Annotated in this window: 105 protein-coding genes and 2 pseudogenes (1 of these 107 cut by a window edge); 40 read left to right on the forward strand and 67 right to left on the reverse strand. The window is 56.7% G+C overall.

Translation table 11 applies throughout. The annotated features are described in order from the left end of the window. Positions 1 to 446: 446 nt before the first annotated feature. The 5 genes from ACR0LH_RS18320 to ACR0LH_RS18340 form a co-directional block, all read right to left on the reverse strand. Positions 447 to 1,586 carry a hypothetical protein gene (locus ACR0LH_RS18320; RefSeq protein WP_480504116.1) on the reverse strand — a complete coding sequence of 380 codons (1,140 nt, stop codon included), beginning with the start codon at positions 1,584 to 1,586 and terminating at the stop codon, positions 447 to 449. Continuing rightward, positions 1,570 to 3,087, reverse strand: a complete 1,518-nt coding sequence (locus tag ACR0LH_RS18325; protein WP_480504117.1) for a hypothetical protein — start codon at positions 3,085 to 3,087, stop codon at positions 1,570 to 1,572. The genes ACR0LH_RS18320 and ACR0LH_RS18325 overlap by 17 nt, the downstream gene beginning before the upstream one ends. A 92-nt stretch (positions 3,088 to 3,179) precedes the next feature. Further along, positions 3,180 to 3,572, reverse strand: coding sequence for a thermonuclease family protein (locus ACR0LH_RS18330; protein ID WP_480504118.1), 393 nt, complete (start codon positions 3,570 to 3,572; stop codon positions 3,180 to 3,182). A gap of 411 nt (positions 3,573 to 3,983) precedes the next feature. After that, positions 3,984 to 4,985 (reverse strand): helix-turn-helix domain-containing protein, encoded by a 1,002-nt coding sequence (locus ACR0LH_RS18335; protein ID WP_480504120.1) that lies wholly within the window; start codon positions 4,983 to 4,985, stop codon positions 3,984 to 3,986. Between the two features lie 165 nt (positions 4,986 to 5,150). Beyond that, a complete protein-coding gene (locus ACR0LH_RS18340; RefSeq protein WP_480721995.1) occupies positions 5,151 to 5,531 on the reverse strand; it encodes a hypothetical protein in 381 nt (126 codons plus the stop codon). Between the two features lie 678 nt (positions 5,532 to 6,209). Here ACR0LH_RS18340 and ACR0LH_RS18345 point away from each other — a divergent pair. After that, on the forward strand, positions 6,210 to 7,166 hold the full coding sequence (locus ACR0LH_RS18345; RefSeq protein WP_480504122.1) for a glycoside hydrolase family 3 N-terminal domain-containing protein: 957 nt from the start codon (positions 6,210 to 6,212) through the stop codon (positions 7,164 to 7,166). Here ACR0LH_RS18345 and ACR0LH_RS18350 read toward each other — a convergent pair. Beyond that, positions 7,138 to 8,526 carry a PAN domain-containing protein gene (locus ACR0LH_RS18350; RefSeq protein ID WP_480504123.1) on the reverse strand — a complete coding sequence of 463 codons (1,389 nt, stop codon included), beginning with the start codon at positions 8,524 to 8,526 and terminating at the stop codon, positions 7,138 to 7,140. The two genes, ACR0LH_RS18345 and ACR0LH_RS18350, sit on opposite strands and share 29 nt — an antisense overlap. A 489-nt stretch (positions 8,527 to 9,015) precedes the next feature. On the opposite strand from ACR0LH_RS18350, the gene ACR0LH_RS18355 reads away from it, so the two are divergent. From ACR0LH_RS18355 to ACR0LH_RS18365, 3 genes are all read left to right on the forward strand, one after another. Next, positions 9,016 to 9,870: a M48 family metalloprotease gene (locus ACR0LH_RS18355; RefSeq protein ID WP_480504125.1), complete on the forward strand. Its 855-nt coding sequence runs from the start codon at positions 9,016 to 9,018 to the stop codon at positions 9,868 to 9,870. A 95-nt stretch (positions 9,871 to 9,965) separates the two neighbouring features. Further along, a complete protein-coding gene (locus tag ACR0LH_RS18360) occupies positions 9,966 to 10,166 on the forward strand; it encodes a hypothetical protein (protein WP_480504126.1) in 201 nt (66 codons plus the stop codon). Positions 10,167 to 10,224: 58 nt separating this feature from the next. Next, entirely contained in the window at positions 10,225 to 13,593 is a 3,369-nt protein-coding gene (locus tag ACR0LH_RS18365; RefSeq protein WP_480504127.1) for a DEAD/DEAH box helicase family protein, read from the forward strand. Here ACR0LH_RS18365 and ACR0LH_RS18370 read toward each other — a convergent pair. The 5 genes and pseudogenes from ACR0LH_RS18370 to ACR0LH_RS18390 all read right to left on the reverse strand — a co-directional run bounded on the left by ACR0LH_RS18370 (position 13,590) and on the right by ACR0LH_RS18390 (position 19,031). After that, positions 13,590 to 14,720 (reverse strand): hypothetical protein, encoded by a 1,131-nt coding sequence (locus ACR0LH_RS18370; RefSeq protein ID WP_480504273.1) that lies wholly within the window; start codon positions 14,718 to 14,720, stop codon positions 13,590 to 13,592. The two genes, ACR0LH_RS18365 and ACR0LH_RS18370, sit on opposite strands and share 4 nt — an antisense overlap. Positions 14,721 to 15,032: 312 nt before the next feature. Continuing rightward, a pseudogene (locus tag ACR0LH_RS18375) lies at positions 15,033 to 15,386 on the reverse strand (TniQ family protein); the annotation flags it as partial. Continuing rightward, positions 15,383 to 16,372, reverse strand: coding sequence for a TniB family NTP-binding protein (locus ACR0LH_RS18380; RefSeq protein WP_170515825.1), 990 nt, complete (start codon positions 16,370 to 16,372; stop codon positions 15,383 to 15,385). The gene ACR0LH_RS18380 and the pseudogene ACR0LH_RS18375, both read right to left, overlap by 4 nt. After that, positions 16,369 to 18,267, reverse strand: a complete 1,899-nt coding sequence (locus ACR0LH_RS18385; protein ID WP_480504128.1) for a Mu transposase C-terminal domain-containing protein — start codon at positions 18,265 to 18,267, stop codon at positions 16,369 to 16,371. The genes ACR0LH_RS18380 and ACR0LH_RS18385 overlap by 4 nt, the downstream gene beginning before the upstream one ends. A 56-nt stretch (positions 18,268 to 18,323) precedes the next feature. Continuing rightward, entirely contained in the window at positions 18,324 to 19,031 is a 708-nt protein-coding gene (locus ACR0LH_RS18390) for a hypothetical protein (RefSeq protein WP_170515819.1), read from the reverse strand. Between the two features lie 75 nt (positions 19,032 to 19,106). Here ACR0LH_RS18390 and ACR0LH_RS18395 point away from each other — a divergent pair, with 75 nt between their 5' ends. Then, complete coding sequence (locus ACR0LH_RS18395; protein ID WP_480721997.1) at positions 19,107 to 19,934, forward strand: hypothetical protein; 828 nt, start codon at positions 19,107 to 19,109, stop codon at positions 19,932 to 19,934. Between the two features lie 47 nt (positions 19,935 to 19,981). Here the strand turns inward: ACR0LH_RS18395 and ACR0LH_RS18400 are convergent, their stop codons facing one another. The 5 genes from ACR0LH_RS18400 to ACR0LH_RS18420 all read right to left on the reverse strand — a co-directional run bounded on the left by ACR0LH_RS18400 (position 19,982) and on the right by ACR0LH_RS18420 (position 29,604). Next, positions 19,982 to 20,146, reverse strand: a complete 165-nt coding sequence (locus ACR0LH_RS18400) for a DUF3291 domain-containing protein (RefSeq protein WP_480504130.1) — start codon at positions 20,144 to 20,146, stop codon at positions 19,982 to 19,984. 17 nt (positions 20,147 to 20,163) lie between these two features. Beyond that, the gene (locus ACR0LH_RS18405; protein ID WP_480504131.1) at positions 20,164 to 23,964 is read right to left on the reverse strand and encodes an SIR2 family protein; all 3,801 of its coding nucleotides are present in this window, start codon (positions 23,962 to 23,964) and stop codon (positions 20,164 to 20,166) included. Then, on the reverse strand, positions 23,964 to 25,940 hold the full coding sequence (locus ACR0LH_RS18410) for a P-loop NTPase fold protein (RefSeq protein ID WP_480504132.1): 1,977 nt from the start codon (positions 25,938 to 25,940) through the stop codon (positions 23,964 to 23,966). Before ACR0LH_RS18410 ends, ACR0LH_RS18405 begins: the two co-directional genes overlap by 1 nt. A gap of 571 nt (positions 25,941 to 26,511) precedes the next feature. Then, positions 26,512 to 28,929: a DNA topoisomerase (ATP-hydrolyzing) subunit B gene (gene gyrB, locus ACR0LH_RS18415; protein ID WP_170388735.1), complete on the reverse strand. Its 2,418-nt coding sequence runs from the start codon at positions 28,927 to 28,929 to the stop codon at positions 26,512 to 26,514. Between the two features lie 102 nt (positions 28,930 to 29,031). Next, complete coding sequence (locus ACR0LH_RS18420; protein WP_170388734.1) at positions 29,032 to 29,604, reverse strand: TetR/AcrR family transcriptional regulator; 573 nt, start codon at positions 29,602 to 29,604, stop codon at positions 29,032 to 29,034. A 100-nt stretch (positions 29,605 to 29,704) separates the two neighbouring features. On the opposite strand from ACR0LH_RS18420, the gene ACR0LH_RS18425 reads away from it, so the two are divergent. Beyond that, complete coding sequence (locus tag ACR0LH_RS18425; RefSeq protein WP_480721999.1) at positions 29,705 to 30,271, forward strand: carboxymuconolactone decarboxylase family protein; 567 nt, start codon at positions 29,705 to 29,707, stop codon at positions 30,269 to 30,271. Here the strand turns inward: ACR0LH_RS18425 and recF are convergent. The 6 genes from recF to mutM all read right to left on the reverse strand — a co-directional run bounded on the left by recF (position 30,268) and on the right by mutM (position 36,896). Then, positions 30,268 to 31,365: a DNA replication/repair protein RecF gene (gene recF / locus ACR0LH_RS18430; RefSeq protein WP_480722001.1), complete on the reverse strand. Its 1,098-nt coding sequence runs from the start codon at positions 31,363 to 31,365 to the stop codon at positions 30,268 to 30,270. The genes ACR0LH_RS18425 and recF overlap by 4 nt on opposite strands. A gap of 59 nt (positions 31,366 to 31,424) precedes the next feature. Further along, on the reverse strand, positions 31,425 to 32,546 hold the full coding sequence (gene dnaN / locus ACR0LH_RS18435) for a DNA polymerase III subunit beta (RefSeq protein WP_170388731.1): 1,122 nt from the start codon (positions 32,544 to 32,546) through the stop codon (positions 31,425 to 31,427). A gap of 222 nt (positions 32,547 to 32,768) precedes the next feature. Next, positions 32,769 to 34,154: a chromosomal replication initiator protein DnaA gene (gene dnaA / locus ACR0LH_RS18440; protein ID WP_480722003.1), complete on the reverse strand. Its 1,386-nt coding sequence runs from the start codon at positions 34,152 to 34,154 to the stop codon at positions 32,769 to 32,771. Positions 34,155 to 34,703: 549 nt separating this feature from the next. Then, on the reverse strand, positions 34,704 to 34,967 hold the full coding sequence (gene rpsT / locus ACR0LH_RS18445; RefSeq protein ID WP_170388729.1) for a 30S ribosomal protein S20: 264 nt from the start codon (positions 34,965 to 34,967) through the stop codon (positions 34,704 to 34,706). Positions 34,968 to 35,201: 234 nt separating this feature from the next. Continuing rightward, the gene (locus ACR0LH_RS18450) at positions 35,202 to 35,978 is read right to left on the reverse strand and encodes an enoyl-CoA hydratase (RefSeq protein WP_170388728.1); all 777 of its coding nucleotides are present in this window, start codon (positions 35,976 to 35,978) and stop codon (positions 35,202 to 35,204) included. A 66-nt stretch (positions 35,979 to 36,044) separates the two neighbouring features. Next, complete coding sequence (mutM, locus tag ACR0LH_RS18455) at positions 36,045 to 36,896, reverse strand: bifunctional DNA-formamidopyrimidine glycosylase/DNA-(apurinic or apyrimidinic site) lyase (RefSeq protein ID WP_480722005.1); 852 nt, start codon at positions 36,894 to 36,896, stop codon at positions 36,045 to 36,047. Between the two features lie 86 nt (positions 36,897 to 36,982). Here mutM and ubiE point away from each other — a divergent pair, with 86 nt between their 5' ends. After that, positions 36,983 to 37,735, forward strand: a complete 753-nt coding sequence (ubiE, locus tag ACR0LH_RS18460) for a bifunctional demethylmenaquinone methyltransferase/2-methoxy-6-polyprenyl-1,4-benzoquinol methylase UbiE (RefSeq protein WP_170416227.1) — start codon at positions 36,983 to 36,985, stop codon at positions 37,733 to 37,735. Next, complete coding sequence (gene ubiB, locus ACR0LH_RS18465; RefSeq protein WP_480722007.1) at positions 37,735 to 39,264, forward strand: 2-polyprenylphenol 6-hydroxylase; 1,530 nt, start codon at positions 37,735 to 37,737, stop codon at positions 39,262 to 39,264. Before ubiE ends, ubiB begins: the two co-directional genes overlap by 1 nt. A gap of 95 nt (positions 39,265 to 39,359) precedes the next feature. On the opposite strand, the gene ACR0LH_RS18470 is transcribed toward ubiB, so the two are convergent. Further along, complete coding sequence (locus tag ACR0LH_RS18470) at positions 39,360 to 40,535, reverse strand: acetyl-CoA C-acyltransferase family protein (RefSeq protein ID WP_480722008.1); 1,176 nt, start codon at positions 40,533 to 40,535, stop codon at positions 39,360 to 39,362. 118 nt (positions 40,536 to 40,653) lie between these two features. Between ACR0LH_RS18470 and ACR0LH_RS18475 the strand changes: the two genes are divergently transcribed. The 5 genes from ACR0LH_RS18475 to ACR0LH_RS18495 all read left to right on the forward strand — a co-directional run bounded on the left by ACR0LH_RS18475 (position 40,654) and on the right by ACR0LH_RS18495 (position 45,329). Further along, the gene (locus ACR0LH_RS18475) at positions 40,654 to 41,217 is read left to right on the forward strand and encodes an XRE family transcriptional regulator (RefSeq protein ID WP_170617690.1); all 564 of its coding nucleotides are present in this window, start codon (positions 40,654 to 40,656) and stop codon (positions 41,215 to 41,217) included. A gap of 108 nt (positions 41,218 to 41,325) precedes the next feature. Further along, a complete protein-coding gene (locus ACR0LH_RS18480) occupies positions 41,326 to 42,510 on the forward strand; it encodes a glycine C-acetyltransferase (protein ID WP_480722010.1) in 1,185 nt (394 codons plus the stop codon). Between the two features lie 14 nt (positions 42,511 to 42,524). After that, positions 42,525 to 43,553: an L-threonine 3-dehydrogenase gene (tdh, locus tag ACR0LH_RS18485; RefSeq protein WP_170486179.1), complete on the forward strand. Its 1,029-nt coding sequence runs from the start codon at positions 42,525 to 42,527 to the stop codon at positions 43,551 to 43,553. Between the two features lie 63 nt (positions 43,554 to 43,616). Further along, on the forward strand, positions 43,617 to 44,498 hold the full coding sequence (locus tag ACR0LH_RS18490; protein ID WP_480722011.1) for a tryptophan 2,3-dioxygenase: 882 nt from the start codon (positions 43,617 to 43,619) through the stop codon (positions 44,496 to 44,498). Positions 44,499 to 44,501: 3 nt separating this feature from the next. Further along, positions 44,502 to 45,329 (forward strand): alpha/beta hydrolase, encoded by an 828-nt coding sequence (locus tag ACR0LH_RS18495; protein WP_480722012.1) that lies wholly within the window; start codon positions 44,502 to 44,504, stop codon positions 45,327 to 45,329. Between the two features lie 60 nt (positions 45,330 to 45,389). Here the strand turns inward: ACR0LH_RS18495 and infB are convergent, their stop codons facing one another. The 6 genes from infB to pip form a co-directional block, all read right to left on the reverse strand. Next, a complete protein-coding gene (gene infB, locus ACR0LH_RS18500; RefSeq protein WP_480722014.1) occupies positions 45,390 to 47,864 on the reverse strand; it encodes a translation initiation factor IF-2 in 2,475 nt (824 codons plus the stop codon). An 8-nt stretch (positions 47,865 to 47,872) separates the two neighbouring features. Next, positions 47,873 to 48,496, reverse strand: coding sequence for an RNA-binding protein (locus ACR0LH_RS18505; protein ID WP_480722016.1), 624 nt, complete (start codon positions 48,494 to 48,496; stop codon positions 47,873 to 47,875). A gap of 23 nt (positions 48,497 to 48,519) precedes the next feature. Then, positions 48,520 to 50,136 (reverse strand): transcription termination factor NusA, encoded by a 1,617-nt coding sequence (gene nusA, locus ACR0LH_RS18510; RefSeq protein WP_170388717.1) that lies wholly within the window; start codon positions 50,134 to 50,136, stop codon positions 48,520 to 48,522. Continuing rightward, on the reverse strand, positions 50,136 to 50,726 hold the full coding sequence (rimP, locus tag ACR0LH_RS18515; RefSeq protein ID WP_170386826.1) for a ribosome maturation factor RimP: 591 nt from the start codon (positions 50,724 to 50,726) through the stop codon (positions 50,136 to 50,138). The genes nusA and rimP overlap by 1 nt, the downstream gene beginning before the upstream one ends. Before the next feature lie 148 nt (positions 50,727 to 50,874). Next, positions 50,875 to 51,696 (reverse strand): ABC transporter substrate-binding protein, encoded by an 822-nt coding sequence (locus tag ACR0LH_RS18520; protein WP_480722017.1) that lies wholly within the window; start codon positions 51,694 to 51,696, stop codon positions 50,875 to 50,877. Beyond that, positions 51,693 to 52,670, reverse strand: a complete 978-nt coding sequence (pip, locus tag ACR0LH_RS18525; protein ID WP_170567550.1) for a prolyl aminopeptidase — start codon at positions 52,668 to 52,670, stop codon at positions 51,693 to 51,695. The genes ACR0LH_RS18520 and pip overlap by 4 nt, the downstream gene beginning before the upstream one ends. A gap of 48 nt (positions 52,671 to 52,718) precedes the next feature. On the opposite strand from pip, the gene ubiG reads away from it, so the two are divergent. Next, positions 52,719 to 53,465, forward strand: coding sequence for a bifunctional 2-polyprenyl-6-hydroxyphenol methylase/3-demethylubiquinol 3-O-methyltransferase UbiG (gene ubiG / locus ACR0LH_RS18530; protein WP_480722018.1), 747 nt, complete (start codon positions 52,719 to 52,721; stop codon positions 53,463 to 53,465). A 2-nt stretch (positions 53,466 to 53,467) separates the two neighbouring features. On the opposite strand, the gene ACR0LH_RS18535 is transcribed toward ubiG, so the two are convergent. From ACR0LH_RS18535 to ACR0LH_RS18550, 4 genes are read right to left on the reverse strand one after another with little or no spacing between them, the layout of a single operon-like run. Then, a complete protein-coding gene (locus ACR0LH_RS18535) occupies positions 53,468 to 53,908 on the reverse strand; it encodes a MarR family winged helix-turn-helix transcriptional regulator (RefSeq protein WP_170353764.1) in 441 nt (146 codons plus the stop codon). A 16-nt stretch (positions 53,909 to 53,924) separates the two neighbouring features. After that, positions 53,925 to 54,755: a carbon-nitrogen hydrolase family protein gene (locus tag ACR0LH_RS18540; protein ID WP_480722020.1), complete on the reverse strand. Its 831-nt coding sequence runs from the start codon at positions 54,753 to 54,755 to the stop codon at positions 53,925 to 53,927. Further along, positions 54,755 to 55,012, reverse strand: coding sequence for a glutaredoxin 3 (gene grxC, locus ACR0LH_RS18545; protein ID WP_170388712.1), 258 nt, complete (start codon positions 55,010 to 55,012; stop codon positions 54,755 to 54,757). The genes ACR0LH_RS18540 and grxC overlap by 1 nt, the downstream gene beginning before the upstream one ends. Positions 55,013 to 55,049: 37 nt before the next feature. Continuing rightward, positions 55,050 to 55,754: a double zinc ribbon domain-containing protein gene (locus ACR0LH_RS18550; protein ID WP_480722021.1), complete on the reverse strand. Its 705-nt coding sequence runs from the start codon at positions 55,752 to 55,754 to the stop codon at positions 55,050 to 55,052. 40 nt (positions 55,755 to 55,794) lie between these two features. Here ACR0LH_RS18550 and ACR0LH_RS18555 point away from each other — a divergent pair, with 40 nt between their 5' ends. Then, positions 55,795 to 56,625 carry a methyltransferase domain-containing protein gene (locus tag ACR0LH_RS18555; protein WP_480722022.1) on the forward strand — a complete coding sequence of 277 codons (831 nt, stop codon included), beginning with the start codon at positions 55,795 to 55,797 and terminating at the stop codon, positions 56,623 to 56,625. Positions 56,626 to 56,682: 57 nt separating this feature from the next. Further along, positions 56,683 to 57,732 carry a ferrochelatase gene (gene hemH / locus ACR0LH_RS18560; RefSeq protein ID WP_480722024.1) on the forward strand — a complete coding sequence of 350 codons (1,050 nt, stop codon included), beginning with the start codon at positions 56,683 to 56,685 and terminating at the stop codon, positions 57,730 to 57,732. 74 nt (positions 57,733 to 57,806) lie between these two features. Here hemH and ACR0LH_RS18565 read toward each other — a convergent pair whose 3' ends face one another. Together ACR0LH_RS18565 and ACR0LH_RS18570 are read right to left on the reverse strand one after the other, a co-directional pair. Next, positions 57,807 to 57,989, reverse strand: coding sequence for a hypothetical protein (locus ACR0LH_RS18565; protein WP_108861641.1), 183 nt, complete (start codon positions 57,987 to 57,989; stop codon positions 57,807 to 57,809). Between the two features lie 139 nt (positions 57,990 to 58,128). After that, a complete protein-coding gene (locus ACR0LH_RS18570) occupies positions 58,129 to 58,728 on the reverse strand; it encodes a L,D-transpeptidase (RefSeq protein ID WP_170388709.1) in 600 nt (199 codons plus the stop codon). A gap of 169 nt (positions 58,729 to 58,897) precedes the next feature. On the opposite strand from ACR0LH_RS18570, the gene dalA reads away from it, so the two are divergent. Then, entirely contained in the window at positions 58,898 to 59,413 is a 516-nt protein-coding gene (gene dalA, locus ACR0LH_RS18575; RefSeq protein ID WP_170416258.1) for a divisome-associated lipoprotein DalA, read from the forward strand. A 64-nt stretch (positions 59,414 to 59,477) separates the two neighbouring features. Here dalA and ACR0LH_RS18580 read toward each other — a convergent pair whose 3' ends face one another. The 7 genes from ACR0LH_RS18580 to ACR0LH_RS18610 all read right to left on the reverse strand — a co-directional run bounded on the left by ACR0LH_RS18580 (position 59,478) and on the right by ACR0LH_RS18610 (position 64,266). Continuing rightward, a complete protein-coding gene (locus tag ACR0LH_RS18580) occupies positions 59,478 to 59,942 on the reverse strand; it encodes a PTS sugar transporter subunit IIA (protein WP_170388707.1) in 465 nt (154 codons plus the stop codon). Positions 59,943 to 60,002: 60 nt separating this feature from the next. Next, the gene (hpf, locus tag ACR0LH_RS18585; protein ID WP_170388706.1) at positions 60,003 to 60,566 is read right to left on the reverse strand and encodes a ribosome hibernation-promoting factor, HPF/YfiA family; all 564 of its coding nucleotides are present in this window, start codon (positions 60,564 to 60,566) and stop codon (positions 60,003 to 60,005) included. A 252-nt stretch (positions 60,567 to 60,818) separates the two neighbouring features. Beyond that, positions 60,819 to 61,577, reverse strand: a complete 759-nt coding sequence (gene lptB / locus ACR0LH_RS18590) for an LPS export ABC transporter ATP-binding protein (RefSeq protein ID WP_480722025.1) — start codon at positions 61,575 to 61,577, stop codon at positions 60,819 to 60,821. Then, positions 61,577 to 62,068 (reverse strand): LptA/OstA family protein, encoded by a 492-nt coding sequence (locus ACR0LH_RS18595; RefSeq protein ID WP_170486116.1) that lies wholly within the window; start codon positions 62,066 to 62,068, stop codon positions 61,577 to 61,579. Before ACR0LH_RS18595 ends, lptB begins: the two co-directional genes overlap by 1 nt. A gap of 3 nt (positions 62,069 to 62,071) precedes the next feature. Further along, the gene (locus tag ACR0LH_RS18600) at positions 62,072 to 62,671 is read right to left on the reverse strand and encodes an LptA/OstA family protein (protein WP_170388703.1); all 600 of its coding nucleotides are present in this window, start codon (positions 62,669 to 62,671) and stop codon (positions 62,072 to 62,074) included. A gap of 15 nt (positions 62,672 to 62,686) precedes the next feature. Beyond that, the gene (locus tag ACR0LH_RS18605; RefSeq protein WP_480722026.1) at positions 62,687 to 63,655 is read right to left on the reverse strand and encodes a KpsF/GutQ family sugar-phosphate isomerase; all 969 of its coding nucleotides are present in this window, start codon (positions 63,653 to 63,655) and stop codon (positions 62,687 to 62,689) included. Further along, on the reverse strand, positions 63,652 to 64,266 hold the full coding sequence (locus ACR0LH_RS18610; RefSeq protein WP_170388701.1) for a ribonuclease D: 615 nt from the start codon (positions 64,264 to 64,266) through the stop codon (positions 63,652 to 63,654). The genes ACR0LH_RS18605 and ACR0LH_RS18610 overlap by 4 nt, the downstream gene beginning before the upstream one ends. 186 nt (positions 64,267 to 64,452) lie before the next feature. Between ACR0LH_RS18610 and ACR0LH_RS18615 the strand changes: the two genes are divergently transcribed. The 8 genes and pseudogenes from ACR0LH_RS18615 to ACR0LH_RS18650 all read left to right on the forward strand — a co-directional run bounded on the left by ACR0LH_RS18615 (position 64,453) and on the right by ACR0LH_RS18650 (position 72,454). After that, complete coding sequence (locus ACR0LH_RS18615; RefSeq protein WP_480722027.1) at positions 64,453 to 65,685, forward strand: MFS transporter; 1,233 nt, start codon at positions 64,453 to 64,455, stop codon at positions 65,683 to 65,685. Next, complete coding sequence (locus ACR0LH_RS18620; protein WP_480722029.1) at positions 65,663 to 66,148, forward strand: Lrp/AsnC family transcriptional regulator; 486 nt, start codon at positions 65,663 to 65,665, stop codon at positions 66,146 to 66,148. The genes ACR0LH_RS18615 and ACR0LH_RS18620 overlap by 23 nt, the downstream gene beginning before the upstream one ends. 73 nt (positions 66,149 to 66,221) lie before the next feature. Further along, the gene (locus tag ACR0LH_RS18625) at positions 66,222 to 66,908 is read left to right on the forward strand and encodes a lytic transglycosylase domain-containing protein (protein WP_480722030.1); all 687 of its coding nucleotides are present in this window, start codon (positions 66,222 to 66,224) and stop codon (positions 66,906 to 66,908) included. A gap of 9 nt (positions 66,909 to 66,917) precedes the next feature. After that, positions 66,918 to 67,583 (forward strand): annotated as a pseudogene (locus ACR0LH_RS18630) (FHIPEP family type III secretion protein); the annotation flags it as partial. A gap of 28 nt (positions 67,584 to 67,611) precedes the next feature. After that, on the forward strand, positions 67,612 to 68,868 hold the full coding sequence (locus ACR0LH_RS18635) for a flagellar hook protein FlgE (RefSeq protein ID WP_480722031.1): 1,257 nt from the start codon (positions 67,612 to 67,614) through the stop codon (positions 68,866 to 68,868). A gap of 33 nt (positions 68,869 to 68,901) precedes the next feature. After that, complete coding sequence (gene flgK / locus ACR0LH_RS18640; protein ID WP_480722032.1) at positions 68,902 to 70,353, forward strand: flagellar hook-associated protein FlgK; 1,452 nt, start codon at positions 68,902 to 68,904, stop codon at positions 70,351 to 70,353. Positions 70,354 to 70,355: 2 nt separating this feature from the next. Further along, a complete protein-coding gene (locus tag ACR0LH_RS18645) occupies positions 70,356 to 71,363 on the forward strand; it encodes a flagellin (protein WP_480722033.1) in 1,008 nt (335 codons plus the stop codon). Continuing rightward, a complete protein-coding gene (locus ACR0LH_RS18650) occupies positions 71,360 to 72,454 on the forward strand; it encodes a flagellar basal body P-ring protein FlgI (RefSeq protein WP_480722034.1) in 1,095 nt (364 codons plus the stop codon). Before ACR0LH_RS18645 ends, ACR0LH_RS18650 begins: the two co-directional genes overlap by 4 nt. 41 nt (positions 72,455 to 72,495) lie before the next feature. Here ACR0LH_RS18650 and ACR0LH_RS18655 read toward each other — a convergent pair whose 3' ends face one another. The 7 genes from ACR0LH_RS18655 to ACR0LH_RS18685 form a co-directional block, all read right to left on the reverse strand. Further along, positions 72,496 to 73,140: a DUF1523 family protein gene (locus ACR0LH_RS18655; protein WP_170486129.1), complete on the reverse strand. Its 645-nt coding sequence runs from the start codon at positions 73,138 to 73,140 to the stop codon at positions 72,496 to 72,498. Between the two features lie 11 nt (positions 73,141 to 73,151). Then, the gene (locus tag ACR0LH_RS18660) at positions 73,152 to 73,418 is read right to left on the reverse strand and encodes a hypothetical protein (RefSeq protein ID WP_170797180.1); all 267 of its coding nucleotides are present in this window, start codon (positions 73,416 to 73,418) and stop codon (positions 73,152 to 73,154) included. Further along, on the reverse strand, positions 73,419 to 74,756 hold the full coding sequence (locus tag ACR0LH_RS18665) for a DUF6638 family protein (RefSeq protein ID WP_480722035.1): 1,338 nt from the start codon (positions 74,754 to 74,756) through the stop codon (positions 73,419 to 73,421). Continuing rightward, entirely contained in the window at positions 74,756 to 75,274 is a 519-nt protein-coding gene (locus tag ACR0LH_RS18670) for a hypothetical protein (protein WP_480722036.1), read from the reverse strand. Before ACR0LH_RS18670 ends, ACR0LH_RS18665 begins: the two co-directional genes overlap by 1 nt. Beyond that, entirely contained in the window at positions 75,271 to 77,202 is a 1,932-nt protein-coding gene (locus tag ACR0LH_RS18675) for an AAA family ATPase (RefSeq protein ID WP_480722037.1), read from the reverse strand. Before ACR0LH_RS18675 ends, ACR0LH_RS18670 begins: the two co-directional genes overlap by 4 nt. Positions 77,203 to 77,259: 57 nt before the next feature. Continuing rightward, entirely contained in the window at positions 77,260 to 78,378 is a 1,119-nt protein-coding gene (locus ACR0LH_RS18680) for a hypothetical protein (protein ID WP_480722038.1), read from the reverse strand. Between the two features lie 247 nt (positions 78,379 to 78,625). Then, positions 78,626 to 79,705, reverse strand: coding sequence for a hypothetical protein (locus ACR0LH_RS18685; RefSeq protein WP_480722039.1), 1,080 nt, complete (start codon positions 79,703 to 79,705; stop codon positions 78,626 to 78,628). A gap of 252 nt (positions 79,706 to 79,957) precedes the next feature. Here ACR0LH_RS18685 and ACR0LH_RS18690 point away from each other — a divergent pair, with 252 nt between their 5' ends. Then, positions 79,958 to 81,433, forward strand: a complete 1,476-nt coding sequence (locus tag ACR0LH_RS18690; RefSeq protein ID WP_480722040.1) for an NAD-dependent succinate-semialdehyde dehydrogenase — start codon at positions 79,958 to 79,960, stop codon at positions 81,431 to 81,433. A 181-nt stretch (positions 81,434 to 81,614) separates the two neighbouring features. Next, the gene (locus ACR0LH_RS18695; RefSeq protein WP_170486136.1) at positions 81,615 to 81,899 is read left to right on the forward strand and encodes a hypothetical protein; all 285 of its coding nucleotides are present in this window, start codon (positions 81,615 to 81,617) and stop codon (positions 81,897 to 81,899) included. A gap of 321 nt (positions 81,900 to 82,220) precedes the next feature. On the opposite strand, the gene ACR0LH_RS18700 is transcribed toward ACR0LH_RS18695, so the two are convergent. The 6 genes from ACR0LH_RS18700 to ACR0LH_RS18725 form a co-directional block, all read right to left on the reverse strand. Further along, positions 82,221 to 82,688, reverse strand: a complete 468-nt coding sequence (locus ACR0LH_RS18700; RefSeq protein ID WP_170416289.1) for an Hsp20 family protein — start codon at positions 82,686 to 82,688, stop codon at positions 82,221 to 82,223. Positions 82,689 to 82,810: 122 nt separating this feature from the next. Beyond that, positions 82,811 to 83,623, reverse strand: a complete 813-nt coding sequence (locus ACR0LH_RS18705; RefSeq protein ID WP_480722041.1) for a trypsin-like serine peptidase — start codon at positions 83,621 to 83,623, stop codon at positions 82,811 to 82,813. Beyond that, a complete protein-coding gene (locus ACR0LH_RS18710; RefSeq protein ID WP_480681812.1) occupies positions 83,620 to 84,411 on the reverse strand; it encodes a trypsin-like serine peptidase in 792 nt (263 codons plus the stop codon). The genes ACR0LH_RS18705 and ACR0LH_RS18710 overlap by 4 nt, the downstream gene beginning before the upstream one ends. Positions 84,412 to 84,526: 115 nt before the next feature. Next, positions 84,527 to 85,849, reverse strand: coding sequence for a glycolate oxidase subunit GlcF (gene glcF, locus ACR0LH_RS18715; RefSeq protein WP_480722042.1), 1,323 nt, complete (start codon positions 85,847 to 85,849; stop codon positions 84,527 to 84,529). A 4-nt stretch (positions 85,850 to 85,853) separates the two neighbouring features. Continuing rightward, positions 85,854 to 86,954 (reverse strand): FAD-binding protein, encoded by a 1,101-nt coding sequence (locus ACR0LH_RS18720; RefSeq protein WP_480722043.1) that lies wholly within the window; start codon positions 86,952 to 86,954, stop codon positions 85,854 to 85,856. A 65-nt stretch (positions 86,955 to 87,019) separates the two neighbouring features. Next, positions 87,020 to 88,459: an FAD-linked oxidase C-terminal domain-containing protein gene (locus ACR0LH_RS18725; protein ID WP_480722044.1), complete on the reverse strand. Its 1,440-nt coding sequence runs from the start codon at positions 88,457 to 88,459 to the stop codon at positions 87,020 to 87,022. Positions 88,460 to 88,540: 81 nt separating this feature from the next. Here ACR0LH_RS18725 and ACR0LH_RS18730 point away from each other — a divergent pair, with 81 nt between their 5' ends. Together ACR0LH_RS18730 and ACR0LH_RS18735 are read left to right on the forward strand one after the other, a co-directional pair. Next, complete coding sequence (locus tag ACR0LH_RS18730) at positions 88,541 to 89,239, forward strand: DUF599 domain-containing protein (protein WP_170486141.1); 699 nt, start codon at positions 88,541 to 88,543, stop codon at positions 89,237 to 89,239. Positions 89,240 to 89,274: 35 nt separating this feature from the next. After that, entirely contained in the window at positions 89,275 to 89,622 is a 348-nt protein-coding gene (locus ACR0LH_RS18735; RefSeq protein ID WP_170567511.1) for a hypothetical protein, read from the forward strand. 2 nt (positions 89,623 to 89,624) lie between these two features. On the opposite strand, the gene ACR0LH_RS18740 is transcribed toward ACR0LH_RS18735, so the two are convergent. The 4 genes from ACR0LH_RS18740 to ACR0LH_RS18755 form a co-directional block, all read right to left on the reverse strand. Further along, complete coding sequence (locus ACR0LH_RS18740; protein ID WP_170804908.1) at positions 89,625 to 90,110, reverse strand: NAD(P)H-dependent oxidoreductase; 486 nt, start codon at positions 90,108 to 90,110, stop codon at positions 89,625 to 89,627. Position 90,111: 1 nt separating this feature from the next. Then, positions 90,112 to 90,582 (reverse strand): 23S rRNA (pseudouridine(1915)-N(3))-methyltransferase RlmH, encoded by a 471-nt coding sequence (rlmH, locus tag ACR0LH_RS18745; protein ID WP_480722045.1) that lies wholly within the window; start codon positions 90,580 to 90,582, stop codon positions 90,112 to 90,114. Between the two features lie 44 nt (positions 90,583 to 90,626). Further along, the gene (gene rsfS / locus ACR0LH_RS18750) at positions 90,627 to 90,986 is read right to left on the reverse strand and encodes a ribosome silencing factor (RefSeq protein ID WP_170388678.1); all 360 of its coding nucleotides are present in this window, start codon (positions 90,984 to 90,986) and stop codon (positions 90,627 to 90,629) included. 164 nt (positions 90,987 to 91,150) lie between these two features. Then, on the reverse strand, positions 91,151 to 92,500 hold the full coding sequence (locus ACR0LH_RS18755; RefSeq protein ID WP_170779307.1) for a mechanosensitive ion channel domain-containing protein: 1,350 nt from the start codon (positions 92,498 to 92,500) through the stop codon (positions 91,151 to 91,153). Between the two features lie 252 nt (positions 92,501 to 92,752). On the opposite strand from ACR0LH_RS18755, the gene leuC reads away from it, so the two are divergent. The 5 genes from leuC (at position 92,753) to ACR0LH_RS18780 (ending at position 97,582) form a co-directional block, all read left to right on the forward strand. After that, complete coding sequence (gene leuC, locus ACR0LH_RS18760; RefSeq protein ID WP_170486146.1) at positions 92,753 to 94,156, forward strand: 3-isopropylmalate dehydratase large subunit; 1,404 nt, start codon at positions 92,753 to 92,755, stop codon at positions 94,154 to 94,156. A 38-nt stretch (positions 94,157 to 94,194) separates the two neighbouring features. Further along, on the forward strand, positions 94,195 to 94,749 hold the full coding sequence (locus ACR0LH_RS18765; RefSeq protein WP_170388674.1) for a DUF308 domain-containing protein: 555 nt from the start codon (positions 94,195 to 94,197) through the stop codon (positions 94,747 to 94,749). A 42-nt stretch (positions 94,750 to 94,791) separates the two neighbouring features. Next, positions 94,792 to 95,397, forward strand: a complete 606-nt coding sequence (gene leuD, locus ACR0LH_RS18770; RefSeq protein WP_480722046.1) for a 3-isopropylmalate dehydratase small subunit — start codon at positions 94,792 to 94,794, stop codon at positions 95,395 to 95,397. A 329-nt stretch (positions 95,398 to 95,726) separates the two neighbouring features. Next, on the forward strand, positions 95,727 to 96,557 hold the full coding sequence (locus tag ACR0LH_RS18775; protein ID WP_170388672.1) for a hypothetical protein: 831 nt from the start codon (positions 95,727 to 95,729) through the stop codon (positions 96,555 to 96,557). After that, positions 96,554 to 97,582, forward strand: a complete 1,029-nt coding sequence (locus ACR0LH_RS18780) for an endonuclease/exonuclease/phosphatase family protein (protein WP_480722047.1) — start codon at positions 96,554 to 96,556, stop codon at positions 97,580 to 97,582. The genes ACR0LH_RS18775 and ACR0LH_RS18780 overlap by 4 nt, the downstream gene beginning before the upstream one ends. A gap of 6 nt (positions 97,583 to 97,588) precedes the next feature. On the opposite strand, the gene ACR0LH_RS18785 is transcribed toward ACR0LH_RS18780, so the two are convergent. Further along, the gene (locus ACR0LH_RS18785) at positions 97,589 to 98,488 is read right to left on the reverse strand and encodes a Rossmann-fold NAD(P)-binding domain-containing protein (protein ID WP_480722048.1); all 900 of its coding nucleotides are present in this window, start codon (positions 98,486 to 98,488) and stop codon (positions 97,589 to 97,591) included. Between the two features lie 85 nt (positions 98,489 to 98,573). Here ACR0LH_RS18785 and ACR0LH_RS18790 point away from each other — a divergent pair, with 85 nt between their 5' ends. Together ACR0LH_RS18790 and leuB are read left to right on the forward strand one after the other, a co-directional pair. Beyond that, entirely contained in the window at positions 98,574 to 99,467 is an 894-nt protein-coding gene (locus ACR0LH_RS18790) for a LysR family transcriptional regulator (RefSeq protein WP_480722049.1), read from the forward strand. A gap of 141 nt (positions 99,468 to 99,608) precedes the next feature. After that, complete coding sequence (gene leuB / locus ACR0LH_RS18795; protein ID WP_170388668.1) at positions 99,609 to 100,712, forward strand: 3-isopropylmalate dehydrogenase; 1,104 nt, start codon at positions 99,609 to 99,611, stop codon at positions 100,710 to 100,712. Positions 100,713 to 100,772: 60 nt separating this feature from the next. On the opposite strand, the gene ACR0LH_RS18800 is transcribed toward leuB, so the two are convergent. Next, positions 100,773 to 102,947: a transglycosylase domain-containing protein gene (locus ACR0LH_RS18800; RefSeq protein WP_480722051.1), complete on the reverse strand. Its 2,175-nt coding sequence runs from the start codon at positions 102,945 to 102,947 to the stop codon at positions 100,773 to 100,775. Positions 102,948 to 103,206: 259 nt separating this feature from the next. On the opposite strand from ACR0LH_RS18800, the gene ACR0LH_RS18805 reads away from it, so the two are divergent. Together ACR0LH_RS18805 and ACR0LH_RS18810 are read left to right on the forward strand one after the other, a co-directional pair. Further along, the gene (locus ACR0LH_RS18805) at positions 103,207 to 103,545 is read left to right on the forward strand and encodes a P-II family nitrogen regulator (protein ID WP_170388666.1); all 339 of its coding nucleotides are present in this window, start codon (positions 103,207 to 103,209) and stop codon (positions 103,543 to 103,545) included. Between the two features lie 33 nt (positions 103,546 to 103,578). Next, positions 103,579 to 104,901: an ammonium transporter gene (locus ACR0LH_RS18810; protein ID WP_480722052.1), complete on the forward strand. Its 1,323-nt coding sequence runs from the start codon at positions 103,579 to 103,581 to the stop codon at positions 104,899 to 104,901. Between the two features lie 546 nt (positions 104,902 to 105,447). On the opposite strand, the gene ACR0LH_RS18815 is transcribed toward ACR0LH_RS18810, so the two are convergent. The 3 genes from ACR0LH_RS18815 to ACR0LH_RS18825 form a co-directional block, all read right to left on the reverse strand. After that, positions 105,448 to 106,632 (reverse strand): amino acid aminotransferase, encoded by a 1,185-nt coding sequence (locus tag ACR0LH_RS18815; RefSeq protein WP_170388663.1) that lies wholly within the window; start codon positions 106,630 to 106,632, stop codon positions 105,448 to 105,450. After that, positions 106,632 to 107,486, reverse strand: coding sequence for a 3-mercaptopyruvate sulfurtransferase (sseA, locus tag ACR0LH_RS18820; RefSeq protein ID WP_480722053.1), 855 nt, complete (start codon positions 107,484 to 107,486; stop codon positions 106,632 to 106,634). The genes ACR0LH_RS18815 and sseA overlap by 1 nt, the downstream gene beginning before the upstream one ends. 73 nt (positions 107,487 to 107,559) lie before the next feature. Then, positions 107,560 to 108,123 (reverse strand): XRE family transcriptional regulator, encoded by a 564-nt coding sequence (locus ACR0LH_RS18825; RefSeq protein WP_170567491.1) that lies wholly within the window; start codon positions 108,121 to 108,123, stop codon positions 107,560 to 107,562. Between the two features lie 107 nt (positions 108,124 to 108,230). On the opposite strand from ACR0LH_RS18825, the gene ilvD reads away from it, so the two are divergent. Beyond that, entirely contained in the window at positions 108,231 to 110,063 is a 1,833-nt protein-coding gene (gene ilvD / locus ACR0LH_RS18830; protein WP_170416327.1) for a dihydroxy-acid dehydratase, read from the forward strand. A 202-nt stretch (positions 110,064 to 110,265) separates the two neighbouring features. Here ilvD and ACR0LH_RS18835 read toward each other — a convergent pair whose 3' ends face one another. Continuing rightward, positions 110,266 to 111,084 (reverse strand): sulfotransferase family protein, encoded by an 819-nt coding sequence (locus ACR0LH_RS18835; protein WP_480722054.1) that lies wholly within the window; start codon positions 111,082 to 111,084, stop codon positions 110,266 to 110,268. A 142-nt stretch (positions 111,085 to 111,226) separates the two neighbouring features. Here ACR0LH_RS18835 and ACR0LH_RS18840 point away from each other — a divergent pair, with 142 nt between their 5' ends. Next, positions 111,227 to 112,804 carry a DUF5928 domain-containing protein gene (locus ACR0LH_RS18840; protein ID WP_480722055.1) on the forward strand — a complete coding sequence of 526 codons (1,578 nt, stop codon included), beginning with the start codon at positions 111,227 to 111,229 and terminating at the stop codon, positions 112,802 to 112,804. A 39-nt stretch (positions 112,805 to 112,843) separates the two neighbouring features. Here ACR0LH_RS18840 and amaB read toward each other — a convergent pair whose 3' ends face one another. Further along, the gene (gene amaB / locus ACR0LH_RS18845) at positions 112,844 to 114,340 is read right to left on the reverse strand and encodes an L-piperidine-6-carboxylate dehydrogenase (protein WP_480722103.1); all 1,497 of its coding nucleotides are present in this window, start codon (positions 114,338 to 114,340) and stop codon (positions 112,844 to 112,846) included. Positions 114,341 to 114,358: 18 nt separating this feature from the next. Next, positions 114,359 to 114,736: the end of a saccharopine dehydrogenase family protein gene (locus ACR0LH_RS18850; protein ID WP_480722056.1), read on the reverse strand. The gene runs 729 nt beyond the window's last position; only the last 378 of its 1,107 coding nucleotides appear in the window; its start codon lies off the right edge, out of view; it ends in the stop codon at positions 114,359 to 114,361.

The raw sequence follows: 114,736 nt of genomic DNA on the forward strand, positions 1-114,736 counted from the left end.
GCTGGAGAAAGACTGTGCGTCTTTGCGACTAGCCGGTTTGCCTGAATAAGAGCAGGGTTTCGCAGTAGCAGGTTGGTTTGTGATGGAAACCGATCTCACACGTTTCCGATTCGGGTTCGCGATGGCCTTGCGCTTCTAGGTGCCTTGGCGGTTGACCGTTGCTAGGGTGCAGCGGGTGGTTGGCCCGCGAGACTGCAACCGCTCTATAATTGCGACTTATGTTAAATTTTAAACAGTCACTGAATCAGGGCGAAATCCGCAATCCAAATAGCTCTGAGCGTCTGTATCAGACTGCCGTCGCTTTCTTTTTTTTTGGCGCGAGTTAAGCAAAATAGACCATACCGCCACGGCAGGTTGTGCTCCTCAAAAATACTCGCGGTGAAGACGTTTTCCGCGGGAACGCGACTGCGCAATTCCAACACCACAGTAGCAGAGCAGCTTCGCCGTCAATGAGTTACAACGCCCCAATTAATAAGCTCAGCTCGGGATAACCTGTAAAGTTGGTCGGCCGGTGTAGACGCTCCAGCCACAAAAAACTCCTCTGAAACCCCAGCCGCTGAAAACAGGTGAACGAGAATGGCTGAGGTTAGTTGGGAGTCGGCCTCATCCGACACACCAACTTCTGTCCGCCATTGGTGAACTTCAATTGAACCGCTTCCAACCACATCCCTTTCTGCGCCTCCCAGAAAAAGCAAAGTGCAAGAGCTCGCACACGGACCAGTCGCAACGGTTTTTACGTCTGCGTCGCGAAGAGCCGTATGTCCGCGAATAGCCTCGTCTACTAAACCTCCAGGAGATGAGAACTCTATGACGTTCGCGCCTTGACCAATTGCATTGATCAAAGCGTCCACGCTTTCCGCAGTGACCTCTCCGGAAAAACTGTATTTCTTACCCTTTTCAGGTATTTGAGCCGTATTAGGATTGCCGTTCAGCCAAGGACAATTTCGGAAGAGCTTTTCTGCTTCACCTTTGGAAATCCCGGCTTTTGACAGGGTAGCATTCGACACAAAAGCTTGTTGCGGCGTTCCACCTGGATCGAGATTCCCGAGGCTAATTTTTAGATTCAACCCGTCCGCATAGATGTTCGAATAGCACCAGGCTGTATCGAAGTTCTTGTCTTCTTCGTGCTTGAAGGAATGCCCGGCGGTCACAGGAAATTCTGTACCTCCCAACATGACTGATGTTTCCCTGAAAATAGTAAAGTCGGTTGTTATTACTCCTCCATCAACGGACTTCTCATTAGTTCCAACTGCGGGCCAAGGACTGACTTCAGTGGCAGTCGCACCGGAGGCCTCTGTTACTTGGACTTCGGACTCTGACTTCATTATCCAACTGACAGCAAAACCAATCGCCAAAACTAAAACTGCGGCAGCAATCATAATCAGTGAGGACCGAATTCCCTCTGCAATAAGGACACGACGCTTGGACTGTGCGGCGGCGTGCTCGATTTTAACTTGAGCTTCGGCTTCAACTGTTCTGGTGAGACGAGCAGATGCTTCGCGAACTTGTCTTGCTGGTTCAGCGATCTTGTCTGACATGGACCGAACAACGGATTCCAGCATCTGCGTATCATGCTGCGTGCGCATAGCTAATCTCCTCACTATCAGAATCTTTTTGGGAAGCCGCGAGCTGAGTTTTTAGTTCGTTTGCCGCTTCTTCAGGAAGGGCTTCGAGGATGGCATCCAAGGCGCCCTGTACGTTTTCACCGACAGGAACAGGTACGTAAGTAAACTTCGTTACGGGCACCTCGATTTCGACTGGCTTTTCAATTTCTTTTTCCACAGTGACTTCAACCGGCACCTCAACGCGTTGCACGACAGGTTTCACGCCACGTACGCGAAACCACTCGGCATAGAGGGCAACACTTGCGCCGGTCAAAGCGCCCACGACCCCAAGCAATACCCCAAACGCGGCACCAATCTGCTTGGCCTGGTCTTCGGAAACTTCGTACGGCTCAACTCCAAAGACAAACGACGCCCAACGGTGCATTTGAGACTGGTTGGAGAGCTCCTCGACGTCGGCGGATTTCGTAACCGCTTTTTCCTCCAACACCTCAATTTTGGCACCACGTTCGGCAGCATGCATTTGAGTTTTTGCTAGCGCCTCAACTCGCTCCGCAGCCCGCACTGCACTTTCGGCTTCGTACTCTGACAACCGCTCGGCTGCTTGGTTTCTTGCGGTCTGAGCATCATTCAACGCTGCCAGGGCCTGCGGATCAGGTTCTGTAATAGATGCTTCGATTTCCGTGTTTAGCTTTTGGACCTCGGCGTCAAATGGTGCGCGGGCTTCAGAGATAACTGTCTGCTTGGCCGGCATGCTTCTCATACGGGCATTCAATTGGGCCCGAGTTTGCTGGTCGATTGCTGAACCGTTAAGGCGAGACATGATGCTGTCTTGCTCGCTTTGCCATGCGTCTGCGGCCGCATCGCCGGCTTCTGTTTGCTGTTGGATCACGCGCTCTAGCTGAGAACGAAGTTCTCTTGTCTCTAAGCTTTCAAGACTTTGCTTTGCGCGCTGGAGTGCCTCTTCTCGCAGTGCCAACGAAGTGCGAAGGCTCTCCAATTGTTCAGCATCGGCTTCCTTGATCTTTGTTCCATCAAGTTCATCCTGCAAGGCGGCTTCCGACAAAGCTTTGATTTCGCCGTTGATTTCCCTCAGTTCCGCTTTGGCTTCTGCTACTGGCGTGGTGGTGACGTGAACAAACCTCTCGAATCCGTTGAAAATCGTCTCGAAAGAAATCAGTGCAGCCACCAAAAGCCCAACGGATGCGAACAAACGCGCCCAGCGTCTTGAATGGAAAACAACAGTCGCTGCTGGAATCTTCGCCAACTCCACGGCAGCAAGAACAACAAAAACGCCGAAGACTGGAAACGTCTGCGCAAATCCACTGTCCTCTGGCATGCTTGAAGCCTGTGCGAATGCAATTCCCAAACCGACAGACACCAGAATAAGCTCAATTCCCCAGGCAAGCCGGATGAGCTTCCGCGCGTATCCGAGGTTTTGACTTTTGACGTCAGATTGACCCACGAAATCCGAGGCGAGCCCGCCTACGTTTTCGGTTCCAGAGTTTTCTACTTCTTCCTTCATAACAGCGACCTCACATAAACCTTTGATTTACATAAGTTCGCTCTAGGAATTGACTTTTCATTTCCTGCCAGAGGCTTGAGGAATTGTGCCGTTCAACAGTACTTTGCGCGTCTTAGTCGAGATTTTGCCGCGGATGTTTCCAGATGACGGTAGCGACCACCAGAGTATCGTGCGCAATCCAATGCATGGCCAGCAGATATAACCGCGGCGCCAACGTCCTGCCCATCCGCATAACAGACGCCCACATACCGGTCGTACGTTCGTTCTCCGTTGAGTTTGCACTCAACAGTCTTGCCATTCAAAAACATCACCATCCAACGTTTCGCATTCCTACCAGCGAAGCTGCCGAGTTCGGGTGCATCGACACCTTGTAGTCGGACAGGTGTACCGTTCACCACGATAGTATCAGCGTCGCGAACCTGTAAGCTCCCCGCAGAGAGCGAACTCGCCGAAAAGAAGCAAATTATGAATGCCAATCGCAGCATCTATTTCTTCTCCATTTTTTGAACATGCACACCATAGGTGATCGGCGGGGGGGCTACGCAGATATTTGTGTTCTGTTGCGTGCCACGCCCCCTGATCCCGCCGCACTCCTCGCCGTCGAGCTTCGCCTGTTCGACGATACAGCGGAACTGGACTGCATTTGACCCATTCTCTCCCAAATTGATTGTGAGATGCGGCCAAAAGCTTTTTTTGTCATGCCAGTTCCGGGCAGATTCCTACTTTCACTGAAAGCTAGGAACTTCTGCGCCATCAACGACTTCAGACAAGAAATCAACAGAAGGGTTTTCAGAAACACAATCGGCTAATTTGCCGGTTGATGCACTCGGCTTCTTAGGATGTGCTAACGAGCATCCCCTGCGCGCGCCATTTAAGCTCACAATCAAAGAGCTGGATCAGTTCAGCAATGAGTAGGCTCTGGGTGCAACGCCGGTCCAACGTTTGAAAGCTGTTGAGAATGCAGCTTGGTCAGCATAGCCGAGCGCAAACGCTATCTCAGAAAACGCCATATCATCTTTCATGAAAGTCTTTGCGAGATCGAACCGAAGTTCGTCCACAATTGAACGGAATGTGAGCCTCTCCTCTTTCAGGCGACGCGCGAAGGTTCTTGGGCTCATTCCGAGGCTGGCTGCGACCTCATCGGCAGATAGAATTCGTGCGGGGAGTGAGGTCGTCAGCAAACCTTCTATTCGGGATCGAAGTGTTTGATGTCCGTTTACCCGCTCTCTTAGCAAGCGCTCTCCATATTCAGTAAGATGCTCTCTCAATCTCAAATCATAGGTCGGTATCGCCAAATCCAGCGCTGAAAGCGGCAGAATAATTTCAAGACTTTCCGACCCAAATACGACGGGGAAACCCGCCAATTTCTGAAACTTTTCGGCTGATTTTCTAACCTCGTGGTCGAACCGCATTTCTATCGGAAAGAAATTGGTTTGCGTAATCGCCCGCATTCTGGACAACACTCCAAACAACAGAAATTCAGTATGTCTGTGGAACTTAGAGTAGCTTGGATCCTTCCATGTCACTTCGAAGGACGCAGCGTTTCCCGATACTCTCAGACTATATTCTACAGCCGGGTCAACAATCTCATGAAACCTTGCGGTGTTCTCCACAGCAGCTCGTAGGTCCTTAGAGTATTTGCTGATGTAACCAGATAGGCTATTTGAGACTCGCCAGGTCGACCCCGCCCGAGCTCCAAATGTGACATCGCCTAAGGCGTCGCAGGCTTCCCGTACAAACAGAGCTTCTTTTTTGTACTCGTAGTACTTGGCGTTTGGAGCTGCATCTTTACGTGTCAAACCACTCTTCTTGAGCACGCGTTCAGTTATGCCTTTGTCACCAGACAGTTTTTCTAACGCGTTGACTAAATGCGTGAGCCGAGAGGCATCGACTTCCATGATCACACCAGATTGAATTCGATTTCCCAAAATCCTATTGCTGAGGGATCAGATTTCAAAAAGTTAGTCGGCAGAATGCTGGAATTTCAGGCGGGCACTGGCGAATTGGCAACAGAGGGCGCTGATCAACACGCCCTCTTGGAAAAGTGAACTGGCCAATTTGAATTAGGCAAATTTGGCGTTTGGGATTTTGGGGCCAACGAACGGCAGCATGAACACCGCGAAGGGCATAAAGATCCACAAGCCCCAGGTCCAATCACGGTTTAGCATCGAAGCGCGTCGCGCCAAAACCGTTCCCACGAAGTAGGCTAGATAGCCTTGCCCAATCAAAATTAGAGCGTTGGCTGCATGCGCCTCGGTCCACGTCTCAAAGGTCGACGGTATTCCGTGCGAAACGAGCACCTTCCAGATAAGTGGAACACCAAAAGTAAACCCAAAGAACGTCAACCCATCAATTGGTGCACTAGCTTTTCGTGTCATTCCGTAAATCATGAATCCTAGCCATGTCAGGAGCATTACTGCTTGCACAGAATTCGAAATCGCCATGTGAGTTTCATAATTCATTTCAAGAACCCTTTCTCTTTAACCCTCTGATAAAATGAAGATTTGAGAGAAGGTTTTCTTTATAGATTCTGCCAAAGAGTTAACTCCAGGCGTCAAAATGAAACTCGCTTCCTGAACGTTACTCTTTCCTGCTTTCACCGTTCTCGAAGACTATTTGCCCCGTTTTTGTGTCGAACCCTAATTCATACCAAGCAAACCCGCGCGCCGTTTTCCCTCTGTCAGGGTTTTGTGCAAACTAGTCGATCATTGCTCCAACGATGCAAGGTTCGTCAGGGTAAGAAATCTCGAAGATTGAATCCTATCGTTTCGATAGGGCAAGTTGGTTTGGGCGGCAGTCGGAGGAAGGCATGAGTTTGAAGGATAATTTCATTTGTTGAACAAAAAACCGACGGTCAGACTGGCCTTTCGTAATCGAGAGACTACAAAACAAGAGTTAAATGATCCGACTCGTCATCGTAAGTACCAGTCCAAAACTTCGGTAAACCTAGGTAAATGATTAATCGAAGACTTTTCCTAGCAGCTCCGGCGCTAATCGCTGCTTCGTCATCATCGATTGCATCTTTCGCTCGAGCCGAACCCAGCCCTAATCCGGGTCAATGCGTCATTACAGGCTTCCGAGGAACACGACCTTCCGATCCGGAAGTTTCCCAGCTACTTCGCATGATAGAGAATGAAAGCATTGCCGGCGTCATTCTGTTGGGGCGAAACATAGCTTCCCCAGAACAACTCCTCGAGTTAACAACCTTGCTTCAATCGGCTTCGCCAAGCCTGCCAGTAATTGTCGCGGTCGATCAAGAAGGTGGGCAAGTTTCGCGCCTTGGTCAACAAAATGGCTTTTTGCCATGGGAATCCGCAGCCGAGCTTGCTGTTTCTGGACGCAGCGATGAGGAAGTCTTTGATTACTATTTTGAACGCTCACAAGAAATGGCCGCAACCGGTATCAATTTGAACCTTGGGCCAGTGGTTGATCTGAACGTAAACCCCTTTAACCCTATCATCGGCTCTGTTGGCCGAGCCTTTGGTCGTGACGTCGAGGTGGTAGTTCGGTTCGCAGAGCTGTTTATCAATGCCCACCGTTCGGCAGGTGTAATGACTTGCCTCAAGCACTTCCCGGGTCATGGTTCATCATTTTCGGACAGTCATGAAGGAAGCGTTGACGTTTCTTTGACTTGGAGCCCGGAAGAGATAGCACCATTTGAACGCCTGGTTCGAGCGGGGCTAGCTGACTCAATCATGAACTCCCATGTACTCCACAGATATCTCTCTGATGAGCCCTTTATACCGACTTCATTATCTAGAATATCTGTCACTGAAATGAGAGAAGGTCTGGGATTCAAACGCCCGATCATTACAGATGATATGCAAATGGGTGCGGTCTCAGATTTTATGGTTCCAGAAAAAGCTAGCGTTAGAGCGCTTCTGGTTGGAAATGATCTCCTGATTTATTCTAACTTCCGAGAGCGATACTCATTGCAGTCGACCGCAACGGTTGTAGAAATCTTAAAGGACGCTCTTGCGGCGGGCGACTTGACCACAGAGAGGACCAATACAAGAACCGCAACCGTACGTTCATTTAGGAATGAGATGCTCAATTCCCGTTTACGACGCCAGAAATGACACCCATCTGTTTTGTATAATTTCCCGATCCATATTTTGGGAAACACCAGGACTTCTTAGGCACATAGCTCCATGCCACACAATTTGTTGTAGCTTGACACGCGTGTCTGCACTGATCCAAAGACATGTTCCGCAGCCCCTTTGGGTACAAGTCGTAGCCGGAAATATCGATACTTGTTGCCTCAATGAACGGGCGATTGAAAACATCCGGATTGATTTTAGCGGGATTTACGACCGCACTGGTCACGCCAGACGCAATACTCACATTTTCAACACCGCGTTTTGGCCAGCACCAGCTGGTTGCGTGAACATAGCTGTACGCAGCACACAATGGATTGTTTTCGCAGTAGTTTTCGCAACTATTTAAACTAATGTTGCGGATGCCGCTGGGGTATAGATCTGAGCCAAAAAAGTCCGTATTTTCAATGCGTTCAGTTCGCTCTGACACCGGAGGTTTCTCAGTATTCGGTACTGGCTGCGTTAGCTTCGGGGGCGCGGCTGCCACCGCAGTAGACTCCGGACGTCGCAACTGTCTCAAAGCTTCTTGGTTGATCGATAGGAATTTATCTACCTCATCAATCCGACCCAGGAAGCCTTCATTGTCGGTTTTTAATCCTAGACGCTGTTTCTCAGATGATTTGAAATAATACATCTCCGTAGTGCCGAACATTTTTTCATATACGAACGGTGGAGTTTCGAACTCATTCAAGATTCCAATGATATCAGAGGTTGTGTATTGAGTAGCAGCCGTCGTCACATCCTTTCGGCCTTGACTTGCTGCGTCTGATGCACCCGAATAAAACTGGTGAACACCTAATTCGCCCAGAACCATTCTGCTTCTTCCGCCCAAAAAAATCTTGGCGCAGGAAGATTCACAACGCGCATTTTCAGGAATGTAGGTGTTTACGCCTTTATCATTCAAAATTGATGCCATCTGGAGCGCATCGTAGACGTTTCCTCCGGCACTGGCAGCCACAACCAAATCAATTTCGTAGTCGCGCATTGCCCTGCGAAGCTCAAATGAGTCTCCAGCCTTTATCTCAGCAACCAAAAAGAGAACATTGGGTACTTCCTCGTAGTGGTGATAGCTGCCAAAAGCTTCTGGCTCGCTAGCCGCAACGGCAGGGAATAGAACAAGCGAAGCTGCAATAACAGAGTTAGCGAAACGCAATTTTGTTACTTTCCGTAGTTGATCTAGGACTGATTTTATTGTGTTTTTTGGTAATGTTGAGACCCCATTACGTTTTTTACGCGACCTTCCAGAAATCAACCAAAAGGACTGCGATGGCTTTCCTTCGAAGTTTGTGGGCGAACGCAAGTCGCGCTTCACTTTCTGAAGCTTAGTTTGAGAAAACTGCATAATTGAAGGCTCCTCTTTTAGCTCCACGAACTTTTCTCGATACTGAATTATGTACGAGGCGAGAACTCTGCTTTCGACTTCGCGCCAATGAGTAGGCAAAAAATGCCAAATTTCTGCCCTCAGGTGACAGAACCTAAAGTAGTAAAAGCAACTTGGCAGAAGAAACTTCGAACCAAATTTGCGAGCCTTTGGAATTGGACTTCACGCCAGTTTTCGCTGGATAGCCAGTGTCGCAACCATCTTGCTCATCCAGTTACCAGCAACAGCCACATGCTATGAATCCCCGAACGGGAAGTCTCCTAGATAGAAGGTAGCGCGTTTCAAAAACCAGGATAGCTATTTTCTTTTGGTACTTAGTTAGATTGGCAGCATTTCAAAAGTGTTTGGCATTTTCGCATGAGAAAACGTGCTTCAACCGTGCTTTCTACACACCAACAAAAACAGTTTTGAAACGGAGAGCCGCATCAAACCGATCCGGTGAAAAAGAACATGACACCATTGAAACACCTCAACATGGGCGCAGTCGCAATCGCACTGGGTTTTTTAACGGCCTGCGGAACCACATACCAGGTAACTGAAGCCACAGATGCGCATAACGCAGTTGCCGCGAAGATGTTCGCCGAAGAACGCAATCCTACGACTGCAAAAGCAGGAAAAAAACTATCGCCAAAGCAAGCGGTGCGTCAGTTCAACAGCGTAGCGCGCCGCGTCGAGCCGGTTGCAGAGAATTTTTGCCGTCAGCATACAACTGATCGAAAGGGTTTTAATTGTGACATCAAAATAATGGTCGATACTAAGACGCCTTATCGCAACGCATATCAGACGTATGGGAAGAACAATGAACCGTTGATTGTGTTCACGATTCCCATGATTGCGGATGCTCGCAATGAAGACGAACTGGCGTTTGTGATGGGTCATGAAGTTGGCCACCACCTAGCTGAGCATCTCAAAAAACAGGAGCAACAAGCTGTCGCTGGTGCTCTCATATTGGGTATGGCCGCAGCATACGCCGGAGCCCACTCACACTACACAGATCCTGCCGTAACCCAGCAAAACGTCCAGAACGCGGTTTATGCCGGTTCCGCATTGGGCAGCAAGGCCTACAGTCAAACCTACGAACTGGAGTCGGATGTGATCGGCACCTACATTGCAAAGTCTGCGGGGTACGATCCGGTTCAAGGTGTGCGGTTTTTTGCCCGGCCGGAAAACCCACGAGAGGTGAACGGTCAGCTAAGTTTCTGGGGAACGCACCCACCGGATACGAAGCGGATCGCGACAGTTTTGGCGACGGTAGCAAAGATGGAAGCCGGGCAATCGTCTGGGTTACAGCAAGCCACCAACTAGCGTTATCGTTTTCGAGTAAACGCACTCCTAAACACAAAGCTGGCACCAAAAAGGGCGGTCGATATGATAGCCGCCCAAATTTGGCTTTTACCCTCATGGATAAGACCCGTTCCGGCAATGTGCTCTTCAGCAATAAAGCCAAAGTATTCCTTTGGGGCTGGCCTAAAATGGAAATAGCCGAACCGCTGCATAGCCGCGCTTTGTTAAAATTTTTGATTCCTGGCTTTCTCCCGCAAAAACGGTGCGAATTTCCGACAGTTTCAGGAAAACGAATGTTTCTTCCGGTGATGTCTTGAAGGACGATGTGCGCGGTATCACTATTAGACTAAGCGTCCTAAAACCAAGTCTTGTTCATTGTTTTCACTCCCTGATTGGCTGCGTTCCAAGCCAAAGCAGCTCACCGAAGCAAATCAAAAGCCCGCAAGCGAGCTTGATGCCGAACCGGTTGCGAAGGTCGGCACCAATATCGACCGGCCGGTCATCAATCTTTATCGACCCCATATCACCTCTGGGGATTGTCTGATTGTCACCGGGTATCAGGACTTCTTGTCTTCGCTGTCGATTTTGATGAAGGAATTGCCCGAGCTGAGGGATCTGGAAAACGACAGCGATATCCGGATCCGGATATCGTTCGGGATCGACACTGCGAATACCAAAAGACTGACAAACCCCAAACCAGTCACCCAAGAAATGAAACTCTACTGGCTGGAGCGCTCCGGGCTTCAAGTGGAAGAAGATCACGATCTCATCGCAGTGCTGGCAAAACACGCCATCAAAACCGGGAAAATTGATTTGCGTGTCTTCGATCCGGAGCTTGCCAAACGCAAGTTGGGTATATCTGGGGATCGGCGGCTACACTCAAAAATCGTCTGTTCCCCAAAAGGTGCCGTCGCCGGGTCCGCAAACTTTTCCTACTCAGGGCTCTACAGAAACATCGAGTATGCCGATGACCTGGATGCGGGCACGCATGAACTTCAGGTCGAACGCACAGAAGCCGCCGAGCAGGCTTGGGATGTGTCTGTCGATTGGAATACCGAGGCGCTGGAGATACTCGAAAAGCTTATCAAACCGGTGACCGCTGAAGACGCGATGGCGCGAACAATTTCGGAGCAAAAGGGGTTTGAACCCTGGCTCACTGGCGCCCGAAAAGAGATCACGAGCCATACGCTGTTTGGGTATCAACAGGAGCTGACCTATGAGGCGTGTTCCATCGTCTATGACCATGGCATCGCCTTCGTAGAAGCGCCAACCGGTTCAGGAAAGACAGAGATCGGCTGTCACCTGGCCGAAGCATTGTCAGAAACATTCTCAGAAGTCGTGCCCCGCTCCCCCGTCCATGGCGTTGCGCGAAAAAATGCGGCTGTAATTGCCCCGCCCAAAGTTATTCCCAGTTGGCGCAAGTATTCGACAAACTCGCTCCAACCTGTCGCGAATAGCAAACTTGCCAAACAACACCTCCGCGGCGCTGGCGATGAAGAAAAATCTGGGCTCAGGCTCGATCAGTTTGGCATTCTGATAATCGATGAAAGCCACACGGTTACACCAGGCTTTGAACAAGCATCTCAAATGGCTTCAGCCATCGAACTTGCCCCACCAAGCTGGAATGTCTGTCTGTCAGCAACGCTGCTCGGGAACCGGGATGTCGACTGGTTGACCCATATGCAGGAGAAGCGGGCGTCCATTTTCATGACTCCGCATTTCATTCAGGCCATGGGTGAATTGTTCGAGCGCGAAACCCAAGTTCCTAAGGATATCTTCAACCAGGATGCGCAACTGGCCGTCCTATCAGAGCCTGACACGACGCTCACGCGAGAGGCTCGCAACGAACTCGCTCAGTTGGTTTCGCCGTTTTTGACACGCAGACAACGGAAATGCATTGGCGAGGACGAAGATCCGACCAAGCACAGTTACCCAAGACTAGAAAACCACGGGCGACCGAAGAAACTTAAGGTGACAAAGCCTCAGCAAACGCGCCTGGACGAGATTGTGGCTCTCTGCAAAGAACTTGCGCCCGGCGGTAGGGTGACCGCAGTCGAGAAAAGCCGCTTCGGACACGTCAGCACGCAACAAAGCACGCAGGATCAGCTCTACATCCGAAACCTTTTGAACATTCTGCGCGTGAGTGCCGCCCAAGCCCATTGGGAGATGTCTCATGGAGCTATTGGCAAATCGCTTCGCGACTTCGAGCGTGGTGGAAAATCGAAGAAAAAGGTATCCCACCGCGACCAGTTCGACATGTTCGCAGCACTGGGAATAGAAGCGCCTGAACCCACAAAGAAATGCGACGCTTTAAACCAAAAACTGGGTCTCAGTGTTCTCAAGGAGCTTGATGAGAAGCGGTATGAGGCGTGCCTGAGAATACAAAATGAAAAAGACAGGGTCGTCTTTCTCGCAGAACGGACGGACACACTCGAAATTTTTGCAGAAGCGCTTTCGCGCAGAGGCCACCACACCAACTATGTCGTGGGAAACCAAACCAAAGGTGCAGATCGCGCCGTGAAGGCGATCTTTGGAGATGGCGCCGACAGTTTCAAGCGTATCAAACAGGGCAAGTCCGTGGAGTCTTACTTCCGACCTGGAGGAAAGAACGAACCAAAAGGATCTGCATCGGTTTTTCTGACTTACAAGATGGCTGAAGGTATCAACCTACAGTCGTCAGACACGCTGGTGTTGCTTGGTGTGACCTCGAACCTGAAAGAGCTCATCCAAGGTCTGGGTAGGATCGACAGGATCGATAGTGAGTTCGGGGTCGTCAATTACCACCTTATTGATGTGCCAGTAGGTCAGTTTGCATCTGACGAAAAAATCGCCCAACGCATAGAGAACTATAAAACTTTGGCTGGGGAGGCGCCAATCGACGCCGTCTTGGAAGAAAGCACCGAAGACGCAGAACTGATCCTCGAGAGTGTCGTTGAATACCTGCGATCCCCGCGGCGGCTTCGCGACAATAACTTTCACGACGTGCTGGAACGCACCAAGCAAACAATCCCCGAAGACCGCTACAAACTCATCGACAAGGCCAAAATCCAGGGCACCTGGGGCGCCGAGTTGGCGCTCCTATCGGCCCGTGAGAAATTCACGGCGCTACATCTCAAAGGATTTAGCAAGAGCAATAGCTTCTTTCCGCCTCGCCTGCTGCTTCTTAAGGATACTGCGCCAGGCCTGATATTGGAACGCGACCAGCTGGCCTGTGTCCAAACTCTGGAGACTGCATACGAACGGACCAGAAGCCTTGGCATGGAACACGCCCACATGTCACTGGAAGATCTCTCTGAAGCGCTAGAGACGATTTCAGAGCAGATTGGCAAGCTGACCGAGTGGGACTTGCGCCCCGCTCGCGTTGAGAGCCTCATGAAGGCTTGCGCCGAGTTTATGGGACGCAAAGATGGTGTCGAACTCAGTGATCAAGTACTGTTTGGCCATATGTCACTGCCGGCCGTGGAAATGGTGTGCGAGGCATGGAGCCGTGAGCTTGATCCCTTCTGGGAAAAAGCGAAACACGAAGTGCGTGACAGCTTCGCCTATGAGGATCTTCCCAAGGGGTACATCGCGCTTCAGGTTATCCTGGAAAAGCTCGAAAGCGATCATCAGGCGTCCGATGAGATCCATGAAAAGATGGTCCGGGTCATCGAGGAAGCTGAGCAGGTTTCACGCGACCATGAACCTGCAATTGGACAGCGCATTTCAGTGGTGTTCTATTCGGATGGCGCGGGCGAGCACTAGGCGGCCTCAGACAGCAGCGAAGCCAGGTCACTTAGTTTTACTAGGTGCCCTCGCGTCGTCTTGCCTTCAATTTGCGCGCCATGTGTCTCAATCCCTTTGCTCTCAAAATCGGACAGTAGCTTTCGGGATGTTGTACCTCTTGACCTCGCCAGTGTCGCGACGGGCATGTACTCGCTTTGAAAGATCACAAGCTGCTGTGGTCTGACCAAGAAAGACTCGCTTGGGCCGTGCGGAACTTTGCGAGATCCGAGCAGGCCCAGCTTGCACCAATGTGTCACCGCCTGAGCCTTCCAACCCGTTAACTTCGCGACATCATTTGCAGTCCAGTCCAACGAGTGCCGCTCAGATCGCAGAACCTTTTCGACGTCCGATTTCTGGAACCTGAAATCACCGAGTAGGACATCCTGATCTTCCAATTCAGCAGCGATAGAACCTTCACAAATGAGACGAATGAGCTTCTTCAGCGCCGTCTTGTCAGTTGTTCGATTAAGCGTAAGCTCTTTGAACAAAACTGCCTCTCCCGTCAATTCAGTGGCCGATGCTCTAATCTTAAAGACAAGTTCCTCTACCGAATTCGAGTGGAACCGGCCATCCACGAGCGGTGGCCGATCTGAAACTGGGACTTCGCCGACCACACCAAGTTCTTTGAGAAATTGGAATTGTGTACGTCCAACTCCCAGATAGTCACATGTTTCTGCCGCGCTCCAGAAGCGCCGACGATCTGCTGCAATGTTGAGAACTTCGAATTTGGGAACGACTGTTTGATTATGTCCAAATCCGCGTTGACTGATCTTGCCAGCGATCTCTTTTTTCTGGACTGCCGCAACGAGACGCTGTGCAGAAATTCCGAGTTGTCGTGCCGCTTCCGTTGCGGGCAACCACTCTCTCGATGAAGTAGACGCCAAACGACCCGGATGGAAGCCACTGAATTCTCTCTCGATCACACGTGCCACTGCGTCCTTAAACACATCGTATTCCGGTTCTCGAAACCGCATTAGGCGCTGATACCATTTGCCAAGCCGCTCAGGAGCAGAAGTTGCATCGGGATCACCTTCATGCAGCAGCTTTTTCACATAATTTTCGAAACCATGCGGCCAGTTTGCCAAAAGGGATTCGACCGGCGCCATTAGTCGAACCGCGTCTTCAACGGTCTTCGGAATTTTCGTTTTTCCGAACTTACCCGTACGGCTAGCTTGAAACCCAGAGGCTAGGAAATGAACGAATTTACCGATGTTGCTCGGGGGTCTGGTTCTGGTTTCGGCATGTGGGATCAATGGACCGGTGCCTGAGATTGCGGATGCTACATCGCACTCGTGCTCTGAAGCTTGATAGCGTGGCAGGTTATCAAGAGGAAATCCACAACTGCACAATCGATAGCCACCCACCTGTGGTGTCAATCTCTCCGAACAATTTGGACAAACGTCAACCAGCCTCAATCGATGTTCATGACATGCAGTTACCAGGGAGTGCCGCCATAGCGCTTGATATGGTTTCTTTTCCGCGAGGCATTGTGGGCAAACTGGGTCAGAGTGAAGACGTTCGTATTGCCAGTCTCTACTAGGATCTTTCGGTGGCGAGCTAGGTGCGAGACGTTCAAGTGTCCCGGGCGGGACCCTCAACTCCTCTTCAAATGCGGCGATATCATCAACCAATTGACGCCCGTATCGATTGCCAAGTTCTGCCAAAAAATCCGACGTGAAGTAGTGTGCTTTTGCTCGCCCTAAACGCCTAATATAGCCCAACAGGCTTTCTGAATTTTTTGGTCTCAGAAAGTCAGAGTGTCTCGATGTCATGCGGCCTCTAACGCTTCAAGGTCAATGAGTGACTCTGGGGTCACATCCAAGCCAGCATCCTGCATGACATGGATGTAGGATCGAACAAGGTCGATTTTCTGAGGTGCTTCCTCCCCAAAAAAGTAACCAGCGTTTAGGCTCTTTTGCGTCAACTGAATTGCGCTGTCCGAGATAATCTTGGATGTCAGCGTCGTCGACTTCATCTTGAGCGCGGCCACTTGGAGGATGCGCACAAGCATTCCAACGCGACCTCCAGTTACGCCGTACAATCTGACCACCAGTTCTTCGAAATCAAAGTCAAACTGGCCACCGGCGGCTTGCATGTTGCATAGAGCTTCAGAGAACGCTGCGGCAAAGCTTGTAGCATCGGCGCCACTCGACCAAGCATACGGAAACAGCTCGATAGTCGACAGCGTTCTGTCCCTCAATTGCTCGTTTTCATCAATGAGCCCCTGAAACTTAGGCAAACCGGCGAGGATCAACGTGACCCCTGTTTGATCGATTAGCCATTTGAAATGGTCGGTTGCGCCACGTTTTGACAGATGAGCACCTCGTTCGGCGCAATGGCTACATTCATCCAACGCGATTGTGCGAATACCTTTTTCACGCACAGCGAAGCACAGACGGGCCTGTAAATCATGCGCGCTTTGGGTTGGTCCGGCTTTGACCCCAACGGCTTCCAGCATCGCTGTAAGCAGTGTCTTGCTGTTTGGTTTGGTCGGAATACTTCCGATGACAAAATCACTTGCTCCGCTCAAACCAGAATACTCAAGCAGGTCGCTACTGAGATCTGGTCGCTTGCCGAGTTCAACTTGAACGTCATTCAAGAGTTGCGTCTTTCCGCAGCGTGTAGGTCCGGACAAGAAAACTGCGGCGCCGTTTAACTTGCGAGAGATGGAGACGGCTTCAACCAATTTGTCTTTGGCAACCAAATAGCTCGGATGTTCAATTGTCTGGTTCAGAACTTCAAACACTCGCTCTGTCATTGCGGGCACCCTCCTTTAGAGACAAAACTTGGCAGTTTGTTGGGCAGATCAAACTCAGGTTTTTCCACCCTGTACGCGGGCTCTGAATGACCGTGCTTATCCATGACTTTCTTGGATTGGGCGAAGATTTCCTGTCTTCGCTCCTCTTTGGCGGCCTTCTCCCGAGACTTTGCGGTCTTTGTCCTTGCCTTTGGTTCTTCTTCGTAAAGGTGCAGAGCCATCGCAGCGATCAGCGCCTTTTCTTGAAGCTCTTCGTCTTCCGGGGTGAAGGTTTGCTTTCGCAGCCTCGCCAACTCATCGAAGGATAGAGCCGGGCACTCTTCATACTTTGCGGGTACGAAGAAATGCTCATTATTCAGGCGATCCAAAACCGCAATTTCTCGAATGTCATTCGGGTCAACGCGGATATCGACTGTCGTGGGTACACCGACCATTTTCAAGTAGTTGGCGAGTTCAGCGCTATGGTATGTCACTCCTCCGTAGGAGATACCGTACCGTTGCACAGTTCTCGTCGCAGCCTGAACCATAAACATCTCTCTGAGTTCGTGGGGATCTGGGGGCATTGGTACAAAACAGTCTTTGGAAGTCCTACGCCAAGATTGCATCGGAGATTCCAGTCTTCGGAGCACGTGTTGTACGCGTCGCCTGGGCATGCGTAAGTACACATCGTAGCGCCATTTTTGCAGTCGCGTTTCAATCTCTTGCAAAGTTAGGCGGGCCTCTTTTTGTGCCTTGTCCGTCCGATCTCTCGGGCCGATGAGGGACGTTTGCGAAGCACCAGGGAATTGAGTGACAAACCGGCTCAGCTCCAAGAAGAAACGTTCGATGAACGGTTTTTTATCCGGTCGACCTGGGATCATCTTGCGCCATTCCAGGCTCGAACAATCGATGATCGTATGGAAGACGTCACCGCTGTTTTCGGTGCCCTGGTCTGTAATCAACAGCTGAGGCGTCCCGAATGTCTGAAAATCGTTCTCGACACCGTGCATCATGAAAAATGCTGGTGTTTTGGGCTCCAAGATTTCCTTTACAGTTCGAGAAACCAATGCAGTGTCGGGACGGCTCCAACTGAGTTGCATCCCAAGAATAACACCGGTTGCGCAGTCGATTGCTACGCAAATGTGGGGGCGGCCAATTGGGGTTCCGTCATCATCGACGCACCAAACATCGAGCGTGGTGCAATCCAATTCTACCCTTTCGAGCGGGGTGGATACTCTTTGGTACTCCAGCGCCATTAGATAGCGCCTGTTTGCCTCTTCGTCCCCCAGTCGCCGTTTTAAAAGCCCGGCATGTGGCAGGCTGTAAACAATTGCTTCAACACACTTTCTTCCGCAGGGACCGGGCACCTTGCCTTCGGATTCGCATTGCCTTCGGTACAGCCGCTTGGCTTGCCGGGCAATCCAAGTGATAGTTTTTAGGTCGTTGTTAAGAAAATGTTCTTCCAAAAGATCCAAAACGACCTCCCGGAACTCCGCGTTATACCTCGGAGTACGATTGCCGGAATTACTTGTCTTGGATCGTAGACCTGCTTTTCCTGAAAGTAGGTACTGCGTGCGCCAATTCTGAATGGTCCTTACAGTCGGAAAAGGTTTCTTCCGATGTACATGAAGCGGATGCGCAGCGAACTCATCTGCCAATTTGTCTCTAATCTTAGCCCACGAGTATCCTTGTCTTTGTAGTTCAATTACTCTGACAAGGATCAGTTCTCGAAAGCACGTTTCGTTGTTTTCCTCTGGTGTACCCAGTCTTTTGGAAGTCGTACCATGAAGATGCGGGCTGCTTACCACACCGAGAGAATAAAGCGTCCTGAATTCTTCATTGGTAATTTCTTTGTATGTCCCTTGTTCATCCTGAAGCAAAACGTGGTCTCGTTGATGACCAAACTCCTTGACCACGAAAGCTTCCGTTCCGATGAGAACATTCCATCCGACATAGTTGGGGCCTTGCTGCGTCACAGTGGAAAGATCTCCAGATGAGACTTTTGGCCGTAGGCTAACTGTCCAACAGATTTGGGTCGGAGCATGCCTGCTCTAAGATCAACTGAGATGTGGCCCAATACGATTGAACTTAGTACATCGATCTGGCTACAACCCAGTTCTTGCAGGAGAAATTCCAACCGGAACGTTTGTGCTTCAATTGAAGACAGTTTGCGAAGGAACTCGTCAGTCGGAGACCTCTGAATGTAGGGATGCAGAGATCGGATATTGTGCACCAAATCTCTGGCAAGAAATTGATCGGTGAGGATCAGAAGCTCTAAACCGAGGCTTCTAAAGATGTTTGGCAGTAGCAACGTGCTCTCATTGTGCTTCAACAATCTAGAGTGTCGCACTTCCACGAAGAGCTTCCGGCCATCAAAACAGATGACTTCAAAATCAGGGGTGTAAGGTTTTGGTTTGTATCCCGTTCCCTTGAACTTGGTGATGAGCTCCGCTTTTGTTGGATAAACACGACCTGATTTCAGATCGAATGTGCAGGGTTGCGGCCGGATAGCCTTAACCTTCGGATGCAGGTCACAACCAAAGGCAAAACTTGCCTCTAACCCACTTTCAGTCTGGATCACGCCTTTTGCTTTTCTTGTAGACAAGAAATGCGACTTCTTTTTTTGCCCTCTTCGCCAAGCTTGGCGCGCAGGGATTTCTGCTCTACTGTCGATTTTCATAGGGTATTCCCTACAACATCGGCGTCGTCCTTTGCAAATAATTGTTGCCGACGCACAATAATGGTGAATTAACCGATGCGAAAAAGCAACGGCCTCGAAGACGTGGCAAAAAAAGATAATTGGATAGATTTTGGTGAGGCCCTAGCAGAAGCGGTCGAAAACCCAATAAAATATGACCTTCGCACATCTTCGGAAGTTCTGAATTTGGTGGCGGAACTAAGAGGGAAGCGTGCTCATACCCTGAGAAATCCGCTCGAAGCATACAAGTGGTTAAAAAAGAGATTTCCTGACGTAGAAAAAGATAGACCAGCTTGGTTGGGTATGACCCTGGTCATGTTTTTGATGAAAATAGAAGAACTGGATCCGACCACTGCTGAAAGACTCGCGCCCCAGGTCTTCGGCGGACAAATGAGACAAGTCGAGCTAAAGGCCGAGTTCGACCGACTCCGACAGGAGCGAGCAGAAAAGCACTCGGATACAAATCTTTCAAAACTATCCTCTCCTCAACGCGCGCAAATTTTTGATCAAACTGTTTTCTCTTTTCTCAGGGTATATGGCCCCAAGATGTTCGGTTCCGACAACGCGGTGCTCAAAGACGGAAGGAGCCTAGGTTCATTGTATCCTGACTACGTCATCGAAGTTGATGGGAAGCCCAAAGTAGCGGTCGAAATAAACGCGCACAGGACAAGAGTAGAAAGACAGTTCGCAATAAATACACTTGGCTATCTTTGGCTCCTTAGGAGACTTGTACCAGAGGCGCTCTTAGTCGTACCTCAAGACTCTGGTTATGACCTGAAACATCTGGCAAAGCTCCGAGATGAGATTGGTCTTGATGGAATTTGTTTCGCAACATTACCAGAAGCTGGAGCCAAGCGTTTTGAAGACTTGGTGGTTCAGGAGTAAGGAACGGGATAAGGATAGTCGATCCAGTTTTGTAGTCGCTGAGCTGCTTATCTAACAACTATATCTTTACCAGTTGCAAAGTCATAAGCCTCCGGACTTGGTCCATTTTTTCTCAACAGAAGTAGTCTTTCTTTTCCTTCTGTCAGGCTCGGAATATGGCCAGCTTGGATCGGCCGGATGACATAGCTATCGGCAACAAGTTCATTGAACAATCGCGCAATGAACCCGACTACATCCTTTCAACCAAGTCCATAAGTCTGAGATAGCGATGATCCGCTCTAAGTTCAGGTGATGTTTCGCCAACTAACGCAAGAATTTTCGGTAACTCATAGGGCGGTCGGCTCAAGATCTGGGGCGTCACTGCATTGAGCAGGTCAAGCGTTTCCTCGGGGAACTGAATAGTGATTGGTTCGTCCGTACCAACTTCGCGGGTAAATCGGTAGAATGGGTGACGGTCAGTTTCTACGGGCACCAAAAAACGCTTTACCGCCCTGTACACCACAGGAAAGCTGGTTCCTGTGTCATCAAGCACACCAATCCAAGACTCGACTGACGATGCCGTGCGGTAAATGCGTTCTCGCGGCCAAACTTCATTCAAAAAGGGTGTTACTAGCTTTTCCCAGCCCTCATCGTTATTTTGGCCGACTTTCCCCAACCACCAGATGAACTGGTTGCGGGTATCGTCGGACATTTCACGTACAATTTGGCGCATCTGCTGCTTGGTGATGCCATCTTCCGAATTGCGTCTGAACAAATACAGGAACCCCAGCCATTGCGTAACAACCTTCGCCAAGTCACGATCCCATTTTTGGTTTTCCACCCACTTGACCGCCTCCAGAAGGAGTGGCTTGACCAAAACAGCCAGCGGTGACCATGGAACCCGATTGCTGCATAGGAACCCATTCCAGGCTGGTTCAGCAGCGGTGTGATCAAACGCCAGCATAGGAATGAGTCGTGCTTTCACCCACTCAGGATCAACGTACATCAACCAGTTCAGCTTACTAAAGGCAATTGAAACGGCATGGTCGGAACCTTCGCCTGGAGAAGCGAACAACCGTTCAATACGGGTTTTTATGTAGTCTGGAATCAGAGAGTCTTGTTCCTGCTTCTCGCCAGGCACCGCGCGAAACAGAGCCTGAGCACACATTCCCAGAGGTCCATTTATTGCATGTTGGTAGGTGCGGCGCGATTTCTGAATGCCCTCACCGCCGAGACTGATTTCACCGATACCACTCTCAGTTGCAGCTTCACCGCCGCTTAAAACGCCGTCCACAACACTATCAAACACGTCCCAAGCAAGTTCGCTATCAAACTCGATTAGCTTTGTGATGTTCTGTTCAAGCCACCGACAAACGGTATGTCTCAACTCCATTATCACTGGTTGAGGAAGACGACTCAGACGGTGCAGAAACACCCTTCTTAGCCTGGGTGAGATTCCATCTGGAACCTCGTTGATCATCGCCGACCAAAACGCCTGTGGATAGTCATTTTCTCTCGCTGCGGCGGAAAGAGCAGATAACGCTTTGCGTGGGTTGGCTTTGACTAGTCCAGTAAAGGGCCGCTTCTCCGTGAAGCTCCCAAAGTCACGGTTTAGGTCATCTTTCGCCCTTGGCACTATCTCATCAACAGCTAGATCAAGAACAGCATCAGGTGTTTCATCTGTACCGACCCACCCAATTTGTGAACCGTGTTCAGTGACAGTGGATGTAGCCCAACCGTCACTCCAATTCTCAATGGTAGCAATGAGCGCTGAAAGACGATCACTTTGATCGCCGACCAGTTCACATCCCTGCAATTCCAGGTATCGCGTATATCTAGCTACCAATTCGTCACGCACGCTCGGATACACGTCATCAGACCAATAGCCTTTCTGATCTGGTCCTGCGAGTAGCCGTTGACCCAGCCGATGACGAAGCGGTTCGGGGAAATCCGCCCACCTGTCAACCAACAGAAAAATAAGTTCCCGTGACACATCGGTGTCCCAGAATACATCTTGGCTAAGTCCCAGTATCCGTTGACCAACCTCTTCGGGCCCAAACAGGTTGTCCTTTGACAAGGCGTAAAGGCCGAGTTTCCTGAAGAAGAACTTGTCCTCCATTGGCCAATTTAGGAAATGCCCCAATGCAACTTGGGGTGAAATCTGTGAAAGTCGTTCGAAAAGCTCGATGAAGAGCTTGAAAGCGTCAGCGGCATCGGGGTGCCGATCCTCTCCATCAATTTCGCGATCAGGGTAACAGGTTGGCGTAGAGAAATAGATCGTACCGATATCGGTTAGCATGCCAGACGCAGCCTTCATTGCATCTTCGAGCAAACCAAATACTTTGGGAAGTACGTCGTCAGGTATGTCCAAGTCGTCGTTGTGGCGTTCGAGAAACTTCACGTTAAACTGCCCCAGATGGCCGAGTTCGATCTCGGGCCAATCCGCAGATGTAGGGCGGACGCCTGCTAAGCTGTACGGCGGCTTGATATCTAGCTTCGGAGCAGCTACTCGCCCGAACTCTCGTAAAACACTTGGCGTCCAACCTTCAGTTCTTATCCGCCGTTTAAGGTCAAACCAGGCACCGTCCCATTCACGGTTCCGAGGGTCCTTGTGATGATCTAAGATCAGACTCCAGATGTGCCGAGCCTTGTCGTGAAGTTCCTCACGCTGACCAAAACGCCATTCAATGTGGTTCAGTAGGCGTGGATGCAAGCCGTTCTGCTTGATGGCCCACCAAGCGATAACAGGGCTAGCAAGGTTGTCTCCAACCCACCTTATCAGATGCCACAACCGGGGTGGGACGTTCGTGTAACCATCGGGTGCTCTCCCGCCTAGTCGATGTGCGTCAGATGGGTTTTCATCGCCATGCCGCCACGACAGCAAATCATCGTTAAAGATACCTTGGCGGTAGTCTTCATCTGACAGGTTCTGAAGATCATCATCCAAGCCGTAGGCCACATTTGGCTCAAAGACTTCAGCGTCTTCACCATACCCACTAGCCCGCTTAGCAGACCGAATGGAGCCGCTGAAAACACAAACCCACTCTGGATGCGTTGGGTGTTTAGCGTCGGCCAGCAGTTTGGCACCAGCTACTGATCGCAGAACATGTGCAACTTGCCCTCGCTGGTGCGGTTGCAACGACTTGGGGTCCTGTTCTGTCATTGAAATGACCGACCCACGCCATGCTCTGGGATCGTCTGCACGGTCTGCCCAAGCCTCCAATGTTTGCCAAAGGTCGGGGTGATCGGGATATGCAATCGCTGTTACACCGCGGTCACGCCACTTTGCTTCAACGTCCTCAGGCGCACCCTTGTCGAAGGCATAGATGCGTGTGCGGTCAAACTGTCCATCGTGGTTCAAACCTTGCAGAAGGTATTTGATTGGTGGGTCTTCAGCCTGATAGCCAACCAGAACGACAGTGTAATGCTCCAGTAAGTGCCGTATGAAATTCGTTGCCCATGCTTCTGAAAGATATGCTCGACCGAAGTCCGCACTGCTCAGGACGTAAGAATGTTGATCTGCGTCTTTGTCTGCAAGCCGCCCGTGCAGGTAGGTTATGCCTTCAACAGCACCTCCAAACGCAAGATCAGGGAAAGCAGGAGCCGCAAAAGTCGGAAAATCACCACCTAGTTCGAACAAAAGATCGAAATTGGTGGTGACGATCTGTGGTTCACCGTTTGGACTTGTTGAGATACGTTTTATGACGTCGTGGTGATGGCCGACTTGATCATTTCCCGATGAAGCTTGAAGGCGTTCAGCTACAAGGGCATTCACTTCGCCTCGTCCGTACTCCAGATGGAGCAGATTGAAAATTTGATCCAGCGGCATGTTTATTCCAGTCGGATCATCAATCCAAGGTTGGAACGCCCGCATGATTTCTGAATCTTTAGGTGGGTCAAAGTAGTCAATGACATATTGCGTCAATCCGATGAAACTCGGCATTCCGGATGGAAGTGAAACGCCAGCACCGCAGAGAAACACAACTCTACCTGCATCACAGCGTTCGAGCAGAACGTCAGGAATAATTGGACCGTTTGCATGAAATCTCATTAGTCACCAATCCGCGTTCGGGTCATCCAACCAACGTCAGCCAAGCCACCTTTTGAGAACTCCTGAAACTGCCTAAGTTCCCATTTCTCGATGATTGATGAGTTAATGTGCTTCACGAGGTTCTTGATTTGAACGTTTCTGGGTTTGCTCCTTGTATTGGCAACACGTCGCATCAGTTCTTCTTGAACGCTGCGCCACCAAAGTCCCTCTTTGTCCAAGAGCGCAGGGCGGTGTTCGTATCTGTCCTTCAGGCTACCCACCACGAGCCGTTCTTCTTGGCGTGACAATTTGAACCAAGTATCAACGAAGGCTCCGGCATCGATGGTCGCAAGAATAGGAATGTCCAAGTAACGTTGTTCTGACGGGTGATTTGTTACCTTCAGGTTTCCAATGAACTGTATCCAGTCATCCGTCAGAAAACCCAAAAGCTCCTTACCTGCATCATCCCTTAACCAAGCTTGATGCCATTCTTCGACTTTTTCGACCAGATAATTAAGGACCTCCTTGAATTCAGCACCTTCACGCCCGATGAACCCAAGCCCATCATACGAATCCAATTGGTTACCAAACCTTTCAACGACGCCTCGACAACGCTCGTACGTTAAAGCGGGGATGAACTGCCCATCGATGTAAGATTTCATTGTTTTGACCGTTTTGGGTACGGTTTGGTCAATTAGCTGATGTTCTGCCAGCATTAGAGAAACGCCGACCACGTGAAGGAACTCACCGACTTCAACATAGCTACCGCATCCCAAATTAGATTGCATATCTTCGACATCAGACCAGAACCCTGGCTCTGATCCATCAGAGAAGTCCCATTCATAGAAGTGCCAAAGCCTCTTCCAAGACGGCCAGGAACCAACACCAGCAACTTCATCCGCTTGGGCTAGTTCTGCATTCAATCTAGCCGCATCTACGACCCCAGAGGTAAGAATCGCAATCCACTGCTGAACAGTGATGACGGTTCTTATTCCGTTATGCTGCTCGTATTTGTTGAAGATACGTTTTTTGGGGGTTGGCTCTTTGTCTTTGTCAAATGAGAACTCATAGACATGGCGAACTTCATCTTTTCCCTCGTCATATTGCCCCAACAAATCCAAGGGTGTTAGAGACGCTGATTCATCAGCGAGATCGAGTTTGAACTCTATGAAGAAGATAAAGAACTGAACGATAAGATTCCGAACTAACTCGTCGTTCTTACGATAGTCTTCGTTCATACGCTCAAGTACAGTAGCCAACTGCCAAACGAACTGACGCAAAGCTCGAAGGTTGTGGAAACCAGACTTGTTGTAGAGTTCACGGATGTCCTGTTCATAATATTCAAGCAGCCCACGAACGTCGGACTGTCCGATTTCCCCGACGAACGACGCTAATGCGCTGTCGGGGTCGCTTTCCAAAAAAAATGAATGCCCGACTATCTTTTCTCTAAATGCAATAAAGTGATCATCTTTCAAACCGTCTGTATTCGCTAAAAGAATTACACGAGTATCACCATGCTCTACGAATCGATTCACAACGCCCAATAGTTCCGACATGGGGATTTGGCAGCGTTCTAAATCATCCAGAACCAAAAGTGCTCCGTCCATGTTCGTCGATGATTGTTCCAGTTGCGAAGTCACCGCATCAACGATTTTGTTCAGGTTTGCTGTACCCCCAAAAATGCCTCCTGATCCAAGTGTAAGTGCACCGCTGAAGATAGATCCAGCAAGGCCCGCCCCCTTGTGTAGTGTTTTCGTGAGAGAACCGGCACTTGCATAAAAGAGGTTGGTCTCCAATGACTGGACGTCGGGGATACCAAACACCGAAAGGTAGATGGGTTTGCGGTCTGTGAACGACTCATCTTCTAACAACTGCAATACAAAATGAGTTTTCCCGCAGCCCCAACGCCCTTCGACCAAAACCGCAAAGTGGGGTTTCGATTCAGTGTTTGCCCAATTTCTAAGAAATTCCTTTACCTCGGCCCTATCAATGCCCATTCGCAAAATACTCGCCACTAAATTGAATGAACAGTTTATGGCAGGTGCAGACGGTCACGTCGATCCTTGTTCACCAGACGTAACCCCAAACAATCGTTTTTGACCTGCACGCTGTGCTCAGCAATGAATCAAAGTACTAGCTGTGACAAGAACTCCCCGGCAAATCGTTGACAAGTTTGCAGTTATTTTGCGCAAACCAGTAGGTAGCTTGAGCAGACACTTCAATGACTGCTTTCCTGAAGCTGCGCGGTAGCTTGATACGCCTGAACGTACGGCGGCTCCGGGCCGGTCAGGTTAGGCAGGCGAAACTTTGAACGGAGACTTTGCGAAGTCTGCTTTCTGCGCGTCGCAGACCTTCGCGAGAATCCAAGCAAAAAGGCCGCATGGAACCCAAGGTTCCTTAGGGAGGCCCTTTGCGGGATTGAGCAACGCAAAGGACCATAACAGCAACGACTACGCCAAAAACTGATTGAATTCACCGCTAGGGCAGACAATCGCGCAGCGCAAAACTATGGGCAAACTACGCAAACTTATGGGGTGCGCGAAGTGTTATGCGCAAACCTACATCAGATCAGAAATCCAAGTTTTCAACGCTCAGTGCGTTTTTCTGGATGAACTCACGGCGGGGCTCCACCACATCGCCCATCAGCTTGGTAAACAGGTCGTCGGCCTCGACCATGTCATCCACGCGCACCTGCAACAGCGTACGGGCATCCGGGTCCAGCGTGGTTTCCCATAGCTGATCGGGGTTCATCTCACCCAGACCCTTGTAGCGTTGTAGCGACAGACCCTTTTCGCCTTCTTCCAGAATGGCGCGCAGCAGGTCCAGCGGGCCGTGGATGGCTTGCATCCGATCGCGGCGGATCAGAGTGGCCGGGGTGTTGTAAACCTCTTGCAGGCTTTGGGTAAAGCTGCCGGTCTTGCGCGCCTCGCCCGAGCGCAGCATCGGGCCGTCCAGCGTACGCACCTCCTCAACGCCGCGCAGGATGCGGGCCAGACGGATGCCGTGATCCTGGGTGATACGGCCCTGCCAGCCGCGTTCGTATTCCAGCGCGATCAGGTCCAGACGAGCCGCAACTTTGTCGGCCACACCCTGCAGGTCAGCATCCACCGCGCCGGGAACAAAGGCTCCGGCGACAGCAGCTTGTTCCAGAATGTGACGTGGATAGTGCGTCGGAAAGGCGTCCAGTACACGTTTCAACTGACGCGCTTCGTCCACAACGCGGGTCAAGTCCTGCCCGACAATCTCCTCGCCCGAGCCAAGTTTCAGCACCGCGCCCTCGACGCCCTGATTGATCAGGTAATCGTCCAGAGCGGCCTGATCTTTCAGGTAAACCTCTGACTTTCCACGCGAAACCTTATAAAGCGGTGGCTGCGCGATATAGAGGTATCCACCCTCGATCAGCTCGGGCATCTGCCGGTAGAAGAAGGTCAGCAGCAGCGTCCGAATATGCGCGCCGTCCACATCCGCATCGGTCATGATGACGATCTTGTGGTAGCGCAGCTTTTCGATGTTGAACTCATCGCGGCCAATACCGGTGCCCAACGCCATAACCAGATTGCCGATTTCCTGAGACGATAGCATCCGGTCAAACCGGGCACGTTCCACGTTCAGGATTTTCCCGCGTAGGGGTAGCACAGCCTGAGTCAAACGGTCCCTACCTGTCTGTGCCGAACCACCAGCCGAGTCACCCTCGACCAGAAAGACTTCGGTCTTGGACGGGTCTTTTTCAGAACAGTCCTTCAACTTCCCGGCCAGATAGTTCACATCCATCGCCGTTTTACGGCGGGTCAGCTCGCGCGCCTTGCGCGCAGCTTCACGGGCCAGCGCAGCCTCGATGATCTTGCCGACGATCCCCTTGGCCTCGTTCGGGTTTTCCTCGAACCACTCGGCCAGCTTTTCATTCATCAGACCTTCGACTGCCGGGCGCACCTCGGAGCTGACCAGTTTATCCTTGGTCTGGGATGAGAATTTCGGGTCCGGCACTTTCACCGACAGCACGCAGGTCAGACCTTCGCGCGCGTCGTCACCGGTAAAGCTGACCTTTTCCTTCTTCGCGATCCCGCTGGACTGCGCATAGTTGTTGATCGTCCGGGTCAGGGCGCCCCGAAAACCGGCCACATGCGTCCCGCCATCGCGCTGCGGGATGTTGTTGGTGAAAGGCAGTACCGTCTCGTGATAGCTGTCATTCCACCACATCGCGATCTCGACCCCGATATCGTCGCGCTCGCCCTTGATATAGATCGGCTCGGGCATCGCAGGCGTCTTGGACCGATCGAGATATTTGACGAACTCTTTAACGCCGCCCTCATAGAACAGCTCGGTCTCAAGCCTTTCAGCGGGGCGTTCGTCGATCAGGATAATCCGCACGCCGGAATTCAGGAAGGCCAGCTCGCGGAGGCGCTTTTCAAGCGTCTCAAATGAATATTCGAGGTTCGAGAATGTATTGGTCGAGGCCAGAAACCGCACCTCGGTCCCTGTCCGATCGCCACATTCGCCAACGACCTTCAGGTGTTCCGCCGTCTCGCCGCCCTCAAACCGCGCCACGTGTTCTTTACCGTTACGCCAGATGCGCAGCTCCAGCCAGTCGGACAGGGCGTTCACAACCGAAACACCCACGCCGTGCAGACCGCCCGACACCTTGTACGAGTTGCTGTCGAACTTACCGCCCGCGTGTAGCTGGGTCATGATGACCTCGGCGGCTGACACGCCTTCTTCGGGGTGAATATCCACCGGAATTCCACGACCATTGTCGCTGACCGAGACACTGGAATCGGCGTGAATTTTCACCGTCACATGGTCAGCGTGACCTGCCAGAGCTTCGTCAATTCCGTTGTCCACGACCTCATACACCATATGGTGCAGACCGGAACCGTCATCCGTGTCCCCGATATACATACCGGGGCGCTTGCGGACCGCCTCCAAGCCCTTGAGAACTTTAATGGAATCCGCGCCGTATTCTTGCGGTGCCTGTGCGTCTTCGGACATGCCGTTAGTACCTATATTATTTTGGTAACTTATACGTTTTCTGGTGGGGAATGTCACGCGATCCCACCAGATTTTGTGTTGCCGAGTGGCTTTTTCGGCAGATCAAAGCTGATCAAGGTCCGCCGCGATATCCGAGGCAATTTCTGCTGCGTTCACGTCCTTTCTTTCGGCCGACAAACGCAAGCCCAAAAGATCGGATTGATACCGCGCGGCCAACCGGTCAGGGTTATGATGCGCACCGATTTCTCCGGCCTCTTGCGCGCGCCGAAACAGAGTCGCAAAACAGTCCTTCATCGCCGACATGTGGCTGCTGGCCTGATCTGCCAGATCATGCCCTCTGGCCTGTAGCTCGGCAAAGGTCTTGGCCAACATACAAGCACGCGCAGGCATTTCACTTGCGTCTATCACGACTTGCGGCTGCGCTTTTAACGCCTGCAATGGCCCCATTTCATCCGCCATCGCCATCAACCGCGACACGCCATCCTGCGCGTAGCGCTCCAGACTCAGAGCATAGAGCGCATCCTTAGACCCGAACGCAGCGTAGAAACTGCCGGGCTTGAGATTCAGTTCACGCTCAAGATCCTTCAGGGATGTTCCAGCCCACCCCTGCCGCCAAAAGATATCCCTTGCCTGCGCAATCAGCGCGTCACGGTCATATGAAGGTTTGCGCGGCATTGACTTCACCAATTCTTGAACGTTCACTCAAATATATACTTGAGTGATCACTCAAGAAAGCCTAAATACGACTCACCGCGCCAGAAACAGGAGTTTTGACATGGCAAACTTCCCCTCTCATGACCTTGAAACCGCCCCAGAAGGGTCCAAACCGCTGCTCGCGAAATCGCAGGCCGCGTTTGGCCGCCTGCCCGGCCTGCATAAAGTGATGGCCGAAAGCCCGCAGCACCTGGAAGGCTATCAGGTTCTGCACCACCTGTTCCTGCAGACCGATTTTGACAATGACGAGAAAACCGTTGTCTGGCAGACCATCAATGTCGAAAACGAATGCCACTACTGCGTGCCGGCCCATACCGGTATTGCCAAGATGATGAAGGTCTCGGACGAGATTATCGAAGCCCTGCGCAACGAAACCCCGCTGCCGTCCGCCAAGCTCGAGGCGCTGCGGACATTTACGCTGCAAATGATGGAAACCCGTGGCAACCCGTCCGAGGCACAGCTTCAGGCGTTCTTTGACGCAGGTTATTCGCACCGAGCAGTTCTGGATGTTGTTCTGGGTCTGGCGCAGAAAACCATGTCGAACTACGTCAACCACATGGCCCAAACACCTGTTGATCAGGTTATGCGTGGCTTCTTGTGGGAACGCAAAGTCGCCGAGCCCGCCTAACCGCTAACGACCGAGCCCTCATCGCCTTCATTCACGATCAGCGTCTGGGCCCGGTCCGCCAATTCAGCAAACAGCTCAGGCCCGGTGCTCGTCATCCAGGCCTGAGCACCCAGTGCGCAAATCTCATCATACAGCGCCGCCCGCCGCCCGGCATCCAGATGGGCGGCAACCTCGTCCAGCAATACGATCGGAGGCGCGCCCACCATCCCCGCCAATGCCCGCGCATTGGACAGAATCAGCGAGACCAACAGCGCTTTTTGTTCCCCGGTTGAACAATCCTTGGCCGGAACGCCCTTGGCCGCGAACACACCATACAGATCCGACCGGTGCGGCCCCACCAAAGTTCGCCCTGCCGACAGATCGCGGAACCGGCTTTCGTTCAACGCTTCGCGCAGGTCATCCACCCTCTCCGGCATTGCACCTTCGGATTGCACCAGCTCCAGATCAGCCGAAGGAAAAGCAGTTTCCGCCTGGTCCTGCGCCGCACGCAGATGATCCAGCGCAGCCAAACGCGCGGCGTGGATACGATACCCGGTCTCGGCCATTTGCCCTTCTAGCGCAGCATACCAATGGGCATCGCGCACCTGCTCTTTCAGCAAGCGGTTCCTTTCGCGCATGGATTTCTCATAAGTCAACGAAGCCTCGGCGTGAGAGGGATCAAAACTCAGCGCGATACGATCCAGAAACCGCCGCCGCCCCTCGGCCCCTTCGATCCATAGCCGGTCCATTGAGGGGATCAGCCAGACAACCCGCGCCAGCTTGCCCAGATCAACCTGACTGGCCGCCTTGCCATCAATCCGAACCTGCCGCGCAGCGCCACCTTCGGACCAAGTCTCGATCTCGTAGTTCTGCCCCTGCGCCTCCAACAGCCCGGACAGCTTCCACCCCAGCGCCTCGGGCCGTCGGGTCATCTCAGCCGCACTCGCCCGCCGCATCCCACGACCGGGTGAGAACAACGAGACCGCTTCAAGGATGTTGGTTTTACCGGCCCCGTTGGGACCATGGATCGCAACCGGTCGCCCGTCCAGCGACAACCGCGCCAGCTTGTGCGACCTAAAATGCGAGACCGTAAGCTCGGTCAGGGCCAATCCCATGACCCCACCCTTCTTCTGTTCAAAAATACTTCCGCCGGAGGCATCGCGCGCCAGCGCGATCAGACACGCATCGGCATGACCACATAGACCGCGCTCTGGTCATTGCCTTCGCGCATCAGGGTCGGGTCACCGGCCGAGTTGAACAGGAACACCGCATTCTCACGATCGACCTGAGAAGCAATCTCGAGCAGGTATTTCGCGTTGAACCCAATCTCAAGCCGTTCGTCACCATAGGCCACGGCCAGTTCTTCCTCGGCGGCACCGCTGTCAGGCGCATTGACCGACAGAACCAGCTTGTCTGCGTCCAGTTGCAACTTCACCGCGCGTGACCGCTCGGATGAAACGGTCGCAACGCGATCCACGGCCTGCGCGAATTCGGCTGCATCGACTTCCAGTTGGCGCGTGTTGCCCTGCGGGATGACGCGCGTGTAATCGGGGAAAGTACCGTCGATCACCTTGGATGTCAGGGTGATGTCGGGTGTGGCAAATCGAACCTTGGTTTCGCTGACCGAGACAGCGATATCCATCTCATCATCATCCAGCAGCTTGCGCAGCTCACCCACGGTCTTACGCGGCACGATGACGCCCGGCATGTTCGCAGCACCATCCGGCAGGTCTGCATCAATACGCGCAAGGCGGTGACCGTCGGTAGCGACACAGCGCAGAACCTTGCCGCCTTCTGAGCCATCGGCCACATGCATGTACACACCATTCAGGTAGTACCGTGTTTCTTCCGTCGAGATGGCAAATTTCGATTTATCGAATAACCGCCGCAGCAACGCCGCCGACGCCGTGAAATTCGATTGGTACTCAGACGATGCCATGACCGGGAAGTCTTCTTTCGGCAGGGTCGCTAGCGAGAAGTTGGACCGTCCAGCCTCAACCGTCAGACGCCCGGCCGCGCTGTCGGCTGTGAGCGTCACCAATGCCCCATCCGGCAGTTTTCGCACGATCTCATGCAGTGTCGTGGCCGCCACAGTTGTCGCACCGGCCTTTTCCACCTGCGCAGACGCCTTGTCGACAACCTCGATATCCAGATCGGTGGCACGGAACATGGCCTGATCGCCTTCGGCTTCGATCAGCACGTTCGCAAGTATGGGAATGGTGTTGCGCCGTTCGACAACAGATTGGGCCTGTGAAACGGCCTTGAGAAGGGTGCCGCGTTCGATGCTGATCTTCATACCCTCAATTCCTTTGACTTGCGTGCCGAAATGGGCGGGACTGGCACGTTACCGTTTCCACCCTGAGGCACAAGGATTTTTTATGGATTACTGAGTCGGATTGCCCAAAGGGTCAAGAGGCGCGTGACCAAGCGGGCACAGTTCCTGCGCGACCGTGGATTATAGCGCACAAGAAAACGCCCCGCGCGTGAGGGGCCGGGGCGTTTTCTGAATGAACCGAATTCAGGCTTCCAGAGAGCGGCGCAGCATCTCTACGTCTTCGGCGATCTGGCCGTCAGTCGTCTTCAGCTCTTCAATCCGTTTGACACCGTGCATGACCGTGGTGTGGTCGCGCCCGCCGAAACGACGGCCAATCTCGGGCAGGGACCGGCTGGTGAGTTGCTTGCACAGATACATCGCCACCTGACGTGGGCGCGCATAAGACCGCAAACGCTTGGGGCCGATGATGTCGGACAGGCGGATGTTGTAGTATTCCGAAACTTTTCGCTGGATTTCCTCGACGGTGATCTTGCGCTCGGACGCGCGCAGCACATCGGCCAGGCAGTCCTGCGTCAGCTCCATGTCGATTTCACGACCCACCAGCGACGCAAAAGCGAACAGTCGGGTCAACGCACCTTCGAGAACACGCACATTGGTCGAGATGCGATGGGCCAGAAACTCCAGAACACCATCCGTTATGGTCAGGTCGGTATAGGTGCTGCTGTATTGCTGCACCTTGTTTTGCAGGATTCCCAGCCGCAGTTCATAGTCGGTCGGGTGAAGATCGACCACCAAGCCACATTGCAAACGCGACTTCACGCGGTCTTCCAGATCCTTGATCTCGCCCGGCGCGCGGTCGGCTGAGATAATGATCTGTTTGTTCTGGTCCACCAGCGCATTGAAGGTGTGAAAGAACTCCTCTTGCGTCGAATCCTTGCCGGCGATGAACTGCACATCGTCCACCATCAGAACATCGACCGAACGAAACAGGTGCTTGAAGTCCATCATGCGGCGTTCGCGCAGAGCCTGCACAAAGCGGTACATGAACTGTTCCGCCGACAGGTAAAGCACGTTCAGATCGGGGCGTTTTGTTTTCAGCTCCCACGCGATGGCGTGCATCAGGTGGGTCTTACCCAAGCCGACGCCACCATAAAGAACAAGCGGATTGAAGGTCACGGGGCCACCTTCAGAGACGCGACGCGCAGCGGCGTGGGCCAGTTCGTTTGGCTTGCCGACAACAAAAGTGTCAAAGGTAAAGCGCGCATCCAAAGGCGCCGCCTGCAGCGATTCGAGCGCATCATTGGCAACTTCGGCCACCTGCGGCGCGGGCGCCTCGTGCAATGCGACTGGCGCAGTTTCCGCTTCGACGGACGGCCGGGCCGGAGAATTTGCCGCGACCCGAAACGCCAGACGCTGAACAGGCTCGCCCGCCGTATTCAACTCATACAAGATGAGATCTGCAAAGTTCTGGCTAACATAATTGCCCATAAAATTGGTCGGCACCGAAAATACAGCCACGCCATCCTGCAGCTCTTGGAATTCAAGAGGTTCAATCCAGGTTGTGTAGTTGTTCTTTCCGATCGCCTTGAGCAGTTTGTTACGCAGTAGTCCCCATTTTTCTTGTGTCATTAAGCGCCTCACGCATCCCATTCTTTATTGGCCTGTCGGCCTTATTACTATGTTCCGGTTGCCCGGTTAACGTGTTCACACGCAACAGAGTACCCATCCGCCAAATCGTAATGATCTGGCGATTACTCCATAGAAAGTCGGCACTTACCGGTGTTCTGGCGTCCCTAAAGGGCACACCCCAACATCCGGGTTGCGCGTCGCAATCTCTTTTTTAGACAGGGCTGGGACGCCTGGATGTACCAAGTCCCACAGCAGATCAGCAAACCGACTTTACCGGTTGCCAACATTCGTTCCTGATCATCCTGATGCCCGTCAGTTTGATCGCTGGAACAGCCTGTCCCCCCAAGCGAGTGAATCGCTGAATCAGTGGTAACAAGAGGGTGAGGTTCCCGGCAACGAAACTCTGATATTGACTCGTGTCTAAGCGCGAAAGAATCTCTTGGCTTCGCCAAGCGCGGTATTCTGGCAACAGCAAAAAGGGCGCCGCACTGCGCGACGCCCTTCAAATTAGTTCAGCCTTCCTTACGTGACCTAAAGTCAGCGAAAGACTCAGCCCAGCGCTTTGACGCGGGCCGACAGACGCGACATTTTCCGCGAAGCTGTGTTCTTGTGGTAAACGCCTTTGGTGACGCCGCGCATCAGCTCGGGCTGAGCTGCGCGCAGAGCTGCGGTTGCAGCGTCTTTGTCGCCGGATGCGATCGCTTCTTCTACTTTACGCAGGTAGGTGCGGATGCGCGAACGACGTGCTTTGTTGATTGCGAAACGCTTCTCGTTCTGACGAGCGCGCTTTTTTGCCTGGGGCGAATTAGCCATGTGTATCTCGTGACCTTTGTTCGGTGCGGTTATCTGGGGTCGCGCGTCACGGAACTCTCCGCACCGGATCAGGGATCACGAGTGTGATTCTGGCCAAAGCGGGCCGCACGCGCATGTATAGCGGCGCTTACTATCCAAGTTGCAGGGGTTTGCCAAGCAGATTCTGCGTGGCCATATTCGGACATGAAAAAGGCGGGACATCGCCCGCCTGTTCCGATCCAGCAGAGGCGCCGATTATTTGTCGCGGAACTGCGCAGCGCGCTTTTCCAGAAAGGCGGCCATGCCTTCCTTTTGATCTTCGGTCGCGAACATCGAATGGAATACACGACGCTCAAACAGCATCCCCTCGCTCAGCGGCAGCTCATAGCTGCGATTGACGGCTTCTTTCGCGGCCATCGTGCTCAACTGGGACTTTTCAGCAATCTTCTGCGCCGCGCTCGTCGCTTCTTCCAGAAGTTTCTTCGCGGGAACAACTCGGCTGACCAGCCCTGCGCGTTCCGCTTCTTCGGCATCCATGAAGCGACCGGTCAGGTTCATGTCCATGGATTTGGACTTGCCGACAAACCGCGTCAGGCGCTGGCTGCCGCCCAGACCTGCAATAACGCCGAGGTTAATTTCTGGCTGCCCAAACTTGGCCGTGTCCGCCGCAATAATGAAATCGCACAACATCGCCAGTTCACATCCGCCGCCCAGCGCATAGCCGGCAACAGCAGCAATTACAGGTTTGCGAATTGCGCTGATCCGATCATTCACATCAGCAAACAGGTTCTTTGTATAAACGTCGACAAAGTTCATCTCGGACATCTCTTTGATATCCGCGCCGGCGGCAAAAGCCTTGTCCGAGCCTGTGATGATGATGCAGCGCACCTTGTCGTTTTGATCCGCTTCTTCCAGCGCGGTACACAGCTCCTGCGTCAGTTGCGAGTTCAGTGCATTCAGCGCGTCTGGTCTATCAAGTTTGATAAGAGCGACGTGGTCTTCGATTTCGACGATGATCGTCTCAAAAGCCATGAGGTGTAAGCTTCCGGTTGTTCCGTTCAGATACGATTCCTTATCACGCGAAAAAGCTGGATCAAGTTATCTTTGGCATTTCCCGCAATAGAAGGATGAACGACCGGACTGCGTGACTCTTTTTATGGCACTTCCACAACCGTCCGTTCGACAGGGTTCCCCCTCGCGCCCGTAGACATCAAAGCGATGCTGAAAATATCCAAGTTCTCCATCGGCTTGGCGGAAATCCCGCAGCGAAGAACCCCCGGCTTCGATAGCATCCGCAAGCACCTGCCGGATGATCGGAACCATGGCCGCGACACGCTGCGCAGAAATCTGTCCGGCTTTGCGACGTGGCGACACTCTGGCGCGATAAAGCGCTTCACAGACGTAGATATTTCCCAATCCGGCAACGATTCCCTGATCCAAAAGTGCAGACTTGACCGGAGTGTTCTTTCCCCGGAAAGCTTCGATCAGGTGTTGTTCATGAAAATCATTGCCCAAAGGTTCGGGTCCAAGGACCGATAGCAGCTTGTGCTTCTCTGCCGTCTCTGTCGGCAGCAAATCCATCGCTCCGAACCGGCGCGGATCGTTGAATGTGACACGTGCGCCATTGGCCATATGGAACACAACATGATCATGTTTTTCCGGCATCGGGTGGTCATGCACGAACTGCCCCAACGGGTCGCCCGACACTGTCATCCGCCCCGACATACCCAGATGAATCAGCAAAGTCTCTCCGCTGCTGAGGTCAGCCAGTATGTATTTCGAGCGTCGTCGCAGCCGATCCACCCTTTGCCCGGTCAGCCGTTCCGCCATCCGCTCGGGGAATGGCCAGCGCAGGTCCGGCCGATTCACATCGGCGCGTTCGATCACCACGCCCTCCATCGCCGGGGACAAGCCGCGTCTTACTGTCTCGACCTCGGGCAATTCGGGCATTACATGGCTCCTAATCCAAAGGGCCGCATTGTGCCCGATACCAATGGCCCTATAACAGAGACGAAATTCGACAAACGGCAAGGCAAATGTCCGACAGCAACGACAAGACCACTCATTTCGGGTTTGAAACCGTGCGCGAGGCTGAAAAGGCCGGGCGCGTGCAGGGTGTGTTCAACTCGGTCGCCTCGAAATATGACGTGATGAACGATGTCATGTCGATGGGCATCCACCGAGTCTGGAAAGACGCAATGATGGACTGGCTGGCCCCGCGCCCCGGTCAGCGACTGCTGGACGTGGCAGGCGGGACCGGAGACATTTCCTTCCGCTTCCTCAAACGCGCGGGCCATGGTCACGCCACCGTTCTGGACCTGACCGAGCCGATGCTGGTCGAGGGCCGCCAACGCGCCGAAGCCGATCAGATGTCGGACAGCCTGAACTGGGTCGTCGGCGACGCCATGTCCCTGCCCTTCGAGGACAACACGTTCGACGTCTACACAATCTCGTTCGGCATCCGAAACGTGACCCGCCCGCAAGAGGCGCTGAACGAAGCTTACCGCGTGCTGAAGCCCGGCGGCCGCCTGATGGTGCTGGAATTCAGCCAGTTGCCCAATGACGGGCTGCAAAAGCTCTATGATCTCTACAGTTTCAACGTCATCCCACGCATGGGCAAGCTGATCGCCAATGACTATGACAGCTATCAGTATCTGGTGGAATCGATCCGCAAATTCCCCGATCAGGAAACCTTCCTCGGTATGGTCCGCGCCGCCGGGTTTGATAACGCCAAGTACCGCAATCTGAGTATGGGCATCGCCGCCTTGCATTCCGGCTGGAAAATCTGATGCGCGGTCCACACAATATCATCCGCCTGATCCGTACAGGCGCCACATTCGAGCGCACAGGCGCCATGAACGTGGTGCTTGACGCATTCGAGGCACCAAAAGCGCTGCGCGTCCTCGCTCATACCTTGGGGAAACCGTTCCAATGGCTAGGGTACAAGGGCGACCCGTCGATGCCCCCCGCCACCCGAGCACTCACGGCACTGGGTCCGGCCTATATCAAGTTTGGTCAGGTTCTCTCGACGCGGCCCGATGTCGTGGGCAACGAACTGGCAGAACAACTGCGCGTCCTGCAGGACAAGCTGCCCCCCTTTTCCAAGGCCGAGGCTATGGCCGAGGTCGAAAAAGAACTTGGCCAACCCGTGGCCGACATATTCGACGAGTTCAGTGAACCGATCGCCGCGGCGTCGATCGCTCAAGTCCACAAGGCGAAACTGTCCAGCACGGGCGAGGATGTCGCCGTCAAAGTCCTGCGCCCCGGAATCGAGCGCGCCTTCCGCAAGGATGTCGACGCCTTCTACTTCGCCGCGCGTATCGTGCAGCTATTTGCCCCCGGCGCGCGGAGACTGCGCCCGATGGAAGTAATCGAACATTTCGACGGCGTCGTGCGCGGTGAGCTGGATCTGCGTCTCGAAAGTGCCGCCGCCTCGGAATATGCCGCCAACACCAAGAACGACACCGGCTTCTGGCTGCCCCCGGTGGTTTGGTCCCTATCGGCTCGCCGCGTCATGACCCTCAGTTGGGCCGACGGCATCCCGCTGGGCGACAATGACGCGCTGGATGCCGCCAATCACAATCGCCGCGATCTGGGTGAACGTGTCCTGCGGCTGTTCCTCATGCACGCCCTGCGCGACGGCTATTTCCACGCCGATATGCACCAGGGCAACCTCAAGGTCGCCGCCAATGGCGATATCATCGCCTATGACTATGGCATCATGGGCCATATCGATGAATACACCCGCCGGGTCTATGCAGAAATCCTCTTTGGCTTCATCCGCCGCGACTACAAACGCGTGGCCGAGGTCCATTTCGAGGCCGGCTACGTCCCCGCCAATCAGGACGTTGACGAATTCGCCCGCGCCCTGCGCGCTGTGGGTGAACCGATCTTCGGGATGGACGCCACCCATATCTCAATGGGCCGCCTGCTGAATTACCTGTTTGAAGTTACCGAACGCTTCGGCATGGAAACCCGGACCGAGCTGATCTTGCTGCAACGCACAATGGTTGTGGTCGAAGGGGTTGCACGCTCGCTGGACCCACATATCAACATCTGGGAAGTCGCCCGCCCTGTGGTCGAAGATTACATCAAGCAATCCATCGGCCCGCGCGCGGCTGTGCGCGATTTCGGAAAAACGGCCATGGTTCTGGCCCGCTTCGGCCCTCGCCTGCCCGCTCTGGTGGAAAACGCGCTGATCGCACAAACCCAGAAGGACGAGCCCAAAAACACCCGCTTCTGGTCAACGGCGCTCCCCGCAACCATCGGCGCAGTCGCAGGCGCAGCCCTTGTTCTGATCGTGACGGCGCTCAGCTAAAAACGATCCGTCCCTTCATCTGGCCAAAAATATCCTCGGGGGGAATCGCGCCACGGCGCGATGGGGGGCAGACAGCCCCCCAGCAACATCTCAAATCAGAGCAGCTCAAAGGCAATGGCGATCCCCTGACCGCCGCCGATGCACATCGTCACCAGACCTTTGGACCCACCGATCCGCTCCAGCTCATACAGTGCTTTCAGCGTGATGATCGCACCGGTCGCCCCCACGGGGTGACCCAACGCAATCGCGCCGCCATTCGGGTTGACCTTGGCGGTGTCCAGCCCCAGTTTGTTATTGACGGCGATTGCCTGCGACGCGAAGGCTTCGTTGCTTTCGATCACGTCGAAATCCTCAACCGTCAAACCAGTGCGCGCCAACAGGTTCTGTACCGCAGGCACCGGACCGATGCCCATCACTTCGGGCCGCACACCCGCGTGGCCATAGCCCAGAATCCGCGCTTTCGGCTTCAGGCCCGCTTTCTCAGCCGCGTCCGCCGTCGCCAGAACCATCGCGGCCGCACCGTCATTGATGCCCGAGGCATTCCCCGCCGTGACACGGCCATCTTTCTTGAACGCCGGACGCAACCCTGCAAGCGCCTCTGCCGAGGTCTGCTTCGGGTGTTCGTCGACCATAAAATCCACCATGTCGCGCTTGACCTTGACCTGAACCGGCGTGATCTGGCTTTGGAAATACCCAGCCTCAATCGCAGCAGCAGCACGAGTCTGGCTGGTCAGGGCGAATTCATCCATCTGTTCGCGCGTCACCTGATGTTCGTCGGCGACGTTTTCGGCCGTAACACCCATGTGCCCGGTTCCAAAGGGGCAGTTCAGCGCGCCCAGCATCATGTCCAGCGATGTGACGTCGCCCATTTTCGCGCCCCAACGCGCCTGCGGAACGATGTACGGGCTGCGCGACATGCTCTCGGCACCACCAGCGACGGCAAATTCTGCATCCCCCAGCATCAGCGACTGCACTGCCGACACAATCGCCTGGGCACCGGACCCGCACAGACGGTTCACGTTCATCGCAGGTGTTTCAACCGGAATACCCGCTTGTTTTGCGGCGGCACGAGACAGGTACATATCGCGCGGTTCGGTGTTGATCACGTGCCCGAAAACCACGTTGCCGATCTGCGCGGCCTCAACCCCGGATTTCTCCATCGCGGCCTCGGTCACAACAGTCGCCAGATCAATCGGCGCGGTCGAGGCCAATGCCCCGCCAAAGGTTCCAACCCCAGTGCGGGCGCCATCAAGAATGACGATATCTTTCATGTCTCTTCTCCTCTTGGATTTGGCGGCACTATGCATTCGTCAGGTTAAGCTGTCCCATGGGACGTACCGTCACAAGCGGAATTGACATCACATCCCGAAAGGCGCATGAGATTCCGTCATGACGGAAAAATCAGACGATATCCTGACACGCCTGCCCGCGCGCCTGAAAGAAGCGCGCCGCGCCAAGGGGCTGTCCCTCGAAGCCGTGGCCAATCTCAGCGGTGTGTCCCGGTCCATGGTCAGCCAGATCGAGCGGGGCGAAAGCAGCCCCACCATCTCGACCCTGTGGAACCTGACACGTGCCCTTCAAGTGGATTTTGCAGGTCTTCTAGAGGAAGCCGACAGCGCCGATCAGATCGAGGTTCTGCGCAGCGCGGAAGTGCCCAGCATCGACAATATGGGCCAGAACTGCCGAATTCGGATTCTTTCCCCGCCCGAGGAAGCAGGCGGTCACGAAGTCTATGACATCCACTTTGAGCAAAACGGCGGATTGACCAGCCCACCCCACGCGCGGGGGGCGCGTGAACAACTGACCGTGCTCGAAGGCTCTGTTCGCGTGACATCCGGTTCCGCCATCCGCGATCTGAAACAGGGTGATACGGCGCGATACGCCGCTGACGTTGCCCATTCGATCACGGCCGAAGGCGCTGCAAGGGTTTTTCTGATCGTCAAAAACGCTTGAGCCGGCAAAAATCCGCCTTCACGGAATTTTTTCCGTCATTTTGAAAATCCCCTATTTGGGAATTTATTCCGCTATGTTAGACACGCGACTCAGAGCAAGGAGATCGCCATGGCTGATACGTTCCTGTCCCACATCACGGACACCCTCGCGCAGATCGAAGCGGAAGGTCTGTATAAGCGCGAGCGCATGATCACCTCGCCGCAGGGCGGAGAGATCACGGTAGGCGGCAAACAGGTCATAAACCTGTGCGCCAACAACTATCTGGGTCTAGCCGATCACCCGGCGCTGATCAAAGCGGCCAAGGACGCGATGGAACCCAAGGGCTTTGGCATGGCCTCTGTGCGTTTCATCTGTGGCACACAGGACATACACCGCGAGTTGGAACAAAGGCTGGCGCAGTTTCTGAACAAGGACGACGCAATCCTGTTTGCGGCCTGCTTCGATGCCAACGGAGGACTGTTTGAACCCTTATTAGGGCCAGAGGACGCCATTATCTCGGACAGCTTGAACCACGCTTCGATCATCGACGGGGTGCGGCTGTGCAAGGCCAAGCGTTACCGGTATCTAAACAACGACATGGCCGACCTTGAAGCCTGGCTGAAACAGGCACGCGAGGACGGGGCGCGGCATATCATGATCGCAACCGATGGCGTGTTCTCGATGGATGGATATCTGGCGAACCTGCCGAAAATCCGCGAACTGGCTGACAAATACGACGCCATTGTCATGGTCGATGACTGCCATGCCACCGGCTTCATGGGACCGAACGGGGCAGGTACGCCGGATCATTTCGGCGTGGATGTGGATATTCTGACGGGAACTTTGGGCAAGGCACTTGGGGGGGCAATCGGCGGTTATATCGCTGGGCCGCAGCCAGTGATCGACCTGCTGCGGCAGCGGGCGCGGCCCTATCTGTTCTCGAACTCGCTGCCGCCTTCCATCGTTGCCGCCGGTCTCGAAGCGATCCGTCTGGTCGAAGAAGGGGGCATGCTGCGCGCCCAACTGTTCGGAAACGCAAAATACTGGCGTGCAGGGTTAGAGAAGTTGGGCTTCGACCTTCTTCCCGGCGAACACCCGATCATCCCAGTGATGCTGGGCGAGGCGACGCTGGCGCAGGAAATGGCTGCACGGCTGTTTGATGAGGGCGTTTACGTCTCGGGCTTTTTCTTCCCGGTCGTCCCGCGTGGTCAAGCACGGATCAGAACGCAGATGAATGCGGCCCTAACACGGGAAGAACTGGATCGCGCTCTGGCGGCTTTTGGCAAGGTTGGCAAAGAGCTGGGAGTGATCTGATGCGACCCAATACGATGAAGGCGCTTGAAAAGTCCCGACCCGAGGAAGGTCTTTGGATGGTACGGGCTCCGGTGCCGGAAATCGGCCCGGATGAGGTTTTGATCCGTATTCACAAGACCGGCATCTGCGGGACCGACATTCACATCTGGAATTGGGATGAATGGGCCTCGCATACTGTTCCGGTGCCCATGATCACCGGCCATGAATTTGCCGGAGAAATTGTCGAGCTGGGGCGCAATGTGACCGGGTTGAAAGTTGGTCAGCGCTGCTCGGGCGAAGGTCATCTGATCACCACCGACAGCCGTCAGAGCCGCGCCGGTAAGTTCCATCTGGACCCCGGCACGCGCGGGATCGGGGTGAATGAACAGGGCGCGTTTGCCGAATATCTGAAATTGCCCGCCTTCAACGTTGTCCCCCTGCCCGATGATGTCCCGGACGAGATCGGGGCCATCCTCGATCCGCTGGGCAACGCCGTGCACACCGCACTCAGCTTTGACCTGCTGGGGGAGGACGTATTGATCACGGGCGCTGGTCCCATCGGCATTATGGCTGCGGCGGTCGCTCGCCATGCGGGGGCACGACATGTCGTTGTCACCGACATTAACCCCGACCGCCTGAAACTGGCCGAATATGTCGTGCCGACGGTACGGCCTGTCGATGTCAGCAAGGAAGACTTGCAGGACGTGACAGCGGAACTCGGTATGAAAGAAGGGTTCGACGTCGGGTTGGAGATGTCCGGCTCGCAGGCCGCGCTGGACCAGATGGTTGAAGCTCTGGTCATGGGTGGCAAGATTGCCTTGCTGGGAATTCCCCCGGGGAAATCTCCGGTTGACTGGTCCCGCATCGTGTTCAAAGCCATCACCATCAAGGGGGTCTATGGCCGCGAAATGTTCGAGACGTGGTACAAGATGATCGCAATGCTGCAAAACGGGCTGGATGTTTCCAGGGTCATTACGCATCGGTTTGGCGTTGACGAATTCGCCAAAGGATTTACCGCGATGAAATCCGGCCTGTCAGGAAAGGTTGTTCTGGATTGGACCTAACGCTCTGGAACTGAGCGGGTTTAGTCCCTAAACAGGGTCAGACTCAGGCGTTTGGAGGGGCAAATGGGTGACAAGGACGGCAGGTTTCTAGAGCGAGGTATCGAAGACTCGCTGGTTACCGATTTTGCCGAAACGCATCGCAAGAGCTACGGCGATTTCCTGCAGCTCAATACCCTTCTGAACCTGCAGAAAACCTTTCAGGACCCTGCTCAACCCGATGAGATGCTGTTCATTATCATCCATCAGGTCAGTGAGTTGTGGCTGAAGCTGATGCACCACCAACTGGTCGAGGTGCGGCGGTTTCTGCAACAGGACGACTTCGGCCCGGCAATGAAGAACCTCGACCGGGTGAAAGCGATCCAGCGGCAGGTGATAGCGGCGTGGGAAACATTGCTGACCATGACACCCGCCGACTACATGACCTTTCGGCAGGCTCTGGGCAGCTCGTCGGGGTTCCAAAGCTATGGCTACCGCCAAGTCGAATTCATTCTGGGCAACAAGGATGCCTCGACTCTGAAAGTTCATGAACATGACCCAAAGGTCATGGAGATGCTGAACGCCGCGCTGACAAAGCCGTCGCTCTATGACGAGGTGCTGTTCATGCTGGCGCGTCAGGGGTTCGACGTACCGCAAGACCTGTTGGAACGGGACTTTGCGCAGCCCTATTCCGGCGATGCGCGCGTGGTGAAAGTCTGGGCGCAGGTTTATCGCGACACAGACAGGTATTGGGATCTCTATGCCCTGGCCGAGAAACTGATGGACGTGGAATCGCTGTTCCAGCGCTGGCGGTTCGATCACGTCACGGCGGTGGAGCGAGTGATCGGCAACCAACCCGGCACCGGAGGCTCCAGCGGCGTGTCGTTCCTGCGCAAAGCCTTGGATTTACGGTTTTTTCATGATCTTTACGATCTGCGAACCGAACTGATGTATTCCGAGCAGGAGTAGATAATGCTGTACCGAGGTTTCACCCAGGAAGAACTGGATCAGGAATACTCTCCCCGGTCGATGATCGGCGGCGATCTTACGCCCTATGTCCAAAGCTGGGCCGCGCTCAGCGCGCAGAACCGGACGCGGATGGAATGCCATGAGAACCTCTCATACGGTGACAGCCCGACGCAGGTTCTTGATTTCTTTCCGGCGAAAGGGGCTGGCGCACCGCTGCATGTGTTCATTCACGGCGGTTACTGGCAGGCCATCAGTCAGCGCGAATCTGCGATGATGGCCCCGGCGATGATCGAGGCCGAACACTCTTTCGCGACCCTGAACTACACGCTCGCGCCGGACGCGCGGATTGGCGACATGATCGCCGAGTGCCGAAACGCTTTGCTCTGGCTCGCGTCTCAGGCGTCCGAGCTTGGTTTTGATCCGTCGCGCATTACGCTGTCCGGGCACAGCGCGGGGGGGCATCTGGCCAGTATGGTCATGGCGACTTCGGCGGATGCGTTGGCCTGTGCGGGGCTGCGTGTTCGAGACGTCATCCTGATCAGCGGGATATTTGATATGGAACCGATCAGCCTGACGCCAGTGAACGATCCGCTGCAACTGACCCCGGTCGAAGTGCACGACCTGTCGCCGATCCTGCATCTGCCCGCCCCCGGCCCGCGCTATCGCGTGACCGTGGGTGAGCGCGACACGCCCGAGTTCATCCGCCAAAGCCGCGACTACGCGGAGTTGTTGCGCAAGGGCGGACACTCCGTCAGCTTCGATCTGCAGAAGGGGGCGCATCATTTCGACATCGTCATGCACCCCGGGACGTTCTTTCCCGCCGGGCATTAGCCCTCAATGAAAAACGGCGACCCAAAGGGCCGCCGTTTTCTGATTCAATGCAATACCGGATCAATCCAGCGTGCGGGTGACTTCCTCGCGCTCGAAGATTTCGATCACGTCGCCTGCGCGGATATCGTCGTAGTTCTCGAACGCCATACCGCATTCCTGACCCGATTGAACCTCGGCCACTTCGTCTTTGAAGCGCTTCAGCGTCTTCAGCGTGCCTTCGTGGATCACCACGTTGTCGCGCAGCAGGCGAACACCTGCGGAACGACGCGCCACGCCTTCGGTGACCAGACAGCCCGCAACCTTGCCGACGCCTGTGACCTTAAAGACTTCGCGGATCTCGGCGTAACCGATGAACTTTTCGCGGATCTCGGCGCTCAGCAGGCCGGATGCGGCGGCTTTCACGTCATCCACGAGGTCATAGATCACCGAGTAATAGCGGATCTCGACACCCTTCTGGTTCGCGGTGTTCCGCGCCGATGCGTTGGCACGGACGTTAAAGCCCATGACCGGCGCGCCCGAGGCTTCGGCAAGGCCGATATCGGTCTCGGTGATCGCGCCCACGCCCGAGTGCAGAACACGCACGCGTACTTCGTCGTTGCCAATCTTTTCCATCGCCTGAACGATAGCTTCGGCAGACCCCTGCACGTCGGCTTTGACGAGGATTGGCAGCTCGGCCACGTTCTCGTCTTCCTTGGCCTTCTGCATCAACTGCTCAAGGGTGGTCGCGGCACCGGCGGCGGCGCGTTTATCCTTGGCGGCTTGCTCACGATAGGCGGCGATCTCACGGGCTTGCGCTTCGGTCTCGGTCACGTTCAGAACGTCACCCGCTTCGGGCGTGCCATTCAGACCCAGAACCTCGACCGGAACCGAGGGTCCAGCCTCTTTGACGCGGTCGCCCTTGTCGTTGATCAGCGCTCGGACCTTACCGTATTGCTCACCCACAACGAAGATATCACCCTGGCGCAGCGTGCCGTTCTGAACCAGAACGGTGGCCACGGGCCCGCGGCCCACATCCAGCTGCGCCTCGATCACAGCACCTTGGGCGGCGCGGTCGGGGTTGGCTTTCAGTTCCAGAATCTCGGCCTGCAGCGCGATGGCTTCCAGCAGTTCGTCCAGACCCTGACCAGTGACGGCCGAGACCTCAACGTCCTGAACCTCACCCGACATCTTCTCGACGATCACCTCATGCTGCAGCAGGTCGGTGCGCACCTTGTCGGGGTTGGCTTCGGGCTTGTCGATCTTGTTGATCGCCACGATCATCGGCACTTCGGCGGCTTTGGCGTGGTTGATGGCTTCGATCGTCTGCGGCATCACCGCGTCGTCAGCGGCCACAACCAGAACCACGATATCCGTGACCTGAGCCCCGCGCGAACGCATCGAGGTAAAGGCCGCGTGGCCCGGTGTATCCAGGAAGGTCAGCGTGGTGCCGCCATCGGTTTTCACCTGATAGGCACCGATATGCTGCGTGATGCCCCCGGCCTCACCCGCGACAACACGTGCGTCACGAATCGCGTCCAGCAGCGAGGTTTTACCGTGGTCAACGTGACCCATGATGGTGATGACCGGCGGACGCGGCTGCAGATCGTCATCGCTGTCTTCGACCTCTTTGATGACGTCTTCAACATCCGAATCAGAGACACGGGTGACCTTGTGGCCAAATTCTTCGATGATCAGCTCGGCAGTGTCGGCGTCGATGGTCTGGTTCTGCGTGACCATCATGCCCATCTGCATCAGCGATTTGACAACATCTGCCACACGCTCGGCCATACGGTTGGCCAGTTCCGAGACCACGATCGCCTCGGGCAACTGTACGTCGCGGATCACCTTTTCCCGCTCGACCGGTGCACCCATGGCTTTCTGGCGCGCACGCTCCTGCTTGCGCTTCATCGACGCCATCGAGCGTTGACGGTTGCCTTCACCACCTGTGGCCTGACCCAGTGTCAGCTTGCCAGAGCGGCGGTTGTCATCACGACCCTTGCCGCGACCGCGCTGTTCGCGTTCGCGGTCCTGCTTGCGCGGAGCGGCAGCAGGCGCGGGCTTGCTGGCCGGGCTGCGCGCGGCTTTGGGTTCTTCGGGCGCGGGGGCAGCAGCAGCGCGTTTGGCAGCTTCTTCAGCCTCTTTGCGCTTGCGTTCTTCAGCCTCGGCCTTGGCGCGGGCGCGTTCTTCGGCCTCACGCTGTTCGCGTTCCTTGGCTTCCTGCTCGGCACGGCGGCGGGCGCGTTCTTCTTCACGCGCCTTTTCCTGTGCTTCACGGGCAGCGGCTTCTTCGGCCTCACGTGCCTTGGCTGCCTGCAGCGCCTTCATCCGGCGTGCCATTTCCGCGTCGGAAATCCCGGCAGGGCGACGCGATGGATCACCCGAAGGCGTTGCACCGCCACCCGGCTTTCCGGCACCCGGCTTGGGGACCACCACGCGTTTGCGTTTGGTTTCCACCACGACATTCTTGGTGCGTCCGTGGCTGAAACTTTGTTTCACATTTCCGGGGCGTGCCCCGCCACGAAGACCCAATGTCTTTTTGCCGTCACTATCGCTCATAAAGCTTCTTACCCTTCCGAGCGGCCCTTGCCGCCGTCATCCGTTTCGCGCAAGCCACGCAGGCGCTGCGCTTCCTCTACAACACGTTTGGCGAGTCCGCCAGAGGCCAGCGCCGCATGAATCACGGTTTGGCGCCCAAATGCCGCCCCCAACTCATCTGCAGTCAGCCAACCGATGTATTTTCCGAAGTGCGGCGTGCTGAGTTTCGACTTGCCGCGCCCCGATCCATCAGAGGCCTGAATCAGCACCTGAGCCTCTTCCCGGTCCAGCCACGTCTTGACCTTTTCATATCCCGCGACCGCGTCGCCGGATTTGCGCGCCAGACTGATCAGCTCGATCACCCGCCGCGCGACTTGCTTTTCGACCTCATCGGCCAGGTCCGCCTGCGCCGTTACCTGCGCCTTGAACCCGCGCGAGAACAGCTTTTTGCCAACGGCCTTGTCCAGCGCGACCCGATCCGCCGCCACATAGACCCCGCGCCCCGGCAATTTCGCCGCAACATCGGGAAAGACCTGACCGTCCGGCCCCATCACAAAGCGGATCAGCCCGTATTTGGGCTGAACCTCGCCCGTGGCGATGCACTTGCGTTCGGGTCCGTCCGACCGATCCTTATGGACGCCACCGCGACCCATTCAAGTCTCCCGAGGCCCTGAGATCAGGCCTCGGCCTCCTCATCAGTTTCGCCTTCGATCTCTTCTTCGGCCTGCTCAAGTTCTGCCGGATCAACCCAGCCCAACATGATGCGGGCGGTCATGACCAGATCCTGCGCCTCTTCCAGAGACACGCCGAAAGGCTCAAGCACACCGTCATCCTTGATGCGCTCGCCGTCGACCGTGGTCCAGCCACCGGCCAGTTCCCAGTCGGCGCAGGTGGCGAAGTCTTCCAGAGTCTTCACGTCATCCTTGGCCAGCGCCTCTACCATCTGGGGTGTCAGACCCTCAAATTCAATAAGGCTGTCCTCGGCACCCAGGGCACGGGCGCTATCCAGCGCAGCCTTGGCCTGTGCTTCCAGGAATTCACGCGCACGGGTTTGCAACTCTTGCGCAGTGCCTTCGTCAACACCGTCGATCACCAGCAGCTCGTCGATCTCGACATAGGCGACTTCTTCGAGGTTGGTGAATCCTTCGGACACCAGCAGCTGTGCAAAGAATTCGTCCAGATCCAAGCTGTCCATGAACAGCTGGGTGCGGGCTTCAAATTCTTTCTGACGACGCGCCGATTCTTCGGCTTCGGTCATGATGTCGATGTCCAGACCGGTCAGCTGGCTGGCCAGACGCACGTTCTGACCGCGGCGACCGATGGCGAGGCTCAACTGCTCCTCGGGCACAACCACTTCGATCTTGCCAGCTTCTTCGTCCAAAACCACCTTGGAAACCTCGGCAGGTTGCAAGGCGTTCACAAGGAAGGTCGGCTGATCTTCGTTCCACGGGATGATGTCGATTTTCTCGCCCTGCAGCTCGTTCACAACGGCCTGCACGCGGCTGCCGCGCATACCAACACAGGCACCGACCGGATCAATCGAGCCGTCATACGAGATTACAGCGATCTTAGCGCGCGAACCGGGGTCGCGGGCCACAGCCTTGACCTCGATGATGCCGTCATAGATTTCCGGCACTTCCATCTTGAACAGCTCAGCCATGAATTCCGGCGCGGTGCGCGACAGGAAAATCTGGTGACCACGAACTTCGCGGCGAACCTCTTTGATATACGCACGCACACGGTCATTCGGGCGATAGCTTTCGCGGCCGATCTTGTCATTGCGACGCAGAACGGCCTCGGCACCGCCCAGATCGACGATGACATTGCCGAATTCCTCGCGCTTGACCGCACCGTTGATGATGGTGCCTGCGCGATCCTTGAATTCTTCGTACTGACGATCACGCTCGGCCTCGCGGACCTTCTGCAAGATCACCTGCTTGGCCGATTGTGCAGCAATACGACCCATTTCAACCGGCGGGACTTCTTCAACGAAGACGTCACCGACCTCGGGGTTTTCCATATACTGCTTGGCTTGTTCGACGGTGAACTCGGCTTGATAGTTCTCAAGTTCCTCATCCTCGACCACGGTGCGCACGCGAGTAAAGGTCGCCTTGCCGGTCTTGCGGTCGATGGAGACACGAATGTCCATCTCGGCCCCGTAGCGGCTCTTGGCGGCACGGGCGAGCGATTCTTCCATCGCTTCGACAACCAGACCGGGGTCGATCATCTTTTCGCGGGCCACGGCCTCGGCGGTCTGCAGCAGCTCCAGCTGGTTGGCTGAGGTGATTGCCATCAGTTCGTCTCCTCTTCGGACCCTTCGGTCTCAATCTCGTCGAAAGCGTTTTCGTTCAGGGCACCGGCGTCTTTACGCTGGCGCAGCATTTCCTTGATCAGGTCGTCGGTCAGAACCAGCTTGGCATCGCTCAGCCAATCGAATTGCAGACCGATGGTGATCGTCTCGGACCCTTCGGGGATGTTGATCAGAACCTCGTCCCCTTCGATCCCCGCCAGCTCACCCTTAAAGCGGCGGCGACCGTCGATCAGTTCGGCGGTCTCGATCTTGGCCTCATACCCTTCAAAGGTCTCGAAGTCCTTGAGACGGGTCAGAGGGCGGTCGATGCCGGGGCTGGAAACCTCAAGCGTATAGGCGTCAAGGATCGGATCCTCGACATCCAGCGTTGCGCTGACCGCGTTGGAAATCTCGGCGCAGTCATCCACTTCGATGCCGCCATCGGGCTTGTCTGCCATGATCTGCAGCGTGGTCTGCTTGCCGCTCATCAGGCGAATGCGGACCAGCTCATACCCCAGATCCTCGATCACGGGGGTGATGATCTCGGCCAGTCGCCGGTCAATGGCTGCCTTGGCTATCAGGTCGTTTGTCATTTAGGTTCTCTACCCTTCATCCGGGCACAAAAAAACGGGCGCGCGGCCCGTCGAATTTTCCGGTGGAGCTTTGAACCAGAAGTCCAACGCGCCGCTGTTGGAGATGCATATACGCAGGGTTTCCCGAGTCTGCAACCCCCAGCAGGAATTAAGCCAGCCACCACCGTTCGGCGATGCGCCCATCGTCCAGCGCACGCGCTTGTCCGACCTGGCCCGGCATTCCGACACGAGCGGCCACGGCCAGCGCCATATCCGTCTCACTTGGGAAAAAGCGCAAACCGCGTTGCCCCCGCAGATCGTCCTGTGCGGGCAATGCGGCAACGTCCACATAGCCGTCTCGCAAAGCCTCAGCCCGGACGCACGAGTCGGGGATCACGATGACCTCCAGCGCATCAACCCAGCCCGCCTGACCGCTTTTGTAGTGACTCACGACTTTGCGTCCCAAAAAATGACGCCTATCTTCGGCGCGTTCGACTCGATAACATCCGGTGCCGTTGGCCGCGTGCAATGGCGTTACGTCCTGACCATTGCGCGTAATGACAAATCGACTGTCTGCCAGCAGAAACGGCAGGCCCGGATTGGCGTCTGCCAGCTCCAGCCGCAGGGACGAGGGCGAGGTGGCCTCAACGCGCCCAACCTGCTCCAGCACAGCAAGAACGTCGGTAACGTCCAACGGATCCTCATCATGGAACAGAACACCGGGGCGCAGATCGAAATGCCAGACACGCGCGTCCGCATCGGTTTTCCAGCCTGTCGCCAACTCGGGGCGCAACGTGCCATCCGGCGCAATCTCGGTCAGCGTGTCGAACACAGCACCACGCGCCACCTGTTCAAGGCTTTCGTCCCGAGGCACGGCCAACCGCAGCGTTCCACCGGTTTTTGGCGTATTGGCCAATGATGCGCCCGTGGCCGCCAGCAATGCGGCAGCGGCACCCGAAGCGAACAGAGCACGGCGGTCGAGCCGGGTCATGCCACACCCTCCGCTACGCGGTCCATGATACGAACCAGTTCGGCGCTGATGCCCGGCTCGGACAAGGCGTGCCCGGCCTGCCGGACCATCTTCAACTCGGCATTTGGCCAGCGTTCGGCCAAAGACCACGCGGCCTGTGGCGGGCAGATCATGTCATAGCGCCCCTGCACGATATGCCCGGGGATATGGGCGATCCGCTCCATCTGGTCCAGAATCTGCCCGTCCTTTTCAAGAAACGCACCGTGGGAAAAATAGTGATTCTCAAGCCGCGCAAACGCACGTGCATATTCGCCGGGGCTTTCGCCCGTTGATCCGTGCGAGTGTATGGACGCCAGAGCGTTCTCCCAACTGGACCAAGCGCGGGCATACAGGATTTCCGTCGCCCGATCACCCGAGAAAAGGCGTTTGTGATAGGCGCCGATCGTGTCCGACAGCTCGTCCTCAGCCAGCAGGGCCGTAAACTTCGCCCATTGTTCGGGCCAGAACTTGCCCGCGCCGCCGCCATAGAACCAGTCCAGCTCGGCCTGCGTCGCCAGAAACACGCCGCGCAGCACCAGCCGGTTCACCCGATCGGGATGCGCCTGCGCATAGACCAGCGCCAAGGTCGCGCCCCAGCTACCGCCAAACACCGTCCAGTCGTCGATATCCAGCAGGGTCCGCAGGCGTTCGATGTCGTCCACCAGATCCCACGTCGTGTTATCCACCACCGAGGCATGAGGCCGCGACCGCCCACACCCGCGCTGATCAAACAGAATCACCCGGAATACACGCGGATCGAAATAACGCCGCATGGCCGGGCTGCATCCTCCGCCCGGGCCGCCATGCAGAACCACAACAGGCAACCCGTCGGGATTGCCGCATTGTTCCATGTAAATACGATGCCCGTCACCCACATCGACCATGCGCTGATCGAACGGGTCAATCGGCGGGTACAGATATTGAACTGCGCGCTTTTGGTCCGGGTACTTATCCATTAGGGCCCTATATAGTCTTTAAACGTAAAAGAGCACACGGAGACAGGAATGCAAGCGCATCCGAACACGGTGGACCCCTCAGAGATCGCAAAATTCGAGGCGATGGCTGCGGAATGGTGGGACCCCCATGGGAAATTCAAACCCCTGCACATGCTGAATCCGTGCCGTCTGGACTATATCACACAGCAGATCGCGGGCGAATTCGACCGTGATTTGAAGGCTGCAAAACCGTTCGACGGCCTGCGCCTGCTGGATATCGGCTGCGGCGGCGGACTGCTGAGCGAACCGATGGCGCGATTGGGCGCGACGGTCGTGGGGGCCGACGCCGCCGAGGGCAATCTGCCCGTCGCCCGCATCCATGCCGAGCAATCGGGGCTGGACATCGACTACCGCCACACCACAGCCGAGGCCATGGCCGCCGCGGGCGAACAATTCGACGTGGTGCTGAACATGGAGGTGGTCGAACACGTGGCCGACCCGTTGGGGTTCCTGACCGCCTCGCAACAACTGCTGAAACCGGGCGGGTTGCTGATCTGCTCGACCATCAACCGCAACCCGAAATCCTATGCCATGGCCATCTTCGGGGCCGAGGTCGTCATGCGCTGGCTGCCACGCGGCACGCATGAGTGGAACAAGTTCATCACCCCCGATGAGCTGTTCGACCTGCTGCGCCAATCCGGGTTGGACCCCGTGGACCGGAAGGGATTTGTGTTCAACCCGGTGCTGTGGAGCTGGTCGATCTCAGACCGAGACCTGAGCGTGAATTACGTGACGGCGAGCGTGAAGCCGGGGTGAGGCTACTCTCCCTCCAACTGCAGCCGCAAATCCCGCAGTACGGGCAGCGTGCTGCGGACGCGCTCCAAACCCAACTCTCCGACCACGCGGTTGATCAGCGGCGCAATCGAGGAAATCGCCTGATCGCGCGCGCGGCGTCCAGCGGGGCTGATGGCGACCATCTTGCGGCGGGCGTCGTCCCAGTCGGGTCGGATGTGGATGTATCCGGCCCATTCCAGCTTGGCCAAAGTGTTGGTCATCGCCCCCCGCGTGACATGAAAAGTGCTGGCCAGTTGTGCGGGCGTCCGCTCATCCCCCACGAACACCAGATGATTCAGCACCGAGAAGTGTGAGATTTCCATGCCCTTGGGCAGCACCCGGCTGAGCCGGTTGCGCAATAGCTGGTCGGCGGTCAGGATCTCGCTGAACAGCGTGACCGCAAGGGCATTGGTGTCGTCCGTCATTGGGTCCGGCTCTGGATCAGGGGCCGTCAAAAGCCCGCAGGTGCGTCAATGAGGGCACGCGGCGGCGCGCCTCTGTCACAGAACTATCATCCAGATCGAAAATGTGAATGCCCGGATCGGTGCCTGCGTCGATGACGACCTCTCCCCACGGGGCCACGACCATGCTGTGACCGTAGGTGTACCGCGTTCTGCCACGGGTTTTGGGGTGTTCTCCGGTTTGCGCCGGAGCCAGCACCCAAGCGCCGTTCTCAATCGCCCGGGCACGCAACAGCGATTCCCAGTGCGCAGCCCCGGTAACCGGGGAAAACGCCGCCGGAACCGTCAGGATACGCGCACCGGCCTGAGCCAGCGCTGCATAGAGATGAGGAAAGCGGACATCATAACACACGGTCAGGCCAACTTTGCCGAATTCTGTCTCGGCAATCACGGCCCGGTCGCCGGGGCGGTAATTCTTGGATTCCCGAAAGGACTCGGATTCCGTGACCTGCACGTCAAACATATGAATCTTGTCGTACCGCGCCACGATCTGTCCTTGCGAGTCGATCATGAACGAGCGATTGGCAAAACGACCGTCCGCGTCGTGGGTTTTGATCGCCAGCGAGCCGATCAGCAGCCACACATTCAACGCTTTCGCGTGATTGCGCAGCCCGGCAAGCGTCAGGTCTTCTTCTTCATGCTGCAAAACTTCGCGCTGCCGCGTTGTCGAGGTCGACACGCAGTTCGTCACCTCGGGCGTGAGAATGAACTGCGCGCCCCGTTCCGCCGCCTCGGTCATTAGGGCGCGCACAATCTCCAGATTCTCGGCCGGATCGTCCGACGAGGTGATCTGCAGCAGAGCAGTCTTCATTACGCTGCCAGCAGGCGGTCCAGTTTGCCCTGACGCTCCAGCTCATAAAGATCGTCGCAGCCGCCTACATGCTGCGATCCGATAAATATCTGCGGTACAGTGCGTTTGCCGCCAGCGCGCTCGATCATTTCGGGTTTGCGCTTGGGATGCATCAGCACGTCGACCTCACTGAATTCGACGCCTTTCTGTTTCAGCAGACGTTTGGCCGCGTGGCAAAAGCCGCATAGCGGCGAAGTGTAAATTTCTACCGGTTTCATAATTCGTCCCTTGGGGTTTCGCGTATTCTTGGGCGAATTAGGTATCCTTGGCAACGCGCGCTAGGGTCAACACGAAAATATGATTTGCATCGGATGCAAGGCAGACACGCGCACAGGCCGCCAATGTCGCGCCCGAGGTCATCACGTCGTCCACCAACAAAATATCGCGCCCTTGCATCCTGCAGGCCCGTTTTGGATGCGCGGTGATTGCATTTTCCAACACCCGAGCGCGTTCTACCGCAGTTTTCCCATCCAGAACCGGGGTGCGAACCCGCCGAGTCAGCAGGTCAGGGCAAATTTCCAACCCGGTTTCCCGCCCGAGATGCTGTGCCAGCAATGCGGATTGATTATATCGCCGTTTCAGCAATCGCGACCAATGCAACGGCACGGGTGCAATCAGCATATCGTCACGAAACAGATCACGCCCGGCCCGAGCCATCCAACGCGCGGCAGGTCGCGCAAGCTCTGGCCGATCTCCATGTTTCAGACCCAGGATCAGGGAACGCGCTCGACCATCGTACAAAAGCGCCGCGCGCCCATCGCGCCACGGTCGGGGTGTCCGCATGCAATCGTCACATTCGATTCGGTGTCCATCTGCTTCTCCGGGCAGGGGAACTCCACAGCTTTCGCAGACGACACCTCCGACAAATGGCGTGTCGCTCCAGCAGCGTCCGCACAGGGCAAAGTCCGAGTCGGTCAGGTTTCCGCACCCCATGCAGCGGGGCGGATAGATCAACTGCACGGCGGTTTGAATCCGCGGCCAGATGCGATAATTGCGCCTTATGAAGCTGCCTGACTCCAATGCACCCTCTTTGTTTGACCAGCCTGCCCTTGCCAGGCATCGCGTCCGCGCACGCGACGAAGCGCTATTTCTGCACCGCGCCGCTGTGGACGAAGTGCAGGATCGGCTCACCATGGTTAACAAAAGCTTTACTGCCCCGGCGATCGTGACGCCCTTTGCGCATATTTGGCAGGGTGTGCTGCCCAAAGCGCATATTGTTACCGATGATGATGTTCTTCGGCTGACACCGGGCACGCATGATCTGATCGTGCACGCAATGGCGCTGCATTGGGCAAACGATCCGGTTGGACAACTGATCCAATGCCGTCGTGCGCTGAATCCCGACGGGCTGTTGCTGGTCATTTGCCTGGGCGGTGAAACCCTGCACGAATTGCGCGCGGCGCTGGGGCAGGCCGAGATTGAGGTGACCGGCGGCCTCAGCCCCCGCATCTCGCCAATGGCAGAACTGCGCGATCTGGGCGGATTGCTGCAACGCGCGGGCTTTGCCCTTCCCGTGGCAGATACGGCTCGTTTCACCGCAGAATACCGCGACCTGCCGCACCTGATGCATGACTTGCGCGCGATGGGTGAGACCAACAGCCTTGCGAATCGCATGAAACAGCCGACCCGTCGGTCCGTTTTTGAAATGGCTCAACAGATTTACACCGATCATTTCGCGACAAGTGCGGGCCGGCTCAAGGCGACGTTTGAACTGATCTGTCTGACCGGCTGGTCACCGGACGAAAGTCAGCAAAAACCTCTACGCCCGGGGTCAGCACAAATACGCCTTGCCGACGCATTGGGAACCAAGGAAGGTAAACTGCCCGATTGACGCAGAGCCAATTCCATTTATCTCAGCCCGGAACACCAGAAGCTCAGGAAGACATCCATGTTTGACGCCACGCGCCCATCGCACGCACCCGCAGACCATCCCAAGGTCAAAATGGGCCGAGTCGGTATTCTTGTGGCCAATCTGGGCACGCCAGATGATTACAGCTATTGGCCGATGCGCCGTTATCTGAACGAGTTCCTGTCGGATCAGCGCGTCATCGACTATCCCAAGTGGAAATGGCAGCCGATCCTGCAAGGCATTATCCTGACCAAACGGCCTTTCAGCTCGGGCGAGGCGTATAAGTCGATCTGGAACCACGACAAGGGCGAAAGCCCGCTGATGACGATCACCAAGGATCAAACCGCCAAGCTGCGCGATGCGATGCAGGAACGCTATGGCGATCAGGTGATGGTGGAGTTCTGCATGCGCTACGGCAACCCCTCGACCAAATCGAAAGTACGCGAGATGGTGGCGGCAGGGTGCGACCGCATCCTGTTCTTCCCGCTCTACCCGCAATACGCAGGTGCGACGACCGCCACGGCAAACGACCAGTTCTTTCGCGCGCTGATGGAAGAAGCGTGGCAGCCTGCGTCACGCACCGTCCCGGCCTATTTCGACGAACCCGCCTATATCGACGCATTGGCCGGATCCGTCGAAGCCGCCTATGCCACGATGGAGACCAAACCGGACATTCTGGTCTGTTCCTACCACGGGATGCCGGAACGCTATTTGCAGCAGGGCGATCCGTATCACTGCCAATGCGCGAAAACGACCCGGCTTTTGAAAGAACGGCTGGGATGGCAGGATGATCAGCTTGTCTCGACCTTCCAATCCCGGTTCGGGCCGGAAGAATGGCTGAAACCCTACACCGTTGAGCATGTGGCTGAGCTGGCGCGGCAGGGTAAGAAGAATATTGCCGTCATCGCCCCGGCCTTTTCCGCCGATTGCATCGAAACGCTGGAAGAGATCAACAAAGAGATCAAGGAAAGCTTTGAGGATGCCGGTGGCGAAAGCTTTACCTACATCCCCTGCCTGAACGATGACGATTCGCACATCGCGGCTCTGGGCAAGGTGATCGAGGACAATCTCAAAGGCTGGCTGGACTAGTCGCCCCAGCCATCAGGCACAAAAAAAGGCGGTGGAAAGCTCCACCGCCTTTTCTTTGTATTACGCTCGTCGAATTAGCTTGCTGCAACAGCTGCGGCAACCACAACCAGCAGGACCAGCGGCAGGATGATGCCCTGCGACGAACCCTGAGTTTCTTCGACAACAACAGGTGCTTCAACAACCGGCTCTTCCAGGTTGCCAGCATAAGCGGTCGATGCAGCAGCGGTCAGTGCAGCGGCGAGAACGAGTTTCTTCATATTAACCTCCAGAATACGTACGGTTTCAAATATTGAAACCGCACACCCAAGACTTACCTCGTGTTTTTTTCTAACCAGCTATCCAACTGGAATGCAAATGGAACTTGCGTTTTAATCAAGTTCGGCTGCGAAAATGTCGTCAAATTAGCAACACTTGCGTGCCGACCTTGGCCATCGAAAACAACTCGGCGATATCTTCGTTGAACAGGCCAATGCACCCGTTGGACGATCTGCGCCCTATTTTGCGCGTGTCGTGCGTGCCGTGAATGCGATAATACTTCCAGCTCAGGTACAAAGCGTGGGTTCCCAACGGGTTATCCGGCCCCGGAGGGATATAGTCCGGCCACTCTGGGTTTCTTTTCTTCATGGACGGCGTCGGCGACCAGCTTGGTCCTTCGACCTTGCGGATCACGCTCGTGCGGCCCCGGCGGGTGAGTTCTTCGGTCAGCGGCACCGAAGACGGATAGAGTTTGTATATGCGCTGATCATCAGACCAGTAATGCAACGCGCGTGAGACGGTATCCACCAGAATGGCGCCATTTCGCGTGTTGGAGAAATAGGGCTGCCAGTCCAGCGCACGAAAACCCGAGATGTTCCGTCTGACCTCTGGCTCTGGTTCCGGCGCAGGGCGGAGCGGATCACCGGGGATGTACTGAGCAATCGCGGGCGAGGCCAGAAATGCCGAAGCGCTGGCCAGAAATCCGCGGCGTGTCGTAGGCGTAATGAGTTTCTTGACCATCGCAGGCGGTCCTTTGCTAAACCAAAGATGAAAATCAGAGGCATTTTATTGCCAGAATACCTCATTCGCAAATCAAACCGGCAGAATCACGCGAAAATCAGCTTTTGCAGGTTTGCCGAAATCAGCCGGGCGCGCTATGCCCTAGAGCACCATAAACATCAGGTCGGTCATGACGCGTATTATTTCTTTATTGTTCGTTTGCCTCGTTGCACTGGCAGCGTGTACCCCAAGCAGCACCCCGACATACGGGTCGGATGGCCGCCCTCTGCCCACTGTTTACAAGATTCGCGGCAATCCCGAAAAGCTGCAGTTCCGTATGCTTGATTCGGTGAACGCGCTGCGTCAGGCGTCGGGACTACAGGCCGTACAGTTGAATTCGCAGCTCAACGCTGCTGCGGCGACTCATTCCAAGGACATGGCGCGCCAAAACCGGCCGTGGCATTTCGGATCAGACGGTTCGTCGCCGATCGACCGCGCCGCGCGCGTTGGGTATTTTGGAACTTTCCTTGGCGAAGCGATCTCAGAGACTTACGAAACCGAAACCGAGACACTGGCCGCGTGGATGCAGGAACCGGGTCCGCGCTCTGTGATCATGGACCCGAAGGCCACTCAGATGGGTTTTGCCTGGCATCAGGAAAATGGCGGTAAAATCTGGTGGACGCTGGAAATGGGGGCGGGCGGCTAACAGGCCACCGCACCAAAACAAAAGCCCCCTGAATCCGGGGGCTTTTTTCTTTTCTGACAGTTGGTTATGCCGCCTGCATGGACTGGGCCTCGGTCAATATTGCGTATAGCTTGACCGGATCAGGGTTGGCACGCAGCTTGGCGCAGACCGAGGTATCGCGCAAAGTCCGCGACACCAGCGCAAGAGCTTTCAGGTGATCGACGCCAGCTTCTTCCGGTGCGAAAAGTGCGAAGGCGATGTCTACCGGCTGACGATCGACAGACCCGAAATCAATCGGCTTTTCCAGCAGAACAAACGCGCCGGACACATCTTCGACGTCGGCGAGACGCGCGTGCGGCAGAGCCACGCCATGGCCGACACCCGTAGGCCCGAGGCTTTCGCGCTCCAGCAGGCTGTCCACAACGACCTGCGCGTCCAGACCCAAAGTCCCCGCAGCAATATCGCCGATCTCCTGAAACAGCCGCTTCTTGCTGGAAGCGGCGGAAAAAACACGCACCGCCTCGGGCTTCAGTATGCTCGAAAGCTCCATGATCATGCTCCACGGCAATGTCCCCGCCTATGCAGGGACCTGCCTTGCTATTCTTGCCTGTTACGGATCAATCCAGCCAATATTACCGTCATCCCTACGGTACACGACATTCAATCCGTCCTTGTTTTCATTCCGGAACACCAGCACCGGGGCACCGGCAAGTTCCATCTGCATAACGGCTTCACCAACACTCAGCGATGGGATCTTGGTTTCCATCTCAGCCACGATCATCGGCTGCAGAGACTCAGGCTCACTCGCCGAATCCGATTCGTCAGAGGCGAGGATATAAGAGGATGCCCCAAAGAGTTCAACCGGCTCAGCCCGATCCTTGTGGTGGTCTTTGAGACGGCGCTTATACCGGCGCAACTGTGTTTCCATCTTGTCGCAACACGCCTCGAATGCTGCGTAGATTTCCGTTGCATGGGCTTTGGCTTGCGCCGTCAGGCCGGTGGAAAGATGTACCGTGGTTTCGCATACATATTCATGCGCAGAACGCGAAAAGACAACATTGGCGTCAGTGGGTCGCTGAGCATATTTCCCAACAACGTCGCCAAGCTCGGTCTGCACGTGAGTTTGAAGTGCTTCACCGATGTCGATCTGTTTTCCGCTGATTTGGTAACGCATGTGATCTCCTTCACAATTCACACCCTTTCTAACGCCGCAAATCGCAGCGTGCTTGTTTTTATCGGGTGGTGGATATCGGCACTTCGGGCATTAATCGAACCGAGCGCCCTTCAGGGAAGGGGCACCGTGATCCAGACTGGAACCCTTGAAATGCCATGTCCCAATTGAGGCAAGAGAAGACGTAAGAGTCAATCAAAACAGGTGTGTATATACGCGATTTCCGCCAGACCTTCGGCGCAAAACTGCGCAAACCTATGAAATTCGGAAGTTTTCGCCCAAATAGACCCGGCGGACGTTTTCGTTTTCGACCACCTCGTCCGGCGTGCCGGACATAAGCACCTGACCGTCATGCAGAATATAGGCCCGATCCACGATCTCGAGCGTTTCGCGGACGTTGTGATCGGTAATCAACACGCCGATTCCGCGTTTCTTCAGGTCAGCGACCAGATGACGGATATCCCCTACGCTGATCGGGTCCACACCGGCAAAAGGCTCATCCAGCAGCAGATACTTAGGGTCCGCCGCAAGACAGCGCGCGATTTCGACACGACGGCGCTCACCACCCGACAAGGCCAGCGCGGGCGCACGGCGCAGATGTTCGATCGAGAAATCCGACAGCAGTTCTTCCAGACGTTCCTTGCGGCGGTGCGCATGATCAACGGTGATATCCAGCACCGAGGCGATATTGTCCTCGACGCTCATCCCACGGAAAATCGACATTTCCTGCGGCAGATACCCGATACCAAGCCGCGCGCGACGGTACATCGGAAATGTGGTGACCACCTGCCCGTCAATCGTGACGGTGCCCGCTTCGGGGAACACCAGCCCGGCAACGGAATAAAACGTCGTCGTCTTACCTGATCCGTTGGGCCCCAAAAGCGCCACGACTTCGGACCGATCCAACGTCATGGAAACGTCCCGGATCACCGTCTTCTTGCGGTAGGACTTGCGCAGTTTTTCGATCCTAAGACCCGAGTTGCCCTCGGCTACAGTCAGGTTCGGCCCGGCCATCAGTTGGCGCCCTGCTGAAGAATGGTTTTGACGTTGCCCGTCATTGTCGCAGTACCTGTCGTGAGGTTCGCGTTCATCTGGTCGCCACTGATCGTGCTTGGCCCCTGCGTCAGCAGAACATTGCCTTTCATGACGATCACGCCCGAGTCGATGGTGTATTCCGCCCAGTCCCCTTCGGCGGCGTCCGGTGGGCTGACCAGAACCACATCCTCGGTCGCCTCCATACGATCAATCGCGGACCGGTCTTCGTTGTAGATGACCAGAACACGCTCGGCCGTCAGGCGCATTTCGCCCTGAATAACGATCACATTGCCCAGAAATTCGGCCGACCCGTCTTCCTGATTCACGTTGAGTGTCTCTGACGTTACCTCAACCGGCAGGCTGGGGTCTGCCTTCACCGCTCCGAACGCGACCTGTGTCTCTTGCGCAGACGCCGAGACAGCACCGGCTACAAGTACACAACACGCAATGGCAAAACGAAAATCGAACACAGGTTATCTTTCTGCTTTTTCCGGCTCATACACCAACTTGACGCCATCTGTAAAAATAATATGGACCGGTCCGTCCTTTTTTTCAGTCCCAAATGTCATCCGGCCAGCGGAAAAGTTGCCGATTATGCCCGTGCCGTCGACCTGACCCGGTGTATCACCTCGGATTTCGTCCAGCGCCGTATTCAAAAGATCCGTCGTGACCTTGATGCCGTCTGTTGTAATTATGACCACATCCCCGACAAAGGTCGCCGTATTCTTGTCCGGGCGGATCATCCCTGAATTGGAGTCCAGCGTGATCACGCCACCATCCGAAAGGCCCAGCCTTCCTTTGAACTCCGACGCGGTCGGCACCGAGTTTTTGGTCCCCTGGGTCGCCTTTGTCGCTTCGATCTGAACTTCTTCGCCCTTGCGGGTCGTGCCGCGATAGTTCGGCAAGGTCACGATCTGATCGGCCAGCCGTTCCTCGATGTCTCTTTGCGTGAAGGGCACGGTGACACTGGTTTCGATACTGCGTGACAGCAGGAAAACCGTGGACAGCAGCACAATGGCCGCCAGTGGCAGCAACACCTTGAGGAATTGCACCATGCGCGAGTGACTGTCCACTGATCCGCCCTCCGCCTAGCCCAGTCCGACGCGCAGACAGTCGTGAATGTGCAGCAGCCCCTCTGCCGACCCTTCGGCCTCGGGCGAAACCACGAACAAAGAGGTAATCTTGCGCTCGTTCATGATCGCCACGGCCTCTTCCGCCAGCGCATTGGGGCCGATCGTGGTCGGGTTTGCTGTCATGACTTCAGCGGCCGTCTTGTCCAGCAGCCCGTCCATATGACGCCTCAGGTCACCATCCGTGATGATACCGGACAGTCGGCCTTGCGCATCGGTGACGCCAGCTACGCCGAACCCTTTCTGGCTGATCACGATCAACGCATCGCTCATCGCGGTGTCAGCCGCCACCAGAGGCAGCGCGTCGCCTGTATGCATCAGGTCGCGCACGGTGGACAACTGCGCGCCCAATTTGCCACCGGGATGAAACGCGCGAAAATCCTCGGGTTTGAAGTCGCGGTATTTCATCAGCGCAATCGCCAGCGCATCACCCATCGCCAGCGTCAGCGTGGTCGAGATTGAAGGCACCATGCCGAATCCACATGCCTCGCCCACCGACGGGATGAGAAGATGCACATCGGCTTGTGTCATCAAAGTGCTTTCGGGTTTGCTGGACAGCCCAATCAGCGGGATGCCGAAACGGCGCGTGAAGGCCAGCAGGTTCGCAAGTTCGGGCGCTTCGCCCGAGTTTGAGATGGCCAGTACCACATCGCCCTTGGACACCATGCCCAGATCGCCGTGACTGGCCTCGGCGGGGTGAACGAAATAGGCCGGTGTACCGGTGCTGGCCAGCGTCGCCGCGATCTTATGGCCAATATGACCTGATTTGCCGATGCCGCTGATGATGATGCGGCCCTTGGCCTGCAATATCAATTGCACGGCTTCGGCGAAGTGTTCGTCCAGACCTTCGGCCAGAACGTCCAATGCGCGGGCTTCGTCGGTGACGACCTGTCGCGCGGTTCTCAGGAATGCTTCTGTATCAGTCATGAGTGCGCAAAAATATCCGTTTCAGGCCAACCCGCGAGATCAAGTTTCGCACGCATCGGCAGAAAGTCAAAACAGGCTTGCGCCATCTCGGTCCGGCCTTCGCGGGCCAAACGCCCGTCCAAAGCCTCACGCAGACGGTGCAGGTAAAGAACATCCGACGCGGCATATTCAAGCTGCGCGTCAGTCAGGGTCTCAGCGCCCCAATCGCTCATCTGCTGTTGCTTCGAGATATCGACGCCGATCAATTCCTGACACAGGTTTTTCAGCCCGTGCCGGTCCGTATATGTGCGCACAAGGCGGCTGGCGATCTTGGTGCAGTAGACCGGCGCGGCCAATGCACCGAAGGTGTGGTACATCGCTGCGATGTCAAAACGGCCGAAATGGAACAGTTTCAGCACATCCGGGTTTTCCAGCATCGCGCTGAGGTTCGGAGCTTCGGTCTGACCCTTCGACACCTGAACGATATGGCTGTGGCCGTCCCCCCCGGACATCTGGATCACGCAAAGCCGATCACGATGTGGGTTCAACCCCATGGTTTCACAGTCAATGGCCACAACTGGGCCCAGATCCAACCCGTCCGGCAGGTCGTTTTTGTAAAGGTGGTTCGCCACGGGGGTCTTCCTTTGTGCGGTATCGCCCCCGAGATAGGAGGTTTGGCCCACAAACTCAACGCCATCCAAAGAATGCGACCAATATGCGCAGTTTTCTTGACCCTTGCGTCGCAGGACGGAAAATGACGTTCTGTATTGAGCACACACCGCGCCAGAGCATTTCCTCTTGCAAGAAAGGCATTGCAGATGCTGAGCGTCCTGCGAAACCGTGTCTACCGCCATCTACTGGCCGCTCAGATCGTGGCGCTGACCGGGACCGGTCTGGCAACGGTCGCGCTGGGCCTTCTGGCGTTCGATCTGGCCGGAGATGCCGCTGGGCTGGTTCTGGGCGCCGCTTTGACAATCAAGATGGTGGCCTATGTGGTGGTGGCGCCGCTGGCCGCCGCCTTTGCCGAGCGGCTGGACCGGCGCAGAATGCTGGTAGCATTGGACATCGTGCGCGCGGCGGTCGCGGTCTGTTTGCCTTTCGTGACCGATATCTGGCAGATTTACGTGCTGATTTTCATCCTCCAATCGGCGTCAGCCGGTTTCACACCTGCTTTTCAGGCCACCATTCCGGACGTTCTGACCGATGAACAGGACTACACCAAAGCCCTTTCGCTGTCCCGCTTGGCCTATGATCTGGAAAGCGTGGTCAGTCCGATCCTGGCCGCGGCTTTGCTGACAGTCGTAAGCTTCGACAGCCTGTTCTGGGGTACCGGGCTTGGCTTCGCTGCGTCGGCATTATTGGTGGTTTCGGTTGCCCTACCCTCACCCAAACCGGCAAAAGCACGCGGGATTTACGAGCGGACGACCCGTGGCATCCGCATCTACCTGGCGACGCCTCGCCTACGTGGGTTGCTCGCCCTGAATTGGACTGCCGCCGCCCTGAGCGCAATGGTTATCGTCAATACGGTGGTGATTGTTCGGGCCGATCTGGGCCTGACTGAAAGTGCAGTTGCCATCGCGTTGGCCGGATTCGGCGGCGGATCGATGCTGGCGGCCTTTGCCTTGCCCTCTTTGTTGAACAAGTTTCGAGATCGCCGTGTCATGCTGACCGGAGCGGTTCTTGGCACGGTGTTCATGGCGGTTGGCGCAGCGCTGTCCGCCTTGGGCCAAATCACTTTGCCTACGTTGATGCTTGTCTGGGCCTGTATCGGCTTTGGATATTCCGCGACCCTTACGCCTTCGGGTCGGCTGCTGACACGTTCAGCCCGGCCCGAGGACCGGCCAGCCGTCTTTGCCGCACAATTCACGCTGTCCCATATGTGCTGGCTTGTCCTTTATCCATTGGCTGGATGGCTGATGACGGCCAAAGGTACCACGCAGGCGTTGGTCTGGATGACCTGTGCAGCGGCTCTGGGACTTGGCTTTGTGGTCGCGCTATGGCCCCGAGCACGCAGGAAAGCCGTTTCAAATGAACGCCCGTACAAGCCTTGAGCATCGGCGCAACTCTGCACTACACCTTGGTATCATGGATCAACTGGACCGTCGCATCATAGCCGCCCTTCAGCGCAACGCCCGCGAATCTACTACCAAGATTGCGGCGAAGCTCGGCGTCGCCCGAACCACCGTGTACGAACGCATCACCCGCATGGAGGAACGCGGCGTGATCGCAGGCTACTCGGTTGTGCTGAACGCACCCGAAGATGCCCCCCGGGTTCAGGTCATCGTACTGCTTGAGGTGCAGCAGAAGGAAACGACCCGTATCATCAAACGGCTGGAAGCCTACCCCGAGGTCAAGCTGTGCCTGTCCATCAATGGCGAGTTTGATCTGCTGCTGTCTGCCGAAGCGCCCCGGATCGAGGATCTGGATATTCTGGTGGATGACCTGGCCAAAATTCCCGGTGTTCTACGCACCAACACCAGCGTTGTATTCGGCCGGAAGATCGACCGAATCTGAGCAGTCGATAACCCTCTGTAAACCTAGTCGCAGCTAGCCTGTCCCGAACTGATCAGAATCCCGGACAGGCAGAATGCCCTATCGAACACTCATTGGACTGGTTGCTGCGCTTCTTGTCGCGCAATCGGCGGCCTCTTGGCCTGATGTCAGCACAGCCGGACTCTGCGATCGCGCTGCCCAGCGCGCAGCTTTGTCACACGGTGTACCGCTGGACGTGCTACGCGCCATTTCGCGTGTTGAAACCGGCCGCGCACTGGATGGGCAGCTTGCGCCGTGGCCCTGGACAATAAACGTCGAGGGCAAGGGATTCTGGTTCGATTCCGAGCAGGAAGCCAAGTCATATGTCTTTGGTGTCTTCAAAGCAGGGAAGCGCAGCTTTGACATCGGCTGTTTCCAGATCAACTACCGCTGGCACGGCAAGGCGTTCCGATCCATCGACGCCATGTTCAAACCAGAAGAGAACGCCGACTACGCCGCCCGTTTCCTAAAAGAACTGCATGCCGAACTGGGCTCATGGACCGCTGCGGCAGGGGCGTATCACTCTCGCACACCCGATCTGGCAAGGGCATATTCCGGCCGCTTTCAAAACGTTCTGGAACGGCTGCAGCAAAACCCTGAAACCATACTTGTCTCAAGCGATCCGTTTTCAGGCGCGACGGCCCCGCTGATCCCGCTGCGTATGGACGGCTCGGGAACCGGGACGCTGGGGTCTCTGGTTCCGAAATCCGGCACCGCCACCGCCTTTATCTCTTTCAACTAGGAGCACAGCGTGCCCAAGATCGACGCCCGTACCCTGTTTTCTCCGACCGTTCTGCTGGCGCTAGCGTTGATGACCGTCATCGTGATGATGATCCTGCCGATGCCAGCTTGGGTGTTGGACGTGGGGCTGGCGGCTTCCTTTGCACTGGCCATTCTGATCTTCACGCTCACATTGTTTATCGAGCGACCACTGGATTTTTCGTCTTTCCCGACGATCCTTCTTGCATCTTTGATGCTGCGGCTGTCGCTGAACGTGTCCTCGACCAAGTTGATCATCGGTCAGGGGCATACCGGTCCAAATGCAGCAGGGGACGTGATCGAAGGGTTTGCCAATTTCGTCATGGGCGGCAGTATTTTTCTGGGTCTGGTGGTGTTCGGTGTTTTGCTGATCGTGAACTTCATGGTGATTACCAAGGGCGCGGCAAGAATGGCCGAGGTCGGCGCCCGGTTTGCGCTGGACGGGATGCCCGGCAAGCAGCTTGCCATCGACAGCGACATGTCCGCTGGTGCCATTGACCACCAGCAAGCCAAAGAGCGACGCGAACGCGAACAACAAGAGACGACGTTTTTCGGCTCGCTAGACGGCGCTTCAAAATTTGTCAAAGGCGATGCCATCGCCGGATTGCTGATCACATTGCTCAACCTCGTGATGGGTCTGGTTATGGGGGTGATCGTACTCATCGCTGAACGCTGGTGTGGCCGCATTGAAAGCGAACGCCAACCGGCTCGCGACCATATCCGACAACATCGCGAATTCTTCGACCTTCGGATACAAGCGGGTTGAAACCGATTTTCATTCGATGGTCACGTCGGGCCAGGGCGGAAGCTACTCGGCGGGCGGTGTGCGAACGACCAGCCAGCGCTTGATCGACCAGCGCGGCTCGCTGTTCACAACCAATAACTCGACCGATCTGGCCGTGCGCGGGCGCGGGATGCTGCCGGTGCGACCAAGCTCGCAGATCGCGGGTGGTTCAAACGAGATGCTACTGACGACCACGGGGTCATTTCGCACGAATGACGAAGGGTATCTGGTAACCGAGTCCGGTCTTGTCTTACTGGGTTGGCGTGCCGCTGCAAATGGCACGATTCCAGCCGTGCCGCGCGATTCGCCAGCGGCCCTTGAGCCGATCCAGCTCAGTGTGAATCAATTGTCCGGCGCTCCGACCACACAGATGAACCTCCGCATGAACCTGCCCGCGACGGCAACGGATACTGGAGCGCCTGGCGACTCGCAGCCTTTATCAGTCGAGTATTTTGACAATCTCGGCAAATCGGAAAGCGTCGACATCGAACTGGTGCCAACCGTTCCGGCCGCCGGGTCCAGCAATGAATGGACGATGATCCTGCGCGACTCGGCGTCGGGTGGCGCTGTGATCGGCGAATACACTCTGACCTTCACGGATAGCCGAACCGCAGGTGGGACGCTGGCAAGCGTCGCCGCTGTATCTGGCGGCGCCTATGACCCCGCGACCGGCAGTTTGGTCGTGAACGTGGCCGGCGGCCCGATGGAGATCAATATCGGCCAGATCGGGGATGCAGACGGGATCACCCAGCTTTCCGATACGTTTGCTCCGGTATCCATCACCCGTGACGGGTCCGCGGTCGGTACAATGACGAGTGTTCAGGTTGATGAGAATGGCTATGTCTATGCCTTCTATGACACCGGGGTCAGCCGCCGCATGTTCCAGATCCCGCTGGCGGATGTGCCGAATCCAAACGGTCTGACCGCTCTGGACAGCCAGACATACGCGCCCTCACGTGAAAGCGGAACATTCTTTCTGTGGAACGCGGGCGAAGGTCCGACCGGCGATCTGGTGTCCTTTGCACGCGAAGAATCGACAACCGACGTAGCCACCGAGCTGACATCAATGATCCAGACACAGCGCGCCTATTCGTCCAGCGCAAAGGTGATCCAGACCGTCGATGAGATGCTGCAGGAAACCACCAACATCAAACGCTGATTTGGGCGTGAACCCTAAGGAAGGACCTGAATCATGAATATGTCGACGGCCTTGAACAACGCCATCGGGGGGCTGACCGCTGCCAGCCGTGGTGCGTCCGTGGTGTCAGAGAACATCGCGAACGCGTTGACGCCCGGATATGCCCGGCGGTCCCTCGAATTGGCAACCAACACGATCTCGGGTCACGGGGTGCGATCGGTCGGGGTGGTTCGTCACCACGACCCCGTCCTTACAGCCAACCGCCGCACTGCGGACGCGGACATGGCGCATCAGTCAGAGATATCGGACTTTCACTCCAGGCTTGAAAGTTTGATTGGCAGCGCGGATGACCCGGCCTCACTTGCTGTCAGGCTGGCAGAGTTTGACAGCAGCCTGATCACAGCCGCCAGCTTGCCGAACTCCTCCGAAAGGTTGGATCAGGTCGCGCGGACCGGGAATGATCTTGCGCGCAGCCTCAACGCTGCGTCCGAAGGGCTACGGCAGTTGCGGTCAGACGCAGATCGCACAATCGGCAAAAGCGTCGATACCCTGAATCAAACACTTCAGGACATTGAAAAGCTGAACGCCAAAATACCCGCTGTCAAATATGCGGGTGGAGAGATTGGCGCACTGCAGGATCAGCGCCAAGTTCTGATCGACCAGGTGAACACACTTATCCCGGTCAATGTCGTTCCCCGGGCGAATGACCAGGTGTCAATTTATTCTGACGGCGGATTGATCCTGCTGGAAGGGACAGCGGCCGAGTTTTCATTTTCGACCACCGGGGACACAAAACCTCATATGACGGTGGCGAATGGATTGCTGTCTGACCTGACGATGAACGGCAATCCGGTGCGAACGCTTGGCGACAGCGCCCAAATTCGTGGCGGTGCATTGGCCGCGCAGTTTCAAATCCGCGACGAGCTGTCCACCGAAGCACAAACCAACCTCGACACAGTCGCACGCGATCTGATCGAACGGTTCGAGGCTCCGGGGCTGGACCCAACAGCAACGGCCACGAACCCCGGCCTATTTACGGACGCCGGAAACCGCTTTGACCCGACAGCCCCGGTTGGACTTGCCTCGCGCATCAGCCTGAACGCAATCGTTGATCCCGACGCTGGTGGTCAAAGCTGGCGTTTGCGCACCGGTTTGGGGGCCGCGACCCCAGGCGATCCGGGAGATGCCACTCAACTGCGGGCCTTTGGCGCCATCCTCAGCGCGGAACGGCCAATACCGGGTTCGATCTTCGGCAGCGGCAACATGCGCGCAGCGGACCTGACCGAGGCGCTTCTGTCCAAGACCGGCGCGGATGCACATACCGCCAATCAGCGCCTTGTTTTTGCCAATAGCAACCTGTTGGAGATGACAAAGATCGAAGCGGAACAGGGCGTGGACACCGATCAGGAACTGCAACGCCTTATGCAGATCGAACAGGTCTATGCCGCGAACGCGCGACTGATCTCGGTCGTGGATGAACTCATGGACACTCTATTGAGGTTGTGACGATGAACTTGACGTCTATCGGTGATCTTGCCCGGGGGCTGACACTCAAATCCCGCGCGACGGATATCAAAAGCCAGATCGAAACCCTGTCTTACGAAATGTCTAGCGGCAAGGTTCAGGATGTGTCTGGGCGGCTCGACGGTGACTACTCGCACCTTCTGGATTTGGATCGCAATCTGGCACGGCTGGATGCGTTTCGGGTCTCAACTGCCGAGGCTGGTCTGTTCACGGACGCGATGCAACAAAGCCTGACAACCATTGATGAATCCGTAGGTGAAATCACTGGCGCGCTTTTGTCTTTTGGCACTTCCAATCAGGCGGTGACGCACGAAAACGCATCTGTTCAAGCCAGGAACGAGTTGGATACGATCATTTCCGCGCTGAACACCCGGGCGGGGGGGCGCAGCCTGTTTTCCGGGACAGCAACGGACGTTTCTCCGCTGCTGTCAGCAGACACGCTGATGTCTGTGTTACAGACGGAACTGGCCGGGCTGACGACGGTCACGGATATACGCCAAGCGGCTGAAGACTGGTTCAACGACCCTGCCGGGTTCGACGCGGTCATTTATCAGGGGTCCGCCAACACGCTCGCCCCCATGCAGATTTCCGAGAACGAAAACGTCACCGTCCCGATCACAGCGATTGATCCGACGATCAAAGCAGCCTTGCGCGATATTTCGGTCGCGGCGGTTGTATCAGACACAGCACTGGCCCTGCCTCGCGCCCAACGCACGGCCCTGTTCACGCAACTAGGGGTCGATCTTGCCAATACCCAGAATGAAACGGTCAATCTGCGCGGCCAGATCGGTGCGACGCAGGCGCGGGTTGAGCAGGCGTCCGCGCGCAACAGCGCTGCGCGTACCTCGTTGGAATTTAGCCGCAATGAGCTGATCGCGGCGGACCCGTACCAGACAGCAGCGCAGTTGCAGACCGTCCAGTTTCAACTCGAGAGCCTGTATTCCGTAACCGTTCGCAACGCGAACCTGTCGCTGGTGAATTTCCTGAGATGAAGATACTTGTTTTTCTATTGATCCTTCTGCCCGGCATGTCATTCGCGGGCGCGATCCGCCTCAAGGATCTGGTGGATTTCGACGGCGTCCGCGGCAACGATCTGGTCGGGTATGGGCTGGTTGTGGGCCTGAATGGAACCGGTGACGGGCTTAGGAATTCTCCCTTCACCGAAGAGATTATGTCGAATATTCTTGAACGCCTTGGCGTGAACGTCACGGGCGAGGATTTTCGCCCCAAGAACGTGGCCGCCGTCTTGGTGACCGCCAGCCTGCCCGCCTTTGCCCGAGTTGGCGGCCAGATCGACGTCACCGTTTCAGCGATTGGCGATTCCAAAAGCCTGTTGGGGGGAACTCTGGTCATGACGCCTCTGAACGCGGCTGACGGTCAGATTTACGCCGTTGCCCAAGGGACGGTTCTGGCCGGGGGCGCTGTGGCGGAAGGCGAAGCCGCATCCGTTGTCCGGGGTGTTCCGACTTCGGGCGTCATACCATCGGGTGCACGGGTTGAGCGCGAGATTGACTTTGAGCTTTCGTCCCTGACGCAGATGCGTCTGGCCCTGCGGGAGCCTGACTTCACAACGGCGGGGCGGATCGAAGCGGCAATCAACAGGGAATTCAACCGACCCGTCGCCATCATGCGCGATTCCGGGACAGTCGAACTGAACATCGCCGCCACGCAGTCGATCACAACGGCACATGCGCTGGGTCGGATCGAAAACATTCTGGTGCAACCCGAGGCCAAAGCCCGGGTTGTGGTCGATCAGCGTTCGGGCACGATTGTCATGGGGCAAGAGGTTAGGATTTCCCGGGTCGCGGTCTCGCAAGGAAACCTGACCCTCACTGTCGAAGAAGCACCGATCGCCATTCAACCCAACCCATTTGCACGCGGCGAAACCGTGGTGGTCCCCCGGACCATCGCCGGTATCGAGGAGGAGGAAGGCACCGGCATAGCAGAGATACCCGAAGCCACCACCCTGTCCGAGGTCGTGGCAGGGCTGAACGCTCTTGGGGTCTCGCCACGCGACATGATCGACATACTAAAAACGATCAAGGCCGCAGGTGCCCTGCATGCCGAATTCGTCGTCCGATAAGTAAATCAGACACAACCGAGGTCAGAGTGCCCCAACGATCCCTATTTCGATTTCCAGCTATTCAGCCATCTCTTGAAACCGCTGGTCTTCTCCTCGATCGCATCGCCCGCAGCGTACAGCCCATCCTCGACATTCTCGATCATTGGATCGACGCGTGCTTCGCGAAATCTGCGCCAGCGGACCCAGATGGCCCAGAGCAGTGCGAAGAAGACGGTCAGGAAGATGATGTTGAACCACGGGATGATCCGCACCTCGGGGTCTTCGACCTGCCAGATTTTGACAGCATTCGGGAAGATCGACAGGAACTCGCTCCGCCATCCATAGTGGCGCACCACAACCCACCGAGGGTTTTCGGGTGTTGATTTCAGGTCTGCGGCCTCGGCCTGCAGGTTGGACGAGTTCAGCTTGAAATACGGCGGCCAGCCCCACCCGGTGTCTTCGTTGCGGTAAACCATGACCTTACCGTTGGTTTTGCGCGTCTGGATAAAGAACACGTCGCGGTTTGGCGTGGTCGGATCACTTCCGACATCCTGAACGGACCAGAAGATGCTGTTTTCGCCCGGATCGATCCGTTTCTCGTAGGTATCCGAGATTCTGACCACATCGTGCTGCGGCAGGGTGTAATTCAAAACCGAGGCCAGCGTTCCCCAGAACAGAATGATGATGGCCCATTTGATGTAACGCATAAGCGAAACCCTCACATGAAATTCGTAACGTAAATCAGGATCGCGATCACGCCCAGCGGCACGATGTAGATCCCAAGGATCAGTTTGCGGCGGAACGAAGCGTCGTATTTCTGCAGCCCGCGCTGAACAAAGGCATCCCGATCGCCGGTCAGGCCTTTCTTGTCCCAATGCGCGATCAGTTTACCGCGACGCACCCGGCGGGAATAGATCGACACGCCGACGTAGAGGACCGTCAGAACGATCAGCAGCGGGATCAAAAACCGGAGTGCGACAAACATTTAACTTCTCCCAACAGCGCCCCAGGGACCGACACGCGCGATGATCTGATCGCTGACCCGGTCCTCGCCGCTCATGTCCGGTTCATGCCCGAACAAGGCGGCCCGCGCACCAGCTTTGTCCACCTGATACTCGCGCGCGAGGAAGTCGGCAACAAAGGCTTTCTTGCTTTCCGGCCATGTCGAATAGGTCCGGTAGAACAGCTCTTTGTGGCAGATGAACATTTGGCGCGGGTCCAGCGGGGCCAGTTCCGCCAGCAGCATATTCACAAGGTCCCGATTGGGCGTGTTCGCCGCGCGCAGGGTATAGAAATAGGCTGGATGATCCGAGGTGATACGCGGCCACGGCCCGCCTTCGGTCGCCCAGCGCAGCAATTGCGCGAGGCCGTGATAGGCCTCGGGCAAACGGTCGGCGTGGTTTCGGGCCAATCGCCGCATGTCACGTCGATCCAGCCCGGTCAGGTCAACACCGGCATCCGCGGCCGCGGCGATGGTGAGGAAATCCATCTTTTGTTGCAGGATCGCGGCGGAATCCACACCGCGCGCCTCGATGATGGTCTCGACCAGATCGTTGTAGTTCAGGAATTTCGCGATCTGGTTGCGCTGATCCGCATGGAACACATAGTCCATAGGCAAATCGACCGAGGGGTTGTCCATGCTGATCGCCGCAGGATGGTCCAGATCGGGAAACAGGTAGAGACCACCAAAATGCGCGGTCCAGAAATTCGGCTGATCAAAGGCCGTATGACGCAGACGCACCGGGTTGCGAGTGACATCGCCTGTATCCCTGGCCGTTTCGATCATCTTGGCGATCAGAACATCGTCAAACCAGGCGTCTTCTTCGGTTTTGAACTGCTCGACCATGCCCGCCAGTTGCTCGGCCTTGCGCAGGGTGCCGCCGACCGTATCAGCCTCGATCTCGATCTTGCGCAGGTTCAGCAGATCGCGCGGCGTGCTGAGTTTGATGACAGAGTTCACCAACTCTCCGGCCACCGCATCGGTGGCGGTCAGGGCAAACAGCTGCGCCTCATTCATCTCGATGAATTCGCGCAGGATATCGCGCGAGGTCGAGAATTTGACGTTCAGCAGGGGGCTGCGTTTCTGCTCGGTCGTCAGCAGGATAAACTGCCGGTTGACCCCGTTGGGGTTGAGGTAGAGCGGGTCGTCCAGCTCCTGCCCGACCTCTGGCGAATAACCCGAGATATCGACATGGAAATCCGTCAACGCCGTGGTCTTGCCCGCCAGATGCTGCAGCGCGCGGTTATACCGCTCGACCAGAGCCGGGCTGGAGATGTGGACGAGGTTGCCAAACATCAGGCCTTTTTCGATGAGGCGGATCATTACTGAAGTCTCTTCAACTCATTTTCTAACTGCATCCATTCAGCGTTTAGTATTTTATGACAAGTTTCTCTGAACTCCATCCACTGTTGACCTTCGGGAGTTGCATCATCCTCTTCATTTTTCGAGTTTAAGTGTGCAAAAAGCTCAAAGAACCTATCAAAAAACTCGTCACGAAACTTGTTGGAAGATCTCATACAGGACAAAATATTTTCAGCAACTTGTACCATTCTGACCAAGTCGTCGTAGGTCAATTTCTGATCTTCAAAGGTGCGCTCTCTCAACATAATTGCGAAAAAACTTTGTAGTTCGGCTATCTCAGATTGAAGCCTGTCAAGATTGTCCTTCCGGTACTCAGAAAGCCGAATTCTCGCTGACAATCTGATTTCATCAGACTTGGACTTGTGTGACAAAAAACTACCCAAGAAGCCGACAAAAACTGTAAATGCGGGTAGACCAAATGTAATGGCAAGCGCCTGATGTTCGCCAATCCATTGATTAACATCTGAAAACACGTTCACCCCTTTCCCTCCAAGAACCGCCGCTTGGCCTCTTCCATCCTGCCCATCTCACGCACAGTGTTCTCAATCGCGACCTCATCGCTCTTGTCGGCATAGCGGAACTCGCTGTCGGCGTAGCGGTTGATCTCCTGCATCACCATGTCCACCGTGATCGGCTGGCGCAGGTCTTCGATCATTGCCTTCTTGGTGTCGTAGTCTCGGAACAGGAACAGGTCGGGGTTCTCCATCCATTCGTCGGGCAGTTCAAAATCCATCGCGCGGACCTTGACCGCGTCGGTGATGTTCTTGATCGCGCGGCCGGTGAAGCGTTCATCCGCCTGTTGGATCGCCTTGAGGTAGGTGCCCAGCTTGGCGATGGTGTCCATCTGGCCGATCTCGCCGGAAACCCGGTCATAGACCTGCAGCAAGGCGTCCTCATGCGGGCGGGAATGGCTTTCAAAACTGGCGGCGACGGCCTGTTTGATTTCCTGCGCGGCATAGGCGTCGTGTTCGCCCAGCGGGATATCGTGGTTGCGGCCCATCAGCAGGTGCAGGATGTCGATGTAGTCCTCGCGCGTTTGCGGCCCGTCCACCAAGAACCGCGCCCCCGCCCTCTGACGCAGAGCGTCGTCCACATTCTCGGGGTAGTTCGAGAACATGCCAAAGGTGCAGTTGCCGCGCACGACGGTGTTGGCACCCGCAAAGCTCTCCATCAGCACGGCGGTGATTTCCAGTTGGCCCGCGCTGGACTGCCGGTCACCCCGTTTGCCCGCCAGTTGGTCGATATCGTCGATGGTGCCAAAGCCGATGACCGAGGGGTCGATGATCGTGTTGATAAACGCCTTGGCATTCTGGCCGGACTTGCCCTGGTAGCTGTCGATATTGTCTGTGCTCAGGTTCTGATAGCGGAACGGGTAGCCCGCGTTCTGGCAGTAATCGTTAATCAGCCCGGCCATCATCTGGATCAGAGTCGTCTTGCCGGTGCCCGGTTTACCGTCGCCCATGAAGGTAAAGATGAACCCACCAAGTTCCGCAAACGGGTTCAAGCGACGGTCGAAGTCATAGGCCATCAGCATCTTGGCCAGCTTCATGGCCTGATACTTGGCGATATGGTTACCCACCACCTCATTCGGCTTTTTGAACGTCATGGTGAGCGTGGTGGACTTGGCTTTGGAGGCCGGTTCAAATCCCCGGATGGTCAGGTCATCGGCCTCGATATGCCAGGCTGCGTTCTGGAACCGGGCCAGATGACCCACAGACTGCGCGCGCAGGGCAGCTTTTTCCATCAACTGCTCGGCATAGGCACTGGTGGCCGCAATCAGGTGGGCGTCATCTGGCGCGTGTTTGGCAAGGGTCTGGTCCAGTTCCCACAGCGCGCCATGCAGGGCAAGCTGGCCATTGTCGGTCAGAACTTCTTCGATCTCGCCAATATCGACTGTGGTCTCGCCCAGATGCGAGGACATCAGATAGGCCAAGGCATTGCCGAACGTGTGGGATGTGATCAACGCCTCAGCCGTCAGCAGTTCCGAGAATTCAGTCTTACGTGCAGCCGGCAAGTCGCCCGCGAGGTTGGCGCGCTTCAGATCGGCCAGAGAGGTTTGCTCGGCATACGCCTCGGCCACGGCCAAAGCGATGGCGATGGCGCGTCGTATCGCCTGTTGCGTGGTCGCTTGCGGTGGCGAGACCAGCATATCGCCCTCATCCGATGCCTCGATCCGTTCCACCAGATGCACACCGTCTGAACGCACGGTGCGGCGCGTCACCAACCCCGGAGTCGTCGACCGGAAACGCCGCCCCGAGGACACACCCGGAGACCGCTCGGTGGCCACCTCGACCGCCTTCGCAATACGCGGCGCATGTTCAAACCCGTTCAGCAAAGCGGTCGCAGCCGGATAGTGCTTGCGAATATCCGCCTCGCGCAATTCCATCTGATCTGACGTCAAACTCATCTCAAAAACCGCCCTTGCTTCTTCTGTTCAAAAATACTTCCGCCGGAGGCATAAAATCTAATAGCGCAACACCTGCCCCGCCTTGCTGACCACGAATTTGCGCACGTCGGCAAACCCCGGCGGGTTGCGCTCGGCCAGCACCTGAAACGGGCGCTGAGGCAGGATGATCGAGCGCTGCGTGCGCGTAGCCCCGGTCTCGGCCCCCTGCCCGCCAAACGGGTCCAGCGCAAACACCTCGCGCTCGACGGTCGAGAACCACCCGGCCCGTTCTTCGATGACCTCGTCGCTTTCCAACTCTTCCGTGGTCCAGGCCAGCGCCCAATCCTGACCCTCGGGTGCTTGCGCGTCTTCCAGCACTTGCCGAAGGGGGCCGGATTGCTCGGTATAGGCCGAGGAATACATCGGCCCCACATGAATGCGGCGCAGGTGTTTGGGGTGCAGATCGTCAAAATCCTGATCAAACCCCTTGGCGATGGTCACCAGTTTCAACCCGCCCAAGGACTGCGCCATCAAATGCGCCTGCACCTCGGGCCAGCGGCGTTGATCCTTGGGCAAGGCCGTGCGACCGCTGTCTTCCAACTGCATCAGGTAGATCACCGGCAGGTTGATCTGGCTGTCATAAACCGCCCAGTGGAGCAGGAATTTGCGCCGATCACCCTCGTTCCCGACCCAGTGGCATTCGGGGTCATTGCGGGCCCAGAAAAGCTGACCCTTCAGCAATTCCTCGTAGTAGAGCCTTTGCGACAGTGCGAATTGCAGTTTGGTTGGGATGTCCCTGTCGCCAATGATCGTCTGCACCATGTCGGTTTTCAGGTCGTCTTCCGAGGGCATATTCGCCAGATGCACCTGCGCCTGTTGCGCGTCATTGGCCATGGTCAGCAACTCGGCCGCCACCGGAAACCCGCTGTCGCGCTTGTCCATGGCAAGGCTGCCAAAGAACCGCCCCGTATCGCGCCCGACGAGCAGGTATTTCATGGAAAGCGCCCGGAAGGTGTAGAGCAGCCCTGAAAGGTAACGCGACACGATCCGCACCTCTTGCTTGCTGATCGCGCCCTCAGCCTCCATCGTCGCGGCCACGCGCAACAGGTGGACGGTGATCACCTCGAATTTACGGAAATAACGGCGCGAAGCGAAGGTGTCGATCAGGCCAACATGGTCTTGGGTGGGGTTAGTCATCTGCGATACCTGAGCGCCAAACCATAGCTGCGGCAATCAACTTTTTGGATAGAAACCAGACAATCAACAACAGTCCAATTGGAACGCTTGCAGTTCCTAACAACCAAGTGAGGTAACCCCATAAAAGCGATATGTCCTTTCCAATTTCGGTGCTGGCAATAAGCCACAGAAGGAACATTGTCGCAAACGGCCAGACCACCAGTGTAAAGCCGATCCAAAAGAGTTTGTTTCCGCCTTCCCTTTGCACTTAACCACCATACAAATTCTTATCATGCTTCTCGACAATCGAGGCGAACCTGCGGGCGAACCGTTCATCCGCCTTGGCCTTCTTCTCCAACACGTCGCGAGCAAAGAACATGTGGTCCTCATGCGCCTCAAGCATGTCGGCCATCTTCTGGTTGGTCGCGGTGCCGATGGCGGCCATGGCGGTTTGCGCCTCTTGGTCGGTCTGCACGCCAATCTCGTTGATGCGGTGGGCCACGTCCTGCTGCTGCGCGGTTTTCAGCGATTTGGTCAGGGCGTCATACAGCACCACGCGCTGTTGCGTGTCTGTCTGCAGCTTGTTGATGAGCACCATCTGCGTCGCCGCCTGGTTTTGCAGTGAATCAACCCAGGTCTTACCCTTTTCAATATAGCGCTCCAGCGTTTGGGACTTGGCCAGCTTGACCTGTTCTTCCTGAACCTTGGCGTTGTATTGCTTGTTCAGCTCGGCCAGTTCGGTTTCCAACTGCGTGCGCACGGCGGCGTCCTGTTCAACGCTGATCTTGTTCTCTAGCGTGATGATCGTCGGATCCATGCCCTGAATTTCAGCGCGCAAGGCTTCCAGTTCCGCCACGGTCGCCTCTCGATCATCCAGCGTGCCGGTCAGATTGTCCTCGACCTTTAAGCGCTGTTCTTCCAGCACCGACAACTGGCCTTCCAGCAGTTTGACGATCACGTCCGATTTGGCGATCAAATCCTGCAGCTTGTCGTCGATATTGGCGGTGCGCATCCGTTCCTGCCGCATGGATTCGGATTTACCTTTGGCGAAGATGCCGACAAAGCTCTCCCACCCGGTTTTCGAGCGCATTTCGTCGAAATCCTTGGAAAACGCGTTGGTGACATCGTCCAGACCCATGATTAGCTCGGCGATATTGGCGTTCATCACCTCGGTATGAGCGTGCACATCCTCCAAAGTGGCGTTTTCGATGTCGATATCGGCCTCTGCGGTGCCGATCTTGGCCCGTGCCGCGTCGATCCGCGAAGTCAGCCCCTCAATCTGCGACTGACTCTCGCGCACTTTCGCCTGCGTCTCTTCGATCAAGGCGTCAAATTGATGGTTCGACATCTGCACAATTCCCTTTTTTGTTCAATTACCCAATAAGATAGGGAATGTTATAACTATTTACATCCCCTTGCGCCCAAAATTCCCCGGAACTTTGGCAAACTCGGCCCCAAAAAGATAGGAGCGATCCAATACGGCCCATTTGCGGTTTTTTTGATCAAATCTGGATTGATCCGAGCACCACTGTGGACATAGACATATTCGACGTCACCTGATTGGGTGCGCATAAATCATATCCGTCCCGGAGGCTGACCCATGCTGGATGCAACAACTGACCTGAAATCCATCCTCAAGAACCCCGACCTGCTGGTCACAAAGGCTTACATCGGTGGCCAATGGGTAGAGGGCGACAATGGAACCTTTGCCGTATTGAATCCAGCACGTGGCGATGTTGTTGCCGAAGTCGCAGATGTCAGCCGCGCACAAGTTGCAGGCGCGATCGCGCAAGCGGAAACAGCGCAAAAGGAATGGGCCAAGCTGACAGGCAAAGAACGCGCGGTGATCCTGCGGCGTTGGTATGAGCTGATGATGGAAAACGCGGAAGACCTGGGCCGGATTCTAACCGCCGAGCAAGGCAAGCCGCTGGCCGAAGCCGTTGGAGAGATCGGGTATGGCGCATCCTTCATCGAGTTTTTCGGTGAAGAAGCCAAACGGGTCTACGGCGAGACGATTCCGGGCCATCAGCGCGACAAGCGGATCATGGTGCTGAAACAGCCCATCGGCGTGGCGGCCTCGATCACGCCTTGGAACTTCCCCAACGCAATGATCACCCGTAAGGCTGGGCCTGCCTTGGCTGCAGGTTGTTCCTTTGTTGCGCGTCCAGCGGCGGAAACGCCTTTGTCGGCGCTGGTTCTGGCGGCTTTGGCGGAACAGGCGGGCATTCCGGCAGGTGTGTTCAGCGTCGTCCCCTCATCGCGGGCCAGCGAGATTGGTAAGGAGTTCTGCGAAAACCCCGGCGTGCGCAAACTGACCTTTACCGGCTCGACTGAAGTGGGGCGGATTCTTTTGCGGCAGGCTGCGGATCAGGTGATGAAATGCTCGATGGAGTTGGGCGGCAACGCACCGTTCATCGTGTTCGACGATGCCGATCTGGATGCAGCGGTCGAAGGCGCAATGCTGTGCAAATTCCGCAACAACGGCCAGACCTGTGTCTGCGCTAACCGCATCTATGTGCAGGCGGGTGTCTATGACGAGTTCGCCGCCAAGCTGAAAGCTGCAGTCGAGGCGCTGAACGTGGGCGATGGTCTGGCCGAGGGCACCACGACCGGGCCGCTCATCAACGATGACGCGGTCGCCAAGGTGCGGGAACATATTCAGGACGTCACCGACAAGGGCGGTGCGATCCTGACCGGTGGCCTTCCGCATGATCTGGGCGGAACCTTCTTCCAGCCGACCATCGTGACCGGCGTGACACAGGACATGCTGGTTGCTCAGGATGAAACCTTCGGCCCGCTGGCCCCGCTGTTCAAGTTTGAGGACGAGGATGATGTGATCGCTATGGCCAATGACACGATCTTTGGTCTGGCCTCGTATTTCTATGCCAAGGACCTGAGCCGCGTTTACAAAGTGGCCGAGGCGCTGGAATATGGCATCGTCGGCGTGAACACCGGCATCATCTCGACCGAGCTGGGTCCGTTTGGTGGCGTCAAGCAATCCGGTCTTGGGCGCGAAGGCAGCCATCACGGGATGGAAGATTATCTTGAGATGAAATACGTCTGCCTGTCGGTCTGACCTGAATGGGCCACCGTTCCGGCGGTGGCCTCGTTGACTGGTCTGGTCGAGGTTGTGGCTAGAAACTTGGGCCTTTCCAGTTCAGAGAGCTCCAACTCGAATTGCCCTATGGTAAAGCCCAAATTTGTGTCATTGTGATACCCCTAGGCATTCTTAGGAAAAGTAGTAGGGGGGAGTTGAAATGGCCTATTTTTCTGTATCGCATTGGTCTGCGACTGACTGGACCGCCGAGATGGAAGCGCTCGCGCGAGACAAATACGTTCCGATGGTCATGGCGTTAGGGGCCCAAAGCGTCGACATGGTGAGAACCGGGGATTTGAGCTTTCTTGTTGTCACAAAATACGCGGATGAAGCGGCAGCAGATTCCGCGCAGGCGAAGATTGATGCCATCAGGGAAGAAGCGGCGGGTGAACTTCCAATGAAGATGAGTAGCGTTCACCGTGGTCCGACCTTCGCCAACGGATAATCACCCGCAAGAAAATTTGGCGCTGACAAAGTTGTAGCTGAAACGCGATAGGAAGTCGTCAACTTGGGCATCCAAGAATGACGCGGCGTGCTGTAGCCGTGCCGAAATCCTATGGAATTCACGCACAAACTTGGCTTTGGATTTTTCAACGGGACTTTCGCTGAAATGGGCGATGGACTGTCATAACCTCAATCCGACTTGCCCGTGAAACAGACCTTCAGTGCTATCCAAAGAAACAACGCCCCGCGTCTGGAGGAACGCGGGGCGTGCAGTCTGCGACAATCCAGAGAGGCGGGACTATCGCTATGTGATCAGACGGCCTCAGTTCACGGCCTTGGCGTCGACCACATCTTTTTCGATCGCTTTACCAGACGAAATCTCGATCCGGCGGGGCTTGAGTGCTTCAGGAACTTCGCGCTTGAGGTCGATGTTCAGCATACCGTTTTCGTGGCTCGCGCCGGTCACGCGGACGTGGTCAGCCAGGGCAAAACGACGCTCGAACGCGCGGGTGGCGATGCCGCGGTGCAGGAAGGAACGGTCCTTGTCCTCGGCAGCTTTCTTGCCGGCGACGACCAGCGAGTTCTCTTTTACTTCGACCGACAGGTCATTTTCGGAAAAACCGGCAACAGCGACCGAGATGCGATAGGTGTCGGCATCGGTTTTTTCGATATTATAAGGCGGGTAGCTGGGCTGAGCCACGTCGTTCGTCAGAACGCGATCCATCATGTCGGCGATCTGGTCGAAACCAATGGTGGCGCGGTGCAGCGGTGCAAAGTCAAATGTACGCATGTGTCGTATCCTCATGTCAGAGCGATGATCGAATTGTGCCCTCCAACCGGACGGGCGATGATTTATCAGGCCCCGTTTTTGGCGACCCGATACAGTTCACATGGGTAGAGATTTGACCGAGTTCAACCCCCGCCGGGGCTGATGAATTTCGCACCCGAGCTGGACTTGCCAGACCCAACCGGCAACCGTCGTATCGCCGCCTTGGGTTGCGGGGCATCGCGCCGCAATGCAGACTTCAATTCCGACACGATTCCAGACAGTTCCATGCCAAATCCAACTTTTTGCCGACCATCCGTCCCAACAGCGGACACGACCGACAAAATCTGCCAGCGCGGACCGTTTCGGGCCAGCAAAGCCGACCCGGACGAACCGAATGTGACGTCGCAGTTGAAAGTGATCAGCCCTTGCCGACGATCGAGGATACGGCAGGATCGCTCTCGCGTTATTGCCTCGGGCCGACCGCGCCCATACGAGGCGATACTAACCTCGCTGCCTGCGACCCGACCGCTATGCAACGCGAACGGATCTGCGACCGAGTAGGGAATCGGCCGATCCAGACGCATAAGCGCAACGTCCGCGCGTATGGCCTCGGCCGAAAGATGGGGATGTTTGGCATAGTTGGGGTGAACGGCAATCTGAACAACCTTTCGCTCGGCCAATGCTTGTCCGTCGCTCAACCCCGCACGGAAGGTCACCTTTCCGGGTTCGTATGGCGCACCATTCGCCCGGTTCAGGGCACAATGCGCGGCTGTCAGTACAAGGTCCTGAGAAATCAGCGTTCCTGTGCAGAATCCGTCCTCCCCGATGTCCAGTCGGCCAACGGCCTCCCATCCGTAAAGATCATCACGATCCGTCAAGGTGCGCTTACCACTTTGCGCAGCCGCCGCAGCGGACAACGCAAACAAACAAATGACGGGAAAAAGGAAACGGATCATGGCTTGATGAACCGAGCACCCACGTTGTTTCCTGATCCATTCTGTTCCGTCGAAGCGGTAAAACCGCGACCCGCCGACAGTTCGGCCTGCAATAACGAAAGGGACTTTTCAACTGCGGTGCCTACGGCGACGCGCTGCCCATTGAACTCAGCTTTTGCTGCAACAACGGAAACTATACGCGGCCTGTCACCACTAAACGAAAACACGGGCGCGCCGGACGATCCGAATTCCACGTCGCACGACATGACCAGTACGTCGGACCTGCGGGTCATGACCGAACAGACCTCTTGCAAGGACGGAGCCTCGGCCCGATCCTGAGCATAAGATACCACGCCCACCTCCTCGCCTTTTGCGGGGCGGTTGCCTGTTTCAAAAGGAATGACGGTCGTGTTTCGGATCGGCTGCCACAGTTCGATCAACGCAATATCACTGCCGATGCGCGCGGCGGATGCTTCTTCGCCGTATTGGTAGTCAGGATGAATCACGGCTCTGCGTGCGGCGCGGTAAGCGGACGCACGCCCCAGTCGCCACGCCGCCAAAAACTCGACCTGAGCCAGTTCCACGCGTTGGCCCGTGACCTTGTCGAACAGGCAATGGGCCGCCGTCAAAACCAACGTCGGAGAGATCAGAGTACCCGTGCAAAAGCCCGCACCGCCGATATCCAGACGACCCACGGCCATCCAAGCGCGCCCCGCATCCGTGGTATCCAGGCTTTTCAGCCTGGAGTCCTGTGCGTTGGCCGTCATCGGCAAACATGCCAGTACTAGAGCCTTGATCCAGTTTCGCAAGCGGTTCTCCGGCGTTGCTATCGACGCATCTTCCTACGCACCGGGTGGGGCGAAAATAGGGCGCTGACTTGGCCGGTCGTTTCGATGCCGAACTGATGCGTCGCTGCATCAAACCTTATCTGAGGATCGGAACCTCGCGATCTGGTCTGCGATCCTGCAGCATCGCTCTGGGCATGGGACCTCCGGTTGCCCAATCCAGCAATTCCACCGTGTGCATGATCGGAACGTCGGTGCCCGAACCGATCTGCATCATGCAACCAATGTTGCCAGCGGCGATAACATCAGGGTTCTTCGCCTCAAGAGTCCTGACCTTGCGCTGTTTGAGTTTTCCAGAAATCTCGGGCTGCATCAAGTTATAGGTGCCCGCGCTGCCACAGCACAGATGGCTGTCCGCAGGTTCAATCACGGTGAAGCCCGCACGTTTCAGCAAGTCTTTGGGGTGCGTCTTGATCTTTTGTCCATGCTGCAGAGAACATGCTGCATGGTAGGCGACGGTCATGTCCTTATCTGCGCCTTCAGGCAGGTCAAGCTGCACCAACAGCTCGCTGATATCCATTGCGATAGAGGATACCCGCGCCGCATCTTCGGCCAGCGCATCATTTCGGAACATGTGGCCATAGTCCTTGACGGTCGTGCCGCAGCCAGAGGTGTTGATAACAATCGCATCCAGCCCGTCCTTGTCCATCTCGGCTGTCCAGGCGCGGATATTCGCGGCGGCGGCCTTGTGACTGTCGTCTGATTTGCCCATGTGATGGGTCAGGGCACCGCAGCACCCGGCACCCTCGGCCACGACAACTTCGCAGCCCATGCGGGTCAGCAGGCGGATGGTGGCATCGTTGATATCCGTATTGAGAGCCCTCTGTGCGCACCCTGTCATCAACGCGACGCGCTTCTTGCGCTCGCCTTTTGACGCAAAGCTTTGGGGATCATCGTTGCGGCTAACCGGTGGGATGTGCTTCGGCGCCATATCCAGCATTGCGCGCAGCCGTGCGTCGGGCATCAGGAATTTGAACGGCCGACCGAGTTTCGCGCCGATCAGCGCCCAACGGAACCGCATCGGATAGGGCAGGATTTGCGCCAAAACCCAGCGCAAAGCGCGATCCGAAAAGGGCCGCTTGTAATTCTGTTCGATATATTCGCGAGCGTGATCGACCAGATGCATGTAGTGCACGCCCGAAGGACAGGTTGTCATGCACGCCAGACAAGACAGGCAGCGGTCGATATGTTTGACGGTCTTCTCATCGGGAACACGCTCATTCTCCAGCATGTCCTTGATCAGGTAGATGCGTCCGCGCGGGCTGTCCAGCTCGTCCCCCAACACCTGATAGGTGGGACAGGTCGCCGTGCAGAACCCGCAGTGCACGCAATTGCGCAGGATTTCGTTTGAGCGCTTGATGCCCGGGTCCTGCAGTTGTTCTTCGGAAAACGTCGTCTGCATATTTCTATCCCATCAGTCCCGGGTTGAACAAACCACGCGGATCAAATCTTTGCCGCAACCCTTGTGTTAGAGCCTTAACCCCAGCAGTTTCGGGTTGGAACCGGCCCAAATTCGCCGCAGTTTCCGGCTCCGCCCGGACAAGCTTCGCGTGACCGTCGAACGCGCCAAGCCGTGCGCGCAGATCGGTGCCTGCGGGGACAAGCGCCCAGATCAACCCGCCACCCCAATCGAACAGAGTCTGGCTTGCATCCAGACGCGCGGACACCTCTGGCGCGTCCGTCGGTTTGACCGAGATACGCCACACATCGCCCTCCTTGTCATGAAACGCCTCAGCATCCCGAATGCCACGCCACAAGTCAGCCGATCCCTCAACTTCGGAAGGCGCGCCAAAGCTGGCCAGCGTGGATTTCAACTGTTCGACCCTGTAGGCCACCGAATCCGCGAAACCTTCAATCCTCAGCAGCGCACGACCTGTCTGCGGGTCATAGGCCGCACCGCTCACCTCATACGGGGATTTCAAAGCAGCCGAGAGAACCCGAATTGCCGATCCTGCATCCGCAACCGGGATTTGCAGCGTTGCCGTCGCCTCAGGCTTGGGCAGCACTTTCAGCGAAACTTCGGTCAGCACACCCAGCGTTCCCCAAGCGCCGCTCATCAACTTGACCAGGTCGTACCCGGTCACGTTTTTCATCACACGCCCGCCATTCTTCACGATCTGGCCACGACCATCGACATAACGGACGCCCAGCAGGAAATCGCGACACGCCCCCGCCTGAATTCGGCGCGGCCCCGAGATATTGGCAGCCACGACACCGCCAATCGTCGGAGTGCCATTGGTCCCCAGCAAACCGCGATGATCCATCGGTTCAAACGCCAATTGCTGACCTTCGGCGTCCAGCGCGGCCTCGATCTCGGCCACCGGGGTTCCGGCCTGCGCCACGATCGTCAACGCGCCGGGCTCATATAGAGTAATCCCGCTCAAACCGCTGGTTTCAATAAGATCATCCGGCCCACCGATCCCTCGAGTTCCACCACCGGTAATTCGCACGGGCCCTTGCAATCCGGCCACGATTTCGGCCAGTTCGGTCTCTGTTTCAGGTCTCATGACACTTCTTCTGTTCAAAAATACTTCGGGGGAATCGCGGCTTGCCGCGATGGGGGCAGCGCCCCCTACTCAGCGGCGATCCTGCGGACTTCGGAGACATCTAGCGGGAACACTTTGGCCGGGTTCAGCAGCCAATTGGGATCGAACACATCCTTTACGGCCATCTGCGCCTCAAGGTCCTGCGGCGCGTATTGGTGCGACATCAGATCCCGTTTTTCGATCCCCACGCCATGCTCACCCGTCAGGCATCCCCCCACGTCCACGCACAGTTTGAGGATATCGGCCCCAAACGCCTCGCATTTCTCAAGGTCACCGGGCTTGTTCGCATCAAACAGGATCAGTGGATGCATATTCCCATCACCTGCGTGGAACACGTTGCCCACCGGCAATCCATAATCCTCGCTCAACTCTCCGATCCGGCGCAGCACTTCGGGCAGAGAGGAGACGGGGATCGTGCCATCCAAACACATGTAGTCGTTCATCTGGCCCATCGCCCCGAAAGCCGATTTCCGTCCCAGCCAGATCTTGGCGCTTTCTTCAGCCGATTGGCTTTCGCGCAATTCGACCGGGTTGTGACGTTTGGCAATCTCGATGATCTTCGACAGTTGATAGTCGATTTCAGCCTCGGACCCCTCGACCTCGACAATCAGCAAGGCGTGGCAATCGGGATAGCCGGCATGGGCGAAGTTCTCACACGCCTTGATGCACAGCGTATCCATGAACTCGATTGCCACCGGCAAAATGCCCGATTTGATGATGTCCGAGACACATTGCCCGGCCACCTCATTGTCGTCGAACCCCATCAGCACGGGCCGCGCACCTTCGGGCTTGCGCAGGATGCGCAGGGTGGCCTCGGTCACGACACCCAACTGCCCTTCCGAGCCGCAGACCACGCCCAGCAGGTCCAGCCCGCCAGCGTCCAGATGTGCGCCGCCGATCTCGACCACGCTGCCATCCATCATCACCATCTTGACGCCCAGCAGGTTGTTCGTGGTCACGCCATATTTCAGACAATGTGCGCCGCCGGAATTCATGCCGATATTCCCGGCGATGGCGCAGGCCAGTTGCGACGAAGGGTCGGGGGCGTAAAAGAAATCGTATTCTTCCACGGCTCCGGTCACGCTCAGGTTGGTACGGCCGGTCTGAACGCGGATGAAACGGTTGTCATAGTCGACCTCCAACACATCATTCATCCGCGCGATACCCAGAATGACACTATCGGCCGTTGGTAGCGCGCCACCGGCCAGAGATGTCCCCGAGCCACGCGGAACGACCGGAACGCCTTCTTCGTTGCAGATGCGCAGCACATCCGAGACCTCAGCGGTCGTGGACGGCAACACGGCAAGCATCGGAGGGCAGCGATAGGCCGTCAGCGCATCACATTCATAGGCCCGCGTCTCAGCCGGTTCGTGGATCACGGCGTCTTCGGGGAGAACTTGCAGCAGACGCCGCAGGACCACGTCCTTGCGCCGCAGAATATCAGGGTTTGGTGTTGGCATTTCCATGGCTGACCCTCCGTTTGGTAAAATAATATTACCAATTTTCCGATCTGGCAAGTTGTGACGTCACGACTTAGTGTCGCGCTTATGTCTTGGATTGATCAGTCATTGTTGTTTTCACCGCTGGATTTCATCGGCATCGCGCTGCTAATCGGCGCGTGGCCTTTGATCGGGTGGCGGATCGAGAATCCTTCGCCGCAAAAGCCGTCTGTCAGCATGATCATGGACGACTATCGCCGCGAATGGATGAAGGAAATGGTGACCCGCCAACCCCGTATGTTCGACGCACAGGTGGTGGGGACGATGCGGCAAGGCAGTACTTTCTTTGCCTCGACCACGATGATTGCGATTGGGGGCGGGCTGGCCCTGTTGGGAAACACCGAACGCCTGGCCGGGCTTGCTCAGGATCTTGCGCTGGGGACAGCCCCTGCGCTGGTGTGGGAGATCAAGATCCTGACCATCCTGCTGTTTCTGGCAAATGCGTTTCTGAAATATGTCTGGGCGCATCGGCTGTTTGGCTATTGCGCGGTGCTGATGGCCGCCGTGCCGAATGAACCAGCCGATCCTGCGGCCTATCCCCGTGCTGCCCAAGCCGCCGAGATTTGCGTCACCGCCGCGCGCAGCTTCAACCGAGGTCTGCGCTCCACCTATTTCGCCTTGGCGTCCGTGGCGTGGATATTGGGACCCTATGCATTGATCGCGGGTACGCTGATTACACTGGCCATGCTCTACCGCAGAGAGTTTGCGTCGCATTCACGGACAGTACTTCTCAACACCGGATCGTGATCATGTGGCCTCTCACAATAGGGTAGCTTCACAACATGAGATATCTTGTTCTGACCGCCCTGCTTGCAACCCCGGCCCTTGCCGATGATCCCGTGATTGAAAACGTCACTGCCAGACAAAGCGGCGATACATGGCGATTCGACGTCACCGTCTCGCATCCCGAAACAGGTTGGGACGATTATGCCGATGGCTGGCGGGTGCTGGATATGGATGGGGGCGAACTTGGGATGCGCGTGCTGCATCACCCGCACGAGAACGAGCAGCCCTTCACACGATCCCTCAGCGGTGTGGCGATTCCCAAAGGAACGGCACAAGTGCAGGTGCAGGCCCGAACCAACGTGGATGGCTGGGCGGAAAAGACTTTTGTGGTTGACCTGAATTAAGGTCAGAAGACGCCCATCTGCAACCCGGCAGCCATGGCCAAACCTAACTCACGGCAGGTTTCGAGCTGGTCGGCGGGGATAGTCTTCTCGGCAAGTATCGCCTCGGGGGTCTGCGCGTGGGTACAAATGATCAAAGGCGGCTGCACCTCTTTCAACCGCCAGCCGGTTGCGATGCGGGCGGTTTGGCGGGCGGCGTTTTCGCCATCAGACCCGGCGCAGATCATTAGCGCATAGGGCCGACCCTCAATCCGGCCCAGAACCGGGTAATAGCTGCGGTCAAAGAAATCCTTCATCACGCCGGAAATTGCCGCCAAATTCTCGGGCGCGCAGAAAATATAGCCATCCGCGTTCAGCAAATCATCCGGGCCTGCCTGATCAGCGGCTTTCAGAACCACGTCTGCCTCGTTGCGTGCGGCTTCAGCCGCAGCCTCGGCCATTTGCCGGGACCCACCGGTGCGTGAATGGTAAACGATCAAAAGCTGCGCCATGTCAGACCCGGTGATAGGGGCCGCCCGACAGGATGGTTGCGGCCCGGTAGAGCTGTTCCGACAACATCACACGGACCAGCATATGAGGCCAGACCATCTCCCCGAACGAGATCGAAAAATCGGCCTCAGCCCTTAGGTTAGGGTCTATTCCGTCCGCCCCGCCGATGATCAGCGCCAGATCCTGCCGCCCGGCGTCGCTCCAGCCGCCCAGCTTTTTCGCGAAATCAGGCGAGGACATCATCCGCCCGCGCTCGTCCAGCGTGCAGATCACTGCGCCCTTGGGCAGCGCTTTGCGCAACAGCGCGGCTTCGGCCCCCATGCCCGCGTTTTTCTTGTCCTCGACCTCGATCACCCGCGCGGGGCCAAGGCCCAAGCTCCGGCCGGTCCGGTCAAATCTGGTCAGGTAATCGTCAAGCAGTGTCTTTTCGGGTCCGGCGCGCAATCGCCCGACCGCAACTATGCTGATCCGCATATTTCTCTCGCCTCCGGCCTTTCAATACAGGCCGGGATAGCGCCTCAGTTCGCCGAGGCGCTGCCGCCCGCAGGCAGCCACATCTTTTCCAGCTGATAGAATTCACGCACTTCGGGGCGGAAGATATGGACGATTACGTCGCCCGTATCGATCAACACCCAGTCGCCGGTATCCTTACCTTCGACCTTCGAGGTGAAACCGAATTCCTGCTTGATCCGATCCGTCAGCTTTTCCGCCATGGCCGAGACTTGACGGGTCGACCGACCCGAGGCAATCACCATGTGATCCGCAACCGAGGATTTGCCCTGCAGGTTGATCTGCACGACGTCTTCGGCCTTGTCATCGGAAAGTGAGGAAAGGATACGCTCAAGCAGCTTGTCGCTGATTGACTGAGAGTGGGCCATCACGCTGGCCCCGTCATCGGCGGGCAAACCCGCCTGGGTATGTAGAGACAGGACATAGTCCTCCTTTGCTGCGCGCCGCAAATCCCCGGCGCCGGGGTACTAATAAGGTAACAAGCGGATTGCAACATTTCAATGAACGGGCGCGAAAGGTCCGCAACGTCTGTTCACTCTTTGGCGATCTGTTGCGAGTCTGCGTCTGACAGCAGGCGCACTTCGCGCTGCGGGAATGGAATCGAGATACCTTCCGACTGGAACGCATCCCATAGCGCCAGGTAGACGTTCCCCCGGATATTGGTCAGCCCCTTTGTCGGGTCACTGATCCAGAAGCGCAGGACATAGTCGACACTGCTGTCTCCGAACCCCGTGATATGACAAACCGGCTCATGAGACCCGCCGCTCAGCACCCGTGACACGGATTTTACTGCGCTGATTGACGTCGCGCGCACCTTGTGGGGGTCGTCTTCGTAACTTGTGCCAAACTCCAGATCCAGCCGCACGAATTTGTCGGAATGCGACCAGTTCACCACCTGATTGGTGATCAGGTCCTCGTTCGGGATCAGGTATTCCCGCCCGTCCCGCGTCACCACCGAGACATAGCGCGCGCCCAGCGCGTTGATCCAACCGAACGTATCGCCCAAAGAGATCACGTCACCCGGCTTGATCGAGCGGTCCATCAGGATGATGATCCCCGAGATCAGGTTCGACACAACCTTTTGCAGCCCGAACCCGATCCCCACACCAATGGCCCCGGACAACAGCGCGATACCGGTCAGATCAAACCCCAGCGTGCGGATCGCGGCCAGAAAGACCGCGCCGTATAGAAGCACCTGAATGCCCTTCGCCAACAGCACCTGCATCGACGGGGTGATGTCATCATTCCTCATCAAACCGCGTTCGGCCGCGCGGGTTCCGACACGCGCCAGTGTCAGCAGAATGCCGATCAGCAGAACCGCCTTGATTATCCCCAGAGCCGAGATGTGCAGGTCACCGATCGATATCGCCACGCCGTCCAGAAACCCGGCCACGTCGTCAGTCAGGTTCAGGGCAACAAGCGTCGCGTAGATCCACATCGCCCATTTGAAGATTCGTCGCAGCGTTCGGTTGCGCACCAATCGGGCCACCAACGCAATCGCCAGCCACGCAGCAGCCAGCGTTGCGATCACGCCTATAATATAGCTGCGCGAAGGCCATGTGATCTGCTGCATCACAAGGTACAACGCCCAAGACAGAACCACGAAATAGACCAGCGTCAGGCGCTGCATCAACTGGACGAGAACACGCAGCCTCCATTTCGGCCACCCGGTGCGAGACCGCGCCCATGACTCCCATCGACCTTGGGTCAACAGCTTGAGAACAAAGGCAAGACCCCAAAGAAACAGGATGATCACAAGCTGGTACTGCCGCCAGCCCGGCGTAACGATCAGTTCGGCAAAGTTTTCAAACTGAGAGGAAAAGGCCGCGACCATGTCATCGTAAAGGTCCGACAGCGAACTTGGGATCAGGTCTTGGTTCATTCACGTCTCCTGCCCGACAGCTTGGACAGCAAAGTCCATTGATGCAAGCCTGACGCGGTTTTGAACCTTGATTGACGGGAAGACGCGATATATCTGGTGCGCATGAGACTCGATTTGGCCCCAGCTCCGACGTTGCAAGACCGCACGCGCCTGCGTGAACGGTTCTTTGGGGCCGCCCGCACGGTTCTGGCCCGCCTATAAGCGGCCCAGCCACTCGCCAGCTATTTCTCATTACAATACGGGAGAGGACCGATGTCCCCCAAAACACTCTATGACAAGATCTGGGATGCCCATGTCGCGCACGAAGCCGATGATGGCACCTGCCTGCTGTATATCGACCGTCACCTGGTGCACGAAGTCACCAGCCCGCAAGCCTTTGAAGGGCTGCGCATGGCCGGTCGTGAGGTACGCGCGCCCGAGAAAACCATCGCGGTGCCGGACCACAACGTTCCAACCACGCCTGATCGTGTAAACGGGATCGAGAACCCGGAATCGCGTATTCAGGTTGAAGCTCTGGACAAGAACGCCAAGGATTTCGGTATTCACTACTATCCTGTGAACGACGTCCGTCAGGGTATCGTCCATATCGTTGGACCCGAACAAGGCTGGACCCTGCCCGGCATGACCGTTGTCTGCGGCGATAGCCACACCGCCACTCACGGCGCGTTCGGCGCGCTGGCCCACGGCATCGGCACGTCCGAGGTCGAACACGTTCTGGCCACGCAGACCCTGATCCAGAAGAAATCCAAGAACATGAAGGTGGAAATCACCGGCAAATTGCAGCCGGGTGTGACCGCCAAGGACATCACTCTGGCCGTGATCGGGGAAACCGGCACGGCTGGCGGTACTGGCTATGTCATCGAATATTGCGGCGAAGCGATCCGCGATCTGTCGATGGAAGGCCGCATGACCGTTTGCAACATGGCCATCGAAGGCGGCGCCCGCGCTGGTCTGATCGCCCCGGATGAGACCACCTTTGAATATGTCAAAGGCCGCCCCCACGCCCCGAAAGGCGCACAATGGGAAGCGGCTCTGGCCTGGTGGAAAACGCTCTATACCGATGAGGATGCGCATTTTGACAAGGTCATCACCCTGCGCGGCGAAGATATCGCGCCCGTCGTGACCTGGGGCACCAGCCCCGAAGATGTGCTGCCGATCACAGCGACCGTGCCTAACCCCGAGGACTTTGAAGGCGGCAAGGTCGACGCGGCACGCCGGTCGATCGAATACATGGGTCTGGAAGCCGGCCAAAAGCTGAGCGATGTCGAGATCGACACGGTCTTTATCGGGTCCTGCACCAACGGTCGGATCGAAGACCTCCGCGCTGCGGCTGAAATCCTGAAAGGCAAAAAGATCAAGGACGGGTTGCGCGCCATGGTCGTACCCGGCTCGGGTCTGGTTCGCGCTCAGGCCGAGGAAGAAGGTCTGGCAGACGTCTTCAAAGAGGCCGGGTTTGAATGGCGCTTGGCGGGATGTTCGATGTGTCTGGCGATGAACCCCGACCAGTTGCAACCGGGCGAGCGCTGTGCCGCGACCTCGAACCGCAACTTTGAAGGCCGTCAGGGACGGGGTGGACGCACCCACCTGCTGAGCCCCGCGATGGCTGCCGCTGCCGCGATAACAGGACGGCTGACAGACGTCCGCGAATTGATGTAAAGTGCCCTCATATCTGAATATTTGAGGGAGAGACTGAGATGAGTGATTGGGTCAAATGGCTCTTGTTGGGGCTGCTTTCGATTGCGTTTGGCATCTTTGTGCTGGGCGCGCCTGTGGTGGCTTCGATAGCTGTGACAGTAGTGACCGGAGTGTTTCTGCTGATTTCAGGCGCGCTGCAAGTTGTCGGCGGTTTTACGGTTGAAGGAGCCGGCAACAAGATTCTGTCGCTTATCATGGGTGCCGTGATGCTGTTCCTTGGCTGGAACTTCATGTCTCAGCCGCTGGCCGGAACGCTCACCCTTGCGATGGTCATGCTGATCCTGTTCATGGCAGGCGGCATCGCGCGGGTCATTCTGTCGTTCCAGATGCGCGGAACTCAGTATTTCTGGCCGACGATCATCTCAGGCATCTTGTCGATCGTCCTCGCGGGCATCATCTGGAGTTATGTAGGAAGTGAACCCGCAGTGCTGATGAGCATTCTGGGCATCTTCCTTGGGATCGAGATGCTGTTCAACGGGTTCGGTTTGGTCTTCATGGCGTTCTTCGTCAAGAACGCCCCCAACGACGCAACAACTGAAGCGAAACAAGCTTAAACGCGGGGCACGGGGTCGGCCCTCTCCCGCAGGAGTGTGAACATGGAAAAGTTTGAAAAAGTCCACGGGGTGGCCGCCCCAATGCCATTGATCAATATCGACACCGATATGATTATCCCGAAAGTGCACCTGAAAACGATCAAGCGGTCCGGCCTCGGCGTCGTTCTGTTTGACGAAATGCGCTATCACGACGACGGGCAGGAAAACGAAGAATTCGTCCTGAACAAACCCGCGTATCGTGAAACTGAGATTCTGGTCGTAGGCGACAATTTTGGCTGTGGCTCGTCGCGTGAACACGCACCTTGGGCGATCAAGGATTTCGGCATCAAGGTTGTGATCTCGACCAGCTTTGCCGACATCTTTTTCAACAACTGCTTCAAGAACGGTATCCTGCCCATCGTGGTCGCGGACGAACACCACGCGATCCTGATGGATGACGCGCACAAGGGTGAAAACGCCCGCATGACCGTGCATCTGGAAGATCAGCAGATCACAACGTCCGATGGCGTCGTGATCGAGTTCGACATCGACCCGCACCGCAAGCACTGCCTACTGAACGGCCTGGACGATATCGGCCTGTCGATGGAAAAAGAACATCACATCGACAAGTTCGAGGAGCACGCAAGTCAGGCCCGCCCCTGGGTTTGATTCTGTGGATGATTCTGTGGGCACTCAACCTAAAGGGGTCGCTTCGGCGGCCCCTTTCGCATTCTAGGGGTTGAATTTGCGGCAACCACAACATGTAGCGGCAATACTAAATTACACGTCGGATTTGCGTCAGGAATGATGCAAACCCGCACCAGTTTTGCCATCATTTTGCCCAAAATCACGTGTTTTCTGCACCTTGGCTTGAGCGCAATGTCTAACGGGGCCAGTGTTGGCGCTATAGAGGCATCCGTCAAAAAACAAACGGCGGGCACAAGTTGGAATTGAAGTCGGCAAAGAACCGACCGATCCAGTTTGAAAGGGTTCGGATAGTGATTGCGCGCACAACAGGGGCGGCAATTCGGGGATTATTGGTTGCACTGATTGTGCTGACCCCCGCGTTGTATTTGCCCGCATCGTCAACGAATGGGACCGAGATCGTCGTGTTTCTCGCCATTCTCGCGTTTTTCCTTACCTTTGCTGAATATAACTCGGCCTTTCCCAGCTTTATCGAATTCCGCGATGCTCCGCCTGTGAACCGTTTGCGCTTTGTCGGGCTGGTCACGATGATCATGTTTTTGACCCTGATCTGCAAAAACGCATATCTGCCCACACAGCTTACCGCCCTGTTTTATTCGATAGGATTCAGCTTGGCGAATGTGGTCGACTTCCCGTATTCTCCGGTGCGGCTGATCGTTCTGATGTTGCCCGGAGATGCCAGTGCGCCCCTTATCGAACTGGTGCGCATATCCGCCAGCGTCGCCTACCTGACCGCGTTGGTCACGATTGGTAGCTTTGCCTACGCGGTGAAATTACGTGGCTGGCCCACCGGAAACGGTGCTTTCAACGTCTGGACCAACCTGCCCTTGTTCGATCCGACGCAGGGCGGTGACGTGGTGACGCGCCTTCAGCGCGACGGCCGGCTCAACATCTCGATCGGGGTGCTGCTGCCCTTCCTGATCCCAGCGATGATCAAGATGCTGACGAACTATGTCGATCCCATTTCGCTCAGCAATCCTCAGACCCTGATCTGGACCATGAGCGCATGGGCTTTCCTGCCCGCCAGCATGATCATGCGCGGTATGGCTACCCTGCGCATCGCGAACCTGATCGTTGAAAAACGCCGCGCCTATTCCACGGCCGAGTCCACTCAGACCGCATGATCCGAATTCTTGTCCTGCTTTGGCTGCCCCTGATGGCGCAGGCAGAAACCGTGCGCGTTGCTACGTTCAACACTGAACTCAGCCGCAAGGGGCCGGGCCTGCTGCTGCGCGACATTCAGCGCGGAGACGCGCAGGCCAAAGCCGTCATTGAAGTCCTGGTGGCGTCACACCCCGATATTGTCGCCCTGCAGGGGATCGACTGGGATTTTCATGGACAGACCCTAACTGCGCTGACCGAGCGGCTGCGCCAGGCCGGTCTGGACTACCCTTATCAATTTACGGCACGGCCAAATTCGGGGCTTGAAACCCATCTGGATATGGATGGCGATGGTCGAACACATGGTCCGGGCGATGCACAGGGCTGGGGCCGGTTCACGGGGCATGGCGGCCTTGCGGTCCTGTCGCGCTATCCCATCCAGACCGAAAACGTTCGGGATTTTACAGATTTGCTGTGGCGGGATCTTCCCGGCGCCCAGCTTCCCCGCAAGGGTTCGGCAGCTTTTCCCTCGGACGAGGCACAGAATATTCAACGCCTGTCTTCCACCGCACACTGGCTTGTGCCCATCGAAACACCGATCGGAGTTGTCGATCTGATGACGTTTCACGCCGCTCCCCCAGTTTTTGACGGGCCGGAGGATCGGAACGGACTTCGCAACCGGGATGAGATTCTCTTTTGGATGTCCCTTTTGAACGGCGAGATCACTCAGGCGCCGACGGGATCATTCGTTCTTGCGGGGGATGCGAACCTCGACCCCGACCGCGGCGAGGGGCGAAAAGAGGCAATTCGGCAGCTATTGACCGACCCGCGCTTGCAAGACCCCGTACCAGAAGATTCAACCGGGAAGGAGACTACGGTCGTGTGGAAGGGCGTCGGAGACATGCGCGTGGACTACGTACTGCCCTCGTCTGCCTTGCGTGTCGTGGATGCCGGAGTGTTCTGGCCAGCGCCCGGATCAGACCTGCGCGCGGCGGCCGAGACTGCCAGCAGACATCGCCTCGTGTGGGTCGAATTGGCCGCGCCCTGAAACCACTTAAACTTTGGCCGTGGTTGCGGTGGGATACAGCCCCGGCTGCCCGTCCGCTATGGCCGTGTTTATGGCCTCATCCAGATCAGTATGCGTGAACCCCGGCACCAGTTCGTTGAAAGCCCCCGCGTCCAGACAATGTGGCGTATCCCATAGATAGCGCATTTCGATCAAATGCGGTGCAAGGTTCCAGAACACTCGGCTCAGGTGAATCGGCCACCAGTTCATTCGCCTTGCCCGCACACTCTGACCCGTCACCCGCGATAGCGATCGCGCCAGTTCCGTTCCTGTCAGGGTGTAACCTGCAAACGGCACGTCGCTAAAACGCGGCAGGTCGTCTCGTATCTCAGCCAGGGCAACGGCGGCTCGGGCGAGATCCGGTAAATAGGCCCAGGAATGGGCAACGTCAGGCCAACCCGGATACACCAGTTGTCCCTTTGACAAACGCTTGATCAAAACCTGATCGAACCAGTTGCCTGACGCGAAGGTGTCGATGAAATCTCCTGCCCTCAAGATGATCGTCTTGACCGAGGAACTGCGGTAGGCGTCTTCCATCTCGACCCTGATCCTGCCCAGCGGATTCTCAGCCAAATGGGGTGAAGAACTGGACCACGGCGAAGGCGTAGAAGCCCCAAAGACATACACGTTGCCGGGGATGATCACTGTCGCCCCAGCGTGTTCGGCTGCGTCGATGACTTGCCGATGTAACTTTGGCACCAGCCTGGCCCAGTCCGGGTAAGGTGGATTCCAGGCATTTACGATGATGCTGGCTCCTTCTGCGGAGTGCTTCAAATCCTGCGATTTGCGGTCAAAACTGCGGACCGACCAACCCGCTTTGCGAAATGCCTCGGCGCTATTGCGCCCGAACCGGCCTGTTGCGCCCAAGATCAGTGCTGTTTGTGTCATGGCAACCTCCTGTCACTTTCAACACTGGCCCATTCAATATGCTATGGGAATTGCCTGCATGCGCAGAACGTGTATTCATTCATGAATGGATAGACTCATCACCCCTTCCGACTGGTCTCTGATCCAAAGCTTTCTGGCCGTAGCTGAAACCGGTTCACTATCTGCGGCAGCCCGGCGGTTGGAGCGAAGCCAGCCGACGCTAGGCCGACAAATTCACGCGCTTGAGGACGAGTTGGGCGTATCTCTTTTTGATCGGCATGCGCGCGGTCTGAGGCTGAGTGAAGTCGGCGCGCAACTGCTGCCGATGGCGCAGCAGATAAACTCTGCCATGAGCGCGATCAGCCTGACCGCAGCAGGTCAGTCGCAGCAACTGGAAGGGACAGTGCGCATAACCACTTCGGTTTTTGCAGCCCATCATCTTCTGCCGCCCATCATGGCGCAAATCCGCAAGCAAGAACCGGCGATACAGCTTGAACTGGTCGCAACGGACACGGTCGAAAACCTGCTGTATCGCGAGGCTGATATTGCAGTTCGCATGTATCGCCCCGAGCAGGTCGACATCGTCTCGAGGTATCTGGGCGATGTGCGCATGTGCTTTTGCGCGGCCCGGTCTTATCTGGACCGAGCAGGCCGCCCGGCAGACCCCGGAGATCTGTTCAATCACGATCTGGTCGGCTTTGACGCCAATGAACAGATCATCAAAGAGATGCATAACAAAGGCTGGCCCGCGAGCCGGGACAATTTCGCGACCCGTTGCGATCTTCAGAGTGCATATTGGGAATTGATCCGGGCTGGTTGCGGAATTGGGTTTACCCAGACGCATGTTGCCGAGGCAGACCCTTTGGTCGAAATCCTGCCGCTGGACGTGGAAATCCCGGTCCTACCCGTGTGGCTGGCCGCTCCGCAGGCGATGCGCCAAACTCCGCGAATCCGGCGCGTTTGGGACCTGCTTGCCGATGGTCTGAAGGCCAGTCTTTGACGGTGAACCTGCTTTGACCGTGCCGTTTCGTCACGGAAACCGAGATTCCCGTCGACTCTGTTTGTTTTGGCCTGTTCGTCTCATTGACCCGATGCGGCGCAGGCGCTAGGGCCATTGCGACGAAACGCAAGGAGATCCTTCATGTCCAACCCCTCGCTGCTGATCCTGCCCGGAGACGGTATTGGCCCCGAAGTCATGGCCGAAGTCCGCCGCATCATCGACTGGTTCGGCGCGAACCGCGGTCTGGCGTTCGACGTGAGCGAGGATCTGGTGGGCGGTGCCGCTTATGACGCCCATGGCAAGCCCCTGTCGGACGAGACCATGGCCAAAGCGCAAGAGGTTGACGCGGTGCTGCTGGGCGCGGTTGGCGGCCCGAAATATGACGATCTGGATTTCAGCGTAAAGCCTGAACGCGGTCTGCTGCGCCTGCGCAAGGAAATGGACCTGTTTTCCAACCTGCGCCCGGCGCAGTGCTTTGACGCGCTGGCTGATTTCTCATCGCTGAAAAAGGACATCGTGGCCGGTCTGGACATCATGATCGTGCGCGAGCTGACCTCGGGCGTCTATTTCGGCGAGCCGCGCGGCATCTTCGAGGAAGGCAACGAACGCGTGGGCATCAACACCCAGCGTTACACCGAATCCGAGATTGAACGCGCCGCGCGCTCGGCTTTTGAACTGGCGATGCGCCGGAACAAGAAGCTGTGCTCGATGGAAAAAGCCAACGTCATGGAATCGGGCATTCTGTGGCGCGAGGTCGTGGATCGCGTGGCCGAGGATTACCCCGAGGTTGAGCTGACCCATATGTATGCCGACAATGGCGCAATGCAGCTGGTGCGCGCGCCCAAGCAGTTTGACGTGATCGTCACCGACAACCTGTTCGGCGACATCCTGTCAGATTGTGCGGCGATGCTGACCGGCTCGCTGGGGATGCTGCCATCCGCGTCGCTGGGCGCACCGATGGCCAACGGCCGCCCCAAGGCGATGTATGAACCCGTCCACGGCTCGGCCCCCGATATCGCGGGTCAGGGCAAGGCGAACCCGATCGCCTGTATCCTCAGCTTTGCCATGGCGCTGCGCTATAGCTTTGATCAGGGGGCCGAGGCTGACCGTCTGGAAGCGGCAATCGAGAAGGTTCTGGCCGATGGTGTCCGCACCGCTGATCTGCTGGCCGAAGAAGGCGTGCAGCCGGTCTCGACCACCGAAATGGGTGACGCGATTCTGGCGGCGCTGGACGAAACTGTCTGATCAGGCGGCCATACGCATTTCAAAGGCGGTGCCAGGCGCGCCGCCTTTTTCTTTGCCCGATCAGTTGCCGAAGATATTGTTCAACAGGTTGTTTATGGCGTTCTCGAACCCGTTGCCCTGCCTACGACGTTGCTGCCGTGGCTGCGCGGTTCGCACGGGCGGGTCCGGGGCCAGCATCGGCAAGGGCGTCGGCGTCATCCCTTCGGTCACGCGCAGCATGGTTTCCTTCCAGATTTCCGCAGGCAACCCGCCGCCGGTGACACCGGAAAGTGGCGTATTGTCGTCATAGCCCATCCAGACACCCGCCACGTAGTCCGCCGTGAACCCGATGAACCACGCATCGCGCGCGGCCTGAGTTGTGCCGGTCTTGCCCGCCACCTGCCAACCCGGTAGCTGCGCCCGCGCACCCGTGCCTTCTGAAACCACGCGCTCCATCATCCATGTCAGTTGCTTGGCCGCCTTGTCATTGATGACACGCTCTCCGATGCCGGTCGTCGTCACCATCACGGGCGTCTGATCCCCCAGCAGCTTCAACTCGGTCAGACCATAAGGTTCCACAGACGAGCCACCGTTCAGGATACCCGCATAAGCCCCGGTCATCTCGATCAGCGTGCTTTCCGACGCGCCCAGAGCAAGGGCTGGACCTTCGGCCAGATCATTGGCAATCCCAAACCCACTGGCAACGGTCCGCACGTTTACAAGCCCCGCGACTTCGGCCACTTTGACGGCTGGGATGTTCAGCGAGTTCTTCAACGCATCCGCAAGCGTGACCCGGCCATAGAACTTGTTGGTATAGTTCTTGGGGCACCACTGGCCCGAACCGGGGATATTGATGCAATACGGCTCGTCCACGACCGTATCCAGCGGAGAATACCCAAGCTCTAACGCTGTCGCGTACACGAAGGGTTTGAAGGATGATCCGGTCTGTCGCAATGCCTGCGTCGCGCGATTGAACGCACCTGATACGCGCGTCTTGCGACCGCCAACCATGGCACGCACCGCCCCATCGGAGGACATCACAACAATCGCGGCCTGCGCCTTGGACCCTTCGCGGACTTTTTCCTGAAAGATGTATTGCAGCGCCTCCTCCGCCGATTTCTGCAGGCGCTGATCCAGAGTCGTCCGGATCACCACATCCTCGGTGGTGTTGCGGGTAAAGAACTCGGGCCCGCTGGCCATGACCCAATCGGCGAAATACCCACCTGCACGCGCGGCGGCGGCTTCGGACAGTTCCGCGGGACGGGTGCGGGCTTCGCTGGCCTGCGCGGGGGAAAGGTATCCCTGATCCTCCATCAATCCGACCACCAGACGCGCCCGATCCTGCGAGCGTTGCAGGTTGTTCGTCGGCGCATACCGGGTCGGCGCGACCAGAAGGCCCGCCAGCATCGCGGCCTCGGACGGGGACACCTCGGCGGCTGAAATCCCGAAATACCGCTGGCTGGCGGCCTCGAACCCTCGCGCGCCTGCGCCAAGGAACGCCCGGTTCAGATAGATGGTGAGGATTTCGTCCTTGGAATATTTGACCTCCATCGCCATCGCGTAAACGGCTTCCTTCGCCTTGCGCCACAACGACCCCTGACGACAGTCAGCTTCGTAGGCCGCCTCGGACTCCCAATCAGCAGGATCATAAGGAACGCCGAGGCAAAGCAGCTTGGCCGTCTGCTGCGTGATGGTCGAACCGCCATGACCTGACAGCGGCCCCCGGCCCTCGCTCAGGTTGATGCGCACGGCGCTGGCAACCCCGCGCGGGCTGACACCGAAATGGCGATAGAATCGCTTATCCTCGGTCGCGATGACCGCGTGCTTGAGGTGCGGAGACACCGTATCGGCCGTAATGACACCGCCGAATTGATCGCCTCGCCACGCAAACACCTTGCCGTCACGGTCCAGCATCGTGACCGATCCGCGCGCACGACCGTCCAGCAAGGCATCAACATCCGGCAACGTGCTGTAGACAACCCCTATCGCAAGCGCCAGCAGCAGGGCACAGACCGCGCCAACCCGCCAGGTCACACCCCAGACCAGCCGCCAAAGCCAGCGGAACATACGGCGGAAAAACCCGCCGCCGTTCTTGGTGGACTTGCGTGTTTTCTTGCGGGCCGTTCTGCGGGTCGTTGTCTTTCGCGCAGTCGCCTTCTTTCCTGCGGCGCGCTTTGACGCCGAGGATTTTCGCCCCTTCGACGGGTATCGTTTGTCCGCAACAAGAGGTTTCTTGCCGCGCCTGGACTCAGTCATGCTCAAGCTCTGCCCGGTTATCGTTTTGAGGCACCATACCCTGCCACACAGATGAAGTAGAGGTATGAAATACGCCTAAAAGCCTTCCTCAATTTGCTCAATTTTTAATCATTGCGCCGTATTTGTGCAAAAATTGTGCACCTTGCCACTATTTTCCCCAGCGTCCGCCCCCCTGAATCGTTCCTTACTGCGGTCAGGCGCGCTCTTTTTCTGCGAGTGCAAACCGACCGGACAGACCGGAGAAGCAGAGGGGACTAACGTGAAACTGATCATCGCGACAATCAAGCCGTTCAAGCTCGAGGAGGTGCGCGAAGCACTGACCGACGCTGGCGTACGCGGCATGATGGTGACCGAAATCAAGGGCTTCGGCTCGCAATCGGGTCACACGGAAATCTATCGCGGGGCTGAATACGCCGTGAACTTCGTACCCAAGATCAAACTGGAGATCGTAGTTCCCGCTGCGATGGCCGACCAGATCGTCGAGACCATCACCAAAACCGCCAAGACCGGCAAGATCGGCGATGGCAAGATTTTCGTCCTCGATGTCGAGCAGGCCCTGCGCGTGCGGACCGGGGAAACGAACGAAGAGGCGCTGTAAGCGCCCCCACTCACAATCACTCGAGGACTAACAATGAACCTGATGAAATCTCTCATCCCTGCTGCCGCGATCGTCGCGCTGCCGCAGATGGGTCTGGCGCAAGAGGCCGCCGACGGCGAAGCCGCGCTCCATACCCAGTATATCTTCACCACGCTGCTGTTCCTGATGGCAGGGTTCCTGGTCTTCTTCATGGCGGCAGGCTTTGCCATGCTGGAAGGTGGCCTGGTGCGTTCCAAGAACGTGGCCATGCAGATGATCAAGAACGTGGCGCTGTTTTCCTTTGCCGCGATCATGTACTGGCTGATCGGCTTCAACCTGATGTACCCCGGCGACGGCTGGTCCATCGCTGGCTGGCTGGGCCCGTTCTTCTCGACCACATCGCTTGATGCCGTGGGCGTTGCCCCCGCAGAAGCAGCGCTGGACTATGCGTCGATCGGTTCGGACTTCTTCTTCCAGCTTGTGTTCGTTGCCGCAACTGCCTCGATCGTTTCGGGCGCTGTGGCCGAGCGTATCAAGCTGTGGCCCTTCCTGATCTTCGTCATCGTCCTGACCGGCATCCTGTACCCGATCTCGGGTTCCTGGCAGTGGGGCGGCGGCTGGCTGTCTGAAGCTGGCTTCTCGGACTTCGCTGGCTCGACCGTTGTGCACTCGGTCGGTGGCTGGGCAGCTCTGGCAGGTGTCATCGTACTGGGCCCGCGCATCGGCAAGTACAAAGACGGCAAAGTCCACCCGATGCCCGGTTCAAACCTGGCGCTGGCCACACTGGGTACGTTCATCCTGTGGCTGGGTTGGTTCGGCTTCAATGGCGGCTCGCAGCTGGCAATGGGCACCGTGGGTGACGTTTCCGACGTGTCGCGCATCTTTGCCAACACCAACATGGCAGCCGCTTCGGGTGCAGTGACTGCACTGATCCTGACCCAACTGCTGTACAAAAAGCCTGACCTTACGATGGTTCTGAACGGTGCTCTGGCCGGTCTGGTCTCGATCACTGCTGAACCTCTGGCCCCGACCCTGTTCGGCGCTCTGTGGATCGGTGCAGTTGGCGGCGTTATCGTTGTCCTGACCGTTCCGATGCTGGACAAGTTCAAGCTGGACGACGTTGTCGGTGCGATCCCGGTTCACCTGTTTGCCGGTATCTGGGGCACCATCGCCGTGATCTTCTACGGTGAAGCAAGCCTGGGCACTCAGTTGCTGGGTATCGCAGCCTACGGTGTGTTCACCTTCGTCAGTGCGCTGATCCTGTGGACGATCCTGAAGGCAGTCGTTGGCATCCGCGTCAGCGAAGAGGACGAGATCAACGGCCTCGACATGGCGGAACTGGGCATGGAAGCCTATCCCGAGTTTTCCAAGGGCTAACGCCTGATCAAGTACCAAATCCGAAACCGGGCGTTCGCGCCCGGTTTTTTTGTTTTGCCTTTCAACAAACCATTTGAATTTAGGCGCTTACCCCAAGACTGCCGCTGTGAAACTGTCCGGAACAATTTCTGACTAAGTCGATTGCAATGAAACTTACTCCACCTCCCCGTATCAAACTTTCCAGACTCCGAGACATTGGCTGGCGTCTTTGGGATCCTATCGGCCTTTTGAAGCCGGAAGAGAATTGGAATGACGAGGACTGTCTATCTTTCGCCGACGAATACGATTCATATTTGATTCAGGCAGCTAGTCAGATCAGAAGAGAAACGAGTAAAGAGGATGTGGCTGAATACCTTGTGCAAATAGAACTTGTGCATATGGGACTTTCGGAAAGACCCTGCACACGTGAACGTGAGGCAAAGGTTGTAGACGCGATCGCCAGCGACCCGAAAATTTGGACGTGGCCTGACGAAGATGGCCGTTTTCGATAGCGCGCAAAAAAGCCGCGCTGGAGGGCGCGGCTTTGATGTGTGTGTCAGATAAAGGTCAAACGCCGACGTCGACAATCGCCTTGGCCAGAATCGGAACCGTTGTCGCGTTCAGACCCGCGATGTTCAGACGGCTGTCACCCACCATGTAGATGCCGTGATCTGCACGCAGTTTCTCGACCAGCTCGGGCGCCGCACCCAGACGCGAGAACATGCCGCGGTGCTGGGCGATAAAACCAAAACGGTCCGAGCCGCTCAATCTTTGCAGTTCGTCAGCCAGTTGTTGGCGTAGGCCCAGCATGGACAGGCGCACCTCTTCCAACTCGGCCGCCCAATCCGCGCGCAGAGCCTCGTCATTCAGGATCGTGGTCACAACACGCGCACCATGATCGGGTGGGAAGGAGTAATTCTGGCGGTTCAGAAAGGCCAGTGTCGACTGGTTCAGCGCCGTCTGCGCCGCATCATCGCTGATCGCCATCAACAGACCGGTCCGTTCGCGGTAGACGCCAAAGTTTTTGGAACAGGACGCCGCAATCAGGCAACGTTTGACCGACGAGGCCACAAGGCGCGTGGCCTGCGCATCTTCTTCCAGACCGTCCCCGAACCCCTGATAGGCAATGTCGATCATTGCCACGAGGCCCAGCTCATTGATGATGTTCACGACCTCTTGCCACTGAACCATGTTCAGGTTGGCCCCGGTCGGGTTGTGGCAACAACCATGCAGCAGCACCACGTCGCCCGCCTTGGCAGTCTTCAGGTCTTCGACCATGCCATCGAAGTCCACGCCTCGGGTCTCGCCGTCGAAATAACGGTACTGGACGGTTTCCATGCCCAGATAATTCAGGATCGACAGGTGGTTCGGCCATGTGGGGTTTGACACAAAGACACGCGCCGATGGGTTGGCCATACGGATCATCTCAAACGCTTGCCGACACGCACCGGTGCCACCGGGCGTTGCCACGGCCGCGATATTGCCGCGCGGGACCGAAGTGCCAAGGATCAGGCCGATCATCGCATCCGCATAGGCCGGATCACCGGCCAGCCCGGTATAGGCTTTGCTTTCCTGTTCTTCCAAAATGCGCTTTTCGGCTGCTTTCACCGCACGCATCACCGGGGTCACCCCTTCGGCATTCTTGTAGACGCCAACACCCAGGTCGATCTTCTGATCGCGCGGGTCTTCGCGGTACATCTGCATCAGCGCCAGAATTTTGTCGGCGGGCTGCGGTTTGAGGTTCTCGAACATCAGTTCTCTCCGGTTGCGACGGGCAGGGTCGGGAAGGCACCCCATTCAGCCCAGGAGCCGTCATAAAGCGAGTGGTCTTTCTTGCCCATGCGTTCAAGCGCAAGGCTGAGGATTGCGGCAGTCACGCCCGACCCGCATGAGGTGATGGCAGGTTTCGACAAGTCGACGCCTGCGGCCTCGAAAACGGCGCGGCAATCCTCGGGGGATTTCATCGTGCCATTCTTGTTCAGCAGCATATCGAACGGCACATTGCGCGAGCCCGGAATATGCCCCGAACGCAGCCCTTCACGCGGCTCGGTTCCGGTTCCTGCAAATCGGGCGGCTGAGCGCGCATCAATAATTTCGTGGTCGGCCAGTTTCGCCGCCGCCGAGACCTGAGTGACATCCCGCACCAGATGGTTTTGCACGCGCACCGTCATGTGGCGATCGCGGATAACCGGGGGAAGGTCTTCAATCTCGCGCCCTTCGGCCTGCCATTTGGGGAAACCGCCATCCAGAACGGCGACGTTTTCCTGACCCATCAGACGGAACAGCCACCAGACCCGTGCAGCGGACATCAGCCCAGCGCCGTCATAGACCACCACCTGATGACCATCCCCAACGCCCATCGCCCGCAGGCGCGACATGAATTTTTCAACCGGAGGCGCCATGTGCGGCAGGTCCGACCGGTGATCAGAGATGTCGTCAATGTCAAAGAACCGCGCACCCGGGATATGGGCCGCGTCATACTCGGCCTTTGCATCCCGCCCTTGCTGCGGCAAATACCACGACCCGTCCAGAACCCGCAGGTCCGGGTCCTTGAGATGGGCTGCAAGCCATTCGGTTGAAACGAGGGTTTTCGGATCGTCCTGCATCAAAGTCTCCCCAAAGCGAGCTTGGGTTTTCCCTATACGCGCAGGGTTGCGGGTTCAAGGCTGGATGGCGTTTTCAGGGGGCCGTTTCCATAACCACCGACGAAGGATAGTGGTGCATGTTCAGAAATGCAGCGCCCTCATCACCCGCCCGATAGCCATGCGGCAGATCGGCGGCAAAGCGAAGACCCTGCCCGGCTTGCAACGGAACCCATTCGCCATCGCGTAGAATCTCAAGCGACCCGTTCAGCACAAAGACCTCCTCGGTCACACCGGCGGCATGGGCAGCGGATTCGTGGCTCTGGTTCGGGGCCAGATCGACATGGAAGGTTTCCGCGCCCAGCGCAGGGTCAAAAGGAAAGACGATCTTGACCTCGATGCTGCCGGGGAAGGTCACGGTTCGGAACAGGCTGGCATCCGCCGGATCGCGCAGCGCCGACGATCCGATCAAAGCGCTGAGCGGCAGTTGGAACCCTTTGGCGATTTTCCACAAGGTCGCGATGGTCGGGCTGGATTCGCCGCGCTCGATCTGACCCAGCATGGCCTTGCTAACGCCCGTCAACTCGGCCACTTTCGACAGGCTCAAGCCGGTTGCCGCCCGCACGTCCCGCAGTTTCAGCGTAATATCGTCAGAGTCCATCTTAGCGTCCCGCGAATCCTCTTGTGCGTTATAGCGCACATGTGATACGTGCGCTATAACGTACGAACCCCAAGACATGCAACCCGAGGCAAAAGGGAAACAGCGTCATGCCACTCTACCGATCCAGAACCTCAACCCATGGCCGCAACATGGCCGGTGCCCGCGGCCTGTGGCGTGCGACCGGCATGGGCGATGACGATTTCGGCAAGCCGATCATCGCCATCGTCAACTCGTTCACGCAATTTGTGCCGGGTCACGTCCACCTGAAAGACCTGGGCCAGATGGTTGCGCGCGAGGTCGAGGCCGCAGGCGGCGTTGCAAAAGAGTTCAACACCATTGCCGTGGATGACGGCATCGCCATGGGCCATGACGGGATGCTGTATTCGCTGCCCTCGCGTGAGGTCATCGCGGATTCGGTCGAATATATGGTCAACGCGCATTGTGCCGATGCGATGGTCTGCATCTCGAATTGCGACAAGATCACGCCCGGTATGCTGATGGCAGCCATGCGCCTGAACATCCCCGCGATCTTTGTCTCGGGCGGGCCGATGGAGGCCGGCAAGATCGACATCGCCGATCTGGATGTGAAAAAGATCGACCTCGTGGACGCAATGGTGGCCGCCGCCGACGACAAGTACACCGACGAGCAGGTCCAGCATATCGAGGAAAACGCCTGCCCGACCTGCGGGTCGTGCTCGGGCATGTTCACCGCGAACTCGATGAACTGTCTGGCCGAGGCACTGGGTCTGGCCCTGCCGGGCAATGGCTCGACGCTGGCGACGCACTCGGACCGGAAGGAGCTGTTCCTTGAAGCAGGCCGCCGCATCGTCGAGATCACCAAGCGCCACTATGAGCTGGACGAAAAAGGCTTTCTGCCGCGCGAAATCGCGACTTTCGATGCGTTCGAGAACGCCATGAGCCTCGATATCGCCATGGGCGGGTCCACCAACACCGTTCTGCACCTTCTGGCCATCGCCAACGAAGGCGAAGTCGATTTCGACATGTCTGACATGGACCGCCTCAGCCGCAAGGTGCCTTGCCTGTGCAAGGTCGCGCCCAACACCGAGAACGTGCATATGGAGGACGTCCACCGCGCCGGTGGCATCTTCTCGATCCTCGGCGAACTCAGCCGCGCGGGGCTGCTGCACGAAGATTGCAGCACCGTGCATTCGGCGACGATGGGTGAAGCCATTGCCAATTGGGACATCAAGGTCGCCAATAACCCCAAGGCGCAGGACTTGTTCAAGGCCGCACCCGGTGGTGTGCGCACCACACAGGCGTTCAGCCAGTCGAACCGCTACAAAGAGCTGGACACCGACCGCGAAGGCGGCGTGATCCGGTCCAAGGAGCACGCATTCAGTCAGGATGGCGGTCTGGCCGTTCTGTTCGGCAATATCGCGCGCGATGGCTGTATCGTGAAAACGGCGGGCGTTGATCCAGCCAGCCTGACCTTCACCGGCTCGGCCTATGTCTGCGAAAGTCAGGATCAGGCGGTAAACGATATCCTGACCGGCAAGGTGAAAGAGGGCGACGTGGTCGTCATCCGTTACGAAGGACCGCGCGGTGGTCCGGGAATGCAGGAGATGCTGTACCCGACCTCATATCTGAAATCCAAAGGTCTGGGCAAAGCCTGCGCTTTGCTGACCGACGGGCGGTTCTCGGGCGGCACCTCGGGCCTGTCGATCGGCCATGTCTCACCCGAAGCGGCAGAAGGCGGGGTCATCGGGTTGGTAGAAAACGGCGACCGGATCGAGATCGACATCCCGAACCGCTCGATCCAGCTTGTTGTGTCAGAGGAAGAACTGGCGGAACGCCGCAAGATTCAAGACGAAAAAGGGTGGCAGCCTGCGGCACCTCGCAAGCGCAAGGTGTCCACGGCGCTCAAGGCATACGCCAAGCTGACAACAAGTGCGGCAAAAGGGGCGGTGCGCCAGTTGTGATTCTGAAAGCCCGGTTCGAGGTGACTCTGAACCGGGCTGTCCAAACAACCAAAGGCTCCCGCGCCCGAACTGAGCCATCGGCTGCGCCGATACCCCATTCGGTCTTGGGCCCGGCGCCGCGCAAAGCGCGGCGCCGGGCCCAACCAGAGGAGATGTCTCGTCAGAGACATTGACGATGGGCGGGAGCATCCCCGGAATTGAATCAGTCGCCGAGTTTGGCGTGAACTTCATCCAGATCAATTTCACCAATTGGCATCTTGTTGGCCGGGTTCTCGAAATCATATCGAAAGAGATCGAAATCTTGTTTGTAGATTTCGTAGACCAGATGCATCGAGAGGTCGTCAAAATAGTCTTCGACCGGATGGGCGCGTTTGGGCCCGTGCCCTTCGGACTCGTTAAAGCGCGGGATATCGGACAGGTTCACCGCGTGGGGCGTTTCAAGGTGATCCAAGACACCCTGCATCCCGTCGTTGAATTTCTCGGTCCAGAAAATCTTGTCATATCGCCCGCCATTCGCAATGAAGGTCGAGACATGGCCTGACATCGACGACCAGTGAATATCCGGGTCCATCGGCCTGCGCCATCGGATCGTGTCGCGTGCGAACAAAAGAAACCGACGGAAGCTGGCGATCTGATCGAATTCGCCCTTGCCATCGTCGCCCCCGACTTCGATTCCATAGTTGTAAATCAGCGTCGGAACGAGATTGCCCCGGTACCGTTTTCTGTTTCGCTGAATTCCACAAATCTTGTCGAAAAAAGAACTTAGAATCCGGGTGTAAGGGTTCCGCACGCAGGTAAATGAATACCCTGCATGATCGCGGACAATTCTGGAAATTGCGTCCTGACTGGGCTCAAACGCCCATTTGTGCATCCCGTCACTTGCGTCGTGAATGTCACCCTCGAAAAACCGACCGTGATCCGAGTAGTACATGATTTGCCCTATGGTCGAGCAGGCGCACTTCGGCACCACACGGTAAACCATGCTTTCGCTCTCGGTCATCCATGTACCGGGAAAACCCATCTGCTGCGCCTCCTCTGCGGGTCAGAACTTGTTATTCGTGCCCGCTTTTGAAATCAAAAAACCAAAAATATTCTGTTTATTCAATCGTTCATCCTCAGTATCACGGTTGGAAACGGGCAGAAACGGAAATCATAGAACCGAAATGGCCAGGATCGCCTATATTTTGCTGTGCCACAAAGACCCTGACGCAATCATTGCGCAGGCCGAGCAACTGACGGCCGCCGGGGATTGCATGGCCATTCATTTTGACGCGCGTGCCAGCTCTGCCGCATATGCGCGCATTCAGGACGCGCTGGGCCCAAATCCGAACGTCACTTTTGCCGCCAAGCGGATCAAGTGTGGCTGGGGAGAGTGGTCGTTGGTGCAGGCCACATTGCACGCCATCGAAGCAGCGGTGGATGCTTTTCCACGCGCCACCCATTTCTACAATCTGTCTGGCGACTGCATGGCGATAAAGACGGCGGAATACGCACACCGTTTTCTGGACGAACGTGACAAGGATTTTGTCGAAAGCCACGACTTCTTTGAAAGCAAATGGATCAAGACCGGCATGAAAGAGGACCGGCTGATCTATCGCCACTATTTCAACGAGCGGACGCAATCCCGTTGGTTTTATGCCGCGTACGAGCTTCAAAAACGCTTTGGCCTGACCCGCGAAATTCCCGCCGACATCCAGGTCAAGATCGGCAGTCAATGGTGGTGTCTGCGCCGCCGGACGGTCGAGATGATTCTGGACTTCCTCAAACAGCGCCGGGATGTGATCCGTTTCTTCTCGACCACGTGGATTCCAGATGAAACCTTTTTCCAGACCCTAGTTCGGCACCTGGTGCCACGAGAGGAGATCGAGAACCGAACACCGACCTTCCTGATGTTCTCGGACTATGGGATGCCGGTAACATTCTACAATGATCACTACGACATGCTGCTGGGACAGGACTATCTTTTTGCGCGAAAGATCAGCCCGGAAGCACACGAGCTGAAAGAGAGGTTGGGCAAGCTCTACGCAGCCGAGGGCGTTGATTTTCCGATATCCGACGAAGGGCGAAATCTCTACGGGTTTCTGACCGGTCGCGGGCGGGTTGGCCGCCGGTACGGGCAGCGGTTCTGGGAAGCGGGAAATACGCTGGGGTCTGACCGCGAAGTCTTTCTGATCGTGTGCAAGAAATGGCACGTCGCCAAGCGGCTGGTTGATCAGATCGTTTCCGAGACCGACATTCCATGTGTCGAATACCTGTTCAACGAACAGGACACTGCCCTGCCCGATCTCGGCGGTATCGAAACAACGCTGGTCAAGCGATCCCGCCACCGACGCGCGGTCGTGCGGATGCTGTTCGACAGCTTCGATACGGACAAGTTGGTCATCTGCGTCGACCCCGCCAACCTGGACATTATCGAGGACTTCAACTCTGACCGGGCCAAGACGCACGTGCTTGAGATCGAGTGTGAATATTCGGACGACTACCTGATCGGCCACGCCCGTCGGGTTGGTTTGGCCGGCCTTGATAGCCCCGCCGATACGGTGTCGGGTCTGGTTCCCACGCTGCGCAATTCCCTCGCCCACGAGTCAGATTTGATCCGGGGGGCGGGTCTGAACGATTACGTGCGCATCCGGGAAACTGACTCGCGCGCTGAAAACGAAGCGTCCCTTGCCGCGTTTCTTGGGATTTCTGCGAAACAAGCGCATGCCGTTATGCGCTTGGATTACCTGTTTGCAGATTGACGATCCGGCGGCTCGGGTGTGAGCCGCCGGATCTTTGGGTCAGATATCGAATTTGACGCCCTGCGCCAGCGGTAATTCAGCCGAGTAATTCACTGTATTGGTCTGACGCCGCATATAGGCTTTCCACGCGTCCGATCCGCTTTCGCGTCCACCGCCGGTTTCTTTTTCGCCACCAAACGCGCCACCGATTTCGGCCCCTGACGGCCCGATATTGACGTTGGCGATACCGCAATCCGATCCGGCTGCGGTCAGAAATTGCTCGGCCTCGCGCATGTTCAGGGTGAACACACAGGAGGACAGACCCTGCGGCACGTCGTTCTGAATCTCAATGGCATCGTCGAAATCGTCGTAGCCCATCACGTAGAGGATCGGCGCAAAGGTCTCGGTCTTTACCGTGGCCGTCTGGCCGGGCATATCGACAATGGCGGGCTGCATATAGACGCCATCCGGCACGCCCTCGGTCACGCGCTGGCCACCGAACACGGTGCCGCCCTCGGCTTTGGCTGCGTCCAGCGCGGCGGTCATGGCCGCGCCCGAGGCTTCATCCACCAGCGGACCGATCAGCGTGCCCTCGGTCAGCGGGTTGCCGATGGGCAGACCTGCATAGGCTTTTTTCAGGCGGGCCACCAGTTCCTCGCGGATCGAGTTATGCACGATCAGACGGCGCAGCGTGGTACAACGTTGACCGGCTGTGCCCACGGCCGAGAACACGATCGCCCGCACCGCCATTTCCAAATCGGCCGAGGGTCCAACGATCATCGCGTTGTTGCCGCCCAGCTCCAGAATGCACTTGCCGAACCGCTGCGCCACAACCGGGGCCACAGCGCGCCCCATGCGGGTGGAGCCGGTGGCGGAAATCACCGGCACATCCTCACTGGCCACCAGCGCCTCACCCAATGCGGCACCGCCGATCAGGGTTTGCAGCAGGTGATCGGGCGCATCGCCAAACCGCGCCAGCGCGCGTTCAAATATCTTCTGACAGGCCATCGCGGTCAGGGGTGTCTTCTCGGACGGCTTCCAGATCACCGTATCGCCGCAGACAAGCGCAATCGCCGCGTTCCACGACCAGACCGCCACCGGGAAGTTAAAGGCAGAGATCACGCCGACCGGACCCGCCGGATGCCACGTCTCCATCATTCGGTGGCCGGGGCGTTCGGAGGCGATGGTCAGACCATACAACTGCCGCGACAGGCCCACGGCAAAATCGCAGATGTCGATCATCTCTTGCACTTCGCCCAGACCTTCGGAGGTGATCTTGCCGGCCTCCCAACTGACCAGCGCACCCAGATCGTCCTTGGCAGCGCGCAGTTCTTCACCCAGCAGGCGGATCAGCTCACCCCGGCGTGGGGCCGGGATAGTGCGCCATGCTTTAAAGGCGGTTTTGGCGTTGGCAAAGACCGCGTCCATGTCGCCAGCTTGGGTTTCATGCACCTCGGCCAGCAGGCTGCCGTCGATGGGGGAATGCACTGGCAACGTGCCGCCGGTCAGGTCAGCCGCCGTCAGGTCCAGATTGGCGAGGGTGGTTTGCGCAGTCATAACGATGTCTTTCATATCTCAGGCCGCCTTGTTCTGTTGGGTTGCATCGCCAGCGCGGTAAAGCTGGCCAAATTCGGTGTTCAGGAAATCGGACAGGGTCACCTGTTCCTGCCGGACAAAGCCCTTGGCAGGCAGCGCACCTGTGCGCATCAGATCGACGACGCCCAGAACGCCTGCGGCGGTGGTGACCTGAATGGCGCTCCAGACCTGCCCGTTGATCTCACGCGCAAAGCTCTTGTTGATCAGGGATTTCTCGCGCAAGCTCCCGTCGATCATGCCTTTGGCCGTGCAATAGACCAACACCACATCCTGATCAGTGCGCGGCAGGGCGGTCTCAAAGATGTCCTTCAGCAGATCACGGCGACGTTCCAGCCCCAGATCCTTGAGCAGCAGCTT

This window comes from Ruegeria sp. CL6 (assembly GCF_056536465.1).

Bases quoted from the DNA above. Each gene is read 5' to 3' on its own strand.
- ACR0LH_RS18495 (WP_480722012.1), top strand. From the start codon at position 44,502: ATGCTGTACCGAGGTTTCACCCAGGAAGAACTGGATCAGGAATACTCT.
- ACR0LH_RS18655 (WP_170486129.1), bottom strand. From the start codon at position 73,140: ATGCGTTACATCAAATGGGCCATCATCATTCTGTTCTGGGGAACGCTG.
- ACR0LH_RS18345 (WP_480504122.1), top strand. From the start codon at position 6,210: ATGATAGAGAATGAAAGCATTGCCGGCGTCATTCTGTTGGGGCGAAAC.
- ubiE (WP_170416227.1), top strand. From the start codon at position 36,983: ATGTCCGACAGCAACGACAAGACCACTCATTTCGGGTTTGAAACCGTG.
- ACR0LH_RS18605 (WP_480722026.1), bottom strand. From the start codon at position 63,655: ATGACTGATACAGAAGCATTCCTGAGAACCGCGCGACAGGTCGTCACC.
- ACR0LH_RS18480 (WP_480722010.1), top strand. From the start codon at position 41,326: ATGGCTGATACGTTCCTGTCCCACATCACGGACACCCTCGCGCAGATC.
- ACR0LH_RS18330 (WP_480504118.1), bottom strand. From the start codon at position 3,572: ATGCTGCGATTGGCATTCATAATTTGCTTCTTTTCGGCGAGTTCGCTC.
- rimP (WP_170386826.1), bottom strand. From the start codon at position 50,726: ATGACAAACGACCTGATAGCCAAGGCAGCCATTGACCGGCGACTGGCC.
- ACR0LH_RS18360 (WP_480504126.1), top strand. From the start codon at position 9,966: ATGGATAAGACCCGTTCCGGCAATGTGCTCTTCAGCAATAAAGCCAAA.
- ACR0LH_RS18810 (WP_480722052.1), top strand. From the start codon at position 103,579: ATGAACCTGATGAAATCTCTCATCCCTGCTGCCGCGATCGTCGCGCTG.
- flgK (WP_480722032.1), top strand. From the start codon at position 68,902: ATGAATATGTCGACGGCCTTGAACAACGCCATCGGGGGGCTGACCGCT.
- ACR0LH_RS18380 (WP_170515825.1), bottom strand. From the start codon at position 16,372: ATGACAGAGCGAGTGTTTGAAGTTCTGAACCAGACAATTGAACATCCG.
- ACR0LH_RS18725 (WP_480722044.1), bottom strand. From the start codon at position 88,459: ATGGAAATGCCAACACCAAACCCTGATATTCTGCGGCGCAAGGACGTG.
- ACR0LH_RS18580 (WP_170388707.1), bottom strand. From the start codon at position 59,942: ATGGAGCTTTCGAGCATACTGAAGCCCGAGGCGGTGCGTGTTTTTTCC.
- rpsT (WP_170388729.1), bottom strand. From the start codon at position 34,967: ATGGCTAATTCGCCCCAGGCAAAAAAGCGCGCTCGTCAGAACGAGAAG.
- ACR0LH_RS18475 (WP_170617690.1), top strand. From the start codon at position 40,654: ATGACGGAAAAATCAGACGATATCCTGACACGCCTGCCCGCGCGCCTG.
- tdh (WP_170486179.1), top strand. From the start codon at position 42,525: ATGAAGGCGCTTGAAAAGTCCCGACCCGAGGAAGGTCTTTGGATGGTA.
- ACR0LH_RS18570 (WP_170388709.1), bottom strand. From the start codon at position 58,728: ATGGTCAAGAAACTCATTACGCCTACGACACGCCGCGGATTTCTGGCC.
- ACR0LH_RS18395 (WP_480721997.1), top strand. From the start codon at position 19,107: ATGCGAAAAAGCAACGGCCTCGAAGACGTGGCAAAAAAAGATAATTGG.
- ubiB (WP_480722007.1), top strand. From the start codon at position 37,735: ATGCGCGGTCCACACAATATCATCCGCCTGATCCGTACAGGCGCCACA.
- ACR0LH_RS18540 (WP_480722020.1), bottom strand. From the start codon at position 54,755: ATGAAGACTGCTCTGCTGCAGATCACCTCGTCGGACGATCCGGCCGAG.
- mutM (WP_480722005.1), bottom strand. From the start codon at position 36,896: ATGCCCGAATTGCCCGAGGTCGAGACAGTAAGACGCGGCTTGTCCCCG.
- gyrB (WP_170388735.1), bottom strand. From the start codon at position 28,929: ATGTCCGAAGACGCACAGGCACCGCAAGAATACGGCGCGGATTCCATT.
- ACR0LH_RS18565 (WP_108861641.1), bottom strand. From the start codon at position 57,989: ATGAAGAAACTCGTTCTCGCCGCTGCACTGACCGCTGCTGCATCGACC.
- ACR0LH_RS18740 (WP_170804908.1), bottom strand. From the start codon at position 90,110: ATGGCGCAGCTTTTGATCGTTTACCATTCACGCACCGGTGGGTCCCGG.
- ACR0LH_RS18765 (WP_170388674.1), top strand. From the start codon at position 94,195: ATGAGTGATTGGGTCAAATGGCTCTTGTTGGGGCTGCTTTCGATTGCG.
- ACR0LH_RS18420 (WP_170388734.1), bottom strand. From the start codon at position 29,604: ATGCCGCGCAAACCTTCATATGACCGTGACGCGCTGATTGCGCAGGCA.
- ACR0LH_RS18620 (WP_480722029.1), top strand. From the start codon at position 65,663: ATGAACGCCCGTACAAGCCTTGAGCATCGGCGCAACTCTGCACTACAC.
- ACR0LH_RS18675 (WP_480722037.1), bottom strand. From the start codon at position 77,202: ATGAGTTTGACGTCAGATCAGATGGAATTGCGCGAGGCGGATATTCGC.
- ACR0LH_RS18665 (WP_480722035.1), bottom strand. From the start codon at position 74,756: ATGATCCGCCTCATCGAAAAAGGCCTGATGTTTGGCAACCTCGTCCAC.
- ACR0LH_RS18690 (WP_480722040.1), top strand. From the start codon at position 79,958: ATGCTGGATGCAACAACTGACCTGAAATCCATCCTCAAGAACCCCGAC.
- ACR0LH_RS18650 (WP_480722034.1), top strand. From the start codon at position 71,360: ATGAAGATACTTGTTTTTCTATTGATCCTTCTGCCCGGCATGTCATTC.
- ACR0LH_RS18645 (WP_480722033.1), top strand. From the start codon at position 70,356: ATGAACTTGACGTCTATCGGTGATCTTGCCCGGGGGCTGACACTCAAA.
- ACR0LH_RS18815 (WP_170388663.1), bottom strand. From the start codon at position 106,632: ATGTTCGAGAACCTCAAACCGCAGCCCGCCGACAAAATTCTGGCGCTG.
- ACR0LH_RS18840 (WP_480722055.1), top strand. From the start codon at position 111,227: ATGGCCAGGATCGCCTATATTTTGCTGTGCCACAAAGACCCTGACGCA.
- ACR0LH_RS18625 (WP_480722030.1), top strand. From the start codon at position 66,222: ATGCCCTATCGAACACTCATTGGACTGGTTGCTGCGCTTCTTGTCGCG.
- ACR0LH_RS18700 (WP_170416289.1), bottom strand. From the start codon at position 82,688: ATGCGTACATTTGACTTTGCACCGCTGCACCGCGCCACCATTGGTTTC.
- infB (WP_480722014.1), bottom strand. From the start codon at position 47,864: ATGAGCGATAGTGACGGCAAAAAGACATTGGGTCTTCGTGGCGGGGCA.
- ACR0LH_RS18800 (WP_480722051.1), bottom strand. From the start codon at position 102,947: ATGACTGAGTCCAGGCGCGGCAAGAAACCTCTTGTTGCGGACAAACGA.
- sseA (WP_480722053.1), bottom strand. From the start codon at position 107,486: ATGCAGGACGATCCGAAAACCCTCGTTTCAACCGAATGGCTTGCAGCC.
- ACR0LH_RS18680 (WP_480722038.1), bottom strand. From the start codon at position 78,378: ATGACTAACCCCACCCAAGACCATGTTGGCCTGATCGACACCTTCGCT.
- leuB (WP_170388668.1), top strand. From the start codon at position 99,609: ATGTCCAACCCCTCGCTGCTGATCCTGCCCGGAGACGGTATTGGCCCC.
- ACR0LH_RS18355 (WP_480504125.1), top strand. From the start codon at position 9,016: ATGACACCATTGAAACACCTCAACATGGGCGCAGTCGCAATCGCACTG.
- ACR0LH_RS18505 (WP_480722016.1), bottom strand. From the start codon at position 48,496: ATGGGTCGCGGTGGCGTCCATAAGGATCGGTCGGACGGACCCGAACGC.
- ACR0LH_RS18780 (WP_480722047.1), top strand. From the start codon at position 96,554: ATGATCCGAATTCTTGTCCTGCTTTGGCTGCCCCTGATGGCGCAGGCA.
- ACR0LH_RS18410 (WP_480504132.1), bottom strand. From the start codon at position 25,940: ATGGGCATTGATAGGGCCGAGGTAAAGGAATTTCTTAGAAATTGGGCA.
- ACR0LH_RS18320 (WP_480504116.1), bottom strand. From the start codon at position 1,586: ATGCGCACGCAGCATGATACGCAGATGCTGGAATCCGTTGTTCGGTCC.
- hpf (WP_170388706.1), bottom strand. From the start codon at position 60,566: ATGCGTTACCAAATCAGCGGAAAACAGATCGACATCGGTGAAGCACTT.
- dnaA (WP_480722003.1), bottom strand. From the start codon at position 34,154: ATGACACAAGAAAAATGGGGACTACTGCGTAACAAACTGCTCAAGGCG.
- ACR0LH_RS18390 (WP_170515819.1), bottom strand. From the start codon at position 19,031: ATGAAAATCGACAGTAGAGCAGAAATCCCTGCGCGCCAAGCTTGGCGA.
- ACR0LH_RS18660 (WP_170797180.1), bottom strand. From the start codon at position 73,418: ATGTTTGTCGCACTCCGGTTTTTGATCCCGCTGCTGATCGTTCTGACG.
- ACR0LH_RS18450 (WP_170388728.1), bottom strand. From the start codon at position 35,978: ATGGCTTTTGAGACGATCATCGTCGAAATCGAAGACCACGTCGCTCTT.
- ACR0LH_RS18790 (WP_480722049.1), top strand. From the start codon at position 98,574: ATGGATAGACTCATCACCCCTTCCGACTGGTCTCTGATCCAAAGCTTT.
- ubiG (WP_480722018.1), top strand. From the start codon at position 52,719: ATGCAAGCGCATCCGAACACGGTGGACCCCTCAGAGATCGCAAAATTC.
- dnaN (WP_170388731.1), bottom strand. From the start codon at position 32,546: ATGAAGATCAGCATCGAACGCGGCACCCTTCTCAAGGCCGTTTCACAG.
- pip (WP_170567550.1), bottom strand. From the start codon at position 52,670: ATGGATAAGTACCCGGACCAAAAGCGCGCAGTTCAATATCTGTACCCG.
- ACR0LH_RS18335 (WP_480504120.1), bottom strand. From the start codon at position 4,985: ATGGAAGTCGATGCCTCTCGGCTCACGCATTTAGTCAACGCGTTAGAA.
- ACR0LH_RS18555 (WP_480722022.1), top strand. From the start codon at position 55,795: ATGAAGCTGCCTGACTCCAATGCACCCTCTTTGTTTGACCAGCCTGCC.
- ACR0LH_RS18350 (WP_480504123.1), bottom strand. From the start codon at position 8,526: ATGCAGTTTTCTCAAACTAAGCTTCAGAAAGTGAAGCGCGACTTGCGT.
- lptB (WP_480722025.1), bottom strand. From the start codon at position 61,577: ATGGCCGGGCCGAACCTGACTGTAGCCGAGGGCAACTCGGGTCTTAGG.
- ACR0LH_RS18325 (WP_480504117.1), bottom strand. From the start codon at position 3,087: ATGAAGGAAGAAGTAGAAAACTCTGGAACCGAAAACGTAGGCGGGCTC.
- glcF (WP_480722042.1), bottom strand. From the start codon at position 85,849: ATGCAGACGACGTTTTCCGAAGAACAACTGCAGGACCCGGGCATCAAG.
- ACR0LH_RS18785 (WP_480722048.1), bottom strand. From the start codon at position 98,488: ATGACACAAACAGCACTGATCTTGGGCGCAACAGGCCGGTTCGGGCGC.
- rlmH (WP_480722045.1), bottom strand. From the start codon at position 90,582: ATGCGGATCAGCATAGTTGCGGTCGGGCGATTGCGCGCCGGACCCGAA.
- leuC (WP_170486146.1), top strand. From the start codon at position 92,753: ATGTCCCCCAAAACACTCTATGACAAGATCTGGGATGCCCATGTCGCG.
- amaB (WP_480722103.1), bottom strand. From the start codon at position 114,340: ATGACTGCGCAAACCACCCTCGCCAATCTGGACCTGACGGCGGCTGAC.
- ACR0LH_RS18470 (WP_480722008.1), bottom strand. From the start codon at position 40,535: ATGAAAGATATCGTCATTCTTGATGGCGCCCGCACTGGGGTTGGAACC.
- ilvD (WP_170416327.1), top strand. From the start codon at position 108,231: ATGCCACTCTACCGATCCAGAACCTCAACCCATGGCCGCAACATGGCC.
- ACR0LH_RS18705 (WP_480722041.1), bottom strand. From the start codon at position 83,623: ATGATCCGTTTCCTTTTTCCCGTCATTTGTTTGTTTGCGTTGTCCGCT.
- ACR0LH_RS18535 (WP_170353764.1), bottom strand. From the start codon at position 53,908: ATGACGGACGACACCAATGCCCTTGCGGTCACGCTGTTCAGCGAGATC.
- grxC (WP_170388712.1), bottom strand. From the start codon at position 55,012: ATGAAACCGGTAGAAATTTACACTTCGCCGCTATGCGGCTTTTGCCAC.
- ACR0LH_RS18520 (WP_480722017.1), bottom strand. From the start codon at position 51,696: ATGACCCGGCTCGACCGCCGTGCTCTGTTCGCTTCGGGTGCCGCTGCC.
- nusA (WP_170388717.1), bottom strand. From the start codon at position 50,136: ATGGCAATCACCTCAGCCAACCAGCTGGAGCTGCTGCAGACCGCCGAG.
- rsfS (WP_170388678.1), bottom strand. From the start codon at position 90,986: ATGGCCCACTCTCAGTCAATCAGCGACAAGCTGCTTGAGCGTATCCTT.
- ACR0LH_RS18615 (WP_480722027.1), top strand. From the start codon at position 64,453: ATGCTGAGCGTCCTGCGAAACCGTGTCTACCGCCATCTACTGGCCGCT.
- ACR0LH_RS18370 (WP_480504273.1), bottom strand. From the start codon at position 14,720: ATGGCGCCGGTCGAATCCCTTTTGGCAAACTGGCCGCATGGTTTCGAA.
- ACR0LH_RS18425 (WP_480721999.1), top strand. From the start codon at position 29,705: ATGGCAAACTTCCCCTCTCATGACCTTGAAACCGCCCCAGAAGGGTCC.
- ACR0LH_RS18730 (WP_170486141.1), top strand. From the start codon at position 88,541: ATGTCTTGGATTGATCAGTCATTGTTGTTTTCACCGCTGGATTTCATC.
- ACR0LH_RS18695 (WP_170486136.1), top strand. From the start codon at position 81,615: ATGGCCTATTTTTCTGTATCGCATTGGTCTGCGACTGACTGGACCGCC.
- ACR0LH_RS18755 (WP_170779307.1), bottom strand. From the start codon at position 92,500: ATGAACCAAGACCTGATCCCAAGTTCGCTGTCGGACCTTTACGATGAC.
- leuD (WP_480722046.1), top strand. From the start codon at position 94,792: ATGGAAAAGTTTGAAAAAGTCCACGGGGTGGCCGCCCCAATGCCATTG.
- ACR0LH_RS18720 (WP_480722043.1), bottom strand. From the start codon at position 86,954: ATGAGACCTGAAACAGAGACCGAACTGGCCGAAATCGTGGCCGGATTG.
- ACR0LH_RS18835 (WP_480722054.1), bottom strand. From the start codon at position 111,084: ATGGGTTTTCCCGGTACATGGATGACCGAGAGCGAAAGCATGGTTTAC.
- ACR0LH_RS18685 (WP_480722039.1), bottom strand. From the start codon at position 79,705: ATGTCGAACCATCAATTTGACGCCTTGATCGAAGAGACGCAGGCGAAA.
- hemH (WP_480722024.1), top strand. From the start codon at position 56,683: ATGTTTGACGCCACGCGCCCATCGCACGCACCCGCAGACCATCCCAAG.
- recF (WP_480722001.1), bottom strand. From the start codon at position 31,365: ATGGGATTGGCCCTGACCGAGCTTACGGTCTCGCATTTTAGGTCGCAC.
- dalA (WP_170416258.1), top strand. From the start codon at position 58,898: ATGACGCGTATTATTTCTTTATTGTTCGTTTGCCTCGTTGCACTGGCA.
- ACR0LH_RS18340 (WP_480721995.1), bottom strand. From the start codon at position 5,531: ATGGCGATTTCGAATTCTGTGCAAGCAGTAATGCTCCTGACATGGCTA.
- ACR0LH_RS18735 (WP_170567511.1), top strand. From the start codon at position 89,275: ATGAGATATCTTGTTCTGACCGCCCTGCTTGCAACCCCGGCCCTTGCC.
- ACR0LH_RS18825 (WP_170567491.1), bottom strand. From the start codon at position 108,123: ATGGACTCTGACGATATTACGCTGAAACTGCGGGACGTGCGGGCGGCA.
- ACR0LH_RS18405 (WP_480504131.1), bottom strand. From the start codon at position 23,964: ATGAGATTTCATGCAAACGGTCCAATTATTCCTGACGTTCTGCTCGAA.
- ACR0LH_RS18490 (WP_480722011.1), top strand. From the start codon at position 43,617: ATGGGTGACAAGGACGGCAGGTTTCTAGAGCGAGGTATCGAAGACTCG.